General features: G+C 65.3%; 92 protein-coding genes and 2 tRNA genes (1 of these 94 cut by a window edge). 63 read left to right on the top strand and 31 right to left on the bottom strand.

Annotated features, from left to right (window positions below):
* The 16 genes from AC6I6S_RS15260 to AC6I6S_RS15335 all read left to right on the top strand — a co-directional run.
* Positions 1–962, top strand: the 3' portion of a protein-coding gene (locus AC6I6S_RS15260) for an NADH-quinone oxidoreductase subunit D (RefSeq protein ID WP_497951305.1). Its footprint begins 691 nt before the window's first position; the window shows 962 of its 1,653 coding nt (coding positions 692–1,653); its start codon lies off the left edge, out of view; its stop codon occupies positions 960–962.
* Positions 959–2,050 (top strand): complex I subunit 1/NuoH family protein, encoded by a 1,092-nt coding sequence (locus tag AC6I6S_RS15265; RefSeq protein ID WP_497951307.1) that lies wholly within the window; start codon positions 959–961, stop codon positions 2,048–2,050. The genes AC6I6S_RS15260 and AC6I6S_RS15265 overlap by 4 nt, the downstream gene beginning before the upstream one ends.
* Positions 2,047–2,508, top strand: coding sequence for a NuoI/complex I 23 kDa subunit family protein (locus AC6I6S_RS15270; protein ID WP_497951309.1), 462 nt, complete (start codon positions 2,047–2,049; stop codon positions 2,506–2,508). Before AC6I6S_RS15265 ends, AC6I6S_RS15270 begins: the two co-directional genes overlap by 4 nt.
* Positions 2,509–2,562: 54 nt before the next feature.
* Positions 2,563–2,832 carry an NADH-quinone oxidoreductase subunit J gene (locus AC6I6S_RS15275; protein WP_497951311.1) on the top strand — a complete coding sequence of 90 codons (270 nt, stop codon included), beginning with the start codon at positions 2,563–2,565 and terminating at the stop codon, positions 2,830–2,832.
* Positions 2,829–3,221, top strand: coding sequence for a hypothetical protein (locus AC6I6S_RS15280; protein ID WP_497951313.1), 393 nt, complete (start codon positions 2,829–2,831; stop codon positions 3,219–3,221). Before AC6I6S_RS15275 ends, AC6I6S_RS15280 begins: the two co-directional genes overlap by 4 nt.
* The gene (gene nuoK, locus AC6I6S_RS15285) at positions 3,218–3,523 is read left to right on the top strand and encodes an NADH-quinone oxidoreductase subunit NuoK (RefSeq protein ID WP_497951315.1); all 306 of its coding nucleotides are present in this window, start codon (positions 3,218–3,220) and stop codon (positions 3,521–3,523) included. Before AC6I6S_RS15280 ends, nuoK begins: the two co-directional genes overlap by 4 nt.
* Position 3,524: 1 nt before the next feature.
* A complete protein-coding gene (gene nuoL, locus AC6I6S_RS15290) occupies positions 3,525–5,537 on the top strand; it encodes an NADH-quinone oxidoreductase subunit L (protein ID WP_497951317.1) in 2,013 nt (670 codons plus the stop codon).
* Positions 5,534–7,057: a complex I subunit 4 family protein gene (locus AC6I6S_RS15295; protein WP_497951318.1), complete on the top strand. Its 1,524-nt coding sequence runs from the start codon at positions 5,534–5,536 to the stop codon at positions 7,055–7,057. The genes nuoL and AC6I6S_RS15295 overlap by 4 nt, the downstream gene beginning before the upstream one ends.
* The gene (locus AC6I6S_RS15300; RefSeq protein WP_497951319.1) at positions 7,057–8,559 is read left to right on the top strand and encodes an NADH-quinone oxidoreductase subunit N; all 1,503 of its coding nucleotides are present in this window, start codon (positions 7,057–7,059) and stop codon (positions 8,557–8,559) included. Before AC6I6S_RS15295 ends, AC6I6S_RS15300 begins: the two co-directional genes overlap by 1 nt.
* A 38-nt stretch (positions 8,560–8,597) precedes the next feature.
* Positions 8,598–10,109 carry a DHH family phosphoesterase gene (locus tag AC6I6S_RS15305; protein ID WP_497951320.1) on the top strand — a complete coding sequence of 504 codons (1,512 nt, stop codon included), beginning with the start codon at positions 8,598–8,600 and terminating at the stop codon, positions 10,107–10,109.
* Positions 10,110–10,187: 78 nt separating this feature from the next.
* Positions 10,188–10,997, top strand: a complete 810-nt coding sequence (locus AC6I6S_RS15310) for a CBS domain-containing protein (protein ID WP_497951321.1) — start codon at positions 10,188–10,190, stop codon at positions 10,995–10,997.
* Positions 10,998–11,074: 77 nt separating this feature from the next.
* Positions 11,075–12,124: an ABC transporter ATP-binding protein gene (locus AC6I6S_RS15315; RefSeq protein WP_497951322.1), complete on the top strand. Its 1,050-nt coding sequence runs from the start codon at positions 11,075–11,077 to the stop codon at positions 12,122–12,124.
* Entirely contained in the window at positions 12,121–12,900 is a 780-nt protein-coding gene (locus tag AC6I6S_RS15320) for an ABC transporter permease (protein WP_497951324.1), read from the top strand. The genes AC6I6S_RS15315 and AC6I6S_RS15320 overlap by 4 nt, the downstream gene beginning before the upstream one ends.
* Positions 12,901–12,985: 85 nt before the next feature.
* A complete protein-coding gene (locus AC6I6S_RS15325; protein ID WP_497951325.1) occupies positions 12,986–13,717 on the top strand; it encodes an SDR family oxidoreductase in 732 nt (243 codons plus the stop codon).
* Positions 13,718–14,092, top strand: a complete 375-nt coding sequence (locus tag AC6I6S_RS15330; RefSeq protein WP_497951327.1) for a spore germination protein GerW family protein — start codon at positions 13,718–13,720, stop codon at positions 14,090–14,092.
* A 26-nt stretch (positions 14,093–14,118) separates the two neighbouring features.
* On the top strand, positions 14,119–15,819 hold the full coding sequence (locus tag AC6I6S_RS15335) for a methylmalonyl-CoA mutase family protein (RefSeq protein ID WP_497951329.1): 1,701 nt from the start codon (positions 14,119–14,121) through the stop codon (positions 15,817–15,819).
* Between the two features lie 213 nt (positions 15,820–16,032).
* Here AC6I6S_RS15335 and AC6I6S_RS15340 read toward each other — a convergent pair whose 3' ends face one another.
* From AC6I6S_RS15340 to AC6I6S_RS15350, 3 genes are all read right to left on the bottom strand, one after another.
* Complete coding sequence (locus tag AC6I6S_RS15340; RefSeq protein ID WP_497951331.1) at positions 16,033–16,851, bottom strand: ABC transporter permease; 819 nt, start codon at positions 16,849–16,851, stop codon at positions 16,033–16,035.
* A complete protein-coding gene (locus AC6I6S_RS15345; RefSeq protein WP_497951333.1) occupies positions 16,851–17,528 on the bottom strand; it encodes an ABC transporter ATP-binding protein in 678 nt (225 codons plus the stop codon). The genes AC6I6S_RS15340 and AC6I6S_RS15345 overlap by 1 nt, the downstream gene beginning before the upstream one ends.
* A 121-nt stretch (positions 17,529–17,649) precedes the next feature.
* Entirely contained in the window at positions 17,650–19,161 is a 1,512-nt protein-coding gene (locus tag AC6I6S_RS15350) for a chromate transporter (protein ID WP_497951335.1), read from the bottom strand.
* 138 nt (positions 19,162–19,299) lie between these two features.
* On the opposite strand from AC6I6S_RS15350, the gene AC6I6S_RS15355 reads away from it, so the two are divergent.
* Positions 19,300–19,668, top strand: a complete 369-nt coding sequence (locus AC6I6S_RS15355; RefSeq protein WP_497951337.1) for a winged helix-turn-helix transcriptional regulator — start codon at positions 19,300–19,302, stop codon at positions 19,666–19,668.
* A 129-nt stretch (positions 19,669–19,797) separates the two neighbouring features.
* Here AC6I6S_RS15355 and AC6I6S_RS15360 read toward each other — a convergent pair whose 3' ends face one another.
* Positions 19,798–20,268 (bottom strand): SRPBCC family protein, encoded by a 471-nt coding sequence (locus AC6I6S_RS15360; protein ID WP_497951339.1) that lies wholly within the window; start codon positions 20,266–20,268, stop codon positions 19,798–19,800.
* Positions 20,269–20,641: 373 nt separating this feature from the next.
* On the opposite strand from AC6I6S_RS15360, the gene acs reads away from it, so the two are divergent.
* Positions 20,642–22,621 (top strand): acetate--CoA ligase, encoded by a 1,980-nt coding sequence (gene acs, locus AC6I6S_RS15365; RefSeq protein WP_497951341.1) that lies wholly within the window; start codon positions 20,642–20,644, stop codon positions 22,619–22,621.
* 2 nt (positions 22,622–22,623) lie between these two features.
* Here acs and AC6I6S_RS15370 read toward each other — a convergent pair whose 3' ends face one another.
* A complete protein-coding gene (locus AC6I6S_RS15370; protein WP_497951343.1) occupies positions 22,624–22,890 on the bottom strand; it encodes a DUF7520 family protein in 267 nt (88 codons plus the stop codon).
* Between the two features lie 146 nt (positions 22,891–23,036).
* Here AC6I6S_RS15370 and AC6I6S_RS15375 point away from each other — a divergent pair.
* From AC6I6S_RS15375 to AC6I6S_RS15395, 5 genes are all read left to right on the top strand, one after another.
* Positions 23,037–23,119: transfer RNA gene (locus tag AC6I6S_RS15375), tRNA-Leu, on the top strand.
* 260 nt (positions 23,120–23,379) lie between these two features.
* The gene (locus AC6I6S_RS15380; RefSeq protein WP_497951345.1) at positions 23,380–24,183 is read left to right on the top strand and encodes an inositol monophosphatase family protein; all 804 of its coding nucleotides are present in this window, start codon (positions 23,380–23,382) and stop codon (positions 24,181–24,183) included.
* A gap of 62 nt (positions 24,184–24,245) precedes the next feature.
* Positions 24,246–24,695 carry an Lrp/AsnC family transcriptional regulator gene (locus AC6I6S_RS15385; RefSeq protein WP_497951347.1) on the top strand — a complete coding sequence of 150 codons (450 nt, stop codon included), beginning with the start codon at positions 24,246–24,248 and terminating at the stop codon, positions 24,693–24,695.
* Between the two features lie 87 nt (positions 24,696–24,782).
* Complete coding sequence (locus AC6I6S_RS15390; RefSeq protein WP_497951349.1) at positions 24,783–25,910, top strand: DUF63 family protein; 1,128 nt, start codon at positions 24,783–24,785, stop codon at positions 25,908–25,910.
* A 194-nt stretch (positions 25,911–26,104) separates the two neighbouring features.
* Complete coding sequence (locus AC6I6S_RS15395; RefSeq protein ID WP_497951351.1) at positions 26,105–27,433, top strand: metallophosphoesterase; 1,329 nt, start codon at positions 26,105–26,107, stop codon at positions 27,431–27,433.
* A 92-nt stretch (positions 27,434–27,525) separates the two neighbouring features.
* Here AC6I6S_RS15395 and AC6I6S_RS15400 read toward each other — a convergent pair whose 3' ends face one another.
* Positions 27,526–28,281, bottom strand: coding sequence for a sugar phosphate isomerase/epimerase family protein (locus AC6I6S_RS15400; protein WP_497951353.1), 756 nt, complete (start codon positions 28,279–28,281; stop codon positions 27,526–27,528).
* Positions 28,282–28,476: 195 nt separating this feature from the next.
* On the opposite strand from AC6I6S_RS15400, the gene AC6I6S_RS15405 reads away from it, so the two are divergent.
* The 3 genes from AC6I6S_RS15405 to AC6I6S_RS15415 all read left to right on the top strand — a co-directional run bounded on the left by AC6I6S_RS15405 (position 28,477) and on the right by AC6I6S_RS15415 (position 30,644).
* Positions 28,477–29,346, top strand: a complete 870-nt coding sequence (locus AC6I6S_RS15405; RefSeq protein ID WP_497951354.1) for an NOP5/NOP56 family protein — start codon at positions 28,477–28,479, stop codon at positions 29,344–29,346.
* Complete coding sequence (locus tag AC6I6S_RS15410) at positions 29,339–29,977, top strand: fibrillarin-like rRNA/tRNA 2'-O-methyltransferase (RefSeq protein ID WP_497951355.1); 639 nt, start codon at positions 29,339–29,341, stop codon at positions 29,975–29,977. Before AC6I6S_RS15405 ends, AC6I6S_RS15410 begins: the two co-directional genes overlap by 8 nt.
* 121 nt (positions 29,978–30,098) lie before the next feature.
* Positions 30,099–30,644: a hypothetical protein gene (locus AC6I6S_RS15415; protein WP_497951357.1), complete on the top strand. Its 546-nt coding sequence runs from the start codon at positions 30,099–30,101 to the stop codon at positions 30,642–30,644.
* 69 nt (positions 30,645–30,713) lie between these two features.
* On the opposite strand, the gene AC6I6S_RS15420 is transcribed toward AC6I6S_RS15415, so the two are convergent.
* Positions 30,714–32,426, bottom strand: coding sequence for an inositol monophosphatase family protein (locus AC6I6S_RS15420; protein WP_497951358.1), 1,713 nt, complete (start codon positions 32,424–32,426; stop codon positions 30,714–30,716).
* A gap of 109 nt (positions 32,427–32,535) precedes the next feature.
* Here AC6I6S_RS15420 and AC6I6S_RS15425 point away from each other — a divergent pair, with 109 nt between their 5' ends.
* The 4 genes from AC6I6S_RS15425 (at position 32,536) to AC6I6S_RS15440 (ending at position 35,181) form a co-directional block, all read left to right on the top strand.
* On the top strand, positions 32,536–32,985 hold the full coding sequence (locus AC6I6S_RS15425) for a CBS domain-containing protein (RefSeq protein WP_497951359.1): 450 nt from the start codon (positions 32,536–32,538) through the stop codon (positions 32,983–32,985).
* A gap of 130 nt (positions 32,986–33,115) precedes the next feature.
* A complete protein-coding gene (locus tag AC6I6S_RS15430; RefSeq protein ID WP_497951361.1) occupies positions 33,116–34,198 on the top strand; it encodes a glutamate--cysteine ligase in 1,083 nt (360 codons plus the stop codon).
* Between the two features lie 61 nt (positions 34,199–34,259).
* Positions 34,260–34,841 (top strand): helix-turn-helix domain-containing protein, encoded by a 582-nt coding sequence (locus AC6I6S_RS15435; RefSeq protein ID WP_497951363.1) that lies wholly within the window; start codon positions 34,260–34,262, stop codon positions 34,839–34,841.
* Positions 34,842–34,932: 91 nt separating this feature from the next.
* The gene (locus tag AC6I6S_RS15440) at positions 34,933–35,181 is read left to right on the top strand and encodes a hypothetical protein (RefSeq protein WP_497951364.1); all 249 of its coding nucleotides are present in this window, start codon (positions 34,933–34,935) and stop codon (positions 35,179–35,181) included.
* 6 nt (positions 35,182–35,187) lie between these two features.
* Here the strand turns inward: AC6I6S_RS15440 and AC6I6S_RS15445 are convergent, their stop codons facing one another.
* Complete coding sequence (locus AC6I6S_RS15445; RefSeq protein ID WP_497951365.1) at positions 35,188–36,294, bottom strand: M24 family metallopeptidase; 1,107 nt, start codon at positions 36,292–36,294, stop codon at positions 35,188–35,190.
* 106 nt (positions 36,295–36,400) lie between these two features.
* Here AC6I6S_RS15445 and AC6I6S_RS15450 point away from each other — a divergent pair, with 106 nt between their 5' ends.
* A complete protein-coding gene (locus tag AC6I6S_RS15450; protein WP_497951367.1) occupies positions 36,401–37,267 on the top strand; it encodes a COX15/CtaA family protein in 867 nt (288 codons plus the stop codon).
* Positions 37,268–37,291: 24 nt separating this feature from the next.
* On the opposite strand, the gene AC6I6S_RS15455 is transcribed toward AC6I6S_RS15450, so the two are convergent.
* Positions 37,292–37,780 carry a metal-dependent hydrolase gene (locus AC6I6S_RS15455; protein WP_497951368.1) on the bottom strand — a complete coding sequence of 163 codons (489 nt, stop codon included), beginning with the start codon at positions 37,778–37,780 and terminating at the stop codon, positions 37,292–37,294.
* 113 nt (positions 37,781–37,893) lie between these two features.
* Here AC6I6S_RS15455 and AC6I6S_RS15460 point away from each other — a divergent pair, with 113 nt between their 5' ends.
* From AC6I6S_RS15460 to AC6I6S_RS15475, 4 genes are read left to right on the top strand one after another with little or no spacing between them, the layout of a single operon-like run.
* Complete coding sequence (locus tag AC6I6S_RS15460) at positions 37,894–38,463, top strand: peroxidase-related enzyme (protein ID WP_497951370.1); 570 nt, start codon at positions 37,894–37,896, stop codon at positions 38,461–38,463.
* Positions 38,464–38,523: 60 nt separating this feature from the next.
* A complete protein-coding gene (locus AC6I6S_RS15465) occupies positions 38,524–39,114 on the top strand; it encodes an AsnC family transcriptional regulator (RefSeq protein WP_497951371.1) in 591 nt (196 codons plus the stop codon).
* A 41-nt stretch (positions 39,115–39,155) separates the two neighbouring features.
* On the top strand, positions 39,156–39,560 hold the full coding sequence (locus AC6I6S_RS15470; RefSeq protein ID WP_497951373.1) for a CopG family ribbon-helix-helix protein: 405 nt from the start codon (positions 39,156–39,158) through the stop codon (positions 39,558–39,560).
* Positions 39,561–39,617: 57 nt separating this feature from the next.
* Complete coding sequence (locus AC6I6S_RS15475) at positions 39,618–40,250, top strand: uracil-DNA glycosylase family protein (RefSeq protein WP_497951375.1); 633 nt, start codon at positions 39,618–39,620, stop codon at positions 40,248–40,250.
* On the opposite strand, the gene AC6I6S_RS15480 is transcribed toward AC6I6S_RS15475, so the two are convergent.
* Positions 40,247–41,473, bottom strand: coding sequence for a J domain-containing protein (locus AC6I6S_RS15480; protein WP_497951377.1), 1,227 nt, complete (start codon positions 41,471–41,473; stop codon positions 40,247–40,249). The genes AC6I6S_RS15475 and AC6I6S_RS15480 overlap by 4 nt on opposite strands.
* Positions 41,474–41,729: 256 nt before the next feature.
* On the opposite strand from AC6I6S_RS15480, the gene AC6I6S_RS15485 reads away from it, so the two are divergent.
* Positions 41,730–42,884 carry an acyl-CoA dehydrogenase family protein gene (locus AC6I6S_RS15485; RefSeq protein WP_497951378.1) on the top strand — a complete coding sequence of 385 codons (1,155 nt, stop codon included), beginning with the start codon at positions 41,730–41,732 and terminating at the stop codon, positions 42,882–42,884.
* 44 nt (positions 42,885–42,928) lie between these two features.
* Here the strand turns inward: AC6I6S_RS15485 and AC6I6S_RS15490 are convergent, their stop codons facing one another.
* From AC6I6S_RS15490 to AC6I6S_RS15515, 6 genes are all read right to left on the bottom strand, one after another.
* Positions 42,929–44,566, bottom strand: a complete 1,638-nt coding sequence (locus AC6I6S_RS15490; protein ID WP_497951379.1) for an alkaline phosphatase family protein — start codon at positions 44,564–44,566, stop codon at positions 42,929–42,931.
* Between the two features lie 304 nt (positions 44,567–44,870).
* On the bottom strand, positions 44,871–45,443 hold the full coding sequence (locus AC6I6S_RS15495; protein WP_497951381.1) for a HalX domain-containing protein: 573 nt from the start codon (positions 45,441–45,443) through the stop codon (positions 44,871–44,873).
* A gap of 178 nt (positions 45,444–45,621) precedes the next feature.
* Positions 45,622–46,509: a DsbA family protein gene (locus AC6I6S_RS15500; RefSeq protein WP_497951383.1), complete on the bottom strand. Its 888-nt coding sequence runs from the start codon at positions 46,507–46,509 to the stop codon at positions 45,622–45,624.
* Between the two features lie 109 nt (positions 46,510–46,618).
* The gene (locus AC6I6S_RS15505; RefSeq protein ID WP_497951385.1) at positions 46,619–47,218 is read right to left on the bottom strand and encodes a hypothetical protein; all 600 of its coding nucleotides are present in this window, start codon (positions 47,216–47,218) and stop codon (positions 46,619–46,621) included.
* 99 nt (positions 47,219–47,317) lie between these two features.
* Complete coding sequence (locus AC6I6S_RS15510; RefSeq protein WP_497951386.1) at positions 47,318–48,691, bottom strand: DsbA family protein; 1,374 nt, start codon at positions 48,689–48,691, stop codon at positions 47,318–47,320.
* A gap of 219 nt (positions 48,692–48,910) precedes the next feature.
* Positions 48,911–49,564 (bottom strand): nucleotidyltransferase family protein, encoded by a 654-nt coding sequence (locus AC6I6S_RS15515; protein ID WP_497951388.1) that lies wholly within the window; start codon positions 49,562–49,564, stop codon positions 48,911–48,913.
* Between the two features lie 69 nt (positions 49,565–49,633).
* On the opposite strand from AC6I6S_RS15515, the gene AC6I6S_RS15520 reads away from it, so the two are divergent.
* From AC6I6S_RS15520 to AC6I6S_RS15550, 7 genes are all read left to right on the top strand, one after another.
* Positions 49,634–50,806, top strand: coding sequence for an XdhC family protein (locus AC6I6S_RS15520; protein WP_497951390.1), 1,173 nt, complete (start codon positions 49,634–49,636; stop codon positions 50,804–50,806).
* Positions 50,807–50,934: 128 nt separating this feature from the next.
* Positions 50,935–51,435 (top strand): (2Fe-2S)-binding protein, encoded by a 501-nt coding sequence (locus AC6I6S_RS15525; RefSeq protein WP_497951392.1) that lies wholly within the window; start codon positions 50,935–50,937, stop codon positions 51,433–51,435.
* A gap of 1 nt (position 51,436) precedes the next feature.
* Positions 51,437–52,345 carry an FAD binding domain-containing protein gene (locus AC6I6S_RS15530; protein ID WP_497951393.1) on the top strand — a complete coding sequence of 303 codons (909 nt, stop codon included), beginning with the start codon at positions 51,437–51,439 and terminating at the stop codon, positions 52,343–52,345.
* A complete protein-coding gene (locus AC6I6S_RS15535; RefSeq protein ID WP_497951395.1) occupies positions 52,342–54,702 on the top strand; it encodes a xanthine dehydrogenase family protein molybdopterin-binding subunit in 2,361 nt (786 codons plus the stop codon). Before AC6I6S_RS15530 ends, AC6I6S_RS15535 begins: the two co-directional genes overlap by 4 nt.
* A 66-nt stretch (positions 54,703–54,768) precedes the next feature.
* On the top strand, positions 54,769–55,437 hold the full coding sequence (locus AC6I6S_RS15540) for an HAD family hydrolase (protein ID WP_497951396.1): 669 nt from the start codon (positions 54,769–54,771) through the stop codon (positions 55,435–55,437).
* Between the two features lie 75 nt (positions 55,438–55,512).
* Positions 55,513–56,856, top strand: coding sequence for a M28 family peptidase (locus AC6I6S_RS15545; protein WP_497951397.1), 1,344 nt, complete (start codon positions 55,513–55,515; stop codon positions 56,854–56,856).
* A gap of 42 nt (positions 56,857–56,898) precedes the next feature.
* The gene (locus tag AC6I6S_RS15550) at positions 56,899–57,312 is read left to right on the top strand and encodes an NUDIX domain-containing protein (RefSeq protein WP_497951398.1); all 414 of its coding nucleotides are present in this window, start codon (positions 56,899–56,901) and stop codon (positions 57,310–57,312) included.
* Positions 57,313–57,430: 118 nt separating this feature from the next.
* Here AC6I6S_RS15550 and AC6I6S_RS15555 read toward each other — a convergent pair whose 3' ends face one another.
* The gene (locus AC6I6S_RS15555) at positions 57,431–59,410 is read right to left on the bottom strand and encodes a 3-hydroxyacyl-CoA dehydrogenase/enoyl-CoA hydratase family protein (protein WP_497951400.1); all 1,980 of its coding nucleotides are present in this window, start codon (positions 59,408–59,410) and stop codon (positions 57,431–57,433) included.
* Positions 59,411–59,525: 115 nt separating this feature from the next.
* Here AC6I6S_RS15555 and AC6I6S_RS15560 point away from each other — a divergent pair, with 115 nt between their 5' ends.
* A complete protein-coding gene (locus AC6I6S_RS15560; protein ID WP_497951402.1) occupies positions 59,526–60,677 on the top strand; it encodes an acyl-CoA dehydrogenase family protein in 1,152 nt (383 codons plus the stop codon).
* Positions 60,678–60,926: 249 nt separating this feature from the next.
* Here the strand turns inward: AC6I6S_RS15560 and AC6I6S_RS15565 are convergent, their stop codons facing one another.
* Positions 60,927–61,349 carry a hypothetical protein gene (locus tag AC6I6S_RS15565; protein ID WP_497951404.1) on the bottom strand — a complete coding sequence of 141 codons (423 nt, stop codon included), beginning with the start codon at positions 61,347–61,349 and terminating at the stop codon, positions 60,927–60,929.
* A gap of 69 nt (positions 61,350–61,418) precedes the next feature.
* On the opposite strand from AC6I6S_RS15565, the gene AC6I6S_RS15570 reads away from it, so the two are divergent.
* From AC6I6S_RS15570 to AC6I6S_RS15580, 3 genes are all read left to right on the top strand, one after another.
* The gene (locus AC6I6S_RS15570) at positions 61,419–62,171 is read left to right on the top strand and encodes a helix-turn-helix domain-containing protein (protein ID WP_497951406.1); all 753 of its coding nucleotides are present in this window, start codon (positions 61,419–61,421) and stop codon (positions 62,169–62,171) included.
* Between the two features lie 294 nt (positions 62,172–62,465).
* On the top strand, positions 62,466–63,830 hold the full coding sequence (locus tag AC6I6S_RS15575) for a DUF418 domain-containing protein (protein WP_497951408.1): 1,365 nt from the start codon (positions 62,466–62,468) through the stop codon (positions 63,828–63,830).
* 254 nt (positions 63,831–64,084) lie between these two features.
* Positions 64,085–66,601, top strand: coding sequence for a heavy metal translocating P-type ATPase (locus tag AC6I6S_RS15580; RefSeq protein WP_497951410.1), 2,517 nt, complete (start codon positions 64,085–64,087; stop codon positions 66,599–66,601).
* Positions 66,602–66,656: 55 nt separating this feature from the next.
* On the opposite strand, the gene AC6I6S_RS15585 is transcribed toward AC6I6S_RS15580, so the two are convergent.
* Positions 66,657–67,181, bottom strand: a complete 525-nt coding sequence (locus AC6I6S_RS15585; protein WP_497951412.1) for a metal-dependent hydrolase — start codon at positions 67,179–67,181, stop codon at positions 66,657–66,659.
* A gap of 147 nt (positions 67,182–67,328) precedes the next feature.
* Between AC6I6S_RS15585 and AC6I6S_RS15590 the strand changes: the two genes are divergently transcribed.
* From AC6I6S_RS15590 to AC6I6S_RS15600, 3 genes are all read left to right on the top strand, one after another.
* Complete coding sequence (locus AC6I6S_RS15590; protein ID WP_497951414.1) at positions 67,329–69,212, top strand: L-aspartate oxidase; 1,884 nt, start codon at positions 67,329–67,331, stop codon at positions 69,210–69,212.
* Between the two features lie 299 nt (positions 69,213–69,511).
* Complete coding sequence (locus AC6I6S_RS15595) at positions 69,512–69,673, top strand: hypothetical protein (RefSeq protein ID WP_497951416.1); 162 nt, start codon at positions 69,512–69,514, stop codon at positions 69,671–69,673.
* A 74-nt stretch (positions 69,674–69,747) separates the two neighbouring features.
* The gene (locus AC6I6S_RS15600) at positions 69,748–70,341 is read left to right on the top strand and encodes a DNA-3-methyladenine glycosylase family protein (protein WP_497951418.1); all 594 of its coding nucleotides are present in this window, start codon (positions 69,748–69,750) and stop codon (positions 70,339–70,341) included.
* A gap of 51 nt (positions 70,342–70,392) precedes the next feature.
* Here AC6I6S_RS15600 and AC6I6S_RS15605 read toward each other — a convergent pair whose 3' ends face one another.
* The 3 genes from AC6I6S_RS15605 to AC6I6S_RS15615 all read right to left on the bottom strand — a co-directional run bounded on the left by AC6I6S_RS15605 (position 70,393) and on the right by AC6I6S_RS15615 (position 74,407).
* Complete coding sequence (locus AC6I6S_RS15605) at positions 70,393–71,751, bottom strand: ATP-grasp domain-containing protein (protein ID WP_497951420.1); 1,359 nt, start codon at positions 71,749–71,751, stop codon at positions 70,393–70,395.
* Between the two features lie 170 nt (positions 71,752–71,921).
* Positions 71,922–73,391 (bottom strand): flippase, encoded by a 1,470-nt coding sequence (locus AC6I6S_RS15610; protein ID WP_497951422.1) that lies wholly within the window; start codon positions 73,389–73,391, stop codon positions 71,922–71,924.
* Between the two features lie 263 nt (positions 73,392–73,654).
* A complete protein-coding gene (locus tag AC6I6S_RS15615) occupies positions 73,655–74,407 on the bottom strand; it encodes a GNAT family N-acetyltransferase (RefSeq protein ID WP_497951424.1) in 753 nt (250 codons plus the stop codon).
* A 131-nt stretch (positions 74,408–74,538) separates the two neighbouring features.
* Here AC6I6S_RS15615 and AC6I6S_RS15620 point away from each other — a divergent pair, with 131 nt between their 5' ends.
* The 6 genes from AC6I6S_RS15620 (at position 74,539) to AC6I6S_RS15645 (ending at position 80,747) form a co-directional block, all read left to right on the top strand.
* Entirely contained in the window at positions 74,539–75,615 is a 1,077-nt protein-coding gene (locus AC6I6S_RS15620; RefSeq protein ID WP_497951426.1) for a succinylglutamate desuccinylase/aspartoacylase family protein, read from the top strand.
* 140 nt (positions 75,616–75,755) lie between these two features.
* A complete protein-coding gene (sdhC, locus tag AC6I6S_RS15625; protein ID WP_497951427.1) occupies positions 75,756–76,187 on the top strand; it encodes a succinate dehydrogenase, cytochrome b556 subunit in 432 nt (143 codons plus the stop codon).
* Positions 76,187–76,552, top strand: coding sequence for a succinate dehydrogenase/fumarate reductase transmembrane subunit (locus AC6I6S_RS15630; protein ID WP_497951429.1), 366 nt, complete (start codon positions 76,187–76,189; stop codon positions 76,550–76,552). Before sdhC ends, AC6I6S_RS15630 begins: the two co-directional genes overlap by 1 nt.
* A gap of 1 nt (position 76,553) precedes the next feature.
* Entirely contained in the window at positions 76,554–77,450 is an 897-nt protein-coding gene (locus AC6I6S_RS15635) for a succinate dehydrogenase/fumarate reductase iron-sulfur subunit (protein ID WP_497951430.1), read from the top strand.
* 2 nt (positions 77,451–77,452) lie between these two features.
* On the top strand, positions 77,453–79,294 hold the full coding sequence (locus AC6I6S_RS15640) for an FAD-binding protein (protein ID WP_497951431.1): 1,842 nt from the start codon (positions 77,453–77,455) through the stop codon (positions 79,292–79,294).
* 151 nt (positions 79,295–79,445) lie between these two features.
* Complete coding sequence (locus AC6I6S_RS15645; RefSeq protein ID WP_497951432.1) at positions 79,446–80,747, top strand: 5'-deoxyadenosine deaminase; 1,302 nt, start codon at positions 79,446–79,448, stop codon at positions 80,745–80,747.
* Here the strand turns inward: AC6I6S_RS15645 and AC6I6S_RS15650 are convergent.
* Positions 80,744–80,938, bottom strand: a complete 195-nt coding sequence (locus AC6I6S_RS15650; protein WP_497951433.1) for a XapX domain-containing protein — start codon at positions 80,936–80,938, stop codon at positions 80,744–80,746. The genes AC6I6S_RS15645 and AC6I6S_RS15650 overlap by 4 nt on opposite strands.
* Before the next feature lie 226 nt (positions 80,939–81,164).
* Between AC6I6S_RS15650 and AC6I6S_RS15655 the strand changes: the two genes are divergently transcribed.
* Entirely contained in the window at positions 81,165–81,389 is a 225-nt protein-coding gene (locus AC6I6S_RS15655) for a helix-turn-helix domain-containing protein (protein WP_497951435.1), read from the top strand.
* Here AC6I6S_RS15655 and AC6I6S_RS15660 read toward each other — a convergent pair whose 3' ends face one another.
* From AC6I6S_RS15660 to AC6I6S_RS15670, 3 genes are read right to left on the bottom strand one after another with little or no spacing between them, the layout of a single operon-like run.
* Entirely contained in the window at positions 81,390–81,662 is a 273-nt protein-coding gene (locus tag AC6I6S_RS15660; protein WP_497951437.1) for a hypothetical protein, read from the bottom strand.
* 46 nt (positions 81,663–81,708) lie between these two features.
* Entirely contained in the window at positions 81,709–82,536 is an 828-nt protein-coding gene (locus AC6I6S_RS15665; RefSeq protein ID WP_497951439.1) for an HD domain-containing protein, read from the bottom strand.
* A gap of 53 nt (positions 82,537–82,589) precedes the next feature.
* Complete coding sequence (locus AC6I6S_RS15670; protein ID WP_497951441.1) at positions 82,590–83,069, bottom strand: redoxin domain-containing protein; 480 nt, start codon at positions 83,067–83,069, stop codon at positions 82,590–82,592.
* A gap of 138 nt (positions 83,070–83,207) precedes the next feature.
* Here AC6I6S_RS15670 and AC6I6S_RS15675 point away from each other — a divergent pair, with 138 nt between their 5' ends.
* The 3 genes from AC6I6S_RS15675 to AC6I6S_RS15685 all read left to right on the top strand — a co-directional run bounded on the left by AC6I6S_RS15675 (position 83,208) and on the right by AC6I6S_RS15685 (position 84,425).
* A complete protein-coding gene (locus tag AC6I6S_RS15675) occupies positions 83,208–83,876 on the top strand; it encodes a helix-turn-helix domain-containing protein (RefSeq protein ID WP_497951443.1) in 669 nt (222 codons plus the stop codon).
* A 141-nt stretch (positions 83,877–84,017) separates the two neighbouring features.
* On the top strand, positions 84,018–84,332 hold the full coding sequence (gene tatA, locus AC6I6S_RS15680; RefSeq protein ID WP_497951445.1) for a twin-arginine translocase TatA/TatE family subunit: 315 nt from the start codon (positions 84,018–84,020) through the stop codon (positions 84,330–84,332).
* A 20-nt stretch (positions 84,333–84,352) separates the two neighbouring features.
* Positions 84,353–84,425 (top strand) — tRNA-Arg (locus AC6I6S_RS15685).
* 623 nt (positions 84,426–85,048) lie between these two features.
* Here the strand turns inward: AC6I6S_RS15685 and AC6I6S_RS15690 are convergent.
* Entirely contained in the window at positions 85,049–86,563 is a 1,515-nt protein-coding gene (locus tag AC6I6S_RS15690; RefSeq protein ID WP_497951447.1) for an MATE family efflux transporter, read from the bottom strand.
* 179 nt (positions 86,564–86,742) lie between these two features.
* Between AC6I6S_RS15690 and AC6I6S_RS15695 the strand changes: the two genes are divergently transcribed.
* Positions 86,743–88,119: an NAD(P)/FAD-dependent oxidoreductase gene (locus AC6I6S_RS15695; protein WP_497951449.1), complete on the top strand. Its 1,377-nt coding sequence runs from the start codon at positions 86,743–86,745 to the stop codon at positions 88,117–88,119.
* Here AC6I6S_RS15695 and AC6I6S_RS15700 read toward each other — a convergent pair.
* The gene (locus AC6I6S_RS15700) at positions 88,116–88,538 is read right to left on the bottom strand and encodes a hypothetical protein (protein WP_497951451.1); all 423 of its coding nucleotides are present in this window, start codon (positions 88,536–88,538) and stop codon (positions 88,116–88,118) included. The two genes, AC6I6S_RS15695 and AC6I6S_RS15700, sit on opposite strands and share 4 nt — an antisense overlap.
* A gap of 121 nt (positions 88,539–88,659) precedes the next feature.
* Here AC6I6S_RS15700 and AC6I6S_RS15705 point away from each other — a divergent pair, with 121 nt between their 5' ends.
* Positions 88,660–89,556, top strand: coding sequence for a cytochrome c oxidase subunit 3 (locus tag AC6I6S_RS15705; protein WP_497951453.1), 897 nt, complete (start codon positions 88,660–88,662; stop codon positions 89,554–89,556).
* A 16-nt stretch (positions 89,557–89,572) separates the two neighbouring features.
* On the opposite strand, the gene AC6I6S_RS15710 is transcribed toward AC6I6S_RS15705, so the two are convergent.
* Both AC6I6S_RS15710 and AC6I6S_RS15715 read right to left on the bottom strand, forming a co-directional pair.
* Complete coding sequence (locus AC6I6S_RS15710; RefSeq protein ID WP_497951455.1) at positions 89,573–90,091, bottom strand: DUF7979 domain-containing protein; 519 nt, start codon at positions 90,089–90,091, stop codon at positions 89,573–89,575.
* On the bottom strand, positions 90,081–92,369 hold the full coding sequence (locus AC6I6S_RS15715; RefSeq protein WP_497951457.1) for a DUF6789 family protein: 2,289 nt from the start codon (positions 92,367–92,369) through the stop codon (positions 90,081–90,083). The genes AC6I6S_RS15710 and AC6I6S_RS15715 overlap by 11 nt, the downstream gene beginning before the upstream one ends.
* A gap of 213 nt (positions 92,370–92,582) precedes the next feature.
* Here AC6I6S_RS15715 and coxB point away from each other — a divergent pair, with 213 nt between their 5' ends.
* Positions 92,583–93,341 carry a cytochrome c oxidase subunit II gene (gene coxB, locus AC6I6S_RS15720; protein ID WP_497951459.1) on the top strand — a complete coding sequence of 253 codons (759 nt, stop codon included), beginning with the start codon at positions 92,583–92,585 and terminating at the stop codon, positions 93,339–93,341.
* Between the two features lie 323 nt (positions 93,342–93,664).
* Here coxB and AC6I6S_RS15725 read toward each other — a convergent pair whose 3' ends face one another.
* Positions 93,665–93,814 (bottom strand): hypothetical protein, encoded by a 150-nt coding sequence (locus AC6I6S_RS15725; protein ID WP_497951461.1) that lies wholly within the window; start codon positions 93,812–93,814, stop codon positions 93,665–93,667.
* Positions 93,815–94,093: the final 279 nt, after the last annotated feature.

A 94,093-nucleotide genomic window follows, 5' to 3' on the forward strand; every position in this document is an offset into this window, starting at 1 on the left:
AGATCATGCCCTACCCCGACCGCTGGGACTACGTCTCGGCGGGGCTGCTCAACGAGTGGGCCTACGCGCGCGCGGCAGAGGACCTTGCGGACATCGAGGTGCCCGAGTACGCTCAGGTCATCCGGACCATGGGTGCAGAGCTGTGCCGGATCGCGAGTCACATGCTCGCGCTCGGGACGTTCTGTCTCGACGTCTTCGGCGACTTCACCGCGGTCTTCCAGTACGCGTTCCGCGACCGCGAGGTCGTCCAGAACATCCTCGAGGATCTCACCGGCCAGCGGCTGATGTTCAACTACTTCCGGCTGGGCGGGGTCGCCTGGGACCTGCCCGAACCGCGCGAGGAGTTCTTCGAGAAGACGCGGGACTTCCTCGACGACCTCCCGCACAAACTCGCGGAGTACAACGACCTCGTCACCGGCAACGAGATCTTCCAGATCCGCTGTGTCGACACCGGCATCTTAGAGCCCGACGTCGCCAAGCAGTACGGCTGTACCGGTCCCGTCGCCCGGGGCTCGGGCGTCGATATGGACCTCCGCCGGGACGACCCCTACGGCTACTACGAGAACCTCGACTGGGACGTCATCACCGAGGACGGGATGGACAACTACTCGCGCGTGCTCGTTCGCATGCAGGAAGTCGAGGAGTCCGCGAAGATCATCGAGCAGTGTATCGACCTGCTCGAGGAGTGGCCCGAGGACGACCGCCAGATTCAGGCGAACGTCCCCCGGACGCTCAAGCCGGACGCCGACACCGAAGTCTACCGCGCCGTCGAGGGTGCGAAGGGCGAACTCGGCATTTACATCCGCTCTGACGGCACGGACAAGCCGGGTCGGTTCAAGATCCGGAGCCCGTGTTTCCACAACCTTCACTCGCTGCGGGAGATGACTCAGGGCGAGTACATTCCCGACCTGATCGCCTCCCTCGGTAGTCTCGACATCGTGCTCGGAGAGGTGGATCGATGAGTTCGGCTCTCTACCCACTCCAGACGGACGAGCCGGTGTTACTCCCCGATCGGATCAGTGAACTCACCGGCCTCGGCGAACTCGGTACCGCCGGCGACCTGATCGCCGCGTTCATCGGCGCCGTCCTCGTCGGCTCGCTGATGATGACGATGACGGCGTTCGCCGGCCCGTGGGCAAAACGGAAGATCACCGCCGCCTTCACGGACCGGATCGCGGTTAACCGCGTCGGCCCCTTCGGCCTGCTGATCATCGTGGCCGACGCCGTCCGCCTGCTCTCGAAGGAGAACATCATCCCGGAGGAGGTCGATCGCCCGGCGTACGATCTCGCTCCGCTGATCGTCGCCTCCTCGGCGATGCTCGGCTTCGCCGTCATCCCGATGGGGAGCGGCATCCACCTCGCAGATCCGGAAGTCGGACTGGCGTACGTCTTCGCCGTCTCCGGCATCGCCAGCATCGGTCTCGTGATGGCCGGCTACGCCTCGGCGAACAAGTACTCGCTGCTGGGTGGCCTGCGGGCGGTCGCACAGAACGTCGCCTACGAGATTCCGCTCGTGGTGACGGGGATGTCGGTCGTCATCTTCGCCGGCTCCCTGCAGATGAGCGAGATCGTCGCGATCCAGAACGAGCCGCTGATCGACCTCGGCGCCGTCGCGATTCCCCAGTGGTTCGCGATCGTCAACCCGTTCGCGTTCGTACTGTTTATCGCGGCGAACATGGCAGAGATCGGTCGGAACCCCTTCGACACGCCCGAGGCACCGACCGAGATCGTCGCCGGGTACCAGACCGAGTACTCGAGCGTCTACTTCGTGTTGATCTACCTTGGGGAGTTCCTGCACATCTTCCTCGGCGGGGCGATCATCGCGACGATCTTCCTCGGCGGCCCGGCCGGTCCCGGCCCGGCCGAGATCGGCATCGTCTGGTTCCTCGTGAAGATCTGGGCGGTGTTCCTGCTCACCCAGTGGTTCCGCTCGGCGCTGCCACGGGTTCGTATCGACCAACTCATTGAGATCGGCTGGAAGGGCATGCTCGTCCTTTCGTTCGCCAATCTCCTGCTCACCGCGGTTATCGTGGGGCTGATTCAGGCATGATCGGACTGCTCAAATCCATGGCGACGACGATGAAACACGCACTGGACGGGAACACGTTCACGGTCGAATACCCGGACGTCGCTCCCGAAGTATCGCCGCGCTTTCGCGGCGTTCACAAGTTCAGCCAGGAGCGCTGCATCTGGTGTCGCCAGTGTGAAAACGTCTGTCCGAACGACACGATCCAGATCGTCACGGACGACCAGCGCCAGGGCGAACAGTACAACCTCCACATCGGACAGTGCATCTACTGTCGGCTCTGTGAGGAGGTCTGCCCCGTCGACGCCATCCTGCTCACCCAGAATTTCGAGTTCACCGGCGACACGAAAGCCGACCTCGTCTACAACAAAGAGCAGCTGATGGCGGTGCCGTGGTACAAGGACATCGATCCGCTCGAGTCCCGTGAACCCGACCGTGGCGGCTGGATCGGCGAGGGAGAAGGAGAGGTCGATTACCAGTAAGAGACTCAGCCCGTCTCGAAATCTACAAAGGGCATACCCAACCAGACAACACTAATGACATACGAGCTCATCGCGTTCGGGCTGTTCGCGTTCGTGACGCTGAGCAGCGCCTTGGGCGTCGTGCTCATGCAGGATCCGTGGCATTCGGCGCTCCTGCTCGGCGTGACCCTGATGAGCGTCGCGGTGTACTACGTGATGTTGGCGGCGGAGTTCGTCGCCGTGATGCAGGTCCTCGTCTACGTGGGCGGGGTCCTCATCCTCATTACGTTCGCCGTGATGCTGACGCAGCGAGAGGAACCTGAAGAGCGGGTGGTACAGACATGACGACGGGGCCGAAACTTCGCCTCGGACCGACGCTCGTTCCGGGCGTCCTCGCCGTCGGGCTGTTCGTGATTATGGCACTGATCGTGCTGAACACGCCCTTTGCCGGCATGGAAGGCTTCAGCCCGGGCGATACGACGATTACGGATAACATCGGCTACGCGATGTTAGATCTCACCGCGTTGCAGGAGATCGACAGCGAGCCGTTCCTCGTCTCGTTCCTGCTGGCTGCGATCGTTCTCGACGCCGCACTCGACGCCTCGCTGGTTCTCGCAAAGCGCGAGGAAGCGGGCGAGCCCGTGACGGCGCTCGCGAGCCGATCGGACCCCGGCGCGGACGAGGGTGCCCAGCCCGCCGTCACCGACGGCGGCCAGGGAGGTGACGACGCGTGAGCGTCGGCATCGAGCACTACGTGTTGCTCTCGATGGCCCTGTTCTGTATCGGGCTGTTCGGGGTTCTCACGCGACGTAACGCGTTGATGTTCCTGATGTCCGTCGAGTTGATGCTGAACGCCGCGAACATCAATCTGATCGCGTTCGCGTTCTACCACGGCAACCTCACCGGCCAGGTGTTCGCCCTCTTTACGATGGCGCTGGCCGCCGCGGAGGTCGCCGTGGGGCTCGGGATCATCCTGGTGTTGTACCGGAACTTCCGCGATGTCGACGTGACGGTACCGTCGGCGATGAGGTGGTAAGATGGTAGGTGTATTCGAATTCGCTCCGGCGATCGCGTTGTTCCCCCTCGCGGCGTTCGTTATCGCACTCGTCTTCGGCAATGCGATGCCGAAGAAGGGTGCGTTCGCGGGTATCTTCGCGACGGCAGCCTCGTTAGTGCTGTCGCTCGTGATGCTCGCGGCCGTCGCAGGCGGTGAAGTGTACCACGAGACGCTGTACGAGTGGGCCGTCGGCTCAGAGATCGCGTTCACGTTCGGGATCCTGATCGACCCGCTGTCGGCGCTGATGCTCGTCATCGTCTCGCTGATCGCGCTGCTGGTTCACGTCTTCAGTCTCGGCTACATGAACGCCGAGGGCGAGACCGGCCTGCCGCGATACTACGCCGAACTCGGCCTCTTTACGTTCAGCATGCTCGCCTTCGTCTTTGCGGACAACCTGCTGATGGCGTTCATGTTCTTCGAACTCGTGGGGCTGTGTTCGTATCTGCTGATCGGCTTCTGGTTCCGCACCCGATCCGCCCCGTCGGCCGCGAAGAAGGCGTTCCTGGTCACCCGCTTCGGTGACTACTTCTTCCTGCTCGGGGTCGTCGCGATCGCCGCGACGTTCGGAACGGTGGCGTTCGCGGGTGACGGCTCGTTCGTCGCCGAAGCCGAGGCCGCCATCGACGGCGGCGAGACGCTGTTCGGCTTCGACGCCGAAACCTGGATCACGATCACCGGCCTGCTCGTGCTCGGTGGCGTGATCGGTAAGTCCGCCCAGTTCCCGCTGCACACCTGGCTTCCCGACGCGATGGAGGGTCCGACCACGGTCTCCGCGCTCATTCACGCGGCGACGATGGTCGCCGCGGGCGTCTACCTCGTCGCCCGGATGTTCGGCTACTACGCGCTCTCCCCGACCGCGCTCGCGATCATCGCGTTCGTCGGCGGGTTCACCGCGCTGTTTGCCGCGACGATGGGCGTCGTCAAAGACGACATCAAGCAAGTGCTGGCGTACTCGACGATCAGCCAGTACGGCTACATGATGCTCGCACTGGGCGTCGGCGGCTACGTCGCCGGCGTCTTCCACCTGATGAACCACGCCTTCTTCAAGGCGCTGCTGTTCCTGGGTGCCGGCGCGGTCATTATCCTGATGCACCACGAACAGGACATGTGGAAGATGGGCGGCCTCAAGGACAAGGCACCCGTCACCTACTACACGTTCCTCGCGGGCGCACTCGCGCTCGCGGGCATCATCCCGTTCTCCGGCTTCTGGTCGAAAGACGAGATCCTCTACGACGCCTTCATCGTCGGCCTCGAGGAACCAGTTATCCTCATGGCCTACGCGATGGGACTCGTTGCGGTCTTTTTCACCGGCTTCTACACCTTCCGGATGGTCTTCTTGACCTTCCACGGGAACCCGCGTTCGGACGCGGCCCGTGACCCACACCCGGTCGGGCTGCCGGTCAAGATCCCGCTGATCGTGCTCGGCGTGCTCGCACTGGTTGCGGGTGTCGCGAACCTCGCACCGGTCTACAAACTCACCGGTGCGGAGATCACGTTCCTCGAGTACTGGCTCGACGGCGAGTACGGCGCGGTCGAGGGACTGACCTACAGCGCCTACAGCGAGGCAGTCGCCTTCGAATCCGGCCAGATCGGCAGCGAGACCTTGACGCTCCTGCTCGCGGCCGGCCTCTCGCTGGGGCTCGCGTTCGGTGGCGCGGGTGCAGCGTACGTGCTGTACAACGTCCCCGAACCCGTCGCCCACACGGAGAAACTGGGCGGCGCACGGGACGTTCTGCGCAGCAACTACTACCAGGACGAGTTCCAGGTCTGGATCGCCGAAGGCTTCGCGCTGCCGCTGGCTCGAGCCGCGGATCGGTTCGACCAGAGCGTGATCGACGGCGTCGTCAACGGCGTCTCGAGCGTCAGCCTGTTCGGTAGCAGTGGCGTCAAACGCATCCAGACGGGGCTCGTGACGAACTACGCGGCGCTGATCGTCGCCGGGTTCATCGCGTTACTGCTCGTTCTCGGCGTTCTCGGAGGGTGGTTCGTATGATGATTGAAGCACTGATTGCAGTCGCACTGGTCGGCGCGCTCGTGACGTTCGTCGCGCCGAATCGTATCGCCGGTAAACTCGCGTTCGCGATCAGCCTGATCCCTGCCGGGATCTCGCTGTGGATGTTCAGCGCCTTCGACGGCAGCGGGAACGCCCTGCTGGACGGCGACCTCGCGTTCGAGTCCCAGATGGAATGGATCCAGCTGGCAGACTACTCGATCTCGTGGTTCGTCGGCCTCGACGGGATCAGCCTCCCGCTCGTGGTGCTGACGACGGTACTCACGTCGCTCGCGATCATGAGTTCGTGGACGCCGATCGACGAGCGCGAGTCCCAGTTCTACGGGCTCGTGCTCTTCATCGAGGCGAACCTGATCGGCGTCTTCGCGGCGCTCGATTTCTTCGTCTGGTTCATCTTCTGGGAGGCAGTGCTCATTCCGATGTACCTGCTGATCGGGATCTGGGGCGGCCCCCGGCGGAAGTACGCCGCGATCAAGTTCTTCGTCTACACGAACGTGGCGTCGCTCGTGATGTTCGGTGCGTTCATCGCGCTCGTCTTCGGCCTCGACGTCGGTAGCTTCGCGCTGCCCGAGGTGACCGAGGCGATGCTCGACGGCGGCCCCGAAGGAGTCGCCGGCGTGAGCGGAAGTGCGCTGGCATCGATCGTCTTCGTCGCGATGTTCCTCGGCTTCGCGGTCAAGGTTCCCGTGGTGCCGTTCCACACCTGGCTGCCCGACGCCCACGTCGAGGCGCCGACGCCCGCGTCGGTGCTACTGGCCGGCGTTCTGCTGAAGATGGGGACCTACGCGCTGCTCCGGTTCAACTTCACGATGTTCCCCGACGAAGTCGCCGCGTTCGCGATTCCGATCGCCGCCATCGCGGTCATCAGCGTCATCTACGGCGCGATGCTCGCGCTTGCCCAGACCGACCTCAAACGGATCGTCGCCTACTCCTCGGTTTCCTCGATGGGGTACGTCATCCTCGGACTGGTCGCCTACACCCAGTTCGGCGTCGGCGGCGCGACGTTCCAGATGGTCTCCCACGGCCTGATCTCCGGACTGATGTTCATGGCCGTCGGCGTCATCTACAACGCCACGCACACGCGCATCGTGAGCGACATGTCCGGGATGGCCGACAAGATGCCGATCGCGGTTGGCATCCTCATCGCCGGCGCGTTCGGCTACATGGGACTGCCGCTCATGTCCGGGTTCGCCGCGGAGTACTTCATCTTCTTCGGCGCCTTCGGCTCCGAGGTACTCGAGTACGCGCCGCTGTTCACGGCGTTGGCGATGTTCGGTATCGTCATCGTCGCGGGCTACCTGCTGTTCGCGATGCAGCGGACGCTGTTCGGCCCCTACCGGCTCGAAACCGACTACGAGGTGAGCCGTGCGCCGCTGCACGACATCGCGCCGATGTTCGTGTTGCTCGGGCTTATCATCGCCCTGGGCGTGGCTCCCGACCTGATCTTCGAGATGATTACAGACGCAGTCGATCCGATCCTCGAACTGGGAGGTGAGGCCTGATGGTGGCGTTTGACCTGCCCCAGTGGGCCGCACTCGCCCCGGCGCTGCTGCTCGCGCTGACGGCGCTCGCCCTGTTCGTCTTCGACAGTATCAACCCGCGATCGACGAACCGGCCGGCGATCGCCGGCATCGCCACGATCGGCTCGCTGACCTCGCTCGGCGTCGCCGTTTGGTTCATCGTCGCCGGCGTCGGCGACCCCGACCGCGGCGGCGTCGTCGACCTCTTCGGCGGCCAGCTGATCGTCGACCAGATGGCGCTGTTCTTCATGGTCGTCGTCAGCGTCGTTACCGCCCTCGTGGCGGTCGCGAGCTACGACTACATGCGGGATCACGCCTACCAGTCGGAGTACTACTCGCTGGTTCTCCTGGCGGCCACCGGGATGGCGACGATGTCCGCCTCGAACAGCCTCGTGACGATCTTCATCGCCCTCGAGCTGGCCAGCCTGCCGTCGTACGCGCTGGTCGCGATCCTGAAGAACAACCGCGGAAGCGTCGAAGCCGGCCTGAAGTACTTCCTGATCGGCGCGCTCTCCTCGGCGATCATGGTGTACGGTATCAGCCTCATCTACGGGGCGACCGGCCACCTGCAGCTCGGGGCGATCGCCGACAACTTAGACGCCGCAGAGGAGTTCGGCGGCCTGCTCGGCCTCGGTATCCTGATGCTGATCGGCGGGTTCGCGTTCAAGACCGCGAGCGTGCCGTTTCACTTCTGGGCGCCGGAGGCCTACGAGGGGGCACCCGCACCGATCTCGGCGTTCCTCTCGTCGGCCTCGAAGGCGGCTGGCTTCGTGATCGCGTTCCGCGTGTTCACCGAGGCGTTCCCGCTCGAGGCGACGACCGCCGTGATCGGCGTCGACTGGACGCTGGCGTTCATCATCCTCGCGATCGTCACGATGACGGTCGGGAACTTCGCCGCGGCGACCCAGAACAACGTCAAGCGGATGCTCGCGTACTCCTCGGTGGGTCACGCGGGCTACGCGCTGATCGGTCTCGCGGGGCTGGGCGCGGGCAGCGAACTCGTCCTCGGTGCCGCGATGATGCACCTGCTCGTCTACGGCTTCATGAACACGGGTGCGTTCCTGTTCGTCGCCCTGGCGGAGTACTGGGGCGTCGGCCGCACCTTCGAGGACTACAACGGCCTCTCCGCGCAGGCGCCGTTCGCCTGCGTCGCCCTGGCCGTCTTCATGTTCAGCCTCGCCGGCATCCCGCCGTTCGGCGGGTTCTGGAGCAAGTACTTCCTGTTCGTGGGCGCACTCGAGGCCGGACTGTTCATCGTCGCCGCCGCACTGGTGGTCAACAGCGCGCTGTCGCTGTACTACTACTCGCGGCTGGTGAAGGCGGTCTGGATCGAGGACCCGGTCCTCGACCGCGAGTCGCTCGCGCAGCCGACCGGTCTCTACGCGGCGATCGTTATCGCCGCCGTGATGACGGTCGTTCTGCTGCCCGGATTCGGCCCCGTCGTCGACGTGGCGATCGACGCCGCCGCGACGGTACTCGGCTGAGCCGGTAGCTTTTACCGTTCGGGGTGACAAGCCGGGCTATGAGTTCCCGGCTCGTCCTCGGGTGCGGGAGTGTCGGACAACGCATCGTCGAGCGGCTGCCGGCGCGAACGGGTCGGCTGCTCGTCGTCGCCGCCGACGAGCGAATCGTCGAAACGCTCCGCGAGGAGAACGTTCCCGCGGAGACGGCAGACCCGACCGATTCGGCCGTTCTCGAGGGTCTCGAGGAACCGGGCGTCGTCTTCGTCGCGAGCGACCGGACCGACGTCAACCGCCGAATTCTCGAGGCCGTCACCCAGCGGTTTCCCGACGCGTCGACGGTCGTCTATCTCGGTTCGAACCCGGATCCCGAGGATCGACGGGCGATCGAGGCCGGGGCGGACCACGTCGTCGACGCGAAGGCGTCGATAATCGACGGCGTGCTCGGTACCACCGCGAGCCCGGCGGCGGAGAACGCGATCGCGTTGCGACGGCAGCTTTCGGGAATCGACGGCCGGCTCGCCGTCGTCATGCACGACAACCCCGACCCGGACGCCATCGCGAGCGCCGTTGCACTCGTCTCGCTGGCCAACGCGGTCGGCGTGGAGGCCGAGGCCTGTTACTTCGGCGAGATCTCACACCAGGAGAACCGGGCGATGGTCAACCTGCTCGATCTCAACCTGCGGAACCTCTCCCCCGAGGATCCGCTCACCGTGTACGACGCGTTCGCGCTGGTCGACCACTCCCGGCCCGGCGTCAACGACCAGCTGCCGACCGAGCTACACGTCGACATCGTCATCGACCACCATCCGCCGCGCGGTCCCGTTCCCGGCGAGTTCTACGATCTACGCGAGGAAGCCGGCGCCACGAGCACGGTGCTCGCGGAGTACATCGAACAGTTCGACCTCGGGTTCGACCGGCGAACGGCGACGGCGCTGTTGTACGGGATCCGAGTCGACACCAACGACTTCACCCGCGAGGTGTCGTCGATCGACTTTCGGGCGGCAGCACTGCTGCTTCCACACGTCGATGAAACCGTCCTCGAGCAGATCGAACAGCCGACCGTCGACGGCGAAACCCTGGAGACGGTCGCGCGAGCGATCAAAAACCGCACGCAACGGGAGTCAGTCGTCGTCGCGAGCGCCGGCCGAATCTCGAACCGGGACGCTCTCCCGCAGGCCGCAGACCAGCTACTGGCGATCGAGGACGTCGACACGACGCTCGTCTACGGTTTCAGAGACGAGATGGCGTATCTCTCGGCTCGCTCGCGGGCCAGCGAGGTCGATCTCGGAGAAACGCTGCGGGATGCGTTCGATCCGATCGGCAGCGCAGGCGGTCACACCGACATGGCGGGTGCCCAGCTCGAGGTCGGTATTCTCGCGACCACGGACGACGAGGATCAGGTCGAGTCGATCGTCAGCGTGATCGAGGAGGTGATCACCGACCGATTCTTCGAGGCGCTGCGAACGCGTCCCGGAACGCCGGTGGGTGCCTACAGCCGGACCAGCGAGTGGCTGTTCGCACCCGACACACACGAGGGTGACGGCGAGGAGCCGAAATCGGAGTCGGCGTAACGACGCGACCACCCCGGCCTCGAGACGTCGTGGGGCGAAGAGGGGAGAGTTTTTGCTCGCGGTATTCATTATTCGGGTATGGACCTCGTATCTGGCGAGAGCAAGCCCCAGGTCAGCGAGTACATGACCCGCGATGTCGTGACGGTCTCGCCGGATGCGACCGTCCGCGACGTCGCGACGCAGATCGCAGAGAGCGACGAGCACAGCGGCTTCCCCGTCTGTGATCGACGCCGCGTCGAAGGGTTCGTCAGCGCGCGCGACCTCCTGCTGGCCGACGACGGCGAGCCAATATTCAAGGTGATGACGACCGATCTGATCGTCGCCCATCCGGAGATGAAGGTGACCGACGCCGCTCGCGTTATTCTTCGGTCGGGGATCCAGAAACTGCCCGTCGTCGATGACGCAGGCAACCTCGTCGGCATCATCTCGAACGCCGACGTCATCCGCAGCCAGATCGAACGCGCCACACCCGAGAAGGTCGGCAAGCTGATGCGCACCCTCGAGAACATCCACGAGATCGAACTCCGCGAAGAACGCCGGACGGTGCCGCTCGATGATCTGACGCCGACCCAGGGACGGGTGTACGCCGACGAACTCGAGGGACGGCGCTACGAACTCGAGCACGGTCTCGCCGAACCGCTGGTCGTCATCGACAACGGCGGGACACTGTTGCTCGCGGATGGTCACCACCGGGTGATGGCGGCCGATCGGCTCGAGATCGACGAGATGGACGCCTACGTGATCGTCATCGACCGGAAGATCGACCTCGGAATGGCACGGACCGCCGAGAAAGAGGAGTTGCGGACGCTCTCGGACATCGACGTGGTCGACTACGCCCGGCATCCGCTGGTGGAAACGACCAAACGGCTGCAGTCTGGCTCCGAGTAGTCGACCCGTCCGGTTCGTGAGTCGCAGAACTCACAATCAAGCAACACTTAAGCTCCTCGGCTCTCGAGTAGCCGTCGATGACCCTCCAGACGAAGTCGATCGGATCCGACGATGGCGATGGATCCGCTCGGGGTGACGGCGGAGTCGTCCTCTCTGCCGAGAACCTGACGAAGACGTACGGGAGCGGCGCGGACGCGATCCGAGCCGTCGACGGCGTCGACCTCGAGATCGAGCGGGGCACCGTGGTTGGGCTGCTCGGCCCGAACGGGGCCGGCAAGACGACGACGATCAAACTGCTGCTCGGAACCGTTCTCCCCGACGAGGGGTCGGCGCGGGTCGACGGGGTCGACGTGATCGATACCCCACGGAAGGCCTACCGCTCCGTCGGGGCGATGCTCGAGGGGGCGCGGAACGTCTACTGGCGGCTTACGGTCCGGGAGAACTTGCGGTTTTTCACGCGCCTGGGCGGTCGCCCCGTCGACGCCGACCGGATCGACGAACTGATCGACGGCGTCGGTCTCACGGAGAAGGCCGACGTGACGGTGAACGAACTATCTCGGGGGATGAAACAGAAAGTTTCGCTGGCCTGTACACTCGCCCGCGAGACGCCCGTCGCCTTCCTCGACGAGCCGACGCTCGGACTCGACGTCGAGAGCTCCCTCGAGTTGCGCCGACAGCTTCGGCGGCTCGTCGAGGAGGAGTCGCGAACGGTCCTGCTCTCGAGTCACGACATGGACGTCATCGAGGACATCTGCGACCGGGTGATAATCATGAACGAGGGGCGGATCGTCGCGGACGACACCGTCGAAAACCTGATCGAGGTCTTTCGCACCCAGGCCTATCGGATCACCGTCGACGGTGCGCTGGTCGACGATCGGCGGCGGCGACTCGAGGAGGCCTTCGGGGCGGAGAACTGGACTCGCGACGGCGAGCACCAGTGCTTCGATGCGACGCGCGTCCAGGGTGAGGAGTTCTACGCGATGATGGACCTGCTCCGCGAATCGGCGACGACACTCGTTCGCGTCGAATCACTCGAGGCAGACCTCGAGGACGTGTTCCTGTCGGTGACCGACGAGACCGGTGACGCGGTCGCCGAAAGGGATGATTCCGGAGGTGAGCGTCGATGAACCCGACCGTCGGTCTCGCGATGGCTGTGTTCGAGAAACAGCTCATTCTGCTCAGGCGCTACTGGATCAACACGGCGATGCTGCTCGTGACGACGTACATCTTCTTCGCGATGATCTTCTACGGCGGCCAGTCGGTCGCCGGGGCCGCGATCGGGGATGGAACGCTCGACGGCATCGTCGTCGGCTTTTTCCTGTTTACCGCTACCGTGTCGGCGTACTTCGGCATCGCGGGGAACGTGATGCGAGAAGCCCAGTGGGGGACCCTCGAACAGCTCGCGATGTCACCGTTCGGCATCGGGCGGGTGATGGCCGTCAAGTCTGTCTGGAACGTCTCGATCAGCGTCGGTATCGCGCTGGTCCTGCTGGTGGTCATGTTGGTGACGACCGATCGGTCGCTTCACTTCGATCCGGTGACGATCGTGGTTCTCGTGGTCCTCTCGATCCTCTCGGTCGTCGGGATCGGCTTCGTCTTCGCCGGACTCTCGTTGCTGTACAAGCGGATCGAGAACGTCTCACAGCTGATGCAGTTCGCGTTCATCGGCCTGATCGCGACGCCGGCCGCCGGTGGTCGGGCGTACCTCTCGGCGTTACCGCTGAGCCAGGGAAGTGCGATGTTACAGCAGGCCATGACCGAAAACGTTCGACTCTGGGAGTTTCCGGTCGCTGATCTCGCCGTTCTCGTCGGTGTCGGCGTCGGATACCTGGGTATGGGCTACGTCGTGTTCCACGTTCTCGTCAGACGCGCGCGACGGCTCGGCGTGCTGGGCCACTACTGACGCGAGGCCCACCCGTCGACACCCCTGACGGTCAGGCTCTCAGAGCCGTGGAGAGAACTATGCAGTTCCTGGCGGTAGACCGCCTATGGCTTCGACTGGTGAACGAGTACTCATTGCGGGTGCGAGCGGTGACACCGGGCGGGAACTCCTCGCAGTGTGTCGACCGACCGATCTCGAGGTTCGCGCGACGACGCGTTCGCACGCGGAAACCGATACGCTCGAGCGACTCGGAGCGGACGAGGCGGTCGTAGCCGACCTCTTCGATCCGGCCGACGCCGTCCAGGCCGTCGACGGCTGTGATATCGTTTACTGTGCGGTCGGGACGCCGCCGGGTCCCCGTCACATCGTCGGCGGCAAACTCGTCGACCGAACCGGCGTCATCAACCTCGTAACTGCCGCAGTCGGTGCCGACGTCACCCACTTCGTGTTCCAGAGCGCGATCGGCGTCGGCAGTTCGAAGGGGCGCATGCCGCTGCCCGGGCGACTTCTGACGCGGGCCTCGCTGCGCGCGAAACAGGACGCCGAGACGGCGCTTCGCCGGTCGGGACTCGGCTACACCATCGTACGCCCCGGCACGTTGACGAACAGCCCGCCGAGCGGCGAAATTCTCGTCGGCGAGGGCGGCGACTCCCTCTCCGGGTCGATCCCCCGCGCGGACGTCGCCCGCGTGATGGCCGCCGCCCCCTTTAGCCCGGAGGCACGCAACCGAACGCTCGAGGTCGTGAGCCGGGACGGACTTCGGGGGACGCCGAAACACCTCGTCGATATCGATTGGGCGGTCGACCGGCTCGGTATCGAGCCCGAGGCCTGGTCGTAGATGGAGGGCCTCGAGGCGGTCACCGACCGAATGCTGGGTGAGGCGGCGATCAGGACCGCCTTCGGCGAACCCCTGGCCCTCGAGGGACGAACCGTCGTTCCGGTCGCCCGCGTCGTCTACGGGTTCGGTGCTGGAACCGGCGGGGACGCGGGTACCGAGGATGAGTGGAAGTCGCCGGGGCCGGTGCCAGCGAGCCAGGAGGGAGCGGGATACGGTGGCGGTGGCGTCGTTCGACCGCTCGGCGTAATCGAGATCGCAGATGACGGGACCCGGTTCGTACCGATTCGTCACCCCTGGCAGCGGCTGCTCCCCGCCGTAATCGTCGCTTTCCTCGTCGGCTGGCTTGCCGGCCGCCGGTGGTCCCGGAATCCTTAATGGACTGTCCGGCAAAAATTACGCTCATGTACGACGACGAGGACCTCGCGGAGATCCGCGAGGCGAACTCGGAGTGGGAATCGGAGACGCTCGAGCCGGTGCTCGATCGGTTCGGCGAGCGAAAGGACCGCTTTGCGACGGTCTCGAACCTCGAGGTCGACCGACTGTACACGCCCGAGGACGTTGCCGATCTCGACTACGTGGAGGATCTCGGCTTCCCCGGCGAGGAGCCCTACACTCGCGGGCCGTACCCGACGATGTACCGCGGTCGGAGCTGGACGATGCGCCAGTTCGCCGGCTTCGGCACGGCAGAGGAGACCAACGAGCGCTTCCACTACCTGATCGATCAGGGCCAGACCGGGCTCTCGACGGCGTTCGACATGCCGACGCTGATGGGACTGGACTCCGACGATCCGATGAGCGACGGCGAGGTCGGCAGGGAGGGCGTCGCGGTCGACACGCTGCGCGACATGGAGATCCTCTTCGACGGTATCGACGTCGGCGAGGTCTCGACCTCCTTTACGATCAACCCCTCCGCGCCGGTGATCTACGCGATGTACATCGCGCTGGCCGACCAGCAGGGCGTTCCGCGCGACGAGGTTCGTGGCACCCTCCAGAACGACATGTTCAAGGAGTTCATCGCCCAGAAGGAGTGGGTGATCCCCCCCGAAGCCTCCCTCGATCTCGTGACCGACGTCGTCGAGTTCAGCACGGAGGAGACGCCGAAGTTCCACCCCATCTCCGTGTCGGGGTACCACATCCGAGAGGCCGGCTCGACGGCGATCCAGGAGCTCGCCTTCACCCTCGCCGACGGCTTCGGCTACGTCGAAGACGCGATGGACCGGGGCCTCGACGTCGACGAGTTCGCCCCGCGGCTCTCCTTTTTCTTCAACTGCCACAACTCCTTCTTCGAGGAGATCGCGAAGTACCGGGCGGCCCGGCGGATCTACGCCCGCGTGATGGACGAGTGGTACGACGCCGAAAAGGCCGAGTCGAAGCGACTGAAGTTCCACACCCAGACGGCCGGCCAGTCGCTGACCGCCCAGCAGCCGATGAACAACGTCGTCCGGGTAACGATCCAGGCGCTCGCGGGCGTGATGGGCGGCACACAGAGCCTCCACACCAACAGCTTCGACGAGGCGCTCGCGTTGCCGAGCGAGGAGGCGGTGCGGGTCGCCCTGCGAACCCAGCAGATCATCGCAGAAGAGTCGGGTGCCGCGGACATCGTCGACCCGCTCGGCGGCTCCTTCGCCGTGGAGGCGCTCACGAACGAAACCGAGGAGAAAGCAATGGCCTACATCGAACACATCCGCGACCTGGGCGACGGCTCCGTGCGCGACGGCATCCTGCAAGGAATCGAGGACGGCTACTTCCTGCGGGAGATCCAGGAGGCCTCCTACGAGTACCAGGAGCGCGTCGAGCGCGAGGAGGAGGTCGTCGTCGGCGTCAACGAGTACACCATCGACGAGGACACCAGCCCGGATATCCTCCACGTCGACGAAACCGCCCAGGAGCGCCAGCTCGAGCGCCTCGAGGAGACGAAAGCCGAGCGCGACGACGCGGCCGTCGAGGCGGCGCTCGAGTCGCTCCGAGAGGGGATCGAGAGCGAAGAGAACACGATGCCGTACATCGTCGACGCCGTCAAGGCCTACGCCACGATGGGCGAGATCATGCAGGTGTTCGAGGAGGCCCACGGCGCCTACTCGGAGCAGATCGGACTGGCCTGAGTTCGCGACAAAACGCGGTCGTACATGCCCGTTGGCCGGCACGAACTGTGGGAATTTCCTGCCGTAGTCTTGTTAAAAGCCCCAAACAGTGATAGGTTTCAGGAGTTGTGCTGAATACAGAGCACGAATGCAGCATGAACCGAGGACGATCAGTGTAAAAGGCTGAACGCGCAGCCTAGGAGAGTGATGTCAAACGACGTCTGTGACAGCGGTTCAACTACTCGAACTTGCCTCGACGCGGCGCAACTGTTCGGCGTCGGTGAAGACGTACTTCCCGATCAACAGGCTGCTCGTCATACTCGTCAACCCGCCGGCAGCGAAGATCATCGCCATGATGACGAACTGATAAAGCGCTGCGTAGATCGGGTTCTCGCCGGCGAGGATCATTCCTGCCATGATCCCCGGGATCCAGACCCATCCCAGGCTCTTCAGCGAGTCGATCACCGGGATGAGCGACGCCTGAACCCCCGTCTCAACGTGCCGAGAGATGACGGCCGTCGGCGGCGCTCCGAGGGCCAGTCCCGCTTCGATCTCCGCCCGGTTTGATGCGATTTCGCTCTTGAATCGATCCAGCGCGAGCGAGTTGATCTGCATCGCGTTCGCGATGATCATACTTCCGACGGGGACAAGGTTCCGAACCGTCGCTTCGATCGCGCCGGCGAGCGTCATCGTGACGATCACGAGCCCCGATCCGAAGACGATTGCGAAGAACGACACCCGGACGACGCCCGGCAACCCCTCGCCGCGGTTCTTCGAGATCCACGTCGCGCCGACCATCATCCCCAGCAGGATGACGCCGCTCCAGACGAAGTCCACCGTCAGCAACACGCCGACGATCGATCCCATCGCGACGATCTGGACCAACCCCCGGACGAGGGCGACACCGAGTTCGCGCTCGAGCGTCAGCCCTCGAAGATGGGAGAGTCCAACCACGAGCGCGGCGAGGACGGCCGCGACCGCGACCTGTGTGAGCCCCGTGAGGAGAACGGGATCGGCGAACTGTTCGAGGAACTCCTCGAGGACGGCGTCCATCAGGCCAACACCTCTTCGGCCGGCCCGACGCGGTCGACGCGGCCGTCCTGAAGGACCAGTACACGGTCACCGATTCGTCGCGCCTGCTCCTCGTCGTGAGTAACCATCACGACGGTGAGATCGAGTTCACCGATGAGATCGACGAGAAGCGCCTCCACGCGCTCTTCCGCTGCCGAATCGAGGTGGGAGGTCGGTTCGTCGAGCAGGAGGACGTCGGGGTCGTTCAGCAGGGTCCGAGCGATCGCGACGCGCTGTTTCTCGCCGCCGGAGAGTTCCTCGGCGTCGCGGTCCTCGTAGCCGGTGAGTCCGAGTCGCTCGAGCAACTCTGTGAGGTGCATCTCGTCGATCGTCTCTTCTCTGAGGAGCGGGCCACGAGCAACGTTCTCGAAGACGGTTCCAGGGACGAGCGCGGGATCCTGCGGAACGAGCCCGACGCGCTTACGGAGCGTTCTCGGAGGCAAGTTTCGGTAGTCCTCGCTATCGAGGCGCACCGTCCCCTCGGTGGGCTCGTCGAGGCGGTTGAGCAGTCTGAGGAACGACGATTTCCCCGCTCCCGATGGACCGACGACGACGAGGACGGTCGATTCGGGGACCGACACTGAGACGTCTTCGAGGAGACGGTCTCCGTCGACGACCCGCCCGAGATTTCGCGTCTCGAGTTTTGGAGTCGGCGTCATTATCGATATACACCCTGGCTCGCTCGAGCGGGAAGTAGGGATCGATCAGTTACGCGCGGAGAGGGAAGCCGATCGTCCAAATGCAGACGGGCAGTCGCGTGAATCCGGGGGATACGTTCAGTCATGCGAGCAGTACGAGGTGGTAGAACAGCCCAGCGGCCATCGCCGCGGCGAGCGTTCGGAGCATTCCCTGCTTGAACCGGAAGATCAGGACGAACGAGCCGACGACGATCACCAGCGCAGCAACGTCGAGTGTCTCGAAGACGGGGACGAGGAGGTCCATTCCGTACCCGTCGTACGTCCAGTGATCCTCGAAGAGGACGTGCAGGCCGAACCAGACGGCGAGGTTGAGAATGATCCCGACGACAGCGGCGGTGATCCCCGAAAGGGCTGCCGTCAGCGATTCTTTTCCCCGGAGGTACTCGATGTACGGCGCACCGAGGAAGATAAAGAGGAAACAGGGAACGAACGTCACCCAGGTGACGACGACTGAACCCAGGATACCGGCGACGAGCGGGTCGAGCATCCCCGGATTTCTGTAGGCACCCATGAAGCCGACGAACTGGACGACCTGCACGAGCGGACCGGGCGTCGTCTCGGCCATCCCCAGGCCGTCGATCATCTCACCCGGCTCGAGCCAGCCGTAGGTCGCGACGGCCTCCTGAGCGATGTAGGCGAGCACGGCGTACGCGCCACCGAAAGTGACGACCGCAACCTGGCTGAAGAAGATCCCTTCCTGGGTAAAGATGTGACCGGCACCGAGAGCGAGGTAGAGACCCACAAGCGGGCCGAACCAGAGCGCCCCCCAGAAGGTGACAACGCGAACGGCCCGCCACGTCGACGGTCGTTCGTGGTCTGCGACGATTTCGTCCGAGATGACGGCCTCAGTTTCGCTCTCATCGCTCGCGATCGGTTCGCCCTGATCGTCCAGGAGCGATTCGTCCTCACCTTCGGACGTTCCAGCCTCCTCGTCTTCGTCCCCCTCAGCGTCGCCGTGGCCTGTAATGACGGTGAACACCTCCGGGGCGTACCGATGGCCGAAGAAACCGACGAGCCCCGCGGCGAGGATGATGATCGGAAACAGGATATCGAAGACGAAGATCCCGATGAACGCCCCCGCGGCGATGGCAACCATGGCCGCGTTTGCCAGCGCTCGAGAGCCAATTCTGATCAGGGCCTCGACGACGATTGCGAGGACGGCAGCCTGAAGACCGAAGAAGATCGCCTCGACGGTCGTCACCTCCCTGAACTCCGCGTAAAGGATGCTGAGTACGAGGATCGAGATGAATCCGGGGAGGATAAACAGCGTTCCGGCGACGATCCCGCCTTTTGTTTTGTGCAACAGCCAGCCGATGTACGTCGCAAGTTGTTGTGCCTCCGGCCCTGGGAGCAACATCGTGTAGTTCATCGCGTGGAGGAAGCGACGTTCGCTGATCCAGCGCTTCTGTGTGACGAGCAGTTTGTGCATCACGCCGATCTGTCCGGCGGGACCGCCAAAGCTGTAGGCGGCGACCTGCACCCAGACCCAGAACGCCTCGCGAAACGAAACGTCATGATCCGGTTCCGAGACGGCGTCCTCGGTCGGAGGTGTCGTGTCGGTCGATTCGTTCGAGTGAACGGAATCGTCTGTCATCAATTGGTGATCGATTACGGACCGGAATATAGGGACGAGTCCTCCGTTTAACAGTCAGTTCGGTAACCAACAGCCGCTTCGGTCTGCCAAAGCGAAGGGTGGAAAACAGGTATACTCCCGGCCGTTCTTAGTCGATGTATGGACTCTGCTGGATGTGGTTGTGGCTGTGACGAGCCGGAAATCGCTTACTACGAGCCGCTTATCGATACGCTCGATCTCCTCGCGAACAAGTACGCTCTAGAGACGATTAGCGTCATCGACTCTCACGGCCCGATGCGGTTTGCGACTCTCGAGGCGCATCTCCCGGAGGCGAGCAGTTCGACGCTCTCGAACAGACTGCACGAACTCGTTGACGACGGGTTGGCGACGAGGACGCAGTACAATGAGGTGCCCCAACGCGTCGAGTACGAGCTCACAGACCGCGGTCACGAACTCCAAGCAGCGTTGGAACCGGTGCTCAAGTGGGCGTCGGCCCACGAGATTCCAGCACAGCCTCACGAGAGTTGACCCAGTGTACAAATATCTGGTCTTGTTGAAATACTCAATATTTGACATATTCTCGCTGCCTTGCTGAATACAGAGCGCGAATGCAGCAATGCTAGGATTGAAACGGGGCCTCTCTCTCTGACTCATCACCTACGGATTCTTTCCTGAGGGGACTCGCTCCTCATTTTCGAGTATGCGTTTCAAATTCTCGCCCTCTTCTCGCATGTGCGTTCGGACGGCGTCGAATTCTCGCTTGTTGAGCCGAGCACCGATTGGACCGGTTCGTACTTTGATTCGCTGGGTGAGTTCGCAGCCGTCCGAGCGTGCATCGATTGTGAAGCTAATGTGAGGCATAAGCAGCCCGACCAGCAGTGACGTCGGCTTGAACTCAATGTATCGATTGGGAGTCACCTCTACGAACTTCACAGTCTTTTTCTGTAACTTTCCTGCGATCCGTTCCTCGAAATAGGCCTCTGTGCCTTGTTCCAAGCCGACCCCACTTGTCCAGCGGAACGTGATGTGATCGGGGTGCCATCGCTCGTAGTTCTCTTCCATTTCCTCGAAAAATCGATAGACTTCTACTGGGGGAGCCTCTACCTCTGTGGTTTCCTCCAATCTCATTCTCGATTAAGTAGGGCTGTCTCACCATAAATACTGCACTCATCCTCTATATTCAGCAGACAACTCTTATCATCTACTGAGGACTTCAACTGAGCCCCTGCCGTATAAAATAATGTTGTATTGTACGACCGACCTCTTCGCCGCCTCTCTAAGCGCTTTTTCGAGGTGTTCGAAACCCGACTCGAGGACGCGGGGTTCGACCAGGGCTCGCTGGCCGGAGACGGAGTGACCCGCGAGTCGACGGCCGTGGTCGCCACAGGGAGAACGCCACGACCGGCTCGTAACTGATTCGTCGGGGGTACTCGAGACGACCGGAACCGAGAGACAGCGAGGGGAACGCTTATTTCACTCATGGTCTATGGTTCCGCTAGCCATGACAGACAGTTCCGAGGAGAGTGTCGAACTCGAGGCCCGATTGGAGGAACAGGAGTCGTTCGATCCGCCGGCGTCGTTCGTCGAACAGGCGAACGTCACTGACGAGGGGATCTACGAGGAGTTCGAAGAGAACTGGCCGGAGTGCTGGGAGGAGGCCGCCGACCTGCTTTCCTGGGACCGAGGGTACGACACCGTCCTCGAGGACGGAGAGGCGCCGTTCTACGAGTGGTTCACGGGCGGCGAACTCAACGCGTCGGCGAACTGCCTGGATCGCCACGTCGAAAACGGCGCGAAGAACCGCGCCGCGATCAAGTGGGAGGGCGAACTCGGCGAGACGCGGACCTATACGTACGGCGACCTGCTGAACGAGGTCGAGGTGTTCGCCGCCGCGCTGCGGGATCTGGGCGTCGAGGAGGACGACGTCGTCACCCTGTACATGCCGATGATCCCCGAGTTGCCGATCGCGATGCTCGCGTGTGCGCGCATCGGGGCACCCCACTCCGTGGTGTTCGCCGGGTTCTCCGCCGACGCGCTGGCGACGCGGATGAACGCCGCCGACAGCGAGTATCTCGTGACCTGCGACGGCTACTACCGCCGAGGCGACGCGCTGAACCACAAGGAAAAGGCCGACAAGGGTGTTCGGGGTGTCGACCACGACGTCACCTCGGTGGTCGTCGACCGCCTCGGCGACGAACTGAAACACTTCCTCGGCGAGAGCGCACACGACTACGACGAACTCGTGGACGAACACGAGGGGGCGTCGGTCGACCCCGTCTCCCGCGATGCGGAGGACATGCTGTTCCTGATGTACACCTCGGGGACCACCGGCGAGCCCAAGGGCGTGAAACATACCACCGGCGGTTACCTCTCGTACGCCGCCTGGACCTCACACGCCGTACTGGACGTCAAACCCGAGGACACCTACTGGTGCGCCGCGGACATCGGCTGGATCACCGGCCACTCCTACATCGTCTACGGCCCGCTCGCCCTCGGGACGACGACGATGATGTACGAGGGAACCCCCGACTATCCGGAGCGCGACCGCCTCTGGGAACTGGTTGAGAAGAACGACGTGGACATCTTCTACACCGCACCCACGGCCATCCGGGCGTTCATGAAGTGGGGCAGCCAGTATCCCGAGAAACACGATCTCTCGTCGCTCCGACTGTTGGGAACCGTCGGCGAGCCGATCAACCCCCGGGCCTGGAAGTGGTACTACACCCACATCGGCAACGAGGAGTGCCCGATCGTCGACACCTGGTGGCAGACCGAAACCGGCGGCATGATGATCACCACCCTGCCGGGCATCGGCACCATGAAACCCGGAACCGCCGGGCCGCCGCTGCCGGGGGTCAGCGCTCGAGTCGTCGACGCCTCCGGCGAGGAGGTCGAGGCGGGGAAAGCCGGCTACGTCACCGTCGACAAACCATGGCCGGGAATGTTACGGACGTTGTACAACAACGACGAGCGCTTCATCAACGAGTACTGGCGGGAGTATTCCGACGAGGAGGCAGACGAGTGGGTCTACTTCCCCGAAGACGGCGCGAAGATCGACGACGACGGCTACATCACCATCCTCGGGCGGGTCGACGATGTCATCAACGTCTCCGGCCACCGCCTCGGGACGATGGAGATCGAGAGCGCCATCGTCGGCACCGAGGGCGTCGCCGAAGCCGCCGTCGTCGGCGGCGACCACGAACTCAAGGGCGAGGCCGTCTACGCGTACGCGATTTTGGAGGACGGTCAGGAGCCAACCGACGCCATGAAAGATCGCATCGTCGAAGAGGTCGAGGACGCCATCGGCCCGATCGCCCGTCCGGAGGAGGTAATCTTCACCCCCGAACTCCCCAAGACTCGCTCCGGGAAGATCATGCGCCGCCTGCTCGAGGACATCGCCTCCGGCGAGGAGTTGGGTGACACCTCGACGCTGCGGAATCCGGAGATCGTCGACGAGATCGTCGAACAGGTCAGCGAATAACGCTACACCGCGTTTTCGTCGAACTGCCCGACGATCCAGACGACGAAGAGCGCCGTGAGCAGAAAGGTTCCGACGGTCACCGCGCCGTAGAGCGCGAAGGAAACCGGGGAGACCGTAAACGTGATCTCGAGGACCGTGACCTCCTCGAGGCCGGTCTGGTCGGGGATAACCGCGCCCAGGACGGCACCCAGGGCCGCCGTGACAGCGACGATTCCGGCGACGAGGCCGATCACCACGCGTGGTCCGGTTGGCTCCGTGCGTTCGGTCACAGTCGTCTGCTCGCGTACCGGTGAGTAGACTGTTTTGTTTTCGAGCGGCGGGCTCGAGTGGGCCACCTGTCTGACACCGCAGGTGGTATATATTCGCCGGCTATAGGGTACGACTGCGGGTAGCGCCCGCAGACAAAGTACCAGGTGCGAGGGTAGCCAAGCGGCCAACGGCGGCGGACTCAAGATCCGCTCTCGTAGGAGTTCGTGGGTTCGATTCCCTCCCCTCGCATCGAAACGAGGCGCACACACGCGCCGAGTGAGATGCCGGAGGGATCGAATGACGCCGGGGTTCTGCGCAACGCGCAGGTTCTCGGAGGTGGTTCGATTCCCTCCCCTCGCATCGCATGCGGTGCGAAAGCACCGATACAGATGCGGAAGGTCCTGCGGTAGAGATCTTCCCTCGCAACATTCTCGAGGTCGACACACTGACAGCGGCGCGGCTACGACTGAAACCGCCACCTCTTTGCTCGCCCGACTATCAGAACGCGTATGACCGAACTCGAGTCCGCACAGCGACGCGCGAACCTCGCCGAGCGGGCGGCTAACGCCGGTGCGGCCGTCGCCGAGGAGGCGTTCCGGTCCGGAATCGCAGTCGAGACGAAAAACGGGAAGACGGACGTCGTTACCCAGGCCGACCGCGACGCCCAGGCGGCCGTGATCGAAGCGATCCGCGAGCAGTATCCCGACGACCCGATCGTCGGCGAGGAGGACGACGAACTGAAGGCGGTTCCCGATGAGGGACCGGCCTGGATCGTCGATCCGATCGACGGCACGAACAACTTCGTTCGCGGCATTCGGGTCTTCGGAACCGCCGTCGCGGCGGTGACCGACGGCGAGCCGGTCGGGGCGGCGACGGTGCTGCCCGCGCTCGGCGACAGCTACCGGTCCGGGCCGGACGGTGTCACGCTGAACGGCGACCCGATCACAGTGAGCGAGCGAGCGGACCCGGAACTGTGCACCGTCTGCCCGACGATCTGGTGGGGGTACGACGACCGCGACCAGTACGCCGCGGCCAGCAGGGCGATCGTCGAGCGGTTCGCGGACATGCGTCGGTTCGGCTGCGCCCAGGCGGTGCTCGCGATGGTCGCCTCCGGGGCGCTCGACGGCGTGCTCACCAACGTCGCGGCGAACCCATGGGACACCGTTGCGGGGGTTCACCTGATTCGCGAGGCCGGCGGCACCGTCACGGACCTCGAGGGCGAGCGCTGGCGACACGACAGCCGCGGGCTGGTCGCCTCAAACGGCGCGGTTCACGAGCACGTGCTCGAGGCGGCTCGCGAGATCGAACGGTAGCCCGACCCGGAAGCGACCGACGCGTCAGAAGTATTTTTACCGGTGCGTTCGCCGAAGGTGGTATGGAACTCGATGACACCGACCGGGCGATTCTCCGGATTCTCCAGCGAAACGCCCGCACGCCGTTTAGCGAAATCGCCCGCCAGATCGACATGTCGAGTGCGACGGTCCACGACCGGGTCAGCCGGATGGAAGACGCGGGCGTCATCGAGGGCTACCACGCTCGCGTCGAGCCGAAGGCGATCGGGCTCGGGATCTCCGCGCTGGTCGGTCTCCGCGTCGAACAGGGCCGTGAACAGGACACATTGGAGCGGCTGACGGACATCGAGGGTGTCCAGCAGGTTCACCTGACGACCGGCGAGTGGGACGTAATGATGCGCGTCTACGCCGACGACGCCGACGGACTGCGCGAGCTGATGTTCGACCGGATCGCTCGCATGGACGGCTTCGCCCGCTCGCAGACGATGGTAATCCTCGGAACGACCTACGACAGCGACGAACTCCCGGTCTAAGGTGTTGGTTCCGGCCGGCCCGCGCTCGTGGGCGAACGGTACAGGAAACCGGAAGCGGTAAGCGGTCCCCGTCGCAGGGTATCCTGTATGGAAGAGTACATCGACCGCGTCGGTCCGGTACGGGCGTGGGCCGCCCTCACCGGCGTCGTCGCGCTCGTGATCGCGTTCGCCGCGCTGGCGTTCCACCAGCAGGTGTACGTCGATGTCATCTGGCACTACTACTGGGGACCGGTCGTCGCCGACGCACGGGGACTGAGCTGTGTGGCGTGGGCCGGCGGCGCCGAAATTCCGTGCAACGAGGCCGGGGCGGGCGACGGTCCAACCGCGTCACCGGGCTACACGTGGCAGTCCTACGCCGGCTACATCCCGATCCTGATCCTGCTGCTCACCGGTATCATCCTGTTCATTCGCCGCCTCGACATTCAGCGCTACCGGGCGGGCTTTTACGCGCTGTTCCCGTTCATGCTGTTCGGCGGGGCGCTCCGGGTCGTCGAGGACGCGAACGTCGCCGCCGCCAGAGAGAGCGGCGAGATGGTGATGCAACTGCCGTACGTGGCGGCGCTCATCAGCCCGTTCATCTACGTCACCGTCTTCCTCGTCACGCTCGTCGCGCTGTTGATCGCGATCTGGCTCGAGCGAAACGACTACGTCAGCGGCTACGAGTACCCGCTCGCCGGGATCGGCGCGTTCGCCCTCGCGGTCACGGTCGGCTACCTGGGCTACCTCGCTGCGACCGAGCCGTATGCGGAGTTCCACGAGTGGATCCTCATCATCACGCTCGTCGGAGCGACCGTCGTTACCGCGATCACCTGGTACGCGATTCGGGCGTTCGCGCCGGAGATCAACCGCGGGACCGAGTATATGGGACTGGTCGTCATCTGGGCCCACGCGGTCGACGGCGTCGCGAACGTGATCGGCCTCGACTGGGCCTACCGACTCGGGCCGGGCTACAACCTCTCCCCGAAACACCCGATCAACGAGGCCATCGTGAACTACACCGGCTCCCTGCTCCCCGCGTCGGTCGTCGAGGTGACCGGCGCCGCCTGGCCGTTCTTGCTGGTCAAGGTCGCCGCCGCAGTGCTCGTCATCTGGATCTTCGACGAAACCGTCTTCGACGAGAGCCCGCGCTACGCGACCCTGCTGATGATCACCGTCGTCGCCGTCGGCCTCGGTCCCGGCACGCGGGACATGCTGCGGGCGACCTTCGGCGTCTAGTTCCCGACGCGTAATCCCCCGACGCGATTTTTTGTCGCGACCCGACCGCGACGCTGTTCGGCTGGTATCGTAACCCGGGCTTTGTCGACCTCGTGAGCCATACACCCGTAAAATCCGTAACGGAGCAGGCAGGCGCGTACCTTCTCAGCGACAGGTTAACCCACTATAGCTCTCGGCGGTGAACGGCTGACACGATGACCGATACCGCCGATCCGATCTACTACGTGATCAGTGACCTCCACATCGGCGGCGACGAACAGCTAGGTGAGATCGACTTTCTCGAGGAACTGCTCGGTTTCCTCGAGCGCCTCGAGACGACCGACGAGAGCGCGGAGCTGATCATCAACGGGGACCTGTACGGCCTGTGGGAGTTCACCGAAGTGGACGGGATGGCAAAGCTCGACGTCCTGACCGAGCGCTACCCCGAACTGTTCGCACAGCTGCGTGCGACGGGCGAGGCAATACCGATCACGCTGTTGCCCGGCAACCACGACAACGAACTCACGGCCTACAACGAGTACCGCGAGCGATTGGCCCGGTATAACGTCGATCTCGTCAACGACAGATCAATCACGCGACCGGTCGGCGATCGAACCGTTCACTTCGAACACGGCCACCAGCGCGACCCCAACAACCGGTTCGAGGACGTCGGAAACCCGTACGAGACGCCGCTCGGCTACCACTACAACACGCTCGTGACGAGCCGGGCGGGCCGACTTTCGGACCGGGGGCGGTACAACTGGCTGAAGGACGTCCAGGCGGTCACCCCGACCGAACGGGTGCCTCGGTGGCTGCTCTCGAAGTACTTCTACCGGGAGATGAACCCGCTCCTGCGGTACGCCCTACTCCCGTTCTTGCTGGTGTTCAACGGGAGTGTCGTCCTGGCCGTGTTGGCCGGGCTGGACATCGCTGGCGTCTGGACGATGCCGGTCGAAACGGCCGATGCGGCGCTCGCCCGGTTGGGGCTGGTCGGGGAAGCGGTCCACTTCCTGCTCGTCGTCACCGCTGCGGTCGCCGGCGTCCTCCTGCTGGCCGGCATCCCCGTCTATCTCATCCTCCGTGATCTGGAAGAAACCGCCGCTCGGTTCGGCGTGCTCGAGACGGATCTCACGGTCGATCCGAACGAGCCGTACGTGGCGGCCGCTCGCGAGATCTTCGACGACCACCCCGAGACGGCGGTTTTCTGTTACGGCCACACGCACCGGCCGGGTGTGCTCGAGGTCGACGACAGGCTGCTCGTCAACACCGGGACGTGGCTGAAGCGTCTCCACCGGCGCGACGTCGTCGCCGGCGTGCTCCCGCCCGTGTTCTACCCGTCGTATCAGCTCTGTGTCGTCCGGATCAGCGCTGCTACCGACGGTGTGGCGGTCGAGTACGAGGAGATCGAGAAACGAAGTCCCACTGTCGAGGAGATCACGCGCACCGAGCGCCTTCTCACGCTGGGTCGAGAACCGAACCCGGAACTCCCCGGCAGATCGGTCGTTAGTGACGATCCGAACGCGCCCGCAACCACGAGCGAATAGCCCCAATACGGGCCGCACGAACCCGGTACCCGGCGTCTACACTCGACACAGTGGCGTCTGGTGGCGCTGACGACGGTTGCGGGCGGGCCGGGTCAGCCCGACTCGCCGAGAACGTCGGTCACGCGACCGGCGGTATCGGTCAGGAGCGCCACGTCGTCGGTGAACACCTCCACGGCGACGGTGCCGTCGAACCCCTCGAGCCGATCCGTGAGGGGGGAGTAGTCGATTTCGCCGGCGCCGATCGGGATGTGAGTGTCGCCGCGGCTACGGGCGTCGTGGACGTGGAGGTGCGAGATCAGGTCGGCGTATCCCCGCAGGAACCGCTCGACGCCGTCGTTGCCGTCCTCCATGTAGGCGTGGCCGACGTCGAAGCAGACCGCCGTCTCCGTCTCGCCCGCGATGTCACCCAGGACGGAAAGGGGGAAGCCGTGCTTCTGGTGGCCGACGTTCTCGAGGACGACCTCGACGCCCGCCGCCTCGCCGGCCTCGTCGATCGCGCGCACCTGCTCGGCGAACGCCGGACGGAGGTCCGTCTCGTGGGGGTTGCGGGCCGTACCGTGGAGGACCGCCTTCTCGGCGCCGACGCTGCCGGCCCACTCGAGCAGGCGCGTCTGATGGGCGACGATAGCGTCGTTGATCTCGGGAACCGGCGTGACCGCCACCTGTTTGAACGGGAGGTGGACGCAGAGATCCGTCGCGGTGGCGTCGAGCGCCTCTCGGAGGTGGTCGTCGTCGATATCAGTCACGGGATCGACCCCTTCGCTGAGCCCGAACTCCACGAAGTCGAAGTCGGTACCGGTCGCTTCGAGTCGCTCGCTCGAGTCTCCGACGGTGACGCCGATATCCATACCGAACGTAGCCGCCGGCGAATAATGAGTTCTCGGGCGCGGTGATACACAGCTGCGGGGAAAACGTATTGTCACCGGTTCGACCAGTGTCCGATATGGTGGACGTCGACAACCCCCTCGAGTCGGTACCAGTCCCAACCCGCTCGACCAGTTCAGAGCGGGGCGTTTAATCGCCGCGGCGAGAAAGGAGACGGTATGACAGACACCGATGGATGGTTCGCCGACGACGGCGACCCCATCGACGCCGGGGCGACCGACGAACTCACCGACAGGATTCGTGAGGGCACCGCCGAAACCCCTCGAGCGTGGCCCGAGATCGCCGTCGAGGCCGGCTTTTCGGCCGACGAGGACGCCTACTACGACGCGCTCCACGAGGCGTCGATGGCCGCGACTCGAGGCGCAGTCACCGACCGTGAGCGGGCAGACGACCGCCAGTTAGTCCACGCCGTTCGCGCGATGGACGACTGCGGGCGGACCGCGAACGAGCTCGCCGAACGCCTCGCCGAATGGGCCGGAACCGTCGACGAGGAGGCCGGAACCGGCGTCTCGTACGCGCGCGAACTGGCTGGTCGAGAACCCGCCCCCGGCCAGAAGCCGATTCACTCGCTCGCAGGGCGCGTCGCGGACCTCGCCGACGAGGCCGACGACCTCCGGGAGTTCGTCGAAACGCGGACGCCGACCGTCGCGCCGAACCTCTCGGCGCTCGCCGGCCCCGTGCTCGCCGCGCGGCTCATCTCGCTTGCCGGCGGCCTCGAGTCCCTCGCCAAGAAACCAAGCGGCACGGTCCAGGTCCTCGGTGCAGAGGACGCGCTGTTCGCCCACCTCGAGGGCCACGCTCCCTCGCCCAAACACGGGATCATTTACACTCACGACGGCGTCCGCGGCACCCGCCCCGAGGACCGCGGCTCGGCGGCCCGCGCCGTCGCCGGCAAACTCGCCATCGCCGCTCGGGTCGATCACTACTCGGGAGAACTGCGACCGGAACTCGAGGCTGAACTCGCCGAACGCCTCGAGACGATCCAGGCACGGGCCACCGCGGATTCGGGAGGTGACGACGATGAGTGACCTCCCCGCGGGGGTCGAACGCCGCGAGATCGACGGGACAGAGCGTCTCGCCACCCGGGGAGAGCCGGTGTACGGCGAACCGACCGATGGTGAGTGGCGCGCCTGGAACCCGCACCGCTCGAAACTCGGCGCGATGCTCGAGTCGGAGATGGAGACGGGACTCGAGGGCGACGAGACGGTGCTCTACCTCGGCGCGGCGAGCGGAACGACGGTGAGCCACGTCGCCGACTTCGCGGGGCCGACCTACGCGGTGGAGTTCGCCCCTCGGCCCGCACGGGACCTGCTCTCTGCGGCCGAACCGCGCCCGCAGTTGTTCCCGCTGCTGAAGGACGCCCGCAAACCCGAAACCTACGCCCACGTCGTCGAGTCCGGCGTCGACGTCATCGTTCAGGACGTCGCGACCCGCGGCCAGGCGAGAGTCGCCCTCGAGAACCGCCGGTTTCTCGCCGACGACGGCCGCCTGCTGCTCGCGGTGAAAGCCCGCAGCGAAGACGTCACCCGCGACCCCGAGGACGTGTTCGATGCGGTTCGGGCGGAACTCGAAGCCGATGGCGGGTACGAGGTGCTCGAGACCCGTCGACTCGACGACTACCACGTCGACCACCTTGGAATCGTCGCACGACCCGCCTAAAGCGGTCGCTTGCGGAAAACCCGGTACCGTTCCGCCGTTCACCGATTCGGGGGACGGGTTACTGTGAGTCGTCGATATATCAGTGCCAACGTTTCTTGTGCTGTACGGACAACAGCCAGGTATGTCTGGCAACGAGGATACCGACGGTTCGACGACGGATTCGAACTCCGAAATCGACCGATCGGACGGACGAGCGAATCCATCGGGCACCGGGCCGGGTGGTCCTGACGCGACCGACGGCTTCGTCCCGGCGACCGTCGAAGACACCAGCGGCTACGGGCTTTCGCTCACGCTGGTCGGGGGCGTGCTGCTCGCACTCGGGTACTACGGCTACGTCGCCGTAACCGGTCCGCAGACGCTCGGCCAGGCCATCCCCGGTCCGTTTTACCTTCTGGTGTTCGCACTCCTGTTCGTCCTCGAACTGTTTCAGAGCCGCGAGCGCGGCGGGATGGCGGTGGTCCGGGCCACCGCTCTGGCGCTCTTTTACGGCGGACTCGCCGCGTTCGCGATCGAGGGGAGCGTCTACCTCTGGAACGATCCCGGAGCGGCGCTCGAGGGGTTCGTCGGGATCACCGTGCTGGCGGTGTCGCTGATCGTCGCGGCCCTGGCGTACTTCCTCTATCTCTCCGCGGTCGAATCGGGCGTGACGGGAAGGTGGAGCGGGTAGCCCCTCGACCCCGTCGCGTTCTCGTAGGCAGTCGGATACTGGCACCGTTCTATCGCCTACCGCTCGTTTTCACATGTCGACGACGCCGTCCTCCAGGTGCTCGAGGAGGACCGGATGGAGCGGCCCGTTCGAGCCGAGGAGCATCTTCCGACTTCCCGTTTCGAAGTCGAAGGTGAACGGGTCGCCCGCCGCGTTGGTGATCCGCGCCCCGGCCGCACGAGCGATCACCAGCCCCGCGGCGACGTCCCAGGGGTAGGTGTCGTACTCCCAGACAGCATCCGCGCTGCCGCTGGCGAGATAACAGAGGTTGAGCGCCGCGGAGCCAAGTCGGCGGACGCCCCGGGCCTCCTGGTAGAAGTTCGAGAGAAAGGAGCCGTCCGGATCGTACCCCGAGAGGAGCATGCTCTCGTCGAGCCGGTCCCGGTCAGTCGTCGCGAGCGGCGTCCCGTTCTCGGTCGCTTCGCCGCCGGCAACCGCGCTGAACAGTTCGTCGGTTTCGGGGACGTAGACGACGCCGACGACGGGGTACCCGTCGTCGACGAGGGCGATCGACACCGCGTAATTCGGGTTCCCGTGGGCGAAGTTCCCCGTCCCGTCGAGGGGGTCGATCACCCAGGTGTACGGGCTGTCCGCCTCGATCCGACCGCTCTCCTCCGAGAAGATGCCGTGATCGGGGAACTCGTTCGCGATGGCGGTCGTGATGATCCGGTTGGCCTGGTGGTCGGCCTCGGTGACGATGTCGGCCTTGTCGGTCTTGACGGTGATCGACTCGACGCGGCCGTGGAGTTCTCGCAACGGTTCGCCGGCGCTCTGGGCGACCTCCTCGGCCAGCGTGAGTGCGTCTGCGATCAGGTCCTCGTCTTCACCCTCGTCGCCGATCTCCCGCGAGAACGGCGCCGGCGAAGCGCTCACGTCGGGGCCCTCGTCGTCGCCGTCTCGAACGTCCCAGCCGAGTTTCTTCGTGATCGCCGTAAAGAAGTGGTCGTCGTAGCTGGTCCGGACGATGTGTGCGTAGCGGTCCGCGCCGGTCACGATCACCTCCTCGTTCTCGCGGAGGATCGTGTGCGCTCGGCCGCCGTCGACCAGCAGGCTCGCCCGGCCGCCCGTGATGATCCGCAGCTCCGTCGAGGGTGCCATCACGACCGGGCGCACCCCGAGCTGGTGGGTGTGGAGCGGAACGAGCTGGAGCGACTGGTTGTTCACTGGGTAGTGAACCGGCCCGTTCGCCGACAACGAGAGGCCGGTCGACCCGGTCGGCGTCGACACTGCGAGCCCGGAGCCCTCGAACTCGCCGACGTACTCGTCGTTCGCGAAGACGTGCAGGCGGGTTATCTTGCGGTCGACCGGGTTCTCCGGCAGCACGTGCTCGAGGGTGACGTCGTTGATCCCGGTCGCGTCGACCCCGCGAGCGCTGACGTGGAGCTGCTGGCGGCTGTCGACGACCGCTCGCCCGCGCAAGGCCTCCTCGAGTGCGTCCCCGAGGTCGGCGGGTTCGACGCGCGCGAGAAACGAGAGCGTGCCGGTGTTCACGCCCAGGAGCGGAACTCCGCGCGGGGCGAACGTCTTAATCCCCTCGAGAAACGTGCCGTCGCCGCCGATGGTGACGCCGAGGGTCGGCCGGCTCTCCTCGTAGACGTCGCTGATGTCCTCGCCGACGTCGACGACGGCCAGCCGAAGCGCTCGCTCGTCGGTCCACCGCTCGAGGCGCTCGAGCGCGTCCTCGCTGTCGGGGCTGACGACCGCGATGATCTCGTCCGTCGTCGCTAATCGCCGTCCGTGCATTCGTCTGGAGGTTGGCTCCGCGACGTATTTACCCGCTTGGACTCCGCGGCAGCCGGACCGGGGCTGGGCCAGCGGACGCACTCAAGGGCCTCCGGCTCGTACCGCCAGTATGCCCGTTATCGACATCGCCCGGACGCGCGTGGTGACCGTCGGTCCCGAAACGCCGCTTTCCGAGGTCGTCGAAACTATGCGAACCGAGAGCGTCGGCAGCGTCGTCGTCGCCGAGGACGACGAACCGCGCGGAATCGTCACCGATCGGGACCTCGCGATGGTCCTCCTCTCCGAGGAACCCGACCCGGGAACCCGCGCCGTCGCGGAGCTGCTCGAGGAAGACCTGGACACCGTCACCGCGGACACGGGGATCTACGATCTCGTCGAACTGCTGTCGCGGACCGGTGCTCACCGGGTTCCGGTCGTCGACGAGGACGGGGCGCTCGCCGGCATCGTCTCGCTGAGCGACGTGGTCGTCCTCCTCGGAATGGAGCTCCAGCACGTGGGAAACGCGATCCGGACCGCCTCGCCCGCGTACGAACACGCCGCGACCGACCTGTTCGAGTAATCCCGATCCGGGACGCCAGCCGGCGAGGATCGGCGGGGGTCCGGGCTCCGCCGGAAACCGGCGTGTCGGTGGCTCCCGTTCGCTGCCGACTCCAAACCGTATTTATCTCCGGAGGGAAAACGAGAGAGCGATGGAACGCGGGTCGCCGGAATCGTTTACGGAGATGGGAACCCTGGGTATCGAAGAGGAGTGCTTCGTCGTCGACGAGCACGGTCGACCCACGAGTGGAACCGACGAACTCGTCTACGAACACGAGCCGCCGGCGATCCTCGAGGACCGCCTGGACCACGAACTGTTCAAGACGGTTATCGAAACCCAGACGCCGCTGATCGAGCGGCCCGGCGACGCCCGCGAATCGTTACTCGAGGTCCGCGAGGCGCTCGTCGACCACGCCGAGGCCCACGGCTTCAGGATCGCCGCCGCGGGACTCCACCCGCTCGCGAAGTGGCGCGAACTCGAACACGCCGAAAAGGACCGCTATCGGTCACAACTCGAGCGCATCCAGTACCCCCAACACCGGAACACGACCGCTGGGGTCCACGTCCACGTCGGCGTCGACGACGCCGACAAGGCGGTCTGGATCGCCAACGAACTGCGCTGGTACGTGCCGATCATGCTCGCGCTGTCGGCGAACTCGCCGTACTGGAACGGGTTCGACACCGGCCTCGAGTCCGCCCGTGCGAAGATCTTCGAGGCGCTGCCGAACACGGGCATGCCCACCTGCTTCGAGGACTACGAGGCGTTCGACACCTTCGAGCGTCGAATGCTCGAGTCCGAGGCGATCAACGACCGCGGCGAACTCTGGTACGACGTCCGTCCGCACACCGGCCACGGAACGGTCGAGGTCCGAACTCCGGACGGCCAGGCCGATCCCAACGTCGTCCTCGCGTTCGTCGAGTATACCCACGCGCTCGTGAGCACCCTCGCCGAGGAGTACGAGGACGGCGCAATCGGCTACCGGCACCGGCGGGAACTGCTCGACGAGAACAAGTGGCGTGCGATCCGCCACGGCCACGACGCCTCCTTTATCGCCCGGGATCTCGAGGGGACCGTCGAACTGGGCGAGATCGTCGACCGCGAGTGCGACCGGCTGGGAATCGACGGCATCAGGGGGGTGTTCGACCGCGAGAGCGGTTCGAGTCGCCAGCGCCGGCTGCTCGAGGAGGAGGGGGCCGACGCCCTCTGTGAGTCGCTGTTGCTCGGGGCCGAGTGAACCCTCGAGGGCACCCACAAAGGTTTAACATCGCACAAATCTTCCTCTCACACGAGAGCACATGGCTTCGGACGACACTGACGAGCATCCAGTAAGCGACGACGGCTCGAGACGGACCGACCGGGAGAGACAGCGGACGGATGCCGCAGTCGACGAAGTCGATCAGCGGATCGTCGACCTGCTGTCGTGGATCCTCGACACTGAGACGCGCGCGAAGATTTACGTTCACCTGCTGGCCAATCCGGGAAGTACCTCCGAAGAAGTCGCCCAGGGGACGGGGCTCTATCCGAGCACCGTCCGCGAGGCGCTCGCCGAACTCCACGACGAAGAGCGCGTCGCCCGGGAGAAACGGGCGAGCGAGGGCGCCGGCAACAACCCCTACGAGTACACCGCGATCCAGCCGAGCGAACTCGTCGGCGGCGTCGTCGACCAGGTCCAGCACGAGCTCAACACGATCTTCACCCTCGACCGGCTGTTCGACCGCGACGACGACGAACTCGGAGACGACGGCGTCGAACCGGTGACGATCACCGTCGACGACGACGAACCCGAGGAGGCCGACGTCGTGCCCGGCCGCGACCCGCTGTCCGATGAGGATCTCGAGGACGAGACCGACGACGACCCCGAAACCGGCCCGGAGTAGGAGCCGTCTGTGCAGGGCGGTTTCGTCGGTGAGGCTGTAACGTTTCACCCCACCGATGGCTTTTTCGTATCTCGAACTTACCTATCCGAATATGTCAACAGACGCCATCGTTCACGTCCGCCGGCAACTGCTGATGGGGCTCCTGATCGGGGTGTGTCTCGCCGCAGGGTGGCTGGCGCTGGTCCACGGCGCGTCGCTGCACGTCGGCGCCTCGCCGCTTCTCTGGGCGGCACTCTGGAGCGTTATCGGTTCGCTACTGATTTTGATCGGCTCCGTAACCGCGCACAGAACGTACTGCCAGGGGAACCAGCGGCATCCGACGGCAGCCCGGGCCGACTGAGAACGGTTATTCCGACTCGAGGGAGAGCACCGCCGGCCGCTCGAGTTCGAGGTCGGAGCCGACCGCACGCGCCGTCTCGAGGGGCCAGTCGCCGGTTTCCGTGAGGATCTCGAACGCCTCGCTCCCCTCGGTGTCCTCGACGAGCACCGTATCCTCGCTTTTCGCGCCCTGAATCGTCGGATTCCAGGCGTACGCCATCGGCGCTTCGACGGGGGCCTCGTGGTCAGGGGTCGCGATCCACTCCCGCCCCGCAAAGCCCGCGGCACCGCCCTGGTGGTGATGTTGCCACTCGCCGTCGAACCCGACCGCGTCGTAGGCGTCCTGGATCGCGCCGAAAACGTCGCCGGCCGTCCCACCGCCGGCGGCAGCCTCGCGGGTCGCCGCCAGCGCCGTCGTCTCGACGCGGGCCGCGAGAGCGGTTCGTTCCTCGAGCCACTCGGGCGGGTCGAACGCGACGGTACGGGAACAGCTCGCGTGGAGGCCGTGGCGCTGGGTCGTCACCGACACCAGCGCGTAGTCGCCGAGTTCGGCGTCGGTCGGCGTGTAGTGGCGGTGGCGCTGGGCGCGCTCTGCGCCGCCGACGAGGACGACCGGTGCCTCGATCTTTCGGGCCGTGAGCGCGACCGAGAGCGCGGCGGCGACCTCGTGCTCGCGGTCGCCGGGCTGAAGTTCGCGACAGACCGCTTCGACGGCCGCGGCGGTCTGGCGGGAGAGGCGACGGTAGCGCTCGCGGTCCGTCTCGGTCAGCGGCTGGCGCAGCGGCGTCGGATCGACGCGCTCGAACCCCGGTACGTCGATGTCGGCTGCCGCCGGCCCGTCTACGTATGCCGCGAGCGCCTCGGCGAGTGAGGAGTCGTACCACGGGTAGTTCTCGACCGTGGCGCCCTCGAGGTCCGGCAGTTCTTCTTCCTCGATTCGGTCGGCTTCGATCGTATCCGTCAGAACCGTCACGTCAGTCCCGTCGTAGCCGACGGCCGCGACCCCGGCGTCGGTTTCGCGGTCGACGACGTTGCTGCCGCCGGTGAGCCAGGCGAACGCGTTCGGCCGGGCGAACCAGACGGAGTCCAGCGAGGCGTCCTCGAGAGCGGCCTCGAGTCGCTCGAGTTTTTCCATAGGGGACGCTGGCGGGGCGGGTTCTTGAATCCGGCGGAGGTGGTGTCGCGGGACCGACGACACGGGCAAGATAAGTACGGTCGCTCCCAACCCCCGCTGAATACCCGTGTCGTACGACAGCTACACCTCCGATTCGTCATCGACGCTGGTCGGGCGGTTCGACTTCCGCCATCTCCTGACCCTGACGCTCGTGCTCGTTGCGGCGACGATCCTGCTCGGCGTCGCCGCGCGGGCGACCGGGTCGGGGCTGGCCTGCGAGGCCAACTGGCCCCAGTGTGACGCCGGTCCGTACAACCTGTTCCCGGCGAACCTGCCGAGTTTCTACGAGTGGATCCACCGCTTCGTCGCGATGTTCGCCGGGTTCGCCATCGTCGGTACCGCCGCGGCCGCGGCGCTCGCCTCGAGTGTCGACCGCCGCGTCACCGGACTGGTCGTCGCCGGGATGATCCTCACGCCGATCCAGGTGATCCTCGGCCGCGAGACGGTACTCACCTACGAGATCGAGATCCTCTCGCTGCACTTCTGGACGGCGGTGCTCATCTTCGTGCTGTTCGTCGTGGCGACCGTTCTCGTCTGGGCACCCCGATTGGGGACGTCCCACGTGACACTCGCGCTCGGTGTCGGGGCGATAATGATCCCGCTGCACGTCGCGTTCAGCCCGCTGTTCATCACCGACATCACCGCCTACTCGCCGTCGATCCAGACGACCCAGTACGGCGTCACCCTCGGGCTGCTCGCCGCCGTCATCGTCGCCACGATGGTCGGCTATCGGCGACTCGAGGACCGGCTGCTGGTCGGCCTGCTCCTCTCGCTGCCCGCCCTCGCGCTGCTCGTGCTCTTTCTCGGCCGGCGAGCGGTGATGACGCTCTCGCCGGCGCTCGATCTCGTGTACGTGATGGTCGCTGGCGTCCTGTTCGCAGCGTTCGTCGTCGGAGCGTGGCTCGTTCGGACCGCCGGCGACACCGCAGCCTGACCCACGCCGCCCGCTTCCCGGCGCTTACAGAACGAAGACGATCACACCGACGAGGAGAATCGCCCCGACGCCGAGTGCGAACAGAACGTAGTTCGCGATCGGGTTCGCGGCTCGAGTCAGCGCGACCGTGTACCGGCGGCTCGAGAGCGGCCAGAACGGGCGGATCCCCATCGGGGTGAGGGCGTCGGCGAGCAGGTGCGAGCCGATCGAGAGGGTGCCGACGACGAACGCGAACCCGACGACGCCGACGCCGGCCAACGGCGGAGAGCTACCGACGAACACGGCAGCCGCGGCGGCCACCCCGGCACCGACGAGAACCGCGAACAGGAGCGTATGCGTCGGGCCGCGGTGCTCGATCAGCGGCAGCCGGTGGTCGCAGTCCGGCAGCGTCGAGAGCGAGACACAGACGAGCGCGCCGAGGACTGCGACCAGTTCGTAGCCCGCAAACGCGACGGCGGCACCGAGGGGTGCGTACGCGAGCAGCGACGCACCGTAATGGCCGAGCTGATACATCCAGGGGACGCCATGCACCTGCGTGGCATAAATCCACCGTCAGCCGGGCGGAGCGGTCGTCCGGTGCGACCGGCAGCCGGAACGTTATCGTGCTTGCTATCGTTGTCGTTCGCATGACGGACATCGATCCCATGACGCGGTTTCCGGTGCCGGAGACGGAGTCGCTCCCCGAAGACCTCAGAGAGCGCATCGACGAGGAGACCGAACGCGCCGGCTTCACGCCAAACGTCTTCCTGGCCTACGCCTACCGCCCCTCACACTTCCGGGCGTTCTTCCAGTACTACGACGCGCTCGTCGAGGACACCGAACTCACCCGTCGAGAGATCGAGATGATCATCGTCGCCGTCAGCGGGGCCAACGACTGTTACTACTGTAACGTGGCCCACGGCGCGCTCGTCCGGATCTACGGCGACGATCCGCTACTCGCGGACCAGCTCGTCGCGAACTACCGCAACGCCGACGTCAGCGACCGCCACCGCGCGATGCTCGATCTCGCGGTGAAACTGACGGAAAACCAAGCGGCGGTCGAGGAGGCCGATCTCGCAGACCTCGAGGACCACGGCTTCAGCCGGCGGGCGATCTGGGATATCGGCTCCGTGGCGGCGTTCTTCAACCTCTCGAACCGGATGGCACAGCTGGCCGATATGCGCCCCAACGAGGAGTTTCACAGCCTCGGTCGCTGACGACGACAGCGGGGCCGCGAAAACCCGAACGATAAACGTTCAGGGGGCGAACGGTCGGCTATGCGAACGCTGGACGAGACGGACCTCGAGATCCTCCACCTGCTGGTCGAGGACGCCAGGCGACCGTACAGCGAGATCGCCGACCGGGTCGACGTCTCCGCCCCGACGGTCTCCGACCGGGTCGACCGACTCGTCGACCTCGGTGTCGTCAACGGGTTTACCGTCGACGTCGACCACGCCGCGATTACCGGCGGAATCGACGTTCTGCTGGATCTCGAGTGTCGGCCGGGCGGCGACGACGGCATCGCCGAACGGCTGGCTGCCGCCGACCCCGTCGAGCACGTCTTCACCACGGCCGACGACCGCGTGCTCGCCGTCGCGACCGTTCGACAGGGGCGCGCGAAACGCCTGCTCGAGGAGACTATCGACCTCGAGCGCGTTCGCCGCTATCGGGTGCATCTGCTCGAGGATCGGACGTGGACGCCCGCCGTCGGCACCCCGGACCTCGCGCTCTCGTGTGCCGAGTGTGAGAACCCGGTCGACGCGGACGGCGTCTCGAGCCGGATCGACGGCGATCTGTACCACTTCTGCTGTCCGACCTGCCGGTCGACGTTCGAAGAGCGCTACGAGCGGTTCGCCGACTCCGCGTGACGACCGCGGGAGCTTTTTCGCTTCCGTTCGTACGCACCCCCATGCGAACCAGTCTCAACGTCCCCGAGGAGATGCTCGCGGAGTTCGACGCCGTCTGGCAGGCGGAGGGGCTCGACTCCCGGTCGCGGGCGCTTCGCGAGGCGATCCAGGAGTACGTCGAGTCGCACAACCGACTCGAGGCCGCAACCGGAACCGTCGTCGCGACCGTCGTCTTCGACTACGTCCACGACGAGATCATCGAGGAGTTGCACACCGTCCAGCACGAGTTCCAGGACGAGATCGACACGACTTGTCACGTCCACCACGGCGAGTGGTGTCTCGAGACCGTGTTCTGTCGGGGCTCCGCCGAACGGGTTCGGCGGCTGGTCTACCGGCTGAAGAACTTCGACGCGGTCGGCCGGGTGACGGTGACGCTATTGCAGGCGGGGCCCGCCCGAAACGACTGAGCCGTGTCGACCGAGAAGACCGAGGCGATTATTGGGATAGAACCCCTCTGAGCCACCGTGAAGAACGTTACCGACCGCTCGAGCAACCCGTTCGGCATGCGCCCTCCGTTCGAACGAAACGATCCCGACAGCGTGCCTGCCGTCTTCGGCTACGGCGACGCGAACGCCGACTTCCACCTCATCGGCGACCATCCGGGAGTCCACGGCGGCGAGACGACGGGAATCCCGTTCACCGAAACCGACAGCGGCGAGGCGATCCAGGAACTCGCGCGCGACCTCGAGTTCGCCAGCGGCCCCGACGACAGCCCGGCGCTCACGAACCTCTTCTGCAGCTACGTCCACATGTGCACGCTTCCTGCGGGGCGGGAGCCGACTCCCGCAGAGTACGCCGAACTCGAGCGCTACTTCGACGCCGAGTTGCGGGCGATCAACGCCCACATCCTGTTGCCCGTCGGCCAGCGAGCGACCGACCACGTCCTCGAGGAGTACACCACGCAGCGACATCGCTTCGACCTCGATATGGCGACGCTGCACGCCCTCGAGATCCGCGGACGTGGCTTCATGGTCGTCCCAGTTCGCGATCCGAGCGAGTGGGAGGAGGGCGACCGCGAGACGATCCGCGACCGCCTCGAGTCGATTCTCGCCTCGGACTACCGCCAGACGAAGGGTGTGGCAACGCTGGTCGGCTAACGGCCGAACCGTTTTCGAATCTGCACTCGAAGCGGCAGTCCGAGCGCGCCCGCAAGGGGAATCACGACGAACGCCAGTAGATCCGCCGGGAGCGATGCGTAGCCCGCGGCCCCAGCCGCAAGGGCCAGTGACGGCACGAAGACGGCACAGACGTAGAGATACGACGGCGACCAGCCGGGGAGCTGGCGAGTGCGGTGGACGACGACGCCGAACAGCAGCGGCATGAGTACGATACCCGCGAGCAGCGGGCCGGCGAGTGCGGTCGTCGAGAGGGCGAGCGCCACCGCGAGGACGAGCGTTTCGTCGATCGAGACGGGCCCCCAGGTATCTGCCCGCCACCCGACTCGAACGGCCAGCAGACAGAGCACCGGAAGGGCGACGACCCCGGCGAGAACGCCGTACCACTCCATCGGAGCGAGCGGCGGCGCGACGAGTTCGACGCCCGCAAGGAAGCCGACGAGAGAGTCGACGCCGGAGCGACCGCTCGAGAGCAGGTCCCACAGCGCGGCCGGCTCCGGACCGACGGCCGTGACCTCACCGGCGAGCCCCTCGAGGGCGGCCGCGTTCTCGAGGCCGAACTGGACGAGTCCGGCGACGTACGTCAGAATCGAGAGCCAGATCAGCGGCCACGCGAAGTTCTGTCGCTGCCACCAGCGGACGAACGCGTTGCCGTCTCCGCCGGCGGTCGGTCGCGTGCGGGCCGCGCTGGCGCCACTGGTGCTCCCGGTCGCGGTGGCCGACGTGTTGGCCGTCGACGTCGTCGCCCCCGAGCCGCCGGTTCCCGACCGGGCGGTCGACCCGCTCGTGGTCCCGGTTGTCTCCGATCCGTACGCACTCGAGGCGGTCCCACCGCCGGCGCTGGCCGACGCCGTCTCACTCGCGCTCGTTCCGGCAGTTGCGGTCGATTCCGACGCGTCGTTGGCCGACTCCGTCTCCGAAGAGTCGTCGGTCGACGACCGCCAGACGTCGGGTGAGGGCAGCCCGGAGGTGCGTTTCGCGACGTAGTTCGCGTGACCGAGCCGGTCGTAGGCCTGGCGCTCGACGGGGTCGCCGAGGATGTCGTAGGCCTTTTTGAGTGCGGTGAACTGCGCTCGAGCGCGGTCGTCGTCGTTCAGGTCGGGATGGTACACCCGGACCTGTTCGCGAAACGCCTGCTTGATGTCGTCCTGGGAGGCGTCTGAAGGAACGTCGAGAAGGTCGTAGAAGTCCAAATCCTCAGTCATAGCTATGCGGGGAGGGCGTCGATGCCCGCGGATTAGCCACAGGGGCATATAGTTCCGAGGGTCACGTTATCAGAACTGAAAGCCCCAGCGCGCGACGCGGGGAAGAGTATTCTACGATGAGTCAGTATTCACGGGCAGTCGATCCGGTTCTACCGGTGACAAGGTGAGTCGGTCCCGACCGCCGCAGTCGGCCGAACATCGGTCCGAGGACTGTCACCTCCCTCGAGTATTTGGCCGTCGATACCGTGGATGGCCTATGGATCTGCTCGAGGAGAGCATCGTCCCGGAGCACGCCCGGGCGGTGAAAGCCGAGGCCCGCGAGTTCGCGAGCGAACACATCGAGCCGAACGCGGAGGAATACTTCCGGTCAGGAGAGTACCCCTGGGAGATACTCGAGGCCGGCCAGGACGCCGGTCTCGTCGCACAGGACATCCCCGAGGAGTGGGGCGGCCGGGGACTGGATCTTCCACAGCTACTCGCGATCACCGAGGAGTTCTACCGGGCGGACGCGGGTATCGCCCTGACGCTCCAGCTCGCGAGCTTCGGCTGTGAGATTACCTACGAGTACGGCTCCGACGAGCAGTGCGAGGAGTTCGTTCGCCCGGTTGCGGAGGGCGATCAGCTCTCGGGGCTGGCCGTCTCGGAACCCGAGACTGGCAGCGATCTGGCGGGAATGCAGACTCGAGCGGACAAGGACGGCGACGAGTACGTCCTCAACGGCGAGAAGTACTGGATCGGCAACGGCGTCGAGGCCGACTGGGTGACGGTGTACGCTCGGACGGGGGACAACGAGGACAACCGCTACGGAAACCACTCGATGTTCATCGTTCCCACCGACACCGACGGTTACGAGGCAGAACACATCCCCGAGAAGATGGCGATGCGCGCCTCGAAACAGGCACATATCACGTTCGACGACTGCCGAATCCCCGAAGAGAACCTGATCGGCCACGAGGGCGCCGGCTTCATGATGCTCGCGGAGTTCTTCAATCACGGCCGGATCGTCGTCTCGGGTCACGGTCTCGGACTCGCCGCCGCCGCCATCGAGGAGGCCTGGTCGTTCACCCACGAGCGCGAGGAGTTCGGCCGTACGGTAAACGAGTTCCAGGCCGTCCAGCACGGGCTGGCGGATATGCTCACCGAGTTCGAGAGTGCGCGCACGCTGGCCTGGCGAGCCTGCGAAAAGGTCCAGGCGGGCGAGAACGCCGGCTACTGGGCGGCGATGACGAAGACCAAGGCGACCGAAACGGCGACCGATGTCGCCGAGCAGGCGATGCAGTTCCACGGCGGGCGGTCGATCCTCGACGAGCGACGGGTCGCCCGGGTCTACCGGGACGTGCGGATTCCGGTGATCTACGAGGGCGTAAACGAAGTCCAGCGGAATCTGATCTACCGGCAGACGCCGACGTAGCGACACAGGTACGAAACGCTACGCTGACGTAGTGAAAAGCGCCCTCAGTCGAGATAGCCGAGATCCGCGAGCCGGTCCTCGACGGCGTCTTCCGGCCCGGAGAGGTCCTCGACGGCGTCGTACTCGCGGTAGCCCTTCGCGCCGACGTCGTCGACGACCGGCAGGACTCGTCCGTCCATCCGATCGCTGTACTTCACGCCGAGGGCGGCGAACACTGTCGGTGCGAAATCGAAGAGCGTCGCGTCCGTGAGATCTGCGTCGGGGTCGATACCCTCGCCACTCGCGGCGAAGACCCCCTGCATCTTGTGATTCCAGGGCTCGGTCGGCGGGCCGAAGAAGCCGTCGAGCAGGCGGTTCGAGAGGAAGACGTTGAAGTCGTTCGGAATCGTGACGATATCGATCGCTTTGTCGGTTCGCGGCCCCTCGAAGTACTTCTCGCGAGGGGCGACCTCCTCGAACACCGGTTCGCCGGTCGGGAGTTCCGCGGCCCGCAGACACTCGATGAGTTCCGCACGGACGTCGTCGTACTCCTCGGGGGCGACGACGCCGTTTGGCTCTCGCCCCTCGAGGTTGATCCGGACGCCCAGTTCGGTCCGCGCTCGCATGTAGGCGACGGAGTTCTCGAAGTCGACCTGCTTGTTCGCCGTCCGGGTGACGTTCTCCGGTGCGTACCGTATCGCGAGGTCGGCGAGGCCGACCTTCTCGAGGCCGCGGCGGACTCGTGAGGCGGTGAGTCCGAACCGGGCGGCGCCGGCAGCCAGCCGTTCGGTCGTACTCGGCTCCCAGGACTCGACGTCCTTCCCCTCCCGGAGGTCGTTGCGGATGGGGTTCCAGGAGGGCATCCCCTTGCCGCTGTTGGTGAGTTCGACGAAGCCGTGCTGGCGGAGGTACTCGTTGGTACGGAACTCGTAGTCGCCGTACTCGCCGATCCCGTGGTCGCTAACGATGAACACCCGATTCGGGTTAGTGCGCTCGAGGATCTTCGCGATCTGGTCGTCGGTTTCCTCGTAGACGCTCTTTACGTACTCCCAGTTCCCCTCGAACTCGTGAAAGACGGTGTCGGTCTTCTGGAACTGGACGAAACCGAAGTCCGGTTCGTGTTTGGCGGCGAGATAGGAGAACGCCGCACCGCGCATTCGAACGAGGTTGCAGTACTCGGTGATCTTCTGATCGTCCGGCACGGACTCGTCCCCGCGCGTGTAGCTCGGATAGACGCGGTACTCGCCGAGTTCCTCCCGGAGCTCCTCGAGTGTCCCCTCGGGGTGACAGGTGGGGTTCTCGGGACCGATGAAGCCGGGAACGACCGCGCCGTCGATCTCCTCGGGTGGGTGAGTCACCGGCACGTTGACGATCACGCTCGAGAGTCCCTGCTCGTCGAGCAGTGACCACATCGAGCGCTCGTGGACCCCCTCGGCCGAGACGACGGACCAGTCGTAGCCGTCGAAGTCGACGAAGCCGCACACACCGTGTTTGCCGGGGTTGACGCCGGTGTAGATCGACGGCCACGCGCTCGGCGTCCACGGCGGGATCTGAGACTCGAGCGGACCGGCGACCCCGTCCTCACAGAGACTGGAGATGGTAGGGATGACGTCTTCCTCGGCGAGAGAATCGAACACGCTCTGACAGCCGGCGTCGATGCCGATGACGAGCGTGTCGAGTTCGTACTCCCCATCTGCCGTCATCGGCGCCCGCCTCCGCTTGCGTCAGCAGGTTCCGATGATGCGCGTTCGAACCGCCGTCGGTTGGTGGCGACTCGAATCGTACTCGCTGTTGAGGTGTGCGGTTCCTTCATTTGCTCAGCAATTGGGTTCGTTCGCATATGCTTATTCGTAGGGTAAGTCGTCACACAGCCCCCATCGACCCGTCGATTGCAGCGTTAAGATATTAATAACGTCCGGGTGCCGCGGTTTCGTACGCGGGTCTGTGAAGCCGATTGACGGCGTCCATATTGAAATAAACTCCTCTCTGGCAGCGCCATCGCTCGAGTCACTCCTCCGAACGCAGGTCTTGAAACGCGCCGACGAACGCCGTATGCGAGGACAGCTCCGAGACCTGTTCGTCAACCCGAGATTGAAGCTCATCCACGCGCGTACAGAGTTCGCGGTACTCCTCATTGTCGGAGAGTTCACGCTCGGTTTTCTCGGACTCGAGGAGCGCTTTCTTCGAAGTGAGCGCGTAGTACTGCTGGATCGTGGCGTCGTACTCGGATCGGGCGGTGATCGTGTCGACCATCTCGAGCAGGTCGTCCTTCGAAACCGGTTTGACGAGATAGTCGTCGAACCCCATCTCGATGATGTCGAAGTCGGGGTCGACCGCCGTCACCATCACGATACGGCAGTCGTAGCCCTCTTCTCGAATCGTTCGCAACACGTCATCGCCCGACAGTCCCGGCATTCGGCGGTCGAGAAGAACGATCTCGATGCCCTCAGTCATCTTCTCGAGGGCATCCTCGCCGTCGTAGGCCGCGGTGACCGTACACGTCGGTTCGAGCCACGCCGCAAACAGGTCCGCGAGTCGAGCCTCGTCGTCGACGACGAGAAGGGCGGGCGACTCGCTCACAGGGACCTCCCTCCGCTCTCAGCTACCATTGCAGCCACGACAGAGCGATGGTGCTAGTCAGTGATAAAACTCGCGAAGACAGTCAATTATCCGGATAGTTTCGACTGGCACTGCACCGGGGCCATACCGGTTGCCTGACACGGCAGGTTCGAGTTCACTCACTGGCCGCGTTCGGCCCTCACAGTTCGAGAGCGCTCTCGAACACCCGATAATCCTCGGCTCCGCGAACCTCGGTGCGGAACTTGCCCTCACGGAACAGATAGAAGTACGGCGTCGCGTCGAGTCCGGCGCGGCTGGCTGCATCCCAGTCGTGCTCAATTCGAGCACTGAACTCGCCGTTCTCGGCATCCGACCGGATTCCGTCGGCGTCGAGTGAGGTGTCCGACTCGAGGTACGCGACCGCCTCGGTGATCACGTCGTCGCTGCTGTTGATCGACTCTTGAACCTCGAAAAGGTGGTCTCGAAGATCCCAGAAGGCCTCCACGTCGCGCTCGTAAGTCGCCCAGAGGACGTGCAGCGCCGCTTCCGACCACTCTTCGATGGCGGCGATCCCCCGCCAGACGATCGTGAGTTCTCCGCCGTCGATGTGGGATTCGAGGTCCGGGAAGATCTCCCGTTCGAAGTACGCACACGCCGGACACGACGGATCGTCGAACATGATGATCGTTGCGCCGTCGTCCAGCGAGTCCGGTCCGAGCACCGGCGAGTGGGCCATATTCGTCGCCGATGGATGCTCGAGTTCGTGATCGCCGTCCTCGTCATCCGATTCATCGTCCCCGTCACCGCTCTCCGCGTCACCCTCGCTCTCCGGTTCGTCGCCGTCGTCCTCGTCGTTACTGCTGTTCTCTCCGGTTTCGTCGCCGTCGCTTTCATCGGTCTCACCGTTGCCTGGCTGTCCGTTGCCGTCGTCGGCCGGTTCGGCCGCACTCGAGTCGTCGCTGCCGTCCGGCCCGGCGTCCGCACAGCCAGCGAGCAACGCGATCGCTGCGCCGCTGGCCGTGAGAAATCCACGTCTATCGACGGAGCGGAACGGAACGGCCCGTCGGGCGGAAGTACGGTCGTCCATTATCGCGTGGGAAGCCAGCCCACGAGTATAAACCGCGCGATTTTAGTTCAAATACACGTTCGGGGAAATTATATGTTTAAAGACTATCTAAACAGTGTTTCCGGCGCGACTATCGGCGGCCAATCGGACAGGCCTCCGCCTCTCCGTACTGGATTCCCTTGACGAGCCAGAACGTCGAGAGCGGAACGAACACGACCGCAGCGAGGACGAACTCGAGGCCACCGAACGGGAGAAGGGCGATCAGCCCACCCGCGCCGACGAGTCCGAGAATCGCGCTTGCGACGGCCGCCCCACAGGCCGCACAGCCGGCCCCCATCGTTCCGAGAACGATCCCCGTGATGCTTCCCGAACTGTGGGCGAGCGACACGCCGTGCTCGTTCAGATGGTAGGCCAGAATGGCGATATTGATCCCGACGAGCGCGCTCGTCGCGACCATTCCGATCCCCGCCGTGGGTTCGATCCCGCTGCCGATGAACGGAAACAGGTAGAGCAGGATCTCGAGGCGGTTCTCGAGTGGCAGCGGACCGAAGATCACCAGATCGCGGACCAGAGCGACGTTCTGGGCGACGACGATTACCAGCAACGAGACGAATGCGGCGACCATCGCGATCGCGGCGTACAGCGGCCCCGAGAAGACCCGACGGAAGGTCCATCCCACGAGGCGAACGTCGTCGCGGCGGGTCGGAATCCAGCCGCTATATCGACGCATGCGTCACCATCCGTCTGGATACGACTTCGTTTGTTCGCCGATTCTCCGAGTCCGTCGCAGTCGATTCAGTACCGCTGGGTGTCGTTCGTATCATGTGATTCATAGCTCGAGTGCGTTCGTAAAGACGCGAGCGTCCTGCGCTCCGCGGATCTCCGTGCGGAACTCGCCCTCGCGAAACAGGTAGAAGTACGGCGTCGCGTCGAGGCCGGCGCGGGCGGCAGCGTCTTCGTCTCTCGCCAGCCGAGTGGCGAACCGGCCGCGTTCGGCGTCGGCTCGGACTCCGTCGGCGTCGACAAACGATCGTCCGTCGAGATAGGCGACCGCTTCGTCGATCGCCTCGTCGCCGCTGTCTATCGAATCCTGGATCTCGAAGAGGTGGTCACGGAGGTCCCAGAAGGCGTCGACGTCGCGCTCGTAGGTCGCCCACATCGCCTCGAGAGCGCCCTCCGACCAGTCCTCGATAACCGGAATTCCGCGCCAGACGACCGAGAGTTCGCCCGCGTCGATGTAGGACTCGAGATCCGGGAAGATCTCCTGTTCGAAGTACGCACACGCCGGACACGACGGATCGTCGAACATGATGATCGTCGCTGGCGCCTCCGCGGGGGACGGCCCGAGCACCGGTGAGTGAGCCATGTTCGTCGCCGACGCGTGCTCGAGCGTGTACTCCTCTTCCTCGTCCTCGTCCTCGTCGTCTTCCCCATCATCGTCGTCCCCATCCTCATCGTCCTCGCCTCCGTCGTCGCTGTCCTCGCCTCCGTCGTCGCTGTCGTCGTCTCCGTCGTCGCTGTCGTCGTCTCCGTCTTCCTCTTCCTCGCCATTACCGTCCTCGTCGCGATCACCATCCTCGTCATCATCGCCCCCATCCTCGTCGTCTTCGTTATCGCTGTCGTCGCTATCGTCGCTTCCGCCGTCGCCGGAGCCATCGCCGTCACCGTCGTCTCCTTCTTCGTCGTCATCTCCGTTTTCCCCTCCATTGTCGCCACCTTCGTCGTCTTCCTCCGGTTCCCCGCTCCCCTCGTCGTCCGTATCACCATCCGACTCGTCCGCTTCGTCGCCGTCCGCCCGTCCGTCATCGCCCTCCTGGCCATCGTCGTCTTCGCTCGGCGTTTCCTCCGACTCCGTTCCGTCGTCGTCCGACTCCTGGTCGTCAGCCTCTGACTCGTTGGTACTCTCGTTACTCGAGTCGTTGTCGTCGTCCGTATCGTCGGCCAACTGCTCGGGGTCCGAATCGTCGTCCCCCTCGGAACTGTCGTCCGTGGCAGACTCCGCGCCGTCGTCCGACGAGTCATTTACGTCCTGACGTTCGGGTTCGGCGACGTTCGCGTCAGCGTCTCCGCCGGGACCATCGTCGCCACAGCCTGCAGTGACCGCCATCGTTGCGCTGGTTACGGCGAGAAAGCCGCGTCTGGTAGAACGCGGGCGTAGTCGTGACCCGGTCCGCTCTGGACCCTCGGGCCGGTCGTCTTCCATCGTTCGTTTTCACCGCCCCCAACATTATAAACACAATTCCGCTTACTGGAAAATATACATGTAAACAGACTATCTCAGCGGACGCGAACCGACAGTACACGAGCCAGTAACGCATTTCTGTACACTACCTCTTTTGTGACCAGCATAATATGTCATCGGGGCTTAGAGTTTGGCTCGGTATAGAGATCGGCCGATCGCAGAAGCGTACCGAAGGGCGGATCACCCCCGTTCTCCGATCGGAAGATCCGCCGGCCGATCCACGTCGCGCAGTACCCCGGGATCCCGTACGTCGACGAGTGCACTCGCGTCGTCCTCGAGCAGCAGCCCTTTGGCCCCGCGGTCGCCCGCAAGCGACTCGAGGGTGTCGAAGTGACGCCGATCGAACAGTACCGGATTGCCACGGACACCCTCGTGAGCGGCCGCGAGGGCGCCCCCGACTCCCGCAGCGTGGGCAGCGACGAGCGCGTCGACGGTTTTCGGCGCGACGAACGGCATGTCCCCGAGAGCGATGACGAGGGCGTCGATGTCGTCGCGCCTGGCAGCGGCGACTCCCGTCCGAATCGAGGCGGACTGCCGCGTGGACTCGTCCGCGACGGACACCGTCCGGATCGGGCTGTCGGCGAGTGCCGTGGCGACCGCGGCCGCATCGTGGTCGAGAACGGCGACGACCGGCTCGACCCGTGCGGCGACCAGCGTGTCGGCGGCGTGGCGAACGAGCGGCGTTCCACCGACCTCGGCGAGAAGTTTGTTCTCGGAACCGAACCGCGAGCTGGTGCCGCCGGCGAGCAACACGGCTCCGACCGAAGCGTCTCGGGTCGGCTCCGCTCCAGTCGGATCCGAGTCGACAACCGGCAGCGATCGAGGCACGGTCATGCGTGTGCTCTTAGTGCGACCGGCCTAAAGGAGTCACCGACAACGGCCGACCGGCGAGTTCGATACCCCATGGAATCCAACGTTCCCGTCTCCGAAACCGCCCTGCTCGAGCGAATTCGAGCGCGACTCGAGCGGGCCGACGGTCCCGAATCGAACGGCCGCCCGGCCGTCGTCGCCACGGTCGTCGGGGTCGACGGAACCGCCTACAGGCGGCCCGGCGCGAAGGCCCTGTTCGAAGCCGACGGCGACGGGTACGGCGCGATCACGGCGGGCTGTCTCGAGGACGACCTCCGCCGGGCGGCCGAGCGGGTGCACGAATCCGGCAGTCGTCGCGTCGAGACGTACGATCTCACCGCAGAAGAGGGCGTCTGGGGGCTCGGACTCGGCTGCAACGGCGTCGTCGACGTGCTCCTCGAGCCGCTCGAGGCTCACTACCGGCTGGCGCTCGAGCCGATCCGCTCGCGCCGGGACGTGGCCGTTCTCACGGTTCTCGAGGACGACGGCGACCTCGAGCGAGGCGCCAGAGCGTACTCTCTACCGGCGGAGGGACGAGTCGAAACGGACGACTCCGCGACCGTCGCGGAGGACTGGCCGGCGGCAGCGTTCGCCGAACAGACGGCCGAGATGGCGAGAACCGGGCGCTCCGGGACGCTCGAGTTCGCACGTGAGGAGCGACGACTCGAGGTCTTCGTCGACGGCATCGCAGCACCCCCGACGTGTCTGGTGTTCGGAAGCGGTCCCGACGTCGCTCCGGTCACCGAACTCGCGTCGCGAGCGGACTTCCGGGTGGTCGTCGTGGGCTTTCGCGGCGCCGTCGACCTCGAGGCGCGGTTTCCGGCCGCGAATAGAACCGTGAGCACCTCGCCGCGGGACGTCCGCGACGCCGTCTCGGTCGACGAGCGGACCCACGCGGTCGTGATGACACACGACTTCGTCGACGACCGGTTCGTCCTCGAGGCGCTGCTCGAGTCGCCTGCGCCCTACGTCGGGATCATGGGGCCGCGCGAGCGCTTCGAGGAGCTACGCGCCGAGCTTGCAGAGGACGGCAGGTCGGTGAGCGAGAGCGATCTCGAGCGGATCTACGCGCCGATCGGACTCGATCTTGGACTGGGGACGCCCGAGGGGATCGCCCAGAGCATCGTCGCCGAACTCCTCGCGGTCGCACACGACCGCCAGCCGGAGCACCTGAGCGCCCGCAGCGGCCCGATCCACGACCGCCTCGAATCCGACTCCCCCGACTGACGACGCCCCCTCGAGAGTGCCGGCTACCGAACGCTGATATGACTGGCGGCTGTGGCTATCCACGAGAAAACGGGGGCGGCCGTCGACCACGGCGACACCGTCGGCGCGTTCCGGCTCCGGGGACACTCATGGGCACACACGACATCACACTCACGGTCAACGGAACGGAAGAACGGCTCACGGTCGAGTCGCGAACGCTGCTGATCCACGCGCTTCGCGACGAACTCGGCTACACGGGGCCGAAAGTCGGCTGCGAGACGAGTTCCTGTGGCGCCTGTACGGTTCACGTCGACGGAGACGCGGTCAAATCCTGTGCGATCCTGGCGGTGCAAGCCGACGGTGCCGAGGTCACGACGGTCGAAGGACTCGAGACCGGGGGCGGAGACGCGAGCGAGCGCCACCCGATTCAGGAGGGCTTTCACGAAGAACACGGGCTTCAGTGTGGCTACTGCACGCCCGGAATGGTGATGACGACGGCCCAGTTGCTCGAGGACGACCTCGACCGCTCCCGGGACGAGATTCGCTCGGGGCTCAAGGGCAATCGCTGTCGCTGCACCGGCTACCAGAACATCGTCAACGCCGTCGAGACGGCCGCGAACACGCTCGAGAACGAGCGGGAGGACGTCTGAGATGTACCCGCCACAGTTCGACTACCACCGCGCGACGAGCCTCGAGGACGCCCGCTCGCTGCTCGACAGCCACGCCGACCGGAACCCTCGCCTCCTCGCGGGCGGTCACAGCCTGATCCCGGAGTTGAAAAACGGCCGCGGAAACCCCGGCGTTCTCGTCGACCTCGGCGGGATCGACGACCTCGAGGGCGCGACGACGACCGCCGGGGAAACGACTGTCGGGGCGCTCACCACCTACGCAGACCTGCTCGAATTGCCGGAGTTGAGCGACCGCCACCCCGTTCTCACCGACGCCCTGGCCGAGATCGGCGATCTGCAGGTGCGAAACCGCGGCACCATCGGCGGCAACCTCGCCCAGGCCGCACCCGCGGCGGACCTGCCGGCGGCGGTTCTCGCCGCGGACGCGACGATTCTCGTCACTGGCCCGGATGGCGACCGCGAGATCCCCGCCGACGAGTTCTTTCGCGGCGAGGGGGAGACGGCACTCGAGGCGGACGAGATCCTCACCCGGGTTCGCCTCCCGACCCCCGACTCCGACACGACCGCAACGGGCGCGTACGTACGAAAAACGCACCCGGCCTCGGGGTGGGCCAGCCTCGGCGTGGCCGCCACGCTCGAGTGCGAGGGCGATACCGTTCGCACTGGCCGGATCGCGACGACCGGCGTCACCGACCACGCCGTACGGCTCGAGCCTGCCGAGGACGCGCTCGAGGGGGAACCGCTCGAGACGGAGGCGTTCGCGGACGCCGCCGCTCGCGCCGCCGAGGGGCTCGAGCCCGACGAACTCCGCTCGGACCTCCACGCCTCGGGCGAGTACCGGGCGAACCTGCTGCCGACGTACGTCGAGCGGGCGCTCGATCGGGCAGCCGACAGGGCGCTCGCCGGCGACGACGGAGGTGAGACGCGATGAGCGACCCGCGCGACGAGCACGAGGGGAGCCTCGTCGGCAGCGGCGTCGCCCGCCGCGAGGACGACGCGCTGCTCACCGGTCGCGCCGAGTACACCGACGACCTGCACAGGCCCGGCACCGTCCACCTCGCGTTCGTCCGCAGCGAGTGTGGTCACGCCCGCCTCGAGGGAATCGACACCGAGCGTGCGACGGACCTGGAGGGGGTCCTCGGCGTCTACACCTGGGCCGAGCTCGAGGTCTCCGAGAGCCCGTGCGTGCTGCCCATCTCCTCGTCGGCGCTCGACTGCGAGCCGCCGGGGCACCCGGTGCTCGCTCGCGGCCGGGTTCGCTACCAGGGCCAGCCCGTCGCCGCGGTGGTCGCCGAGGACCGCTACACCGCCAGGGACGCCGTCGAGGCGATCGAAATCGAGTACGAGCCGCTCGAGGCCGTCGTCGACCCGGTTGCGGCTGCTGACGGCGGGGCGCCGACGATCTTCGAGGACGCGCCGGACAACGTCGCGCTCACGGCGGAACTGGGCGACCAAGAGGAGACCGAGGCGGCGTTCGAAGACGCCGACCGCGCCGTCGACATCGAACTCGTTAACAACCGCCTCATCTCGTCGGCGATCGAGCCGCGGGCGGCGCTGGCGAGCTACGATCCCGCCGAGGAACGGTTCACGGTGGAGATGACCAGCCAGTCGCCCCACGGCCACCGGCGGAAACTCTCGCACACCCTGGGCGTTCCCGAACGGAAGGTTCGGGTGAGCGTCCCGCGCGTCGGCGGCGGCTTCGGCCACAAGGGCCACCACCACCCCGGCGAGGCGATGGCCGCCTGGTGTTCTCGGGAACTCGAGCGACCCGTGAAATGGGTCGCTACCCGCTCAGAAAACTACCTCGAGGGTGCCCACGGGCGCGATCACGTCACCCGCGGCGAACTGGCGCTGGACGACGACGGGACCTTCCGGGGACTGCGCGTCGAGACCCACGCCGGCGTCGGCGGCTACGGGCTGGGCGGCGGGGCTGCAATGCCCGGCTGGTACGGGCGGCTGCTCTCGAGTCAGTACGAGATTCCGACGATCCACTGTGAGACCCGCGCCGTCTTCACGAACACCGCGCCGATCCACTCCTACCGCGGCGCGGGCCGGCCGGAAGCGATCTACGTCACCGAGCGGCTGGTCGACGTTGCGGCGCGGGAGCTCGGTATCGATCCCGTCGAACTCCGTCGCCGAAACCAGCTTCCAGCCGACGCGTTCCCCCACGAGACCCCCGTCGGCGCGGAGTACGACAGCGGCGACTACGAGACGGCACTCGAGGCGGCGCTCGATGCCGTTAGCTACGACGACCTGCGGGCGGAGATCGACGGGGGTCGCGACCGATCGGGCGACGACCTCCCCGACACGCTTCGCGGCGTGGGCGTCGCGAATTTCGTCGAATCGACGGGCGGCGGCTTCGAGAGCGGCGTCGTCCGGGTCCACCCCGACGGCGGCGTCACCGTCTCCGCGGGCACCCACTCACACGGCCAGGGCCACGGGACGACCTACGCACAGCTCGTCGCCGACGCCCTCGAGCTCCCGATGGACGAGATCGACGTCCACGAGGGCGACACCGACCGGGTCCCGAAGGGGACCGGCACCTTCGGCAGCCGGAGCACGATCACGGGCGGCAACGCAGTGGTCGAGAGCGCTGAGAACGTGCTCGAGAAGGCGAGGCGGATTGCGGCGCACGAACTCGAGGTCGACGCCGAAAATCTCGCCTACGCGAACGGTGAGTTCCGACTCGAGGGCGACCCAGCCGACGGATCCGGCGAATCCGTTTCGTTCGCCGACGTCGCGAGCGCGGCTTACGGGCGCGGACTACCCGACGACGTAGAGCCCGGACTCGAGGCGACGACGTTCTACGAGCCCGACGGCACCGCCTACAGCTTCGGCACCCACGCCGCCGTCGTCGCGATCGACGCTCGGGCCGGGGAACTCGAGATCGAACGCTACGTCGCCGTCGACGACTGCGGCGAGCGGATCAACCCGACGATCGTCGAGGGGCAGGTCCACGGCGGCGTCGCCCAGGGGATCGGCCAGGCCCGCTACGAGGAGGCGGTCTACGGCGACGACGGAACGCTGCTCACGGACTCGCTCGAGACCTACGCCGTCCCGCGGGCCGAGGACCTGCCCGAAATCGAAACCGACGCGACGGTGACGCCGAGCCCCCGAAATCCGCTGGGGGTGAAGGGGATCGGCGAGGCGGGAACCATCGCGGCCCCGCCGACGCTGGTGAACGCAGTTGTGGATGCGCTCGAGCCGCTCGGCGTCGATCACGTCGACATGCCGCTCTCCGACGAGCGACTCTGGCGGGCGATCCACGGCGAGCAATCGGGAGAGTAGATCACTGCCGGATCGCCATCGCTTCCGACCGAAACGACCAATTCGCTTTCCTCTGTAACGCCGAACGTGACAGGGTACGATACCGTTCTCTTCGACAGCGACGGAATACTGGTCGAGCCGCCCGCCTACGAGACCCAGGCGGCGGCCACGCGAGCCGCGTTCCGCGAGGTGTGCGAGCGCGAGATTTCCCGCGAGCACGTCGACGATCTCGTCGACGGCGTCACCGTCGACGGTCTCAACGAGATCTGTCGACGCTACGACCTCGAGGCGCCAACCCTCTGGGAGGCCCGCGAACGCTGCGACGAGGAGTCCCAGTTCGAGGCGTTCGAAGCCGGCGCTCGAGAGCGCTACGACGACGTCGCGGTCATCGAGGACCTCCCGCAGCCCCGCGGGGTCGTGAGCAACAACCACCACAGCACCATCGAATTCGTGCTGGAGTACTTCGACCTCGAGGCCCTGTTCGACACCTACTACGGCCGCGAGAAGACGATCAACAGTCTGCGATTGAAAAAGCCGAACACGCACTACCTGGAGCGCGCACTCGCCGACCTCGAGGGGGAATCGGCGCTGTACGTCGGCGACAGCGAGAGCGACGTGATCGCGGCCCACCGCGCGGGCATGGACTCGGTTTTCGTGCGCCGGGAACACTGTCGAGAGGTCGATCTTTCGACGGAGCCGACCTACGACGTGGCTGATCTCCGGGCGGTCGCAGAGATCGCCGCGGACGGTCACTGACCTCCCGGAGAGACCAACCGCGGCCGGGTTTCCGCTTTCCGTAGCTTCTTTGCACAGCCTGCCACCGTTCCGCCCATGACGAAACTGCCGAACGAGGTCGTCGGCGACGCACAGACGAGCAGCTTTCACTGGGACATCCTCGAGGATCTGGTCGATATCGGCAACCGGATGGCCGGCCAGGCGGGCGAACGCGAGGGCACCGAGCGCGTCCGGGAGGCCTTCGAGGAGATCGGCCTCCGGAACGTCCACATCGAGGAGTTCGAGATCGGGGGGTGGTGGCGCGGCTCCTCGGCGCTCTCGACGAGCGGTCCACGCGAGGAAACCTACGAGGCCGACTACCAGGTGATCGCGCTGCCGGGAACCCCAAGCGACACTGTCGAGGCGGAACTGGTCGACGTGGGCTACGGCCGCCTCGAGGACTTCGAGGACGCGGATCTCGAGGGGAAGGTGGCGATGGCCTCGAGCGAGACGCCGAGCGACCACGACCGGCGGCTCCACCGGATGGAGAAATACGTCAGCGCCGTCGACGCGGGCGCGGTCGGCTTCGTCTTTCGGAACCACGTCGAGGGCTGCCTGCCCGCGACCGGCGAGATCGGCTACGACAACCGCCCCGGCCCCATTCCCGCGGTGGGCGTCTCGAAGGAGGTCGGTCAGCGGCTGTTGCGCCACGGCGAGGACGGCGATCTTACCGTGGAACTCGAGGTAGACGCCAGAAACGAGCCAACCGACTCGGTGAACGTAGTCGGCGAGACCGGTCCCGACACCGACGAGGTGGTGATGGTGACCGCCCATGTGGACGCTCACGACATCGCCGAGGGGGCGAACGACAACGGTGCGGGCACCGTCCTCGTCTGTGAGATCGCGCGACTGTTGACGCAGGTCGAAGAGGACCTCGAGACTCGCGTCCGCTTCGTGCCGTTCGGTTCCGAGGAAATCGGCCTGAAGGGCGCCTACCACTCCGCGGCGAGCCAGGACCTCTCGAACGTCAAGTGCGTGATCAACATCGACGGCGCGGGTAACTCCCGAAACCTCCGGATCAACGCCAACGAGTTCGACGAACTCGAGGCGCTGTTCGAGGAGGTCACCGAGGAGTTCGACGTTCCGCTGTCGACGAGCAGCACGATCAGCCCCCACGGCGACCAGTGGGCGTTCGTCCAGGAGGGCGTGCCGGCCGCGATGACGTCTTCGACTTCGGGCTCGAGCGGCCGGGGCTACGGACACACCCACGCCGACACGCTGGACAAACTCGACGTGCGGGACTTCCGTGAGCTGTCGCCGATTATCGCCTCCGTGGCGTACACGGCGGCGGAGGAAGACCGCGAGTTCCCCCAGCGCTCCCGGGAGGAAACGAAGGAGATGATCGACGAGGGCTACGTTCAGGAACTGAAGATCGGCGGCCGGTGGCCCTACGACCAATAGAGAAACCAAAACCGCTATCCTCTGTCCGACGAGCCCTCGAGTATGAGTCAGTTCGCCCACGCCTCCCTTCGCGGGCTGATCGAGTCCGAGGGCACGTACCTCTTCCTGAAACACGAGATGCCCTCGGGACCGATCTGGGGGATCCCCGGCGGGCGCGCCGAACTCGGCGAGGCTCCCCGCGACACGGTCGAGCGAGAGGTGCTCGAGGAAACCGGCCTCCGGGTCCGAGCGGGCGACCCGCTCGAGGCCTACGCCTACACCTGGGCCGACGGCGAGGAGGGGACCGTCTCGGTGGTATTCGACTGCGATCTGCTCGATAGTAGGGAAGCGGTGGATCTCGAGGCGAATCCGTGTCCTGCAGAACCGATTACGGAGTACGCGTGGCTCGAGCCTGATGCGGTTGAGGGGCGGCCAATGAACGATTCGCTCAGGAGCCTGCTCGCCGCCAGGCAGTAAGCGCCACGGGTGTGCAGCGAACAGAGAACGCCCGCCAGCCCCACTCTACGGGTCCGTTACTCTCCGACGAGGGTTTGCTACACCGGCGGAGTTCCAGTGCGTTTCTGGTTCGACCGTGCTATTTTCCTTCGAACTCCGGCTCGCGGTCCTGCTGGAACGCAGCGAGCCCCTCCCAGAGGTCGTCCGTGGTGAACAGGTGGCCAAAGGAGGAGGCCTCGAACTCCAGGCCAGCCTCGAGATCCGTCCGTCCCGCGAGCATTGCGTCCTTGGTGAACCGCTGGGCGATCGGCGGGCCGGCGGCGAGGTCGCGAGCGAGTTCCCAGGCGCGATCCTCGAACTCGTCGTTGTCGACGACCTCGTTGACGAAGCCGTAGTCGGCCATCGTCTCCGGGCTGTAGTCGTTTCGCGCGGTGAAGATGATCTCCTTGGCGCGGCCCTCGCCGACGATCCGGGAGAGGCGCTGGGTGCCGCCCCATCCCGGCAGGAGGCCGAGGTTGTGTTCGGGCTGGCCGAACTTCGAGCGCCGACTCGAGATCCGCATGTCGGCGCAGGTGGCGAACTCCATGCCGCCGCCGAGACAGTAGCCATCGATGGCCGCCAGGACGGGCATCGGAATCTCCTCGAGTCTCCCGAAGACACGCTGGCCGAGTTTGGACATCTCCGCGGCCTGCAGGCCGTTGGCGACCGACGCGGTCGAGGCGTCGAAGCCGGCCGAGAAGGCGCGGTCGCCCGCGCCGGTGACGAGCACGGCGCGAACGTCCTCGTCGTCGACGAGTTCGTCGAGGGCGTCGTCGATCTCCTCGATCATGTCCGTCGTGATCGTGTTCATGCGGTGGGCGCGGTCGATCTCGAGGTGGCCCACGCCGCCGTCGATCTCGACGTCGATGACGTCGTAGTCGAAGCGCTCGCCGGCGGCTCCGTCGTCGCTATCGGCATCGTAGAACCCGCCCGCCTCGGCGCGCTCGCGCAGGTACTCGTCGGGCTCGTAGCGCGCGTGACCACTCTCTTCGTGAGCCTCTTCCAAGGTTTCGAGTAGCGACTCAAGGCCGTGGTCGTCGGCCAGCGTGACCGGCCCCTCGGGCCAGCCGCCGCCGAGCATGACGGCCTCGTCGATCGATTCCGGGGGTGCGACGTCGCCGCCGATCAGTTTCGCGGCCTCGTTGGCCGTCGCGGCGAGCAGCCGCTCTTTGACGAACTCCGAACCCTCGTCGCTCGGGACCTCTGCGCCCTCGCCGTCCTCGTAGTCGTAAAAGCCCTTCCCGGTCTTCTTGCCGAGTTCCTCGTTCTCGACCTTCTCGACGAGCAGCGGTGCCGGCTCGTAGGCGTCGCCGAGCACCTCGTGCAGGTACTCGAGGACGTGGAGGCTGACGTCGTTGCCGACCTGGTCGCCGAGTTCGAACGCGCCCATCGGAAGGCCGATGTCGAACTTCGTGGTCGAGTCGACCTCCTCGATGGTGGCCTCCTCCTCGCTCACGAGCCACGACGCCTCGTTCATCAGCGGGACGAGCACCCGGTTCACGATGAAGCCGGGGGCGTCGCGGTGGACGCGAACGGGGGACTTCCCGAAGTCGTCGGCGAGTTCCTCGGTGAGTTCGAGGACCGCCTCGTCGGTGTGCTCGCCGGTGATAACTTCGACCAGCGGCATCCGGATCGGCGGGTTGAAAAAGTGCATCCCGCAGAACTTCTCGGGACGCTCGGTGACCTCCGAGAGTTCCGTGATCGAGAGACTCGAGGTGTTCGTCGCGAAGATCGCTCGGTCCGGGGCGTACTCCTCGAGTTCGCCGTAGACGTCCTTTTTGATCTCCATCTTCTCCGGGACGGCCTCGATGACGAAGTCGGCGCCGCCGACGGCCTCCTCCATCTCTACGAGTGGAGTAATGCGCTCTAAGGTGTCGTCGGCTTTCTCCTCGGAGATCTGGTCGCTCTCGGCGAGTTTCCCCAGCGACCACTCGATCTGGTCGTAGCCGTCCTGGACGAACTCCTCTTTGATGTCCCGCATCGTCACGTCGTAGCCCGCGAGGGCGGCGACCTCGGCGATACCGTGGCCCATGTTGCCCGCTCCCAGAACTGCGACGGTGTTGATATCCTCGAGTTCCATGGACGGCTATCCAACTGCGACCCGTTTGAACGTTTCCCTCCGTCGAGAAGGGAACTCCGTTTGGGTTTACTTCGGGTTACAAAGCTCTTTATCGTTCAGGACGGAATCGAGGGGTATGGATTTCGGACTCTCCGACGAACAACAACAGATCCGCGAGGAGGTTCGCCGCTTCGCGGACAACGAGATTCGCCCCGTCGCCTCGGAGTACGACGTCGAGGAGAAGTACCCCTACGAGATCGTCGATAAGGCCGCCGAGATGGGCCTGACCGGCTCGTACATACCGATCGAGTACGGCGGCGCCGGCTACTCGATCCTCGACACCTCGATGATCGTCGAGGAACTCTTTGCGGTCGATCCGGGAATTGCGCTCTCGATCGTCGCCTCCTCCTTCGGCTGTGAGGCGATCATGGAGTTCGGTACCGAAGAGCAGAAAGAGGAGTTCCTGGAGCCAGTCGCTCTCGGCGAGAAGATTTCGGGGGCCGCAATTTCGGAACCCGACACCGGTTCGGACGTCTCCTCCGTCTCGACGAGCGCCGAGAAGGACGGCGACGAGTGGGTGATCAACGGCAACAAGATGTGGATCACCAACGGAACTGTTGGGGATTTCTTCGTCGTGCTCTGTAAGACCAACGAGGACGCCCCCGGCCGCTACAACGGTTTCTCCCAGATCATCGTCGAGTCCGACCGCGACGGTTTCAGCGCCGAGAAGATCACTGGCAAACTCGGTATCCGCGCCTCCGACACCGCCGAACTCATCTTCGACGACGTGTGCGTCCCCGAGGAGAACCTCGTCGGCACGCAGGACGCCGCCTTCATGCAGCAGATGCACTTCTTCGACCAGACCCGGACCGCCGTGGCGGCCCAGGGCGTCGGCATCGCGAAGGGCGCCTGCGAGGCGGCCCTCGAGTACGCCCAGGACAGAGAACAGTTCGGGCAGTCCATCTCCGAGTTCCAGGCGATCCAGCACAAGCTGGCGGACATGCACACGAAAACCGAAGCCGCCCGCAACCTGACATACAAAGCCTCCTGGAACGTCGACCAGGGCAACGACATCACCACCCTCGCGTCGATGGCCAAGGAGTACGCCTCCCGGATCGCCGTCGACGTCGCCGACGAGGCCGTCCAGATCCACGGCGGCGCGGGCTACGTCAACGACTTCCCCGTCGAGCGACTCTACCGCGACGCCAAGATCACCCAGATCTACGAGGGAACGACGGAGATTCAGAAGAACATCATCGCCCGCGAACTGCTCGGCAAAGGTTTCTAGCCACCTTTTGCGCTGCGCGCACGATTTCCGTCGCCGCGACGACGGAAATTCGCGGCTCGGCAAAAGCTGGACCAAAAACACTCCTCCCTCCCCTCCGCCCACTGCGTTCGCGTCGGATCAGTCGTCGGCCCGCTCGCTCGTTTTATTCGCTCGCGGTGAATGTGGGTGGTTACCTGCCTTTCCCCGAGTCGCGGACGCGGCGACGTGTCGCCGCGCCCGCTCCCGGCCGTTCGTCCCTGTTATCTCGAGTCAGCCGTCCCGATCGGAGTCCGTATCGGAATCGGTGCCGACGCTATCTGAGTCCGTATCGCCGTCGTCACGATCCGTGTCGCTATCGGTGTCGCCGTCGCCGCTCTTCGCACTCGAGTCCCGCCTCGAGCCGTCGTCGTCGCTCGAGCGCCGAGCCTCGGGTGTAGCCGATTCGACCCCCGCCGACCGGTTGCGCGGGACTCGGCTTTCCCCGGGTCTTCTCTGTTCGCGGTTCGGCTCATCTTCGAGGACGTACAACACGACGGGCGGCGTCACGTAGGAGACGACCGCGAGCGCCGCGAACAGCGGATCGACGAACACCAGCAGGGCGAAGATGGCGAACGCGGCCGCCGTCGCCGTGTGGAGCGGACGCTTCGTGTACGCAAGGTAGTACCGCCACAGACCGCGAAGCCATTGGATCACGTGCGTTCCTCGAGTCACCCTACGCGAACGACCGGGAACCCTTTTTCGCGTCGGCTCCTACGAGTGGCCATGAGAGAGTTCGTCTTCGCCCTCGAGTACGACCCCGGAACCAACCCGGTGGCGGACGTCCTCGAGGCCCATCCGGACACGACGATCCGGTCGCTATCGTGTCACGTTACCCCCGAGAGCCTCTGGCGGGTCGACCACGCGAGCGGGTCGCCGGAAGCGCTCGAGGAACTCGAGGGCGCCTACCGCGACTCGGCGTACTGCGCCGACTGTCTCGTGCGCGACGACTGCGGGGCCGACTGCGCGACGCAGGTGCTCGACCGCTCGGGGGACACCCTCGTCGTCTACACCTACTGGGACCGCACCGACGTCTGCACCTCGGTCCCCCACGTCGCCCTCGAGTACCTGGGGGAGGGGCTGCTGTTCGAAACCTACCGGGAGGGCCGGCGCTACCGCTGGCGGATCGTTCTCGCCGAAGACGCCCCGATCCACGACTTTTTCGACGCCCTGGGCGAGGAAGTCGGCGAGTGCGCGGGGATGGAGATGCTTCGGCTGACCGATCTCGACCCGGATCGAGGGCTCGAGGAAGCCGACGAGGACGGCGCGATCCCGGACGAACAGCGCCGCGCGCTTCGCGCCGCTGTGGAATCCGGCTACTACGAGACGCCCCGGAAGATCGACCTCTCGGAACTGGCGGACGAGCTCGAGATTCCGCGCTCGACGCTCTCCTATCGGCTCCGGCGGGCCGAGGCCTCGCTCGCGAGGGAGTTCGTTACGGAGGACGACTCGCTCGAGGCGGTCACGGCGGCGGACTGACCTGGGACGCTGACTCTCTGCCTGTACAGCGGCAATCCGTCCTCGTTCGAGGTCTTGTACCTATCCGGGGTTCTTCCACCGACTACCGGTGGTGGTAGAACCGGGGTGAGTACGTTTCACAGGTGTGATGCGAGTTGGAACCGGGACGACGAGCCGTGAACTCATCGGGTCTGTGTACGTTTTGATGACGCGGGAGTGCAGATTCGACATCCTCTCGGTAGAACGGAAGCCGAATCGCACCCCTGTGAGAGTCGGACTCTCTATCTATTTCACCTCGGAACTTCGATTGCAGCTATGACCATTCGAGCCGATACGGCTAATTTGCGGTCGAGTGAGGTCGGATCCTCTTCCTCTGAGCCGTCGGCGCACTCCGTCGGAGCCCCATCGGAGAAATCGGCAGTAGCTGATGACCCCGAGGCGGAGCCGCATCCCGGTTCGAGGGGGCCGACAGATCCCGGTGACCGGATCGTCAGTCTCGATGCACTCCGCGGATTCGCACTGCTCGGCATCCTCGTTATCAACGTCTGGTATTTCGGGATGCCCCTGGCGGCGGGCGAGAATCCGCCCGCGTGGGGTGACTTTACGGGGTGGAATTACCTCGCCTGGCTCCTCAGCCACGTCTTCTTCGAGCTAAAGTTCGTCACCCTGTTCACGGTGATGTTCGGCGCGGGAATCGTTCTGTTCGCCGAGAGCAAAGCCCGCAAAGGTCAGGCAGTCTTGCGCCTGCACTACCGGCGGACCCTTCTGTTGCTCCTGGTCGGACTCGGTCACGCCTACCTGCTGTGGTACGGTGACATCCTCGTCATCTACGCGCTGTGCGCGCTGTTTGCCGTATTCGCGCGAACCTGGCGTCCGCGGACCCTCGTCGCAGTCGGACTGACCCTGTTGGTCATCCCGTCACTGCTGTTCATCTGGATGGGGACGTTCGTCCACGAACTGCCCGAAGAAGCGCTCACGGCGTGGCAGCCGAGTGAGGAGATGATTCAGGCCGAGATCGACGCCTACCAGGGCGGGTGGCTCGACCAGATGGAGCACCGAGTTCCGACGGCACTCTCGCTACACACCGCCCTGTTCGGTTTCTTCTACTTCTGGCGGACCACCGGGTTGATGCTGCTCGGAATGGCGCTGTTCAAACTCGGCGTTCTCTCTAACGAGCGCTCCGAGCGGTTCTACCGACGGCTGCTTGTCGGCGGTAGCGTCATCGGACTGGGGGTAATCCTCGCCGGCGTGTGGTACCGAAGCGCCCACGATTGGGGGTTCGTCACGTCGGTTTTCTTCGCGCCGCAGTTCAACTACTGGGGAAGTCTTCCGTTGGCCGGAGCCTACATCGCGGGGCTCATGCTCTGGTGTCGCTACCGCCCGGACGGGCTGGTTACCGGCGCGTTCGCCGCGGTAGGCCGGACGGCGTTCTCGAACTACTTGCTCCAGACGATGCTAGCGACGACTCTCTTCTACGGGCACGGCTTTGGGCTGTTCGCGACGCTCAACCGAGTCGAACTGCTCGGCATCGTGCTCCTTATCTGGACGATCCAGATACCGCTCTCGGTGTTGTGGCTCCGCTACTTTCAGTTCGGACCCGTCGAATGGGTCTGGCGGACGCTCACGTACGGGAGGCGCTACCCGATACGTAAGCACGGTGATGAATCGGTCACTCAGTAGACGCCGACACCGGTTGGCCTCGTTTGTAGACCTCAGTGAGTAATCGCTGATGGGGTCTCAAGTGACCCGAGCGGTTCGCTGTCGGAGGCCGGGTAAAACTCAGCGGCTCGGCGTATCGACAACGGATTTCGCCGGGACTGAGGTTAGCAACGACGATGCTAGTCGCTGTCTCGGAAAAATCCCCCGCCGTTCTCTCACTGTAGTTGGCGTGCGCCAAACAACCCCTATCCGATACGAGCGAGTACGTGTATCCAATGAGTGAGCCCTCCGCCGACGCGACCCGCTCGAGACGCCTCGAGCTACGGGTCCCGTCGATGGACTGTCCGTCGTGTGCCGGCAAAGTCGAGAACAGCGTCGAGCGCCTCGAGGGGATCGACGAAATCGACCCTCGCGTAACCAGCGGGACGCTCGTCGTCGAGTACGATCCCGCGGAGACGAGCGAGGCGGCGATCCGCGAGCGCGTCGAGGCCGCGGGGTACGCGGTCGAGAGCGACGGGGACGCTGAATTCTCCCTTGCGGTCCCCGAGATGGACTGTGCCTCGTGTGCGAACAAGGTCGAACACGCGCTCGAGGGCCTCGAGAGTGTGCAGTCCATCACTACCCAGCCGGCCTCGGGGCGGGTCACCGTCGCCGGCGCCGGCCTCGAAGAGCGCGCGGCCGTCGAGGCCATCGAACGGGCGGGCTACGAAGCGGCCCCGATCGATGGCCAGCGCGACGGACTCGGCGAGCAACGGGAGGTGTGGCGAACGCCTCGAGCCCTCGGAACGGCCATCGGGGGCGTTCTCGTCACCGTCGGCATGCTCCTCTCGTTCGTCGTGACGGGAGCCGACGTCGCGTTAGTCGAGGTCGCCGGCCGGACGTACGCGGTTTCCCACCTTCTCTTCATCATCGCGGTCGCCGTCGCCGGAACGCCGATCGTTCGCAACGGCTACTACTCCGCGCGCAACCGGAGCCTCGACATCGACTTCCTGATGAGTGCCGGTATCCTCGCGAGCGTGGCGGCCCACCACCCCTTCGAGGGAGCGATGCTCGCGGTGCTGTTCAGCGTCGCCGAACTCCTGGAGCGGTTCTCGATGGACCGGGCGCGGGACTCCCTGCGGGAACTAATGAGTCTCTCGCCGGAGACGGCGACCATCCGCCGTGACGACGGCAGCGAGGAGACGGTGCCCGCGACGGCAGTCGAGGTAGGCGACACCGTCGTCGTCCGACCGGGCGAGAAGATCCCGACCGACGGAGTCGTCTTCGAGGGCGAGAGCGCCGTCGATCAGTCGCCGATCACCGGGGAGAGCGTCCCCGTCGACCGCACCCCGGGCGACGAGGTGTACGCCGGAACGATCGCCGAATCGGGCTACCTCGAGGTCGAGGTGACGAGCGAGGCCGACGATTCGACGCTCGCCCGAATCGTTCGGCTGGTCGAGGACGCCGAACGCGAGAAGACGAAGCGCGAGAAGTTCGTCGACCGCTTCGCGAACGTCTACACGCCGATCGTCGTGACGATTGCGGTCGCGGTCGCCATCGTCCCGCCGCTCGCTGTCGGGGCGTCCTGGGACACCTGGTTCCTGCGAGGGCTGACCCTCCTCGTCATCGCCTGCCCCTGCGCGTTCGTCATCTCGACGCCAGTCAGCGTCGTCTCCGGCATTACGAGCGCCGCCAAGAACGGCGTGCTGATCAAGGGCGGGCGCCACCTCGAGGCCGTCGGCGATAGCGACGTGCTCGCCGTGGACAAGACGGGGACGCTAACGACCGGCGACCTCTCCGTGACCGACGTGATCCCGCTCGAGGGGGCGAGCGAGGACGACGTGCTTCGCCGAGCGGGAGCCGCCGAGCGGCGAAGCGAACACCCCATCGGGAAGGCGATCGTCGGCTACGCAGACGAGCAAGGACTCGAGCCCGACGACCCCGACGTCTCGGAGTTCGAGGCGCTGACCGGAAAGGGCGTCCGTGCAGACGTCGACGGCACGACCCACTACGTCGGCAAGCCCGACCTCTTCGACGGGCTGGCGGATCTGGGGCACGTGCACGCGACGACCGACGGCGGGATGAGCCTGGAGTCGATAGGCTACGAGGCCGAGCCCCAGTGCGGCCGCGACGCCTGCCTGGACGTGCTCAACGAGGTCGTTCCCGACCTCCAGGCCCAGGGGAAGACCGTCGTAATCGTCGGCACCGAGGACGGACCGATCGGCGTCGTCGGCGTCGCGGACCGGGTCCGTCCGGACGCGACCTGGGCCGTCTCGCGGCTGCAAGAGCAGGGCGTTCGTGTCGTGATGCTCACTGGTGACAACGAGGGCACAGCGCGGGCGATCGCCCGCGAGGTCGGGATCGAGGAGTACCACGCCGAACTGCTCCCCGAGGAGAAACTCGAGTGGATCCGCCGGTTGGAAGGCGTAGACGAGGAGGGCGAGGCGCGAAACCACGTCGCCATGGTCGGCGACGGCATCAACGACGCGCCGGCGCTCGCGACCGCCAGCGTGGGGATCGCGATGGGCGCCGCGGGGACGGACACGGCCCTCGAGACCGCCGACGTCGCGTTGATGGGCGACGATCTCACCCGACTGCCCTACCTCTACCGGCTCTCGCGGAAGGCCAACGGCGTCATCCGACAGAACATCTGGTCGAGTCTGGCCGTGAAGGCGGTGCTCGCCGCCGGTGCGCCGTTCGGGTTCGTGACGGTGATCCACGCCGTGGTGATCGGCGATATGGGAATGAGCCTCGGCGTCACCGGTAACGCGATGCGGCTGTCGGAAGTCGAACCCGAGCGTCCCGACGAGTGATTCTCTCAACCGCCTTCGGTGTGAATCTGGGGCACAGCCATGTGTGTGCCTGTTGCTACAGTAACCGCTCTCGAATCGGCTCGAGTCCCGGCCGGCCGTCTCGCCACCAGAGGACGACGCCCGCGAGGAGGATCGGTGCCTCGAGCCAGAGTGTCGTCACCTCGAGGCCGCCGACGTGGCCGAGCGTTTTGACGCCGCTGTACTCAGGCATGTGGGTAATCGGCCAGAGGAGAAACCCGAGTTCGTCGTAGTCGCCCGAGAGCAGGTGCCAGGGAATGTCGGTTGCGAGGTGAGAAAGGTAGCCGATAGCAAATGCCGTTCCGAGGAGCCGGCGATCGCGCCCGCTCGCGACCAGCCAGACGGCCGCGATCACCGGAACCGCGAACAGCAGCGAGTGGCCGATGGTTCGGCCGACGGGGGTGATCCCCGCGAAGTACAGCGGCTGGTCGAGCAGGTCGGGAAGGGCTGCCCCCGCGATCGCGGCGAGTGCCGGCGCTTCGGCGGGCGGGTCGCCGCGACGCCAGCGGCTGTACGCCGCGTAACAGAGGTAGCCGACTGCGAGGTGGACGACCGGCTGCATCCCGGCCGGCGTTACGGCGACGACTCTCGTAAGTGTCGGGGTGGCGGCGGTTGCTCGGGCCGCGCACTCGTCTCATTCGTGTCGGAGAGGTCGTTCCGACCGCGTTCGGAGAGATACCTAAATTCGTTCGGCCCCGAGTTTACACTGATGACAGAACCAACGACCGGCGACCGTCGGGTCCCAGCGGCCGTCGCGGACGGGACGGGCGTCGAGAATCGCATCGACGGCGGCGACCCGGAGGCCGCCGACGGCCTCGAGTACGAGGTCGTCACGACGCCGGTGCTTGTGATTGGGGCGGGTGCGGCGGGGGCGCGCGTCGCGATCGAACTCGCCGAATCGGGCGTCGAGCCGCTGGTGATCGGCAAGCGCGATCACGGCGACGCGCACACGACGTGGGCCGCCGGCGGCGTCAACGCGGCGCTCGGCTCGCTCGATCCCGAGGACGACTGGACGGTCCACGCGGCGGACACCCTGAACGAGGGTCACCACCTGAACGATCCGGAGGCGGTCGAGCTGGTCGCCAAACACCTGCCCGAGCGGATCCGCGAACTCGACTCCTGGGGGACGCCGTTCGACCGCACCGAGGACGGGAAGATCAACCAGCGCTACTTCGGTGCCCAGTCCTACCGCCGGACCTGTTTCGTCGGCGACCGGACCGGCGAAGCGATGCTCGAGACGCTGATCGATCGAGCCCGCACGCTCGAGGTGCCCTACCGCGAGAACGTGATGATCACGCGGCTGCTCTCGGACGGCGAGCGCGCCTTCGGCGCGCTCGGCTTCGATATGGAGACTGGTAGCGGGATCCTCTTTCGAAGCGACCACGTCGTGCTCGCAGCGGGCGGCTTTTCGGCGGTCTACGACCGTCACTCCTCGCGGGACGACGAGAACAACGGCGACGCCCAGGCGCTGGCGCTCGAGGCCGGCGCGCGGCTGCTCGACTGCGAGTTCGTCCAGTTCCACCCGACCGGGATGGTCGGCGACCGCTACGGCGAGGAGTGGGACGGTCGCCTCGTCACCGAGGCGGTTCGCGGGGAGGGTGGACGGCTCTACAACGAAGACCGCGAGCGGTTCATGGAACGCTACTCGCCCGACCAGATGGAACTCGACGCCAGAGACGTCGTCGCGCGGGCGATCGCTCGAGAGGTCCGAGAAGGGCGAGGTACCGACAACGGCGGCGTCTACCTCGACATCTCTCACCGGGATGCCGACTACGTCCGCGACCGACTGCCGTCGATGGTCGAGCGCTTCGAGTCGCTTGGCGTCGACATTACCGAAGAACCGGTGGAGATTGCGCCGACGGCTCACTACACGATGGGCGGCGTCGACATCGACTTCCGAACCGGCGAGACCGGCGTCTCCGGACTGTACGCCGTCGGGGAGTCCGTCGCGGGCGTCCACGGCGCGAACCGCCTCGGCGGCAACTCGCTGGCCGAAACCGTCGCAATCGGCAAACTCGTCGGCGAGCACGTCGCCGAGGTGGTCGCGGCTGACGGGGGCGAGCCGGACACGACCGAGGCCGCCCGCGAACTCGCCGTCACCGACGAGCAGCGGGCGTTGGCCGAGCGGGAGTTCGCGGCCCTCGGATCCCTCGCGGACGCCGACGGCGACGTGACGCCCCAGGAGCTGCTCGAGGAGCTGGGAGAGCTGCTGTGGGAACACGCTGGTATCCTCCGCGACGAGGAGAGTCTCCGGGAGGGGCTGTCGGAGCTCGCGACGCTGCGAGAGCGGACCGCAGACCTGCGAGTCGACGGCGACATCACCTCGCGGTCGTTCGAGTTCGCCGTGGATCTCTCCGTTAGTCTGACGGTCGCCGAACTGGTGCTTCGGACGGCCCTCGAGCGGACCGAATCGCGGGGCGCACACTACCGGACCGACCACGACGACGAGGAATCGGACTGGCGCGTCAATCTCGTGCTTTCGATCGAGGAGGGCGCACTCGCGATCCGCCGACGCAGCATCGACGAGCCCAGCGAGTCGGTGCAGGAGGCGCTCGAGGAGGGGTACGAACTCGACTATCACCACCTCGAGTGAGAGGACTCGCGACTCGAGTTCACGCGGCGGCGAACCCTCGGTCGTCACCCACAGTGGTTGCGTCCGTTCGCACTGTTCGATGGTGACCGCAGTCGGTTCGACCGCGCGCCGCTTTTCGACACCGCTGCAGGTCCGTGGCGCCCGTATGCCGAGCATACCGAACGTATATCGGGCCGAGACGGCCCGAGTCAAAGATTCTGTAACGGCCGGCAGACGCGCGTCTCCCGTGAACGTGGCGCACACGCTGAAGCCGATCAACCGCCGCATACCAATATCGGCGTCCGCCGTCTCGAGAGCTGATGGCCTCGAGCGACCCTCGCCACAGATCGGTTCAGGAGCGGTGGCAACCCCACGAGATGGACGGCGTCGTCGGGATCCAGATCGGCGACTTCGAGGACGACGAGTCGGACTCGAGCTGGCTCTGGTCGTCGGTGTGGTGTGACCTCGCCGCCGCCCGCTGACCGGTCCGCCCGCCGGGCTACCGCGACCGAGAGACATTAGTCCGTCTCGTCCCTGTCTCCGACAGTCTACCGCAATGATCGACGAGGCCGAACCGGTCCTTCGAGAGGACCCCGTAATGAAGCGACTGCTCGAGCGCCACGACCCCTACAGCGAACCCGACTGGACGGAGTACGAGCGGCTGTGCATCTCGATCATCAACCAGCAGCTCTCGACAGCGAGCGCGGCCGCGGTTCGGGGGCGGGTGTTCGCCGAACTCGACCGCGAGATCACGCCCGAGCGGGTGCTGGCCGCCGACGAGGAGGCGCTGCTCGAGGCCGGACTCTCCGGAATGAAACTCGAGTACCTCCAGAACGCTGCGCGAGCGTTTCGGGAGCGGGATTTCTCGCGGGAGGGGCTGGCCGACCACACCAACGAGGAGGTGATCGACGCGCTCACCGAGATCCGGGGAGTCGGCGAGTGGACCGCCCGGATGTACCTCCTGTTCGTCCTCGAGCGCCCTGACATCCTGCCGCTCGGCGATCTCGCGGTTCGGCGCAGCATCGAGGGGCTGTACGGAAACGGTACGGAGCTGACGCGGGCCGAAATGCGTGACATCGCGGAGGCGTGGCGGCCGTACCGGTCGGTCGCCACCTTGTATCTCTGGGCGGAGTACGAATCACCGGACTGAACGCAGCGGGACCGAGCAAACCCGAGGGGTTTGCGAGCTACGGCGAGAACGTTACTCGAGGATCTCTTCTTCCTCTTCGGGGCTGTCGGGAGCGTCGCGGTCGACGCGCTTGCTGACGTCGACGCGGTAGTTCCCGAGGATGTCTCGGCCGAGGATGACGGGGTAGTCCATGTGACTGCGGTCCTCGACGCTTGCGGTGACCGTGTGCTGGTTGCCGCCGACACCGACGACGACGTCAACGACCGGCCGGCTCTTGGACGTCTTGCGGCTGCCGGATTTCACGCGGGTGATCGATTTGATCGGGCCGGCGCCGATGTCGGCGGCCAGCCGGGTATCGATGCTCGTTCTGGTGGCCCCCGTGTCGGATTTGGCGTAGACCGATTTCGAGCCGCTGGTGCCCGAGAGAACGACCTCTTCGGTGTAGCCGATGTCCGCCGGCTCCTGGTCGGCTGCGACGAGGGCGGCGGCGGGCATCGCCGCGGGCTCTGAATCGTCGAGCGTCGCCGAAAGCTCCTCGACGCGGTCGTCGTCGACCTCGCCACCGGCGCGCTCGATCGCCAGTTTCGCGATATAGGGTGCAGGGCTCACGCGGGTCGCCTCGTAGAGGCCCTTGAAGCCGGCGGTGGGATTGACCTCGAGGACGAACCAGCCGTCGTCGCCTTCGACCAGATCGACGCCGGCGTAGTCGAGGCCGATGACCTCACTCGAGCGAAGCGCCATCTCGCGAGCCTCCTCGGGGAGGTCGCCGGTCGCGTCTTCGACGGCACCGCCGAGGGCGACGTTGGTGCGCCAGTCGTTGTCGGGCGCGTAGCGGTACATCGCGCCGACGACCTCGCCGTCGACGACGTAGACGCGGACGTCGCGGTGGCGCTCTCCGTCGCGGTCGATGAGTTTCTGGAGGAACGCATAGCGGTTGCCGACCTTGGCGTTGATCGGGTCGTCGGGACCGACCTTCCAGGTACCGCCGCCGTGGGTGCCGATCGCGGTCTTGTACACGGCTTCCTCACCGAACTCCTCGCGGGCAGCGTTGAGTCGGTCGCTGCTCAGCGCGAGCAGTACGTCGGGCACCCGAACGTCGTTCGACGCGAGCGCGGTCGCCGTCGAGAGCTTGTGAATCGCGGTCAGCGTCGTCGCGGGTTCGTTCAGCATCGGCACGAGACTCGAGAGGGTGTTCGCGAGCCCGAGTTCCTCACACGGCTGCTCCGTGTTCGAGAGCAGCATCCGGTTGGCGATGACGTCCACCTCGGGTTCGATCGAAACGGTCCCCTCCCGAACCCGAACGCTCGTGTTCTCGCTGCGAAGCCACTTCGCCTCGTGTCCGAGATCCTCGATCGCGTTGCAGATCGCCTTGGTTTCTTTGCTCGTGTGCAGACTGAGTACCCCCGCCCTGACAGGATTCTCGACGGTCATGCGACGAAAAACGTTTGCCCACCGGAAAAACGTTGTTAGTCGGAACTGCCATGATAGCGGTTTTCACCCGGCTCGTCGCATCTGCTCGCCGAACTGTCGATCGTAACGGATCGCCTGAGTTTCGTATCTTCGCGTGATTGTCTCCCGGGGAGATAGATTGCCGGCCCGGATCAGGCGAGCGCCGTCTTCACCTCTCGAGGGTCGAGGAGCCCGCTCACGACCGCGAGAACGCTCCAGGTAGCCGTACCAAGCGCGATGACGACGGCCAACATCGGGAGACTCGAGACCAGCGGCGTCACGAGGACGACGGCGAGCGCCATGACGAGCGTGATCCCGCAGATGAGCCCGACCGACCGACCCAGTCGCTCGAGTCGCAGGTCGAGTTCGGTGTGAACGATGTAGAGGTTCACGGCGACGTAGACGCTGTGGGTGGCGATCGTCGCGATCGCCGCCCCGACGACGCCGATGGTTGGGATAAGAACGATGTTGAGTCCGAAGTTGGCGGCAGCGGTCCCACCCTTGGCGAGGGCGCGGGCGCGCGCTCGACCCAGGTAATCGAGGCTGTCGCTCGTGAGGTTCGTGATCGCCTGGAGGACGATAAACAGACAGAGGATCTGGAGGACGGGAACGGCGCCGCCGTACTCCCCGCCGAAAACCAGTCGGACGAACGGGTCGGCGACGATTGCGAGACCGACCGCTGCGGGGACGTACAGCAACAGCGCGTGAGTCAGCGCGGTTTCGTAGATCGTCCGGGCGCGCTCGAGTTGACCCGCGGCTTTCTGCTCGCCGAAGTTCGGCGAGATGGTAAAACCGAGCGACTCGGCGGGGGCGAGCACGAAGTCCGTGATCTGCTTCGCGAGGGTGTAGAAGGCGACCGCGACGGGGTTGAGAAAGACACCGACGAGGACGATGTCGATCTGTTTGTCGACGACGTTTGCGCTCCGGGTCGCCGTGAGCGGAACGCTGTACTCGAGCAGCCGCCGCGAGAGGCCGGATTCGTACCGCGGGGCTCGCTCGTACGGACGGTAGAACTTGAGGTACAGCACCGCCACGCCGAAAACGGCGGCGATAGCGTAGCCGACGACGTAGCCGAAGAAGGCACCGAGCGCGCCGAAGCCCGCGAGGACGAACGCGACCGCGAACAGCAGGCGGGTGACGCCGCCGATCGCCTGGACGGCGGCGCTGTAGACGAGGTGGTTGAACCCCTGGAAGGCGACCTGCGTGAAACCGTTGAAGGAGTTGGCGAGGAGGTAGACGACGCCGGCGGCGAGAAACGGTGCGACCTCCGGTTCGCCGAGCGCGGTCGCGAGTTGCTCGTGGAAGGCCAGCAGGAGAAACGACACCAGCGAAATGACGATGAGCTTGTAGGCAACCGTCGACTGGATCAGGTACGGAATCTGCCCCGGATCCTTCTCACGGTACTCCGCGAAGTACCGCGCGGCCGACTTCCCGAGACCGACGTCGGCGAACAGCTGGATCACCGCCAGGATCCCGATCGCCCAGAACAGCGCACCGTAGGCGTCCGGCTCGAGCAGGTACCGCGCGAGAACGACCATCAACAGCGCGCTCGAGAGCATATAAATCCCGCGGGCGACGAGCGTGGCTTTGAATCCTCGGACGATATGATCGCGTGTGCTCATAGGAGTGAGATCGGCAGACGCCGAACCACTCGGCCGGTCGCTCTCCCGGTGGTTTGTAATGCGGTGTCTGCCGGACGCGAACGCCGACACTACAGGAACTCGAGTGTCGAAACGGTTCGGGAGCGGTGACAATCACCGTGCCCCGAATCGACTGCTGATCGCTCGAGAACGGTTACAAAACGGAGACGGGTCGGACGCCCGGTGCTGGCTCACAGGAGCCGTCCAGCGCCGATACTGGTGACGCCAGCCCCAACACCGATCGTTCAGAGGTACGAGGCGTCCCAGCGAGTTGCCTTCCGGCGATTGCCACACGAGTTACATTCGATCCGCCCCATCGAGTCCATCGCGTTGTCGAGGGTGTTGCAGTTGCCACAGAACCAGCCGTAGCGCGCCTCGCCCGAGTCGGTCTCGTAGGCGGTGTAAAACGGCGCCTTCGATCCCCTGGCGGCCTCGCCGTAGCTCACGTAGAGGGTCTCGCCGTCGGCCTCGATCTCCTCGAGCGAGCGCCACTGGTCGTCGGTCTCGAGGTCCCCGCCGAGGAAGACGTTCTCCGTGTAGGTCTTTCCGCCGACGTCGACCTCGCGGGTGCCGGCCTGTTCGAAGCCGTGGGTCGCGTAGAACTCGTTGCCGAGTTCGTTGTCCTCGAGGACGACGCCTCTCAGCTGGTCGGCCCCGAAGTCGAGCAGTTCCTCGCGGGTGCGGACGAGCAGGCGAACGCCGGTGCCGCCGCCGCGGTGGTCCGGGTCGACGTGCAGCCAGAGGATCTGACCGATGTCCTGGCTCTCGCCGATCAGTTCGCTCTGGGAGAAGCCGACGACGCCGTCGTCGGTGTCGACGACGAGGTAGAGCGCGTCCTCGGCCTCGAGGTCGTCGGTGAGGTCGTCGCCGTACCACTGCTCGACGGCGTTCTCGATCGTCTCCTCCTCGAGGAAGTCCGTGTAGGAACTCGAGAGCGATTCGCGAGCGATCGACCGGATACTGTCAACGTCCTCGGCAGTTGCCTCGCGAATTTCCATGGCGGCGGATACGACGGCCTGCTACAAAATCTCTGCCCCGGCGGGCGTGCGCCCCCGGATCTATTACCTCTTGTTGACAGGATCTCGAGCCAGGCAGCACTGTTTATACGTGTGCCGCCATAGCTGCCGGTATGAGCGACGAGGTCGCGACTTCCCCTCCTCCCGACGAACGTGACGACGTGTTTACCTACAACGGCGGTCGCGTCGACCCCGGCGAATCCGCGAACATCCGTTACGGTATCAGCGAAACCTATCTCGGCGACCCGGTCAGGATCCCAGTGACGGTTATCAACGGCGAACACCCCGGCCCGACGGTGTTTCTCTCGGCGGCCGCCCACGGCGACGAACTCAACGGAATCGAGGTCGTTCGCGAGGTCGCCCACGACTGGGACCACGCGGACCTCCACGGGACGCTGATCTGCCTGCCCGTGATGAACGTCCCCGGCTTTCTCGCCCAGGAACGGTATCTGCCGATCTACGACCGCGACCTCAACCGCTCGTTTCCCGGTCGCGAGGACAGCACGAGCGCCCGGCGCATGGCCCATCGGATCTTCACGAACTTCATCGAGCCCTGTGACATCGGCCTCGACTTCCACACCTCGACGCGCGGGCGGACCAACATGCTCCACGTCCGGGCGAACATGGAACGCCCCGAGGTCGCCCGCCTCGCGAACGCGTTCAGTTCGAACGTGATTATCGCCGGCGAGGGGCCATCGGGAACCCTCAGACGGGAGGCGACCGAAGCCGACGTACCGACGATCACGATCGAGATGGGCGAAGCCCACCGGTTCCAGCGCAACCTGATCGACCGGGCGCTCACCGGCGTCGCCAGCGTGCTCGCCGAGTTCGGTCTCCACACGGAGTCGGCGGTCCACTGGCCCGGCTGGCGAACCGTCATCGACGACGCCGACGAGAAGACCTGGCTGCGCGCCGACGTCGGCGGCATCGTCGACATGAAACACGGTCGGGGCGAGCTCGTCTACGAGGACGACGTCATCTGTACGATCACGAACCCGTTCAAGGAGGAAGACGACATCGACACCGTCGAGGCGCCCTTTACCGGCCTGCTCGTCGGCGTCCTCGAGAACCCCGTGGTCTACCCGGGTAATCCGCTGTGTCACCTCGTCGGCCTGAGCCAGGACACGCTCACGGCCCTCGAGCGCGAACTTTCGGACGCCGACGACGATTTCGTCGGCATTCCCGAGTAGGCGCGCGTCGTCTGTGTATGGCCCGCGCGGGCGACCGCCGATCACCGTGATCCGACCGCGGCCTCGGCGCGTCGGGAGACGGTCAGGGAGCGATAAAAGTAACTTCTATACCCCAGCGCCCTAACTCACCGAGTGAGAGTATGAGTCAGTCTTACAATCGCGGTCTCATCGAGGACTTCGGTCGCTGGAAGGAGTTCTCAGCCGGGATGTGGGCGTGGATCTTCCACAAGTTCACCGGGTGGATGCTGATCGGCTACCTGTTTACCCACATCGCCGTGCTGAGCAGCGCCATCGCGGCGGCCGACGGCCAGACGATGCTGCTCGCCGGCGAGCAGGTCGACGCCTACACCGGCACGATCCAGGGGCTCGAGAGCCTCTTCATCGTCCGGGTGCTCGAGGTCGGCCTCCTCGCGGTCGCCGTCTTTCACATCATGAACGGAATCCGACTGCTGATGGTCGATCTCGGAATCGGTCTCGAGGCCCAGGACAAGAGCTTCTACGCCTCGCTGATCCTGACGGGCGCGATCACCGTCGCGAGCGTGCCGACGTTCCTCCAGGGGGTGGGCTTCTAATGGCGGAGCGCTACTCCTCGTTCGCGCCGGGCGGAACCGCGTGGCTGCTCCAGCGAGTCACGGCGGCGTTTCTGATCGTGGTGCTCGCCTTCCACTTCTTCCTCCTGCACTTTGTCAACCACGCGGCGGACGTCACGTTCGCCGGGACGCAGGCCCGCATGGAGAACGTCGGTTACTTCCTGACGATGGTGCTCTTTCTGATCGCCGGGACGTTCCACGGCGTCAACGGCGTCTACAACGCCCTGGTCAACCAGGGCCTGAAAGGTACACAGAAGAAGGTCGTCCTCGCCGTGCTCGTCATTGCAGGCGGCGCGCTGATCGTCCAGGGAATCTGGGTCGCACTCGCTATGTCGGGGTGGATCTAACATGAGTACACAACAACAGGAACAACAGCCAGAGGAACCCGAATCGCAGGAGGCACCGGCCGACCAGGAGATGAGCGGACTCTCCTCGCCCCAGCAGAAGCGTCTCCAGCGCAAGGAAGAGAGCCTCGCCCAGCGCGAGCAGGCCGCCAGGGACGCCGAGCCCGAGGAGGAGACGGCCCACCTCAAGGTGTTCCGCTACGACCCCGAAGTCGAGGGGAAACAGGAGCCCCGCTTCGACGACTTCCACGTGCCCCTCGAGCGCGGGATGACCGTCCTCGACGCGCTGATCTACGCCCGCGACGAGTTCGACGCCTCGCTGACGTTCCGACACTCCTGTCGGCAAGCGATCTGTGGCTCCGACGCCTTCTTCGTCAACGGGCGCCAGCGCCTGGGCTGTAAGACGCAGCTGTCGGACCTCGACCACCCGGTGCGCGTCGAACCGCTGCCCCACCAGGAGGTCGTCAAGGATCTGGTCGTCGACATGGAGCACTTCTACGACCAGATGCACTCCGTCGAGCCCTACTTCCAGGACGAGGACACCCCGAACGCGGCCGACTTAGAGGAGCAGCGCCAGACCCGCGAGAACCGCGAGAAGGTCAAGATGTCCACGCGGTGTATCTGGTGTGCGGCCTGTATGTCCTCGTGTAACATCGCGGCGGGCGACAACGAGTACCTCGGCCCCGCGGCGATCAACAAGGCCTACCGCTTTGCGATGGACGACCGCGAGGGCGAGGAGATCAAGGAGCACCGACTCCGCATTCTCGAGCAGGAACACGGCGTCTGGCGGTGCCAGACTCAGTTCTCCTGTACCGAGGTGTGTCCGAAGGACATCCCGCTGACCGAGCACATTCAGGAGCTCAAGCGGGAGGCAGTGAAGAAAAACCTGAAGTTCTGGTAATCATGTACGAACACGACGTCATCGTGGTCGGCGCCGGCGGCGCCGGCCTCCGGGCCGCGATCGGCGCCCACGAAGCGGGCGCGGACGTGGCGATGGTAACGAAACTCCACCCGGTTCGCAGCCACACCGGCGCTGCGGAGGGGGGAATTAACGCGGCTCTCAGAGAGGGCGACGACTGGGAACTCCACGCCTACGACACGATGAAGGGGTCGGACTACCTGGGCGACGCCCCCGCGATCGAGACCCTCGCCAAGGACGCCCCCGAGGATACGATTAGCCTCGAGCACTGGGGAATGCCGTTCTCCCGCGAGGAGGACGGCCGGGTCTCCCAGCGCCCGTTCGGCGGCCTCTCGTTCCCGCGAACGACCTACGCGGGGGCCGAAACCGGCCACCACCTGCTGCACGTCCTCTACGAGCAGGTCGTCAAGCGCGGCATCCAGGTGTACGACGAGTGGTACGTGATGAACCTCGCCGTCACCGACGAGGCGGACCCGACCGACCGGACCTGCCACGGCGTCGTCGCCTACGACGTCCAGAGCGGCGTCGTCGAGGGGTTCAAGGCCAACCAGGGCGTGATCCTCGCGACCGGCGGCCCCGGCCAGGCGTTCGACCACACCACCAACGCCGTCTCCTGTACCGGCGACGGGAACGCGATGGCCTACCGCGCGGGCGTGCCGATGGAAGACATGGAGTTCGTCCAGTTCCACCCCACCACGCTCCCGAGCACGGGCGTGCTGATCTCCGAGGGCGTCCGCGGTGAGGGCGGCATCCTCTACAACGAACTCGGCGAGCGGTTCATGTTCGAACACGGCTACGCGAACAACGACGGCGAACTCGCCTCCCGGGACGTGGTTTCGCGGGCCGAATTGACAGAAGTCAACCAGGGTCGCGGCGTCGAAGACGAGTACGTCCACCTCGACATGCGCCACCTGGGCGCCGAGCGGATCATCGATCGCCTCGAGAACATTCTCCACCTCGCGGAGGACTTCGAGGGCGTCGACGGGCTGGTCGAGCCGATGCCGGTCAAGCCCGGCCAGCACTACGAGATGGGCGGCATCGAAACCGACGAGAACGGCGAGACCTGTATCTCGGGGCTGTACGCCGCCGGCGAGTGTGCCTGCGTCTCCGTCCACGGCGCGAACCGCCTGGGCGGCAACGCCCTGCCGGAACTGGTCGTCTTCGGTAAGCGCGCGGGCCGCCACGCCGCCGGTGCGGACCTGGGCGAGGCCGAGATCGAAACGGGATACACGGACGACGTCGAGGAAGAGACCGACCTCGACCTTCCGATCACGCCCGGCGAGGCGGGGATCGAGCCCGTCGACGACGTCGCTGCAGACGGCTCCGGGCAGGTCGCCGACGTCGACGGCGTCTTAGAGCGGGCCGTCGAGGCCGAGCGCGACCGCGTCGAGTACCTGATGGGGAAAGACGACGGCGTCCAGCACGCCGAGATCCGCGCGAAACTCCAGAAGGCGATGACCGCCGACGTCAACGTCTTCCGCAACGAGGAGGGGCTCAAACGCGCGCTGCGGACGATTCGGGAGTGTCGCGAGGAGTACCGCGACGTCTACGTCGCCGACCCCTCGAGGACGTTCAACACGGACCTGCAGATGACCTACGAGACGCGGAACCTGATCGACGTCGCCGAGACGATCACCCTCGGCGCCCTCGTGCGCAACGAGTTCCGGGGCGCCCACTGGCGCCAGGAGAACCAGGAACGCGACGACGAGAACTGGCTCAAACACACGATGATCTCCTGGAACGGCGGCAAGCCGTCGATCTGGTACCGCCCCGTCATCCTCGAGGGCGAGGAGAAGACCTACGAGCCGAAGATCCGCAGCTACTGATACTGTGGACAGAAGTCAGTGAGAAGCCGGTCGCGAATACGCGGCTGTCGGAGACAGCCACACCCGATCGACCGGTCTTCGAATAGTTCTGTCCGACAGTATGACCCGGACCAGCAGAGCTAAGGGGAGCGCTCGGCTATCGTTTTTCGGTATGTTGTTGTCGGGAACGGTCGTCGCCGACGCCGAGACCGTCGTGCACGACGGTGCGGTCGTCGTCGAGGGCGATACGATCGTCGCGGTGGGGGAGCGAGGGGACTGTCTCGAGCGGTATCCGGACCACGAGCGCCACGCCTGCGATGTGTTGATGCCCGGAACGGTGGGGGCGCACGTCCACTCCGTCCAGAGTCTCGGACGGGGGATCGCCGACGACACCGAACTGCTCGACTGGCTGTTCGAGTACGTCCTCCCGATGGAGGCCTCGCTCTCCGCCGAGGAGATGCGCGTCGCCGCCGAGTTGGGCTACCTCGAGATGATCGAGAGCGGAACGACGACCTGTATCGATCACCTCTCGGTGGCCCACGCGGCGGAGGCGTTCGAGGCCGCCACCGAACTCGGCATCCGAGGGCGACTCGGAAAGGTGATGATGGACAAGGAGGCTCCCGAGGGGTTGCTCGAGGAGACCGACGAGGCCCTGGCCGAGAGCGAGCGGCTGATCGAGCGGTATCACGACACCGCAGGGGGGCGCATCCGATACGCCGTCACCCCGCGGTTTGCAGTGAGTTGCACCGAAGCGTGTCTCCGGGGGAGCCGAGGACTGGCGGACGCCCACGAGGGCGTGATGATCCACACCCACGCGAGCGAGAACCGCGGCGAGATCGCGACCGTCGAGGAGGAGACTGGAATGCGAAACATCCACTGGCTCGACGAGGTGGGCCTCACGGGCGAGGACGTCGTGCTGGCCCACTGCGTCTGGACCGACGAAACCGAGCGGGAGGTGCTCGCCGAAACTGGAACCCACGTCACCTACTGCCCCTCGTCGAACATGAAACTCGCCAGCGGCGTCGCGCCGGTGCTCGACTACCTCGACCGGGGAATCAACGTCGCGCTGGGCAACGACGGCCCGCCGTGTAACAACACGCTCGATCCGTTCACCGAGATGCGCCAGGCCTCGCTGTTGCAGAAGGTTGATCGCTTAGAGCCACAGGCCCTGCCAGCGAGGACGGTGTTCGAGATGGCGACCCGAAACGGCGCGAACGCCGCCGGGTTCGAGCGGGTCGGGGCGCTCCGGGAGGGGTGGAAAGCCGATATCGTCGGACTGCAAACGGATATCACCCGCGGGACGCCGATTCACGACGTGCTCTCGCACCTCACCTTCGTCGCCCACGGCGACGACGTGACGTTCACGATGGTCGACGGCGAGGTGCTCGTGCGCGACAGCGAGGTCGAAGTCGTGGACGCGGCGGCGATCAGAGAACGAGCCAGGGAGGTCGCGAGCGGTTTCGAGGCCAGCTAGAAGCCGAGCGACTCGAGGACGTTGAGACTGACGTCCATCCCCTCGACGAGTTTGTACCCCAGGTAGATGCCGACGATTCCCATCAGCCCCGGTAGCTCCGGCGGTGCGGGGATCGGCACGTCGACCAGCGCGAAGAACGCACCGGTGAGAAAGCCGGTCAACAGTCCCAGTGCGATGAACTTCGGATCCATAGCGGTGAGGGGGACGGAAGCGATAAAAGCGCTCTGACTCTCCCTGACCTCCGAACGGTGCTCGCGCCTTTCGAGCATCGCGCTCGCTTCGCGAACCCTCGGCCAGTCGGCTCCCGTCTCGTAACCGAGGTGTGATCGGCCACGAGAGCGGAGCGAGGACCGCTCGACTGATTTCGACATCTGTCGACAGCTAGTTTTAATATCGTCGAACTACTCGAGGACGAGTATGAAATTGGAAGCGCGGACACGACCGGACGTGTCGATACCCGAGGACCTCGAGTCCTCGCAGGCGAAGCTCGTCTACCTCTACCTGGCCGTTCGCGAGCGGGCCACGGCGGACGAACTCTGTGCGACGCTCGACGTAGACAAGGGATCCGTGCTCTCGATCACCGGCACGCTGCGCGAGCGCGGTCACGTCGAACGCGTCGACGGCACCTACGGGCTGGTCTGATTACGCCAGGCGCTCGAGGAGGACGTCCGCGACGAGCGAACCGATCATCAGCGGGACCAGTACGTAGCCGAACGCGTGAAGGAGCACGAGCGTCGACCACTGTGCGAGCGGCTCCGTCGGCGGCCACAGCAGCGGGAGCGCGTCGACCAGAAAGGAGCGGGTGACGACGACGAGCACGAGAAGGGTGACGGCCGCACAGCCCAGACGGATTTTGAGCCGCCGGCGGTCGAGCCCCGACCCGGGCTCGGGATCGTTCCACTCTTCGTCGGTCATGCCTCGAGAGAGGGAGCGGCGGCGCTTGAACGGTTCGACTGCGACACTACAGCTCGATGCGTTCGACCAGCTGCTCGTGGTTCTCGTTCGTGTTGACGGCGACGATCCGAATCTCGTCTTCGAGTCCCGAACCGCGGAGCTTGGATTTGAGGAGGTTGTCGACCTGGTAGACGCCCGCGGCGTTGGTCATCGCGATCTCGACCATCACCGGTCGGGTTTCGCCCTCGTGGAGCGAGACGCGGCGGATGGCCTGGCTCGAGAGCGTGTTGATGCCGCGGCCACCCTGCTCGTAGGGGATTCGCGAGCGGCCGCGCTCCATGTCGAGGGCGTCCGCGACGCGGATGACCCCTGCTTCGGTCGTCAACGGCGTCTCGGCGGTGTGGTGACAGAGGATCGCGTGAAGAACCTCACCCTTCATCCGCACGCTGTCCGCAACGTCGTAGAACTCCGGCAGCACTCGGTCGAGAATGTCCGCAGCAAGCGGGATCGAGTAGTAGGCGTGCTGGTCGCGGTGGACGATGTGGCCGACGTCGTGGAGCATCGCCGCGAGCGCGATGATCACCGACTCGTCCGCCTCTTCGAGGTCCTGCTGGCGTGCGCCGTTGAAGTCGACGTCGCCGGCTTTCAGCAGGTCGTACAGACACAGCGCCCGGTTGCGAACGATCGAGATGTGTTTCGCGCCGTGGTCGTTGTAGTGTTTGCGGTCGACGGCGTTGACGTTCTGGGCCTCGAGGTAGGCCTGAATCTCCTCGTCGGCGTCGACGAACGCGAGTACCTCGTTGAGTTTGGCGTCGGGGAAGTTATGATCGTCCGCGGGAGAGTAGACGCGGCGGGGGTCGTCGGTAGGATCCGAATTCGTCTCTGCATCGCTCATACCCCACCGTCGCGTGCCGGACAAAAAAACGCTCCGCCGGAGAGTGACAGATCCTATCTCGTCTCGGCGACGGCAGCCTCGACCTCGTCGTAGTCGGGTTCGACGCCCGCGTCGTCGCTAACCCAGGCGTAGCTAATCTCGCCGTTCGAATCGACGACGAACACCGCGCGCTTGGCGAGCCCGTAGACCCCCAGGTTCTCGAAGTCCGTCCGGACGTCGTAGGCGTCGATAATCTCCTTCTCGAAGTCGCTGATCAGGTCGAACGAGAGGTCGTTCCGCGCGCGGAACTCGTTGAGTGCAAACGGAGAGTCGACGCTGACGCCGTAGACGGTCGCCTCGAGGCCCTCAAACGCCTCGAGGCGGTCGTCGAACGTACACATTTCGGTCGTGCAGACGCTCGTGAACGCACCAGGGAAGAACGCGAGAACGATCGGGGCCTCGTCCTCGAGTCGCTCGGAGAGTGTGATCGACTCGACGTCGCCGGTTGCAAGCGGTGCGGTGAAGTCGGGTGCGGAGTCGCCGGTTGCTGGCATCGGTGGCCCTTTTCCCCTCTCGAAAAAGATAGTTTCGTTCCCGGACCAGTCACCGCGTGGATCGATCCGGTATCACCAGCCGGCACGGCGGGACGACCGTGGCGACAGACTATTAGACCACGACGATGTTGCGGCGGTATGGGAGGGACAGTCGCCGAAATCGGGCTCGAGGCCGACGAGTTCGCACTGGCGGAGACGATGGTACAACTCGAGAACGTACAGTTCGAGATCGAACGGATTGTAGCCAGCGATTCGAGCCACGTGATGCCGTATGTCTGGGTCGAAAGCGACGACTTCGACGAGTTGGGTCTCGACGACCTCCTCGAAACCGACGAGAGCGTCGAGACCGCCGAACTGCTGGCCGATCTCGAGGACGAACGACTCTACCAGATGGACTGGATCAGCCGGATCGAAACGCTCATCCAGATTCTGGTCGAGGAGGACGGAACGGTCCTGTCGGCACAGGGAAACAGCGACGGCTGGACGCTTCGAATTCTCGTTCCCGAACGCGAAGCGCTCTCGCGAACGTACGAGTACTGCCAGTCCAACGAACTCTCGATGGATATCTACACCATCTATAACCTCGACGAGGGTCGGAAGGGCCGGTTCGGACTGACCGACGACCAGCAGGATACGCTCGAGACGGCGTTCGAACGCGGCTACTACGAGATTCCGCGAGATGCGCTGATGGACGAGCTCGCGGCGGAGTTCGATATCTCTCACCAGGCGCTCTCTGAACGTCTTCGTCGGGCACACGGAACGCTCGTCGAGAACGCGATCATCATCGGTCGTCCGGAAGAGCGCTGAACGGCCAGGGACTGTCGACACAGGAGTGTGATTTTTCGGTCGGGATCGGGCGAGAGCCGCGTCGCCACGGCTGTCGTCGGCCCGGTCTAGCTAAGCGGTCCAAAAAGGTTATAATTGCCAGCGGGTAAGCCACGCATAGAGATGGTAGCCGAAATCGCACCGCTGTTCATCCCCGGCGCACCCGGGGGTCCGGAACTGCTCATTATCCTCTTCATCGCAATCTTGCTGTTCGGGGCGAACAAGATCCCGAAACTGGCACGATCGACCGGAGAGGCCATGGGCGAGTTCCAGAAGGGTCGTGAAAAGGTCGAGACCGAACTCGAAGAGATGCGCGAGACGGGCGACTACGATGGTGACGAGGACGTTGCGACCGACGATGTCGCAACCGAGGACGACGACTTCGTCGAGACGGACTCGCTCGCGACGGAAGACGAAACGGAAACCGAAACGAACTGAGGCCGCTGGTTTTGCTGCCGGGGCGTGTGGCCTAGCGGAGAGGGCAGGAGGTTCCTAACCTTCTGATCGCGGGTTCGAATCCCGTCACGCCCGTCATCTGCTGCGAGCGAACGCGAGCAGCGATGACGGCACTGCGGGATTCGAAGTACGGAACGAGCGAGCACAGCGAGCGAAGTTCAGGTGGTTCGAATCCCGTCACGCCCGCTCGCCACTACGTGGCTCGCGAGCGTGACATAGCTCGCAAACCCTTCGGGTTTGCTCACTCCCGTCACGCCCGTCCGCCAACGAACGACGTGAGTTGTGCGGACGGCACTACGGAATTCGAAGTAGAGAAGGCGCGCGCAACGCAGTGAGCACGTCTTCGCGTGGTTCGAATTCCATCACGCCCGCTCGCTCGTTCTACTCGCTCGCGAGCGTGATGTAGCTCGCAAACGCGATGCGTTTGCTCACTCCCGTCAACGCCCTTCTAGATTACTCCACTCGAGCGCCCTGCGGTACGTCACGGCCCGTCGCGACCGCCCAGCGGGAGACGGCCTGGTGGAACGTTATTTTGCCACTGCGAATCGAGTCAGAGCCGCCCGCGAACGCGGTCGGAATGTGAGGATCGTACCAACGGACGACGACAGGTTGCCACTACTCGAGCGATCGAAAGCGGTGTTTTCGACCGGATAAGAGCGTATTACCGGTCGTTGCAGCGACACGGTTCGAGAGCCGACTCAGTCGGCCGCCACGCCCTCCGGGCGGTACGAGCGGCTGATCACTCGCCACTTACCCGTCGAGAACCGGTAGCAGGTGACCGCCGCGGGAACCAGCGTCTCGAGGACCAGCGCCGCGTACAACGCCGCGAGGCCGAGCGCCGGAATCGTTCCGATACCGGGGATCGTCAGCGCGGTGCCCGCCAGGTACGCCGCTGGCAGTGCGCCGCCGTAGAGACCGAGGACGCGGCCGTAGAACGGCCAGCGGGTGTCGCCGCTCGCGGTGAGCGGTCCTGACGCGGCCCCGTTGAGGCCGTTGAAGATCACGCTGAGCGCGGCGACCTGCACGAAGACGGTCGTCAGGGAGAGCGAGTCACCCTCGGCGACGAACACCGCTGCAACGGGTTCGGCGAAAACGAAGACGGTCGCCGCGATGACCACGTAGATCGCGATCGTGATCCGCAGGATGTCCTGGCCGTAGGCGTCGGCCTCGAGTTCCCTCGCCTGGCCGAGTTCCTGTCCGACCAGACTCGAGGAAGCGAGCCCGAGTCCCCAGCTGGGGGTGTCCATCAGGCCGCGGACGCGCTGGGCGATAATGAACGCGGCGACGACCTCGGAGCCGAAGACGGCGATCACCGCGAGAATCGGGAACTGCGCGGTCGACCAGGTGAGGTTGGTGAGCGTGATCGGCGTCGAAATCTCGACCAGGTCCCGGATCAGCCCGCGGTCGACGTACGGCCCCGACAGCGAGACGGTGACGGGGAACCGGCCGACGAACGGGACGTGGCCGCCGAAGAAGCCGTAGACGAACAGTCCGGTGACGAGGACGTTCGCGAGAACGGAGCCGAGTGCCGCACCGGCGACGCCGAGTCCGAGGCCGAAGATGAAGACGACGTTCAACGCGATGTTCGCGATCGCGCCGCTCCCGCGCACGACCATCGCCGCGTAGGAGTCGTCCGCGCCGACGAGCGTTCGGCTCCCGATGAGATTGAGGCCCATGAAGATGGTCCCGACGCTCATCACCTGAAGGTAGGTCGTCCCGGCAGCGTGCATCTCGGCGTCGGTCGCGATGAGGCCGATCAGTTCGCCCGGGAAGACGAGAAAGACGACCATGAGCGGGAGGGTGACCAGCGCCGTCAGCCACACGCTCTGTTTGACGACCAGGTCGAGTTCGTCGTAGCGGCCGGCACCGTAGCGCTGGGAGACCAGCGCGATGGTGCCGCCGGCGATCCCACCGCCAAGAGTGCCGGCGAGAAAGGCGAACGGCGTCGCGAGACCGATACCCGCGACGGCTCCCGAACCGGCGACAGCGCCGACCATCGCGAGGTCGGCAACGGATTTAGACATCCGGGCGATGCCGGTGACGATCCGCGGCCAGGCGAGTTCGGTCGTTCGGTCGACGCGGTGCCGGTCGACGTAGCCGAACCTGGCGAGAGCGACGCCGACGTACCAGAGGGCGGCTTCGACCGGGTTTCGCAGGGTTCTCGAGAGGACTGACAGGAGGGCGGACAACAGGATGTGGAGGGACTGACGCATCGGATTCTAACTGACTCTCTCATAGCCTGGCGTCGCCCTCGTTTAGGTATTTCGATCCGAAACATCATTTCGATTCGATACCGTTTCGCACGGTGTCGTGGCCCACGCCGCGGACTCACACCGGTCCGCCGACAGGAGTTTCAGGCAGTTTAATATGGGGCGCTGAGTCCCCACGGAGTATGGAACGCGTTGACGTCGCAATCGTCGGTGGCGGGCCGGCGGGCGCCGCAGCAGCAGAACGGGCCGCCGCCCACGGCGCCGAGACCGTGCTGTTCGAACAGGGCGTCCCACGGGAGGACCGCGAGGGACTGGGGCCGGACTCGACCGACGCCGCCGGCATGCTCGACTACTGGATCGACATCATGGACTTCGACCCCGAGGAGATCCCCGAGGACGTGATCCTTCAGGAACTCGAGGCCGTCGATTTCATCGGTCCGAGCACCCGATTCGAGATGCGGACGACCGGTATCGAGGCCACCTACCCGAAACTGGGGTACACCTTCCACCGGGCGCGGATGGACGACTGGCTCTACGAGCGCGCGACCGACGCCGGGGCGGACCTTCGCGTCGGTACGAGTGTGAAGGACCTCGAGACCGATCTCTCGGGGGCGTCGCCCAGCCACACGCTGACCCTGGCCAGCGGCGACGAGATCGAGGCGACGTACGTCGTCCTCGCCGACGGTCCTCAGCGTCGGATCACCCTCGACGCACTCGATCAGTTCCTCCCTACTGGTCGCAGCGTCTCGGAGTACATGTCGCCGCCGCGTGCGAACCACATCGCCTACCAGGAGTACCGCGAGTTCCCCGAGGAACTGTTCGAAAAGGATCGGCTGAAGTTCTGGTGGGGGTACATCCCCGGCGAGACCGCCTACCCGTGGATATTCCCGAACGACGGCACCGTCGGCCGCGTCGGCCTGACGATGCCGATCGGGATGGACCTCGAGGACGTCGACTACCCCGAGTCCTACACGCTGCTCGACCCGAGCGACGAGAGGATCCCTTCCGGCTCGGAGTACATCCGGCGACTGCTCGAGCACCTCTACGGTGACGAGTACGACATCGAAGAGGAGATCCCGATCGTCGAGGATCGCGGGAAGTCGAAGGGAACTGAAACCTACCCGATCTCCTCGACCCGACCGATCGAGTCGCCCGTCGACGCGAACATCGCCGTCGCTGGCGGGGCGATGGGGACCACCTCGGCGTTTCACGAGGGCGGCTACCACGTCGCCGTCCGCACCGGCAAGATCGCCGGCCGGCTGGCCGCAACGGACTCCCTCGAGAACTACAACGACGTCTGGAAGCGGGCGATCGGCGACGAGATCCTCCGAAACGTCTCCTTCGCCGACGTCGTCGGCGACTACGAACCCGACGACTGGGACTGGGCGTTCGACGTCGTCAGCGGAATGAAGGACTCGACCGACGGCGGCGCGCTGATCTCGAAGAAGTACTCCGCAGGCATCGGCGCGACGAAGATCGTCGGCGCGTACAAGAAGCGCAAGTTCAAGTACCGAAACGGGAAGTACGTCCAGCTTCGGGAAGACGAGTACACGTACTAACGTTCCCGATGACGGGGCGTTCGCTGCTCGGGTAGGAACACGTCGGTGATGCCGAACTGTTCGTCGCCGTCTGCATCGAAGTGCGTTATCTCGTAGAACTCCGGTATTCTCGCGTCGAATGTGGCCTCGATACGATACGCGTATCCAGGACTCTGTCCCAGGATCAATTGATCCGCGTTCGAGCGATCAGTGATGGCTACCTCGACGCAAAGCGTCTCGCCGGAGCCGCTGGCGTCGAGTTCGACCCGTCTGGGGACGAATCGATTCCTCGAGTCGCCGTTGCAGACGTAGCCCAGCACGACAGTCCGACCGTCGTCGGGGTAGAAATCGACAGTCGCCCAGTCCTCGCTCGGCGGGGGAACGGTTATCCTGGGTGGCCGACTGAACGCGACCCTGACGAGACTGATGTCAGAAACCATACACACAGTGTGTCGAAGTCGAGCATAAATATCCGGGTCAGTACGGCTGGAGCGACCGGCCGTACGCTACCGAAGCGACACTGCATGGTCCCTTTTTCCTGCTCGAGGTGGTGCCTGTGCTATGGGATCGGCCACCCCGCCGGCCGACAGCGGGAACTCGACCACCGGGGATACCAGGGAGTCCCTCGAGGACGGCCCCGAGCGCCCACCGCACGGTGGCGAAACCGAGGGGCACGACGAACACGAACACCGGAGCCGGTGGCCACTCGTCGCGGCCCTCGGCGCTGCCGGGCTGTACGCCGGCCTTGCGATCTACCTGTTGGCGGATACCGCGGGCGTTGCACCGCCGCTGGCCGGAATCGGCCTCGTCGCGGTCGGTGGGATCGTCCTATTCGCGGGGATCGCGGGCTGGCTCGAAGAGGCCTTTTTCGCACCCGCACGCGAGGCTCTCGTTCGGAAGTCCCGCGAGTCGTACGTCACCACGACGGTCCTGTTTCTGGCGACCGACGTCTCGACGTTCGCCGCGCTGTTCGTCTACTACTTCTTCATCCGCGTGGGAACGTGGCCGCCGCCGGAACTGCCGCCGCTGGTCACCTCGCTCGTGCTCGCCAACACCGTCATCTTGCTCGCGAGCAGCGTGACGATCCACTACGCCCATCACGCGCTGGAGCGAGGTGAGCGGCGGCGGTTTCTCGGTCTAATGGGGCTCACGCTCACCCTCGGGATCGTCTTCCTCGGTGGGCAGGCCCTCGAGTACTACGAGTTCGTCGTCCTCGAGGGGCTCACGCTCTCGACGGGGATCTTCGGCAGCGCCTTCTTCGGGCTCACCGGGCTCCACGGCTTCCACGTTGCGCTCGGGGTGGCGGCCATCGCCATCGTCCTCTGGCGGGGGGTTCGCGGCCACTACGACCCCGAGCGGGACACCTCGGTCGCGACCGTCTCGCTGTACTGGCACTTCGTCGACGGGGTCTGGCTCTTTCTGGTGGTCGTCCTCTACGGGGGCGGGGCGTTCTACTGACCGCGGTGTGAGTTCCCTACGGCCGTCGCATCCGCTCTTCGAACCCCGCCATCCGCCGGTAGATCGGCGGCGTCAGCACCCCCGCAATTCCGACGAGAACGCCTGCGACACCGATCGGGAACAACAGTGGCTCGGCCTCGAGACAGGAGTTCAGCGACGTGATCGTCACGTAGTAGGGCTCGCCGTCGACCTCGATCACGACGCCCGCGAGGAGGGCGTCCTCGTTCTCGAGCGGCCCCTCGATCGTCCCCTCCTCGAGGGGACTCTCGATCGCCGCCTCGACGGCGGCCTGTTCGGCCGGTGAGAGCGCATCGAACTCGAGGGTTCCGGTCGTCACTGGGGGCGCTTCCTCTTCGAGCGAGGCGACTCGAAGATCCGGTTCGCCGCAGAGACCGAGCGCGTCCTGCATGACGACGTAGCCACCGAGAACCGCAGCCGGGATGCCGACGGCGATCAGCAACACGCCGAAAAAGGGAACCACGTAGGTTACCAGTCGGGACTCCTCCGCTGCGGTCGGCTCCCCCTCAGTACTCACGGTCGTACTCCTCCGGTGCGGCTGGACGGCGACTGCCGAGGTACTCGAGGGTGCCGGCCAATCCGAGGCCGTACAGCCAGTGGGCGATCAGGACGAAGACGAGGTAGGCGAACAGCTCGAGGCCGGCCTGGTCGGTGTGGAAGCCGATCGCGAACCCGGAGGCGATGACGGTGGCGTACCAGAGCCCGGTCACGAGAGTGAGGTCGCCGGGCAGGTACTCCCCGAGGGCGAGAAACAGCAGCGGCCAGGTCGTCATCCCGCCGACGAGGAAGATCACGTACCCGAGGCCGATGTTCGGCGGGAGGCCGACGAGCACGGCGAGGTCGGTGAACGACTCGAGATCGAAGACGCCGAGGATGACCGCCACGAAGAGCACGCCCGAGAGGAGCATGGTCCCGATAAGGCCGCCGACCGCCCCCGCGAGCGCGTCGCCGACGACCCGTCTGGCGACGGGACGGATTCGACCGACAAGCGACGGCACCTCCGCTTCGGGCGCGGGGACGTACGTCTGGCGGACGACCTCGGGTTCGACCGGTTCGATGCCGCGGTCGCGCTCGAGTTTCTCCTCGAACCACTGCCACTCGCGGGTAAACTGGTCGGTCGACTTCAGCCCCCAGGGATCGGCGTGCTCGACGCGCTCGCCGTGAAAGTACGACCAGAGCATGTTGTACAGCCACAGGAGGACGCTGAGTCCGATAATGTACGAGCCGACGGTCGCAACGACCTGCAGCGTGGTGAACTCCGGCGGGTAGGTCGCGAACCGCCGCGGAAGTTCCAGAAATCCGATCACCATCAGCGTCGCGAACGTGAGCGTCGAGCCGCCGACCAGCATCGTCGACTGGAAGAGAGCGAGACGACGGTCGTACATCCGGCCCGTCAGGATGGGGTACCAGTAGTAGCTCGCGGCGAACATCATCAGGGGGATGATCCCCATCAGGATGAGGTGGAAGTGACCGACGACGTAGTAGGTGTCGTGGTAGACGATATCGATCGGGATTACCGCGAGGAAGACGCCCGTAATCCCGCCGTAGATGAACAGACCGATGCCGCCGACACAGAGGATCGTCGGCGCGGCGAATGTCACGTTTCCGTTCCAGATCGTCGTAATCCAGTTGAAGATCTTGATCGCGCTCGGGACCGCGATGGCGACCGACGTCGCCATGAAACTCGCCCGGATGCGGGGGTCGATACCGGTCGTGAACATGTGGTGTGCCCAGACGCCGAACGAGAGTACCCCGATCGCGAGCGTCGAGTAGACGATGAACTTGAAGCCGAACAGCTTTCGCCCGACGAACTTCGGGAGGATGAGGCTCATCAACCCGGTCGCCGGCAGGAAGATGATGTACACCTCCGGGTGGCCCCAGAACCAGAACAGGTGCTGCCAGAGGATCGGCCCGCCGCCTTCGGTCGCGAAGAAGGTCGTCCCGAAGTTCCTGTCGAACAGGAGCATCAACAGCGCGCTTCCCAGCAGCGGGAACGCGAAGATGATGATCCCGCTCGTGACCAGCATGTTCCAGGAGAAGATGTCGAGGTTCCCCCAGCCGATCGACTCGTCGCGCTCGTAGACGATGGTCGTAACGAAGTTGATCGCGGCGATCGTCGTGGCGATGCCGCTCAGGTGCAGCCCCAGCAGGAGGAAGTTGATCTGCGGATCGGGGGTCGTCGTCGACAGCGGCGCGTACATCGTCCAGCCGATGGCGGGTTCGCGTAGCACGAAGAGGAACTCGAGCCACGCCTCCGGAACCACCAGCGCGAGCGTATTGCCGGTCACCTCGGCGATGATCCCCATCCGCGAGAGCAACAGCGCGGGCGGGAGCATCCAGAAGCCGACGGCGTTCAACCGCGGGAACGCCATGTCGTCGGCGCCGATCAGCAGCGGCAAAAAGTAGTTCCCGATGCCGAAGAAGACGGGCGAGACGAAGAAGATCAGCATCGTCAGCCCGTGCATCGTGAACAGTTCGTTGTACGTCTGTTCGGTCCAGATGTCAGCCGCAGGCGTCAGGAGGTGAGTGCGCATCATCATCGCGTCGACGCCGCCCCACAGCGCCGCGACGGTGCCGAGCGCGATGTAGAGCAGACCGATGTCGCGGTGATTCGTCGTCGTCGTCCACCGAACGACGGCCGCTCGAGTCGCCGCTAGCGTCACCTCTCGATCACTGATCGCCGCGTATCCGCCGTCGGCGGCCGTCGCCCGCCCTCGGCGAGCAGCGAGGATCACCCCCAGACACCCCGCGAGAACCAGCGCGAACAGAGCGAACTGGACGAGCGCCCGACTCATCGCTGCCTCCGCTGGCGCCGACCGACGCAGTCCCCGGAATGCATAGCACTGCACTCACCTGCGCTCACAATAAAGGTGGATTGACAGCTTCGAGACTGTCGTTGCGGTTGACTGCTCACTTTTCGGATCAGTACGGGGCGGAGCTGTTCTGCGAGCAGACACTCTCGACGAGCGGGAACGCCGTATTTGTCACTCGCGAGTGAAGACCGGTCGATGCGTCGTCGCCTCACCGGTTCGTTCGTTGCCCTCCTCGGAGCGGTCGCGCTCACCGGTTCGGTCGCGGCCCAGTCGACCAATCGGGACCTGATCGAGGGCCTCGAGTATCAGCTACTCTACGTCGCGCTCCCGCTCTCGCTGTTCGTTCTCATGATTCTCGTCTACGCGACGATCAAATTCCACGGCAACGACGATCCACAGCCGACGACCGAGGATCCGGCGCTCGAGGTTACCTGGACCGCCGCGACGGCGATCATCCTGCTGTTCGTCGGTATCTCCGGCTACACCGTGCTCGTTAGTCCGTACATCTCGCCCGATCAGCCGACCGAACCCGGTGGTGGCGAGACGATCGAGGATCTCGAGGACCTCCCCGACACCGACGCCGAAGAGCTCCACGTCCGCGGCTTCCAGTGGGGGTGGGAGATCACCTATCCGGATGCGGAGGTGACGACGCGCGACGAGATCGTCATCCCGGCCGACGAGGACGTGACAATGTGGCTCACCGCCGACGACGTGATCCACTCGCTGTTCATCCCCGACCTCGGGGTGAAGCAGGACGCCTTCCCCGGCGAGTACACCCGGCTCCACACCAACGCCTACGAGCCCGGCGAGTACGACGGCCACTGCGTCGAGTTCTGTGGAGCGGGTCACTCCCGGATGGGCGTAACTGTGATCGTTCTCGAGCCCGAGGAGTACGACGCGTGGCTCGAGGAGAACGCCGGATCGGAGAACGCTTCCGCTCCGTCGACCGACTGAGCCGGCGGCGAACGGGAAAGCGTTTTTCGGCTGGGGTGCTTCCGTTCGACTGCGTGCCTTTAGTCCCCGTCCGAGCATACCCACTTGGGTGCGATGACAGTCCGGCGAACCCGGGCACGCGACACAGTTGGTGGCTCCTGTCGAGCCACTCGCCCGGCACGAGGGTTATCCAACCGACGCGGCACGCCGCCACGGGATGAGGTTGGTCGTTAGTGTTCCGGGCGACACGTTACTATCATCGAAGAGACGTCTCTCTCCGTTCGACGAACGGTTTCGTGACCCGACCAACACAACCGGGAGAATCGGCCCGCTCGAGCGCTGTTCTACGTGGAGTCCGCCCGCTGGCGAATCCACGCCGCGAGACCCACGATGACTGAGTCGGCGACGTTTCCATCGAAGTAGAGACAGAACGGCGTCGTGGGTGAGAATCCCTCCTGGAAGAAGTGGCCGAGTAGAGGGAGGTTCGCAGCCACCCACGCGTCGAAGGGTGAAACAATGTACTCTTACTTCACAAGCGGACGGTAATTAATGATTACCGTTCGCCCACAACGGTGATTGAGCGAAACTGTCGCCGGATCAGTGTTGCCACTTGGTGGTGTATTGAACCGGGAATCCAAAAACTGATTCCCGAAAGTACGCCCCGATGGAGCGCGGTTGCTCTTCGGGTGTGGTGTAATGGCCCCTGGGTGGCGGTCGCGGTGTGGTGTGGCTGTGGTGCGTCCGCTGTGGGGCGTGAAAGTGTAGTATGAGTG

The organism is Natrononativus sp. DTA114 (genome assembly GCF_059736515.1).

Coding starts and splice junctions, on each gene's coding strand:
- sdhC (WP_497951427.1), top strand. CDS start 75,756: ATGAGTCAGTCTTACAATCGCGGTCTCATCGAGGACTTCGGTCGCTGG.
- AC6I6S_RS15615 (WP_497951424.1), bottom strand. CDS start 74,407: ATGGAAATTCGCGAGGCAACTGCCGAGGACGTTGACAGTATCCGGTCG.
- AC6I6S_RS15350 (WP_497951335.1), bottom strand. CDS start 19,161: ATGACAGACGATTCCGTTCACTCGAACGAATCGACCGACACGACACCT.
- AC6I6S_RS15660 (WP_497951437.1), bottom strand. CDS start 81,662: ATGACCGACGAAGAGTGGAACGATCCCGAGCCCGGGTCGGGGCTCGAC.
- AC6I6S_RS15380 (WP_497951345.1), top strand. CDS start 23,380: ATGACCGAACTCGAGTCCGCACAGCGACGCGCGAACCTCGCCGAGCGG.
- AC6I6S_RS15465 (WP_497951371.1), top strand. CDS start 38,524: ATGCGAACGCTGGACGAGACGGACCTCGAGATCCTCCACCTGCTGGTC.
- AC6I6S_RS15605 (WP_497951420.1), bottom strand. CDS start 71,751: ATGACCGTCGAGAATCCTGTCAGGGCGGGGGTACTCAGTCTGCACACG.
- tatA (WP_497951445.1), top strand. CDS start 84,018: ATGGTAGCCGAAATCGCACCGCTGTTCATCCCCGGCGCACCCGGGGGT.
- AC6I6S_RS15270 (WP_497951309.1), top strand. CDS start 2,047: ATGATCGGACTGCTCAAATCCATGGCGACGACGATGAAACACGCACTG.
- AC6I6S_RS15295 (WP_497951318.1), top strand. CDS start 5,534: ATGATGATTGAAGCACTGATTGCAGTCGCACTGGTCGGCGCGCTCGTG.
- AC6I6S_RS15570 (WP_497951406.1), top strand. CDS start 61,419: ATGAGAGAGTTCGTCTTCGCCCTCGAGTACGACCCCGGAACCAACCCG.
- nuoL (WP_497951317.1), top strand. CDS start 3,525: ATGGTAGGTGTATTCGAATTCGCTCCGGCGATCGCGTTGTTCCCCCTC.
- acs (WP_497951341.1), top strand. CDS start 20,642: ATGACAGACAGTTCCGAGGAGAGTGTCGAACTCGAGGCCCGATTGGAG.
- AC6I6S_RS15275 (WP_497951311.1), top strand. CDS start 2,563: ATGACATACGAGCTCATCGCGTTCGGGCTGTTCGCGTTCGTGACGCTG.
- AC6I6S_RS15525 (WP_497951392.1), top strand. CDS start 50,935: ATGGGCACACACGACATCACACTCACGGTCAACGGAACGGAAGAACGG.
- AC6I6S_RS15470 (WP_497951373.1), top strand. CDS start 39,156: ATGCGAACCAGTCTCAACGTCCCCGAGGAGATGCTCGCGGAGTTCGAC.
- AC6I6S_RS15300 (WP_497951319.1), top strand. CDS start 7,057: ATGGTGGCGTTTGACCTGCCCCAGTGGGCCGCACTCGCCCCGGCGCTG.
- AC6I6S_RS15665 (WP_497951439.1), bottom strand. CDS start 82,536: ATGAGCGATGCAGAGACGAATTCGGATCCTACCGACGACCCCCGCCGC.
- AC6I6S_RS15500 (WP_497951383.1), bottom strand. CDS start 46,509: ATGGACGACCGTACTTCCGCCCGACGGGCCGTTCCGTTCCGCTCCGTC.
- AC6I6S_RS15630 (WP_497951429.1), top strand. CDS start 76,187: ATGGCGGAGCGCTACTCCTCGTTCGCGCCGGGCGGAACCGCGTGGCTG.
- AC6I6S_RS15415 (WP_497951357.1), top strand. CDS start 30,099: ATGTCTGGCAACGAGGATACCGACGGTTCGACGACGGATTCGAACTCC.
- AC6I6S_RS15455 (WP_497951368.1), bottom strand. CDS start 37,780: ATGTATCAGCTCGGCCATTACGGTGCGTCGCTGCTCGCGTACGCACCC.
- AC6I6S_RS15555 (WP_497951400.1), bottom strand. CDS start 59,410: ATGGAACTCGAGGATATCAACACCGTCGCAGTTCTGGGAGCGGGCAAC.
- AC6I6S_RS15315 (WP_497951322.1), top strand. CDS start 11,075: ATGACCCTCCAGACGAAGTCGATCGGATCCGACGATGGCGATGGATCC.
- AC6I6S_RS15705 (WP_497951453.1), top strand. CDS start 88,660: ATGGGATCGGCCACCCCGCCGGCCGACAGCGGGAACTCGACCACCGGG.
- AC6I6S_RS15345 (WP_497951333.1), bottom strand. CDS start 17,528: ATGACGCCGACTCCAAAACTCGAGACGCGAAATCTCGGGCGGGTCGTC.
- AC6I6S_RS15265 (WP_497951307.1), top strand. CDS start 959: ATGAGTTCGGCTCTCTACCCACTCCAGACGGACGAGCCGGTGTTACTC.
- AC6I6S_RS15610 (WP_497951422.1), bottom strand. CDS start 73,391: ATGAGCACACGCGATCATATCGTCCGAGGATTCAAAGCCACGCTCGTC.
- AC6I6S_RS15635 (WP_497951430.1), top strand. CDS start 76,554: ATGAGTACACAACAACAGGAACAACAGCCAGAGGAACCCGAATCGCAG.
- AC6I6S_RS15640 (WP_497951431.1), top strand. CDS start 77,453: ATGTACGAACACGACGTCATCGTGGTCGGCGCCGGCGGCGCCGGCCTC.
- AC6I6S_RS15645 (WP_497951432.1), top strand. CDS start 79,446: ATGTTGTTGTCGGGAACGGTCGTCGCCGACGCCGAGACCGTCGTGCAC.
- AC6I6S_RS15330 (WP_497951327.1), top strand. CDS start 13,718: ATGGAGGGCCTCGAGGCGGTCACCGACCGAATGCTGGGTGAGGCGGCG.
- AC6I6S_RS15650 (WP_497951433.1), bottom strand. CDS start 80,938: ATGGATCCGAAGTTCATCGCACTGGGACTGTTGACCGGCTTTCTCACC.
- AC6I6S_RS15595 (WP_497951416.1), top strand. CDS start 69,512: ATGGCCTCGAGCGACCCTCGCCACAGATCGGTTCAGGAGCGGTGGCAA.
- AC6I6S_RS15395 (WP_497951351.1), top strand. CDS start 26,105: ATGACCGATACCGCCGATCCGATCTACTACGTGATCAGTGACCTCCAC.
- AC6I6S_RS15530 (WP_497951393.1), top strand. CDS start 51,437: ATGTACCCGCCACAGTTCGACTACCACCGCGCGACGAGCCTCGAGGAC.
- AC6I6S_RS15490 (WP_497951379.1), bottom strand. CDS start 44,566: ATGACGGCAGATGGGGAGTACGAACTCGACACGCTCGTCATCGGCATC.
- AC6I6S_RS15390 (WP_497951349.1), top strand. CDS start 24,783: ATGGAAGAGTACATCGACCGCGTCGGTCCGGTACGGGCGTGGGCCGCC.
- AC6I6S_RS15655 (WP_497951435.1), top strand. CDS start 81,165: ATGAAATTGGAAGCGCGGACACGACCGGACGTGTCGATACCCGAGGAC.
- AC6I6S_RS15320 (WP_497951324.1), top strand. CDS start 12,121: ATGAACCCGACCGTCGGTCTCGCGATGGCTGTGTTCGAGAAACAGCTC.
- AC6I6S_RS15385 (WP_497951347.1), top strand. CDS start 24,246: ATGGAACTCGATGACACCGACCGGGCGATTCTCCGGATTCTCCAGCGA.
- AC6I6S_RS15445 (WP_497951365.1), bottom strand. CDS start 36,294: ATGGAAAAACTCGAGCGACTCGAGGCCGCTCTCGAGGACGCCTCGCTG.
- AC6I6S_RS15535 (WP_497951395.1), top strand. CDS start 52,342: ATGAGCGACCCGCGCGACGAGCACGAGGGGAGCCTCGTCGGCAGCGGC.
- AC6I6S_RS15700 (WP_497951451.1), bottom strand. CDS start 88,538: ATGGTTTCTGACATCAGTCTCGTCAGGGTCGCGTTCAGTCGGCCACCC.
- AC6I6S_RS15515 (WP_497951388.1), bottom strand. CDS start 49,564: ATGACCGTGCCTCGATCGCTGCCGGTTGTCGACTCGGATCCGACTGGA.
- AC6I6S_RS15400 (WP_497951353.1), bottom strand. CDS start 28,281: ATGGATATCGGCGTCACCGTCGGAGACTCGAGCGAGCGACTCGAAGCG.
- AC6I6S_RS15545 (WP_497951397.1), top strand. CDS start 55,513: ATGACGAAACTGCCGAACGAGGTCGTCGGCGACGCACAGACGAGCAGC.
- AC6I6S_RS15280 (WP_497951313.1), top strand. CDS start 2,829: ATGACGACGGGGCCGAAACTTCGCCTCGGACCGACGCTCGTTCCGGGC.
- AC6I6S_RS15355 (WP_497951337.1), top strand. CDS start 19,300: ATGGACTCTGCTGGATGTGGTTGTGGCTGTGACGAGCCGGAAATCGCT.
- AC6I6S_RS15340 (WP_497951331.1), bottom strand. CDS start 16,851: ATGGACGCCGTCCTCGAGGAGTTCCTCGAACAGTTCGCCGATCCCGTT.
- AC6I6S_RS15505 (WP_497951385.1), bottom strand. CDS start 47,218: ATGCGTCGATATAGCGGCTGGATTCCGACCCGCCGCGACGACGTTCGC.
- AC6I6S_RS15325 (WP_497951325.1), top strand. CDS start 12,986: ATGGCTTCGACTGGTGAACGAGTACTCATTGCGGGTGCGAGCGGTGAC.
- AC6I6S_RS15405 (WP_497951354.1), top strand. CDS start 28,477: ATGACAGACACCGATGGATGGTTCGCCGACGACGGCGACCCCATCGAC.
- AC6I6S_RS15360 (WP_497951339.1), bottom strand. CDS start 20,268: ATGAGATTGGAGGAAACCACAGAGGTAGAGGCTCCCCCAGTAGAAGTC.
- AC6I6S_RS15420 (WP_497951358.1), bottom strand. CDS start 32,426: ATGCACGGACGGCGATTAGCGACGACGGACGAGATCATCGCGGTCGTC.
- AC6I6S_RS15585 (WP_497951412.1), bottom strand. CDS start 67,181: ATGCAGCCGGTCGTCCACCTCGCAGTCGGCTACCTCTGTTACGCGGCG.
- AC6I6S_RS15310 (WP_497951321.1), top strand. CDS start 10,188: ATGGACCTCGTATCTGGCGAGAGCAAGCCCCAGGTCAGCGAGTACATG.
- AC6I6S_RS15580 (WP_497951410.1), top strand. CDS start 64,085: ATGAGTGAGCCCTCCGCCGACGCGACCCGCTCGAGACGCCTCGAGCTA.
- AC6I6S_RS15460 (WP_497951370.1), top strand. CDS start 37,894: ATGACGGACATCGATCCCATGACGCGGTTTCCGGTGCCGGAGACGGAG.
- AC6I6S_RS15550 (WP_497951398.1), top strand. CDS start 56,899: ATGAGTCAGTTCGCCCACGCCTCCCTTCGCGGGCTGATCGAGTCCGAG.
- AC6I6S_RS15510 (WP_497951386.1), bottom strand. CDS start 48,691: ATGGAAGACGACCGGCCCGAGGGTCCAGAGCGGACCGGGTCACGACTA.
- AC6I6S_RS15560 (WP_497951402.1), top strand. CDS start 59,526: ATGGATTTCGGACTCTCCGACGAACAACAACAGATCCGCGAGGAGGTT.
- AC6I6S_RS15695 (WP_497951449.1), top strand. CDS start 86,743: ATGGAACGCGTTGACGTCGCAATCGTCGGTGGCGGGCCGGCGGGCGCC.
- AC6I6S_RS15715 (WP_497951457.1), bottom strand. CDS start 92,369: ATGAGTCGGGCGCTCGTCCAGTTCGCTCTGTTCGCGCTGGTTCTCGCG.
- AC6I6S_RS15690 (WP_497951447.1), bottom strand. CDS start 86,563: ATGCGTCAGTCCCTCCACATCCTGTTGTCCGCCCTCCTGTCAGTCCTC.
- AC6I6S_RS15335 (WP_497951329.1), top strand. CDS start 14,119: ATGTACGACGACGAGGACCTCGCGGAGATCCGCGAGGCGAACTCGGAG.
- AC6I6S_RS15620 (WP_497951426.1), top strand. CDS start 74,539: ATGAGCGACGAGGTCGCGACTTCCCCTCCTCCCGACGAACGTGACGAC.
- AC6I6S_RS15440 (WP_497951364.1), top strand. CDS start 34,933: ATGTCAACAGACGCCATCGTTCACGTCCGCCGGCAACTGCTGATGGGG.
- AC6I6S_RS15485 (WP_497951378.1), top strand. CDS start 41,730: ATGGATCTGCTCGAGGAGAGCATCGTCCCGGAGCACGCCCGGGCGGTG.
- AC6I6S_RS15670 (WP_497951441.1), bottom strand. CDS start 83,069: ATGCCAGCAACCGGCGACTCCGCACCCGACTTCACCGCACCGCTTGCA.
- AC6I6S_RS15305 (WP_497951320.1), top strand. CDS start 8,598: ATGAGTTCCCGGCTCGTCCTCGGGTGCGGGAGTGTCGGACAACGCATC.
- AC6I6S_RS15600 (WP_497951418.1), top strand. CDS start 69,748: ATGATCGACGAGGCCGAACCGGTCCTTCGAGAGGACCCCGTAATGAAG.
- AC6I6S_RS15430 (WP_497951361.1), top strand. CDS start 33,116: ATGGAACGCGGGTCGCCGGAATCGTTTACGGAGATGGGAACCCTGGGT.
- AC6I6S_RS15425 (WP_497951359.1), top strand. CDS start 32,536: ATGCCCGTTATCGACATCGCCCGGACGCGCGTGGTGACCGTCGGTCCC.
- AC6I6S_RS15590 (WP_497951414.1), top strand. CDS start 67,329: ATGACAGAACCAACGACCGGCGACCGTCGGGTCCCAGCGGCCGTCGCG.
- AC6I6S_RS15410 (WP_497951355.1), top strand. CDS start 29,339: ATGAGTGACCTCCCCGCGGGGGTCGAACGCCGCGAGATCGACGGGACA.
- AC6I6S_RS15575 (WP_497951408.1), top strand. CDS start 62,466: ATGACCATTCGAGCCGATACGGCTAATTTGCGGTCGAGTGAGGTCGGA.
- AC6I6S_RS15520 (WP_497951390.1), top strand. CDS start 49,634: ATGGAATCCAACGTTCCCGTCTCCGAAACCGCCCTGCTCGAGCGAATT.
- AC6I6S_RS15435 (WP_497951363.1), top strand. CDS start 34,260: ATGGCTTCGGACGACACTGACGAGCATCCAGTAAGCGACGACGGCTCG.
- coxB (WP_497951459.1), top strand. CDS start 92,583: ATGCGTCGTCGCCTCACCGGTTCGTTCGTTGCCCTCCTCGGAGCGGTC.
- AC6I6S_RS15480 (WP_497951377.1), bottom strand. CDS start 41,473: ATGACTGAGGATTTGGACTTCTACGACCTTCTCGACGTTCCTTCAGAC.
- AC6I6S_RS15675 (WP_497951443.1), top strand. CDS start 83,208: ATGGGAGGGACAGTCGCCGAAATCGGGCTCGAGGCCGACGAGTTCGCA.